100 protein-coding genes, 1 tRNA gene, 7 pseudogenes and 2 other annotated features (1 of these 110 cut by a window edge) are annotated in these 112,742 nt (G+C 64.7%); of the genes and pseudogenes, 53 read left to right on the top strand and 55 right to left on the bottom strand.

All coding sequences use genetic code 11. The features are described 5' to 3' along the window. Positions 1–480, bottom strand: the 5' portion of a protein-coding gene (locus DK389_RS22450; protein WP_109887403.1) for a sigma-70 family RNA polymerase sigma factor. Its footprint begins 90 nt before the window's first position; the window shows 480 of its 570 coding nt (coding positions 1–480); its start codon is at positions 478–480; its stop codon lies beyond the left edge, outside the window. Between the two features lie 403 nt (positions 481–883). Then, positions 884–1,429 (bottom strand): response regulator, encoded by a 546-nt coding sequence (locus tag DK389_RS22445; RefSeq protein ID WP_109892926.1) that lies wholly within the window; start codon positions 1,427–1,429, stop codon positions 884–886. A 671-nt stretch (positions 1,430–2,100) separates the two neighbouring features. On the opposite strand from DK389_RS22445, the gene DK389_RS22440 reads away from it, so the two are divergent. Then, the gene (locus tag DK389_RS22440) at positions 2,101–2,808 is read left to right on the top strand and encodes a Crp/Fnr family transcriptional regulator (RefSeq protein WP_236960264.1); all 708 of its coding nucleotides are present in this window, start codon (positions 2,101–2,103) and stop codon (positions 2,806–2,808) included. A 360-nt stretch (positions 2,809–3,168) separates the two neighbouring features. Here DK389_RS22440 and DK389_RS22435 read toward each other — a convergent pair whose 3' ends face one another. Then, positions 3,169–3,435 carry a DUF6894 family protein gene (locus DK389_RS22435; protein ID WP_109892922.1) on the bottom strand — a complete coding sequence of 89 codons (267 nt, stop codon included), beginning with the start codon at positions 3,433–3,435 and terminating at the stop codon, positions 3,169–3,171. Between the two features lie 163 nt (positions 3,436–3,598). Here DK389_RS22435 and DK389_RS22430 point away from each other — a divergent pair, with 163 nt between their 5' ends. Next, positions 3,599–4,165 carry a Ros/MucR family transcriptional regulator gene (locus DK389_RS22430; protein ID WP_109896734.1) on the top strand — a complete coding sequence of 189 codons (567 nt, stop codon included), beginning with the start codon at positions 3,599–3,601 and terminating at the stop codon, positions 4,163–4,165. Positions 4,166–4,959: 794 nt separating this feature from the next. On the opposite strand, the gene DK389_RS22425 is transcribed toward DK389_RS22430, so the two are convergent. The 3 genes from DK389_RS22425 to DK389_RS34480 all read right to left on the bottom strand — a co-directional run bounded on the left by DK389_RS22425 (position 4,960) and on the right by DK389_RS34480 (position 8,028). Then, a complete protein-coding gene (locus DK389_RS22425; RefSeq protein WP_109890411.1) occupies positions 4,960–6,279 on the bottom strand; it encodes an IS701 family transposase in 1,320 nt (439 codons plus the stop codon). 142 nt (positions 6,280–6,421) lie between these two features. Beyond that, complete coding sequence (locus tag DK389_RS22420) at positions 6,422–7,756, bottom strand: IS1182 family transposase (protein WP_109891835.1); 1,335 nt, start codon at positions 7,754–7,756, stop codon at positions 6,422–6,424. A 56-nt stretch (positions 7,757–7,812) separates the two neighbouring features. Beyond that, positions 7,813–8,028, bottom strand: coding sequence for a response regulator transcription factor (locus DK389_RS34480; protein ID WP_418292071.1), 216 nt, complete (start codon positions 8,026–8,028; stop codon positions 7,813–7,815). A 618-nt stretch (positions 8,029–8,646) separates the two neighbouring features. On the opposite strand from DK389_RS34480, the pseudogene DK389_RS22410 reads away from it, so the two are divergent. Next, a pseudogene (locus DK389_RS22410) lies at positions 8,647–8,817 on the top strand (Y-family DNA polymerase); the annotation flags it as partial. Between the two features lie 37 nt (positions 8,818–8,854). Here DK389_RS22410 and DK389_RS22405 read toward each other — a convergent pair. The 4 genes and pseudogenes from DK389_RS22405 to DK389_RS22395 form a co-directional block, all read right to left on the bottom strand. Further along, a pseudogene (locus tag DK389_RS22405) lies at positions 8,855–9,043 on the bottom strand (integrase core domain-containing protein); the annotation flags it as partial. Then, positions 8,998–9,165, bottom strand: coding sequence for a hypothetical protein (locus DK389_RS32735; protein ID WP_162560418.1), 168 nt, complete (start codon positions 9,163–9,165; stop codon positions 8,998–9,000). The gene DK389_RS32735 and the pseudogene DK389_RS22405, both read right to left, overlap by 46 nt. A 120-nt stretch (positions 9,166–9,285) precedes the next feature. Then, positions 9,286–10,065 (bottom strand): annotated as a pseudogene (locus DK389_RS22400) (sensor histidine kinase); the annotation flags it as partial. Between the two features lie 30 nt (positions 10,066–10,095). Next, positions 10,096–11,278: pseudogene (locus DK389_RS22395) on the bottom strand (IS3 family transposase). A 138-nt stretch (positions 11,279–11,416) separates the two neighbouring features. On the opposite strand from DK389_RS22395, the gene DK389_RS22390 reads away from it, so the two are divergent. Beyond that, positions 11,417–12,226: an IS5 family transposase gene (locus DK389_RS22390; RefSeq protein ID WP_109895009.1), complete on the top strand. Its 810-nt coding sequence runs from the start codon at positions 11,417–11,419 to the stop codon at positions 12,224–12,226. 37 nt (positions 12,227–12,263) lie between these two features. Here DK389_RS22390 and DK389_RS22385 read toward each other — a convergent pair. From DK389_RS22385 to DK389_RS22370, 4 genes and pseudogenes are all read right to left on the bottom strand, one after another. Beyond that, positions 12,264–12,598, bottom strand: a pseudogene (locus DK389_RS22385) (transposase); the annotation flags it as partial. Positions 12,599–12,673: 75 nt separating this feature from the next. Continuing rightward, positions 12,674–14,233, bottom strand: coding sequence for a recombinase family protein (locus tag DK389_RS22380; protein WP_109892916.1), 1,560 nt, complete (start codon positions 14,231–14,233; stop codon positions 12,674–12,676). Then, the gene (locus DK389_RS22375) at positions 14,233–14,769 is read right to left on the bottom strand and encodes a DUF2924 domain-containing protein (RefSeq protein WP_109892914.1); all 537 of its coding nucleotides are present in this window, start codon (positions 14,767–14,769) and stop codon (positions 14,233–14,235) included. Before DK389_RS22375 ends, DK389_RS22380 begins: the two co-directional genes overlap by 1 nt. 13 nt (positions 14,770–14,782) lie before the next feature. Beyond that, on the bottom strand, positions 14,783–15,328 hold the full coding sequence (locus DK389_RS22370; protein ID WP_109892912.1) for a DUF3489 domain-containing protein: 546 nt from the start codon (positions 15,326–15,328) through the stop codon (positions 14,783–14,785). A 913-nt stretch (positions 15,329–16,241) separates the two neighbouring features. Between DK389_RS22370 and DK389_RS22365 the strand changes: the two genes are divergently transcribed. Then, positions 16,242–17,720, top strand: coding sequence for a site-specific DNA-methyltransferase (locus tag DK389_RS22365; protein ID WP_236960260.1), 1,479 nt, complete (start codon positions 16,242–16,244; stop codon positions 17,718–17,720). A 22-nt stretch (positions 17,721–17,742) separates the two neighbouring features. Here DK389_RS22365 and DK389_RS22360 read toward each other — a convergent pair whose 3' ends face one another. Beyond that, positions 17,743–18,552: an IS5 family transposase gene (locus tag DK389_RS22360; protein WP_109895009.1), complete on the bottom strand. Its 810-nt coding sequence runs from the start codon at positions 18,550–18,552 to the stop codon at positions 17,743–17,745. 52 nt (positions 18,553–18,604) lie between these two features. Here DK389_RS22360 and DK389_RS32730 point away from each other — a divergent pair, with 52 nt between their 5' ends. Then, positions 18,605–19,168, top strand: a complete 564-nt coding sequence (locus DK389_RS32730; protein WP_162560782.1) for a DUF5681 domain-containing protein — start codon at positions 18,605–18,607, stop codon at positions 19,166–19,168. An 11-nt stretch (positions 19,169–19,179) separates the two neighbouring features. Then, complete coding sequence (gene terL / locus DK389_RS22350) at positions 19,180–20,649, top strand: phage terminase large subunit (protein WP_109892908.1); 1,470 nt, start codon at positions 19,180–19,182, stop codon at positions 20,647–20,649. A 358-nt stretch (positions 20,650–21,007) separates the two neighbouring features. Here terL and DK389_RS22345 read toward each other — a convergent pair. The 5 genes and pseudogenes from DK389_RS22345 to DK389_RS22325 form a co-directional block, all read right to left on the bottom strand. Next, a pseudogene (locus DK389_RS22345) lies at positions 21,008–22,911 on the bottom strand (ATP-binding protein). Next, positions 22,908–23,903: an ATP-binding protein gene (locus DK389_RS22340; protein WP_109892906.1), complete on the bottom strand. Its 996-nt coding sequence runs from the start codon at positions 23,901–23,903 to the stop codon at positions 22,908–22,910. The pseudogene DK389_RS22345 and the gene DK389_RS22340 overlap by 4 nt, the downstream one beginning before the upstream one ends. Before the next feature lie 2 nt (positions 23,904–23,905). Continuing rightward, positions 23,906–24,322, bottom strand: coding sequence for an anti-sigma regulatory factor (locus DK389_RS22335; protein ID WP_418291966.1), 417 nt, complete (start codon positions 24,320–24,322; stop codon positions 23,906–23,908). Next, positions 24,291–24,692: an STAS domain-containing protein gene (locus DK389_RS22330; RefSeq protein WP_109892904.1), complete on the bottom strand. Its 402-nt coding sequence runs from the start codon at positions 24,690–24,692 to the stop codon at positions 24,291–24,293. Before DK389_RS22330 ends, DK389_RS22335 begins: the two co-directional genes overlap by 32 nt. 4 nt (positions 24,693–24,696) lie before the next feature. Then, positions 24,697–25,569 (bottom strand): STAS domain-containing protein, encoded by an 873-nt coding sequence (locus DK389_RS22325; RefSeq protein WP_109892902.1) that lies wholly within the window; start codon positions 25,567–25,569, stop codon positions 24,697–24,699. Positions 25,570–25,855: 286 nt separating this feature from the next. Here DK389_RS22325 and DK389_RS22320 point away from each other — a divergent pair, with 286 nt between their 5' ends. Beyond that, on the top strand, positions 25,856–27,109 hold the full coding sequence (locus tag DK389_RS22320; protein WP_109892900.1) for an IS701 family transposase: 1,254 nt from the start codon (positions 25,856–25,858) through the stop codon (positions 27,107–27,109). 370 nt (positions 27,110–27,479) lie between these two features. Here the strand turns inward: DK389_RS22320 and DK389_RS22315 are convergent, their stop codons facing one another. After that, positions 27,480–27,890 carry a response regulator gene (locus DK389_RS22315; RefSeq protein WP_236960256.1) on the bottom strand — a complete coding sequence of 137 codons (411 nt, stop codon included), beginning with the start codon at positions 27,888–27,890 and terminating at the stop codon, positions 27,480–27,482. 163 nt (positions 27,891–28,053) lie between these two features. On the opposite strand from DK389_RS22315, the gene DK389_RS22310 reads away from it, so the two are divergent. The 11 genes and pseudogenes from DK389_RS22310 (at position 28,054) to DK389_RS22255 (ending at position 44,310) form a co-directional block, all read left to right on the top strand. Further along, on the top strand, positions 28,054–28,917 hold the full coding sequence (locus tag DK389_RS22310) for a transglutaminase family protein (protein ID WP_109892898.1): 864 nt from the start codon (positions 28,054–28,056) through the stop codon (positions 28,915–28,917). 511 nt (positions 28,918–29,428) lie between these two features. Further along, on the top strand, positions 29,429–29,704 hold the full coding sequence (locus DK389_RS22300) for a hypothetical protein (RefSeq protein ID WP_236960254.1): 276 nt from the start codon (positions 29,429–29,431) through the stop codon (positions 29,702–29,704). Between the two features lie 872 nt (positions 29,705–30,576). Continuing rightward, positions 30,577–32,862 carry an FdhF/YdeP family oxidoreductase gene (locus DK389_RS22295; RefSeq protein WP_236960252.1) on the top strand — a complete coding sequence of 762 codons (2,286 nt, stop codon included), beginning with the start codon at positions 30,577–30,579 and terminating at the stop codon, positions 32,860–32,862. A gap of 255 nt (positions 32,863–33,117) precedes the next feature. After that, positions 33,118–33,713: pseudogene (locus DK389_RS22290) on the top strand (IS5 family transposase); the annotation flags it as partial. A 50-nt stretch (positions 33,714–33,763) separates the two neighbouring features. Then, positions 33,764–34,992 (top strand): IS3 family transposase gene (locus DK389_RS22285; protein WP_109888298.1). Its coding sequence is split into 2 segments (ribosomal slippage): positions 33,764–34,052 and positions 34,052–34,992, totalling 1,230 coding nucleotides; the frame shifts between segments, so codons are not numbered across the junction. Continuing rightward, positions 34,045–34,161 (top strand) — a sequence feature (AL1L pseudoknot). It overlaps the preceding gene by 117 nt. A 575-nt stretch (positions 34,993–35,567) precedes the next feature. Next, a complete protein-coding gene (locus tag DK389_RS22280) occupies positions 35,568–36,890 on the top strand; it encodes a site-specific DNA-methyltransferase (RefSeq protein ID WP_335645492.1) in 1,323 nt (440 codons plus the stop codon). After that, positions 36,887–37,312: a DUF5681 domain-containing protein gene (locus DK389_RS22275; RefSeq protein ID WP_162560781.1), complete on the top strand. Its 426-nt coding sequence runs from the start codon at positions 36,887–36,889 to the stop codon at positions 37,310–37,312. The genes DK389_RS22280 and DK389_RS22275 overlap by 4 nt, the downstream gene beginning before the upstream one ends. A 267-nt stretch (positions 37,313–37,579) precedes the next feature. Then, complete coding sequence (locus DK389_RS22270; RefSeq protein ID WP_109892888.1) at positions 37,580–38,290, top strand: L,D-transpeptidase family protein; 711 nt, start codon at positions 37,580–37,582, stop codon at positions 38,288–38,290. A 434-nt stretch (positions 38,291–38,724) separates the two neighbouring features. Beyond that, positions 38,725–43,281: an ELWxxDGT repeat protein gene (locus tag DK389_RS22265; protein WP_109892886.1), complete on the top strand. Its 4,557-nt coding sequence runs from the start codon at positions 38,725–38,727 to the stop codon at positions 43,279–43,281. A gap of 73 nt (positions 43,282–43,354) precedes the next feature. Beyond that, entirely contained in the window at positions 43,355–43,591 is a 237-nt protein-coding gene (locus DK389_RS22260) for a hypothetical protein (protein ID WP_109892884.1), read from the top strand. After that, positions 43,561–44,310 carry an alpha/beta fold hydrolase gene (locus DK389_RS22255; protein WP_236960250.1) on the top strand — a complete coding sequence of 250 codons (750 nt, stop codon included), beginning with the start codon at positions 43,561–43,563 and terminating at the stop codon, positions 44,308–44,310. Before DK389_RS22260 ends, DK389_RS22255 begins: the two co-directional genes overlap by 31 nt. Here the strand turns inward: DK389_RS22255 and DK389_RS22250 are convergent. Beyond that, positions 44,307–45,658, bottom strand: a protein-coding gene (locus tag DK389_RS22250; protein WP_109889188.1) for an IS3 family transposase whose coding sequence is annotated in 2 segments (ribosomal slippage) — positions 44,307–45,320 and positions 45,323–45,658 — 1,350 coding nt in all. Because the reading frame shifts where the segments join, the coding sequence is not laid out codon by codon here. The two genes, DK389_RS22255 and DK389_RS22250, sit on opposite strands and share 4 nt — an antisense overlap. A 794-nt stretch (positions 45,659–46,452) precedes the next feature. Between DK389_RS22250 and DK389_RS22245 the strand changes: the two genes are divergently transcribed. From DK389_RS22245 to DK389_RS35325, 7 genes are all read left to right on the top strand, one after another. Next, positions 46,453–47,376 carry a hypothetical protein gene (locus tag DK389_RS22245; protein ID WP_109892882.1) on the top strand — a complete coding sequence of 308 codons (924 nt, stop codon included), beginning with the start codon at positions 46,453–46,455 and terminating at the stop codon, positions 47,374–47,376. 19 nt (positions 47,377–47,395) lie between these two features. Beyond that, positions 47,396–47,746, top strand: coding sequence for a copper homeostasis periplasmic binding protein CopC (copC, locus tag DK389_RS22240; RefSeq protein ID WP_236960249.1), 351 nt, complete (start codon positions 47,396–47,398; stop codon positions 47,744–47,746). 3 nt (positions 47,747–47,749) lie between these two features. Continuing rightward, entirely contained in the window at positions 47,750–48,604 is an 855-nt protein-coding gene (locus DK389_RS22235) for a CopD family protein (protein WP_109892878.1), read from the top strand. Between the two features lie 651 nt (positions 48,605–49,255). Next, complete coding sequence (locus tag DK389_RS32725; RefSeq protein ID WP_162560780.1) at positions 49,256–49,600, top strand: hypothetical protein; 345 nt, start codon at positions 49,256–49,258, stop codon at positions 49,598–49,600. 292 nt (positions 49,601–49,892) lie between these two features. Continuing rightward, positions 49,893–51,244, top strand: a protein-coding gene (locus DK389_RS22230) for an IS3 family transposase (RefSeq protein ID WP_109889188.1) whose coding sequence is annotated in 2 segments (ribosomal slippage) — positions 49,893–50,228 and positions 50,231–51,244 — 1,350 coding nt in all. Because the reading frame shifts where the segments join, the coding sequence is not laid out codon by codon here. A 33-nt stretch (positions 51,245–51,277) separates the two neighbouring features. Next, complete coding sequence (locus DK389_RS22225; RefSeq protein WP_472436462.1) at positions 51,278–51,949, top strand: cation efflux transmembrane domain-containing protein; 672 nt, start codon at positions 51,278–51,280, stop codon at positions 51,947–51,949. A gap of 157 nt (positions 51,950–52,106) precedes the next feature. After that, positions 52,107–52,922, top strand: a complete 816-nt coding sequence (locus DK389_RS35325) for a lytic transglycosylase domain-containing protein (RefSeq protein WP_109892876.1) — start codon at positions 52,107–52,109, stop codon at positions 52,920–52,922. A gap of 210 nt (positions 52,923–53,132) precedes the next feature. Here DK389_RS35325 and DK389_RS22215 read toward each other — a convergent pair whose 3' ends face one another. Beyond that, positions 53,133–53,306, bottom strand: a complete 174-nt coding sequence (locus DK389_RS22215) for a CsbD family protein (RefSeq protein ID WP_109892874.1) — start codon at positions 53,304–53,306, stop codon at positions 53,133–53,135. Positions 53,307–53,501: 195 nt separating this feature from the next. Between DK389_RS22215 and DK389_RS35020 the strand changes: the two genes are divergently transcribed. From DK389_RS35020 to DK389_RS22195, 4 genes are all read left to right on the top strand, one after another. After that, the gene (locus tag DK389_RS35020) at positions 53,502–53,624 is read left to right on the top strand and encodes a hypothetical protein (RefSeq protein WP_257791907.1); all 123 of its coding nucleotides are present in this window, start codon (positions 53,502–53,504) and stop codon (positions 53,622–53,624) included. Between the two features lie 199 nt (positions 53,625–53,823). After that, positions 53,824–54,471, top strand: coding sequence for a DedA family protein (locus tag DK389_RS22205; protein ID WP_109892870.1), 648 nt, complete (start codon positions 53,824–53,826; stop codon positions 54,469–54,471). A 109-nt stretch (positions 54,472–54,580) separates the two neighbouring features. Further along, on the top strand, positions 54,581–55,894 hold the full coding sequence (locus DK389_RS22200) for an NRAMP family divalent metal transporter (RefSeq protein ID WP_109892868.1): 1,314 nt from the start codon (positions 54,581–54,583) through the stop codon (positions 55,892–55,894). Positions 55,895–55,987: 93 nt separating this feature from the next. Next, positions 55,988–56,527 carry an inorganic diphosphatase gene (locus DK389_RS22195; protein ID WP_109892866.1) on the top strand — a complete coding sequence of 180 codons (540 nt, stop codon included), beginning with the start codon at positions 55,988–55,990 and terminating at the stop codon, positions 56,525–56,527. A 564-nt stretch (positions 56,528–57,091) separates the two neighbouring features. On the opposite strand, the gene DK389_RS32720 is transcribed toward DK389_RS22195, so the two are convergent. Together DK389_RS32720 and DK389_RS34470 are read right to left on the bottom strand one after the other, a co-directional pair. Continuing rightward, positions 57,092–57,337, bottom strand: coding sequence for a hypothetical protein (locus DK389_RS32720; protein WP_162560779.1), 246 nt, complete (start codon positions 57,335–57,337; stop codon positions 57,092–57,094). Between the two features lie 184 nt (positions 57,338–57,521). Continuing rightward, the gene (locus DK389_RS34470) at positions 57,522–58,352 is read right to left on the bottom strand and encodes a hypothetical protein (RefSeq protein ID WP_236960248.1); all 831 of its coding nucleotides are present in this window, start codon (positions 58,350–58,352) and stop codon (positions 57,522–57,524) included. 232 nt (positions 58,353–58,584) lie between these two features. Between DK389_RS34470 and DK389_RS22180 the strand changes: the two genes are divergently transcribed. Further along, complete coding sequence (locus DK389_RS22180) at positions 58,585–59,070, top strand: PRC-barrel domain-containing protein (RefSeq protein ID WP_109896726.1); 486 nt, start codon at positions 58,585–58,587, stop codon at positions 59,068–59,070. A 276-nt stretch (positions 59,071–59,346) separates the two neighbouring features. Then, positions 59,347–59,682, top strand: a complete 336-nt coding sequence (locus tag DK389_RS22175) for a hypothetical protein (protein WP_162560778.1) — start codon at positions 59,347–59,349, stop codon at positions 59,680–59,682. A gap of 284 nt (positions 59,683–59,966) precedes the next feature. Here the strand turns inward: DK389_RS22175 and DK389_RS22170 are convergent, their stop codons facing one another. Further along, positions 59,967–60,164 (bottom strand): hypothetical protein, encoded by a 198-nt coding sequence (locus DK389_RS22170; protein ID WP_162560777.1) that lies wholly within the window; start codon positions 60,162–60,164, stop codon positions 59,967–59,969. Positions 60,165–60,609: 445 nt separating this feature from the next. Between DK389_RS22170 and DK389_RS22165 the strand changes: the two genes are divergently transcribed. Further along, a complete protein-coding gene (locus DK389_RS22165) occupies positions 60,610–61,257 on the top strand; it encodes a LuxR C-terminal-related transcriptional regulator (protein WP_109892859.1) in 648 nt (215 codons plus the stop codon). Between the two features lie 104 nt (positions 61,258–61,361). On the opposite strand, the gene DK389_RS32715 is transcribed toward DK389_RS22165, so the two are convergent. Further along, positions 61,362–61,697 (bottom strand): Rap1a/Tai family immunity protein, encoded by a 336-nt coding sequence (locus tag DK389_RS32715; RefSeq protein ID WP_162560776.1) that lies wholly within the window; start codon positions 61,695–61,697, stop codon positions 61,362–61,364. A 221-nt stretch (positions 61,698–61,918) separates the two neighbouring features. Here DK389_RS32715 and DK389_RS22160 point away from each other — a divergent pair, with 221 nt between their 5' ends. Next, positions 61,919–62,524 (top strand): hypothetical protein, encoded by a 606-nt coding sequence (locus DK389_RS22160; RefSeq protein ID WP_162560775.1) that lies wholly within the window; start codon positions 61,919–61,921, stop codon positions 62,522–62,524. Here the strand turns inward: DK389_RS22160 and DK389_RS22155 are convergent. The 4 genes from DK389_RS22155 to DK389_RS22140 all read right to left on the bottom strand — a co-directional run bounded on the left by DK389_RS22155 (position 62,517) and on the right by DK389_RS22140 (position 73,330). Then, a protein-coding gene (locus tag DK389_RS22155) for an IS630 family transposase (protein ID WP_109887230.1) occupies positions 62,517–63,478 on the bottom strand; the annotation gives its coding sequence in 2 pieces (ribosomal slippage) (positions 62,517–63,130 and positions 63,130–63,478; 963 coding nt in all). The two genes, DK389_RS22160 and DK389_RS22155, sit on opposite strands and share 8 nt — an antisense overlap. A 327-nt stretch (positions 63,479–63,805) precedes the next feature. Further along, on the bottom strand, positions 63,806–64,069 hold the full coding sequence (locus DK389_RS22150) for a hypothetical protein (RefSeq protein ID WP_109892855.1): 264 nt from the start codon (positions 64,067–64,069) through the stop codon (positions 63,806–63,808). A 293-nt stretch (positions 64,070–64,362) separates the two neighbouring features. Next, positions 64,363–65,025 (bottom strand): response regulator transcription factor, encoded by a 663-nt coding sequence (locus tag DK389_RS22145; RefSeq protein ID WP_109892853.1) that lies wholly within the window; start codon positions 65,023–65,025, stop codon positions 64,363–64,365. A 241-nt stretch (positions 65,026–65,266) separates the two neighbouring features. Continuing rightward, positions 65,267–73,330 carry a peroxidase family protein gene (locus tag DK389_RS22140; RefSeq protein ID WP_109892851.1) on the bottom strand — a complete coding sequence of 2,688 codons (8,064 nt, stop codon included), beginning with the start codon at positions 73,328–73,330 and terminating at the stop codon, positions 65,267–65,269. Positions 73,331–74,087: 757 nt separating this feature from the next. On the opposite strand from DK389_RS22140, the gene DK389_RS32710 reads away from it, so the two are divergent. Both DK389_RS32710 and DK389_RS32705 read left to right on the top strand, forming a co-directional pair. Continuing rightward, on the top strand, positions 74,088–74,237 hold the full coding sequence (locus DK389_RS32710) for a hypothetical protein (protein WP_162560773.1): 150 nt from the start codon (positions 74,088–74,090) through the stop codon (positions 74,235–74,237). Further along, a complete protein-coding gene (locus DK389_RS32705; RefSeq protein ID WP_162560772.1) occupies positions 74,234–74,509 on the top strand; it encodes a hypothetical protein in 276 nt (91 codons plus the stop codon). The genes DK389_RS32710 and DK389_RS32705 overlap by 4 nt, the downstream gene beginning before the upstream one ends. 345 nt (positions 74,510–74,854) lie before the next feature. Here DK389_RS32705 and DK389_RS22130 read toward each other — a convergent pair whose 3' ends face one another. Then, complete coding sequence (locus DK389_RS22130; protein WP_109896724.1) at positions 74,855–76,063, bottom strand: IS256 family transposase; 1,209 nt, start codon at positions 76,061–76,063, stop codon at positions 74,855–74,857. A 474-nt stretch (positions 76,064–76,537) separates the two neighbouring features. On the opposite strand from DK389_RS22130, the gene DK389_RS22125 reads away from it, so the two are divergent. The 3 genes from DK389_RS22125 to DK389_RS22115 all read left to right on the top strand — a co-directional run bounded on the left by DK389_RS22125 (position 76,538) and on the right by DK389_RS22115 (position 80,015). Next, positions 76,538–76,780 (top strand): hypothetical protein, encoded by a 243-nt coding sequence (locus DK389_RS22125; RefSeq protein WP_109892847.1) that lies wholly within the window; start codon positions 76,538–76,540, stop codon positions 76,778–76,780. Positions 76,781–78,062: 1,282 nt separating this feature from the next. Further along, entirely contained in the window at positions 78,063–78,230 is a 168-nt protein-coding gene (locus DK389_RS33490; protein ID WP_194075099.1) for a hypothetical protein, read from the top strand. Between the two features lie 264 nt (positions 78,231–78,494). After that, positions 78,495–80,015, top strand: coding sequence for a DUF4214 domain-containing protein (locus tag DK389_RS22115; RefSeq protein ID WP_109892843.1), 1,521 nt, complete (start codon positions 78,495–78,497; stop codon positions 80,013–80,015). A gap of 302 nt (positions 80,016–80,317) precedes the next feature. Here the strand turns inward: DK389_RS22115 and DK389_RS22110 are convergent, their stop codons facing one another. Together DK389_RS22110 and DK389_RS22105 are read right to left on the bottom strand one after the other, a co-directional pair. Next, positions 80,318–80,500: a hypothetical protein gene (locus tag DK389_RS22110; protein ID WP_162560771.1), complete on the bottom strand. Its 183-nt coding sequence runs from the start codon at positions 80,498–80,500 to the stop codon at positions 80,318–80,320. Between the two features lie 664 nt (positions 80,501–81,164). Beyond that, a complete protein-coding gene (locus DK389_RS22105; RefSeq protein WP_109892839.1) occupies positions 81,165–81,584 on the bottom strand; it encodes a hypothetical protein in 420 nt (139 codons plus the stop codon). A gap of 224 nt (positions 81,585–81,808) precedes the next feature. Between DK389_RS22105 and DK389_RS22100 the strand changes: the two genes are divergently transcribed. Continuing rightward, positions 81,809–83,470, top strand: coding sequence for an IS1182 family transposase (locus DK389_RS22100; protein WP_109892837.1), 1,662 nt, complete (start codon positions 81,809–81,811; stop codon positions 83,468–83,470). A gap of 127 nt (positions 83,471–83,597) precedes the next feature. Here DK389_RS22100 and DK389_RS22095 read toward each other — a convergent pair whose 3' ends face one another. Then, entirely contained in the window at positions 83,598–84,143 is a 546-nt protein-coding gene (locus DK389_RS22095; RefSeq protein ID WP_109892835.1) for a YciE/YciF ferroxidase family protein, read from the bottom strand. Between the two features lie 302 nt (positions 84,144–84,445). Here DK389_RS22095 and DK389_RS22090 point away from each other — a divergent pair, with 302 nt between their 5' ends. Continuing rightward, positions 84,446–84,646 carry a MucR family transcriptional regulator gene (locus DK389_RS22090; protein ID WP_418291965.1) on the top strand — a complete coding sequence of 67 codons (201 nt, stop codon included), beginning with the start codon at positions 84,446–84,448 and terminating at the stop codon, positions 84,644–84,646. 648 nt (positions 84,647–85,294) lie between these two features. Here DK389_RS22090 and DK389_RS34465 read toward each other — a convergent pair. After that, positions 85,295–85,576 (bottom strand): response regulator transcription factor, encoded by a 282-nt coding sequence (locus tag DK389_RS34465; RefSeq protein ID WP_236961032.1) that lies wholly within the window; start codon positions 85,574–85,576, stop codon positions 85,295–85,297. Positions 85,577–86,725: 1,149 nt separating this feature from the next. Here DK389_RS34465 and DK389_RS22080 point away from each other — a divergent pair. Together DK389_RS22080 and DK389_RS22075 are read left to right on the top strand one after the other, a co-directional pair. Continuing rightward, on the top strand, positions 86,726–87,325 hold the full coding sequence (locus tag DK389_RS22080; protein ID WP_109892831.1) for a phasin family protein: 600 nt from the start codon (positions 86,726–86,728) through the stop codon (positions 87,323–87,325). Positions 87,326–87,450: 125 nt separating this feature from the next. Further along, positions 87,451–87,696: a hypothetical protein gene (locus DK389_RS22075; protein WP_109892829.1), complete on the top strand. Its 246-nt coding sequence runs from the start codon at positions 87,451–87,453 to the stop codon at positions 87,694–87,696. Between the two features lie 187 nt (positions 87,697–87,883). Here the strand turns inward: DK389_RS22075 and DK389_RS22070 are convergent. Further along, positions 87,884–89,112, bottom strand: a protein-coding gene (locus DK389_RS22070; protein ID WP_109888298.1) for an IS3 family transposase whose coding sequence is annotated in 2 segments (ribosomal slippage) — positions 87,884–88,824 and positions 88,824–89,112 — 1,230 coding nt in all. Because the reading frame shifts where the segments join, the coding sequence is not laid out codon by codon here. Next, positions 88,715–88,831: a sequence feature (AL1L pseudoknot), on the bottom strand. Its footprint overlaps the gene before it by 117 nt. Here DK389_RS22070 and DK389_RS22065 point away from each other — a divergent pair. Next, a complete protein-coding gene (locus DK389_RS22065; protein ID WP_418291964.1) occupies positions 89,094–90,059 on the top strand; it encodes an alpha/beta fold hydrolase in 966 nt (321 codons plus the stop codon). The two genes, DK389_RS22070 and DK389_RS22065, sit on opposite strands and share 19 nt — an antisense overlap. A 271-nt stretch (positions 90,060–90,330) precedes the next feature. Here the strand turns inward: DK389_RS22065 and DK389_RS22060 are convergent, their stop codons facing one another. Continuing rightward, on the bottom strand, positions 90,331–90,735 hold the full coding sequence (locus DK389_RS22060; protein ID WP_109892827.1) for a GFA family protein: 405 nt from the start codon (positions 90,733–90,735) through the stop codon (positions 90,331–90,333). A 312-nt stretch (positions 90,736–91,047) separates the two neighbouring features. On the opposite strand from DK389_RS22060, the gene DK389_RS22055 reads away from it, so the two are divergent. Then, entirely contained in the window at positions 91,048–91,257 is a 210-nt protein-coding gene (locus tag DK389_RS22055; RefSeq protein WP_109892825.1) for a hypothetical protein, read from the top strand. A 367-nt stretch (positions 91,258–91,624) separates the two neighbouring features. Further along, the gene (locus DK389_RS22050; protein ID WP_162560769.1) at positions 91,625–91,807 is read left to right on the top strand and encodes a hypothetical protein; all 183 of its coding nucleotides are present in this window, start codon (positions 91,625–91,627) and stop codon (positions 91,805–91,807) included. An 84-nt stretch (positions 91,808–91,891) separates the two neighbouring features. Here the strand turns inward: DK389_RS22050 and DK389_RS22045 are convergent, their stop codons facing one another. Beyond that, positions 91,892–92,593 carry a sigma-70 family RNA polymerase sigma factor gene (locus DK389_RS22045; RefSeq protein WP_109892821.1) on the bottom strand — a complete coding sequence of 234 codons (702 nt, stop codon included), beginning with the start codon at positions 92,591–92,593 and terminating at the stop codon, positions 91,892–91,894. Positions 92,594–92,748: 155 nt separating this feature from the next. Between DK389_RS22045 and DK389_RS22040 the strand changes: the two genes are divergently transcribed. The 3 genes from DK389_RS22040 (at position 92,749) to DK389_RS22030 (ending at position 94,181) form a co-directional block, all read left to right on the top strand. Beyond that, positions 92,749–92,997, top strand: a complete 249-nt coding sequence (locus DK389_RS22040) for a hypothetical protein (RefSeq protein WP_109892819.1) — start codon at positions 92,749–92,751, stop codon at positions 92,995–92,997. 190 nt (positions 92,998–93,187) lie between these two features. Next, positions 93,188–93,376 (top strand): hypothetical protein, encoded by a 189-nt coding sequence (locus DK389_RS22035; RefSeq protein WP_162560768.1) that lies wholly within the window; start codon positions 93,188–93,190, stop codon positions 93,374–93,376. Between the two features lie 181 nt (positions 93,377–93,557). Then, complete coding sequence (locus tag DK389_RS22030) at positions 93,558–94,181, top strand: recombinase family protein (RefSeq protein ID WP_109892815.1); 624 nt, start codon at positions 93,558–93,560, stop codon at positions 94,179–94,181. 37 nt (positions 94,182–94,218) lie between these two features. Here DK389_RS22030 and DK389_RS22025 read toward each other — a convergent pair whose 3' ends face one another. The 3 genes from DK389_RS22025 to DK389_RS22020 form a co-directional block, all read right to left on the bottom strand. Then, positions 94,219–94,407 carry a hypothetical protein gene (locus DK389_RS22025; RefSeq protein WP_109892813.1) on the bottom strand — a complete coding sequence of 63 codons (189 nt, stop codon included), beginning with the start codon at positions 94,405–94,407 and terminating at the stop codon, positions 94,219–94,221. Positions 94,408–95,693: 1,286 nt separating this feature from the next. Further along, positions 95,694–95,825, bottom strand: coding sequence for a hypothetical protein (locus tag DK389_RS35015; protein ID WP_257791906.1), 132 nt, complete (start codon positions 95,823–95,825; stop codon positions 95,694–95,696). Between the two features lie 229 nt (positions 95,826–96,054). Then, positions 96,055–96,735 (bottom strand): hypothetical protein, encoded by a 681-nt coding sequence (locus tag DK389_RS22020; RefSeq protein ID WP_109892811.1) that lies wholly within the window; start codon positions 96,733–96,735, stop codon positions 96,055–96,057. 564 nt (positions 96,736–97,299) lie between these two features. On the opposite strand from DK389_RS22020, the gene DK389_RS22010 reads away from it, so the two are divergent. Further along, on the top strand, positions 97,300–97,821 hold the full coding sequence (locus DK389_RS22010; RefSeq protein ID WP_194075251.1) for a DUF4142 domain-containing protein: 522 nt from the start codon (positions 97,300–97,302) through the stop codon (positions 97,819–97,821). Between the two features lie 107 nt (positions 97,822–97,928). On the opposite strand, the gene DK389_RS22005 is transcribed toward DK389_RS22010, so the two are convergent. Together DK389_RS22005 and DK389_RS22000 are read right to left on the bottom strand one after the other, a co-directional pair. Beyond that, positions 97,929–99,590: an IS1182 family transposase gene (locus DK389_RS22005; RefSeq protein WP_109892807.1), complete on the bottom strand. Its 1,662-nt coding sequence runs from the start codon at positions 99,588–99,590 to the stop codon at positions 97,929–97,931. Between the two features lie 1,311 nt (positions 99,591–100,901). Next, positions 100,902–102,206, bottom strand: coding sequence for an endo alpha-1,4 polygalactosaminidase (locus tag DK389_RS22000; RefSeq protein WP_109892805.1), 1,305 nt, complete (start codon positions 102,204–102,206; stop codon positions 100,902–100,904). Between the two features lie 877 nt (positions 102,207–103,083). Here DK389_RS22000 and DK389_RS21995 point away from each other — a divergent pair. After that, on the top strand, positions 103,084–103,245 hold the full coding sequence (locus DK389_RS21995) for a Flp family type IVb pilin (protein ID WP_109892803.1): 162 nt from the start codon (positions 103,084–103,086) through the stop codon (positions 103,243–103,245). A gap of 219 nt (positions 103,246–103,464) precedes the next feature. On the opposite strand, the gene DK389_RS21990 is transcribed toward DK389_RS21995, so the two are convergent. Then, complete coding sequence (locus DK389_RS21990) at positions 103,465–103,890, bottom strand: hypothetical protein (RefSeq protein WP_109892801.1); 426 nt, start codon at positions 103,888–103,890, stop codon at positions 103,465–103,467. Positions 103,891–104,389: 499 nt separating this feature from the next. On the opposite strand from DK389_RS21990, the gene DK389_RS21985 reads away from it, so the two are divergent. Then, on the top strand, positions 104,390–104,719 hold the full coding sequence (locus tag DK389_RS21985) for a hypothetical protein (RefSeq protein WP_109892799.1): 330 nt from the start codon (positions 104,390–104,392) through the stop codon (positions 104,717–104,719). Positions 104,720–104,796: 77 nt separating this feature from the next. On the opposite strand, the gene DK389_RS21980 is transcribed toward DK389_RS21985, so the two are convergent. Together DK389_RS21980 and DK389_RS21975 are read right to left on the bottom strand one after the other, a co-directional pair. Further along, positions 104,797–104,997 (bottom strand): hypothetical protein, encoded by a 201-nt coding sequence (locus DK389_RS21980; RefSeq protein ID WP_162560767.1) that lies wholly within the window; start codon positions 104,995–104,997, stop codon positions 104,797–104,799. Between the two features lie 12 nt (positions 104,998–105,009). Then, positions 105,010–105,243 (bottom strand): hypothetical protein, encoded by a 234-nt coding sequence (locus DK389_RS21975; RefSeq protein ID WP_109892795.1) that lies wholly within the window; start codon positions 105,241–105,243, stop codon positions 105,010–105,012. Positions 105,244–105,718: 475 nt separating this feature from the next. Between DK389_RS21975 and DK389_RS21970 the strand changes: the two genes are divergently transcribed. After that, positions 105,719–105,925, top strand: a complete 207-nt coding sequence (locus DK389_RS21970; protein ID WP_109892793.1) for a hypothetical protein — start codon at positions 105,719–105,721, stop codon at positions 105,923–105,925. 112 nt (positions 105,926–106,037) lie between these two features. Here the strand turns inward: DK389_RS21970 and DK389_RS21965 are convergent, their stop codons facing one another. The 8 genes from DK389_RS21965 to DK389_RS21930 all read right to left on the bottom strand — a co-directional run bounded on the left by DK389_RS21965 (position 106,038) and on the right by DK389_RS21930 (position 112,490). Then, complete coding sequence (locus tag DK389_RS21965; protein WP_109892791.1) at positions 106,038–106,535, bottom strand: YciE/YciF ferroxidase family protein; 498 nt, start codon at positions 106,533–106,535, stop codon at positions 106,038–106,040. A gap of 709 nt (positions 106,536–107,244) precedes the next feature. Next, positions 107,245–108,831, bottom strand: a complete 1,587-nt coding sequence (locus DK389_RS21960) for a recombinase family protein (RefSeq protein ID WP_109892789.1) — start codon at positions 108,829–108,831, stop codon at positions 107,245–107,247. After that, complete coding sequence (locus DK389_RS21955) at positions 108,831–109,361, bottom strand: DUF2924 domain-containing protein (RefSeq protein ID WP_109896720.1); 531 nt, start codon at positions 109,359–109,361, stop codon at positions 108,831–108,833. The genes DK389_RS21960 and DK389_RS21955 overlap by 1 nt, the downstream gene beginning before the upstream one ends. A gap of 19 nt (positions 109,362–109,380) precedes the next feature. Beyond that, the gene (locus tag DK389_RS21950) at positions 109,381–109,920 is read right to left on the bottom strand and encodes a DUF3489 domain-containing protein (RefSeq protein WP_109892787.1); all 540 of its coding nucleotides are present in this window, start codon (positions 109,918–109,920) and stop codon (positions 109,381–109,383) included. A gap of 413 nt (positions 109,921–110,333) precedes the next feature. Beyond that, positions 110,334–110,409 (bottom strand) — tRNA-Ile (locus tag DK389_RS21945). Positions 110,410–110,493: 84 nt separating this feature from the next. Then, positions 110,494–110,901, bottom strand: a complete 408-nt coding sequence (locus DK389_RS21940) for a hypothetical protein (protein WP_109892785.1) — start codon at positions 110,899–110,901, stop codon at positions 110,494–110,496. Positions 110,902–111,068: 167 nt separating this feature from the next. Continuing rightward, positions 111,069–111,728 carry a 3-oxoacid CoA-transferase subunit B gene (locus DK389_RS21935; protein ID WP_109892783.1) on the bottom strand — a complete coding sequence of 220 codons (660 nt, stop codon included), beginning with the start codon at positions 111,726–111,728 and terminating at the stop codon, positions 111,069–111,071. A gap of 24 nt (positions 111,729–111,752) precedes the next feature. Continuing rightward, the gene (locus DK389_RS21930) at positions 111,753–112,490 is read right to left on the bottom strand and encodes a CoA transferase subunit A (RefSeq protein WP_109892781.1); all 738 of its coding nucleotides are present in this window, start codon (positions 112,488–112,490) and stop codon (positions 111,753–111,755) included. Positions 112,491–112,742: the final 252 nt, after the last annotated feature.

Here is a 112,742-nt window from a genome sequence, read left to right as displayed (position 1 = left end):
ACCCGTGACCTGCGCGATCTCCTTGTAGGAGAGCTCCTCCAGTTCCTTGAGCACGAGGCACTCGCGCAGCTCCGGCGGCAGCGCAGCGAGGACCTTCGCTAGGCGCTCCGCGTCCTGCACGCTGGAGAGCGCGGCCTCTGGGCTCGCTCCCGGGTCGGGGATGCTCAGGACCACTTCGTCTGCACCGTCCCGCGTGTCCAAGTGCCGGAGCACCCGCTGACGGTCTGCGAGCGCTGAATGGGCAGTGTTGCGCACGATGCGCATGAGCCAAGCGCGCGCGTCGCCCCCGCGGAACGAAGCGAAGTAGGTCAGGCCTCGGACCACTGCGTCCTGCACAACATCGTCCGCCAGGTGCGTGTCGCGCACAATCCAACGCGCGAGGTTGTAGGCCGCGTCGAGATTGGGGAGCACGACCTGTTCGAAGCTCGCTCGGCTGTCCTCCGGGGACGCCGCAGACTCCGGAGGTCGACGCCATCTCACGCCTGCACCTCAGCCGAAAACCAGATGAAGCAAGCTGACGACACGCACAGCGAAACCTCCGACGCTCCGAGGTCGGTGTCTTCCTGAGTGCCTGAGCATACCGAGCGGAGCCGCCAAGCCAAGCACCTGGTTGAAGCCGCAGCAGAGCTGACAAGGCTCCTGTTGTCGTCTCTTGCCACATCTCGGCCCGTCTCTCTCGCCGGGCGCTCGGAACGGATCGTCAACCTGCGCGCTCGGGTCCACTTGAGGCAAAGACCAAGTGCGAGAAGCATTTATTCACGGCGTGCTTAGGGAGGCTCGACGCAGGGCGATCGCCTGAACCAAGCCCGCCTGCCAGAAGGCGCCAATGAAATGAGGCCAACTAATCGACGAGACACAGGACCGCGCGATGCCTTCTGGTATGTCATCTGACTGGTAGTTCCGGATGCCGAACGGCGTGATCGACCTCTTTGAGCACATCCAGCGCCAGCCAGGGCTTGGCCATGAAGACGCCCTCATCCGACAAGTCGTCGATCTGAGCGTCGGCATGACCTGAGGTTACAACGCGACGAATGTTCGGCCACAGGCCATTTACAGCCTTCGCGAGTTCGATGCCGTCCATCGATCCGGCTAGTTGCACGTCCGTGAAGAGCATCGCGATGTCCTCGGCGCGATCCTTGAGCAACTGAACGGCTGCCTCGCCGCTCTCGCATGTGACCACATCAAGAACCGTCTCCTCCAGGAGAGCCACGGCCAAGTTGCGAACCTCGGGATCGTCCTCGACGATCAAGACGAGCCTTGTGGGTTTGGGCACCTCCTGCTCTCGCAGAAGATGCACAAGCTCCTGCAGGCGCGACGGCAGGTCCCCGCCAGGAAGCTCGCATCTGTCAGCAAGGCCATGAGCGACGCCATGGGTAACGGCTGCGATGGGGCCGGCACGAGAGGGCAGCAGAGAGCTGGCGTGGCGCATTGAACCTCCGTCCCGGAGGTGAGAGCCCCTCACGCTCCGGCCTCGAGCTTAACCCATGTTGTGTTTGCTGTAGAAAATGGCGTGAAAGGAGAAGGGTTTCAGCTTGGCCTTAGCAAAATTTACCATCGGCGCCGTATTGCGAGCAAATCGGTTGCGCGGCATTTAAATCTTTGCGTGTGCGAATGTGCCGGATCTACCGAAATTCACCGAGTTGCATCTTGGGGCGGAAGCTAAAGCGATTGCCATAGCAGACACCGGTCACACCCAAGCCGATCCCATCGAGCAAGGCGCATGGGCTCGCGCTCATGCCGGCCGAAAACGCCTGTCCGTAGCCGCGGACAGTGAGGAGTGCGCGCCCTGAGCGGAGGGCTATGATGGCGCACCCCACGATAGAGCATCAGATCTGCCGCCGGCCGCCGGCTGAGCCATAGCGCCTTTGTTCAGCCCGCTCGGTTAGCCGCGGCGGGTTTTCTTCTGCACCCCACTCCCGAAATCGCGCCTGCCGAGTTCAGCGTCAGTACGCTGGCTCCAGGCTGGTCCCAAGCCGCGTTTGACATAGGTTAGCAAGTCGGCGGTTCGGCTCAGCGCGGGCCGGGGGCCACGAGAGCCATGTGCTTCCGCTTGCGAGAGGGGGGCGTGTCGTGACTCCTGGGCACAACGCGATCCTGCTGTTGCGCAGGCTCGAGAGCATCGCCAGCCTTGCGGATGAGGAGCGGCGCGCGCTCGAGAACCTCCCGATCTCCGCCAAGGTCATCCCGCCACATCAGGACATCGTTCGTGGCAAGGAGCGCACCTCCCACTGCTGCCTCGTGCTGGAGGGCTGGGCCTACCGCTACAAGATGCTCCATGAAGGCCGCCGCCAGATCCTGTCGCTGCACATCCCGGGCGACGCTCCGGATCTGCACAGCCTCTACCTGGACGAGATGGATCACGCCCTCGGCGCCCTCTCACGAGTGACGGTGGGCTTCATCCCGCATGAGGCAATCCACAACCTGATCCGACGTTTCCCGAACCTTGTTGCGGCTCTCTGGCGAGAAACGCTGATCGACGCAGCGATCTTCTGTGAGCGGATAACAAGCCTTGGGCAGCGCGACGCCAGCAAGCGGCTCGCTCACCTCTTCTGCGAGCTGTACCTGCGCCTTCGGGCCGTTGGGCTCGCTGATGGTCACTCCTACGCGCTTCCGGTCACGCAACTGGATCTGTCCGATGCCCTCGGTATGACGAATGTGCACGTGAACCGCGTGCTGCAAGAACTTCGCCGTCGCGAGTTGATCACGCTGCGCGGTGGCCGCCTGACGATCAACCATTGGCCTGAACTGGTGGAGGTGGCCGAGTTCGATGCTGGCTACCTTCATCTCAGACCTCGCGCTGATCTGTAGGCGCGTTCGTGCGCCTCGCACTTCACTTTTGCGAAGGCTGCTGGCGGCAAGGGACCAGAAGGTGCCCCGGTCGGCCTCGACACCCGACATGGCCCCGTCAGCCCCGGTTCACCCCCCCCAATCGACGCTGACGGGGCCAATCCCCAGACACGCTTCTCCGCCCCGCAGCTCCTGGCGCGCGGGGCTTTTTGCGTCTGGCGCTTGGCATGCCATCATACCAGCGAGAGCGCTCCCAAGGTCGCTTTCACCTGAGCCCGCCCGGCATCCTTACCCTCGCCGTGGCGGGCTCAGTCGTGCTTTGATCAGCCCATCTTATTCAGCTGAGCGGGATCCTCTTTCGCGAATTAAGCTTCGTATCGATCACCGGCGTGCAGCATCTCGCAGCGCTCGCAGGGCCTGCTCCACCGCCTCAGCGAACGGGACCTTCATCAAGCACCGTCCGGCAGCGTCCGTGATCTCGAACCAGCAGCGCTCCGGCAAAATCTTCCGAACGTCGGCCTCGCTCATGATCTCCATGATGCACTGGCAAATGGCGAGGTAAGCCGCTTCGAAACTGGGAAACTCCAGCCCCGTCCGATCGACCTCGATCCCAGCAGGCGTGTGCATATGGCCGAAGAAGCGTGGCATCGCAGCACTCTCCCTGTCCTCGCTCGGCGTTCCGGGATGACGAGGTAAACAACTTACTAGATCGTCATGCTTGTGGGAAAAGTCATTTTCTTCCTGAAGTTGCATTGCTTGGGCGAGCAGATTTTGCAGGTGTGTAACTTGCGCAATGAGCGAGGGTCTGTACATGGCCGACACCGAAGAGGCACCAAATAACAACCACATTGACCTTACCGTCGACGTCGTCTCCGCATACCTGTCGAACAACCATGTCGCTGCTTCGGATCTGGCCTCGCTGATCTCAAGCGTGCATGCCGCAGTGATCGGCTTGGGCCAAAGTGCGCCTGCGAGCGAGCCGGAGATCAAGCTGACACCGGCTCAGATCAGGAAATCGATCATGCCCGATGCGCTGATCAGCTTCATCGACGGCAAGCCCTATAAGACGCTTCGGCGTCATCTGACGACGCAGGGGCTTACCCCTGAGAGCTACCGGGAGAAGTGGGGCCTTCCGCGCGATTACCCCATGGTGTCGGCATCCTACTCAAAGCAGCGCTCCTCCCTCGCCAAAGCTCTCGGGCTCGGCCAGCAACGCAACAGAGCCGCGTCGAAGGCATCCGCCAGGGCTGAGAAGGTCAGTGTACCGGCTCCCGCTGTGGCGGCGCCGAAGAGCCGCGGCTCTCGGATGAAGGCGGCAGACGCGCCCGCAAAGCCACGGAACCGCCGCAAGGCTGCCGAGACAGCTCCGGGGGCGTAAGACGCGCGCCGGCGCAGGAGAAGTCTGCGCCTGCGTCCCCACACTTACAACGAGCGAGTGATGCGTTGGGAAGTTACGCCGGTCGACACGGGCCCTGATCCGCAGACCGGCGAGTTGGTCTACCTCGTCTCTGTGCACTCAGACCGATTCGCAGAATGGCTCTCGCTGACCGTCATGATTGAGGACGCGGGTGGAGACGCTGAGAACGAGGCGGCTGCGCTAGCCAGAGCAGCCAATTTCGCTCGGAAGTTCGCGGCTGAGACGAAACGCTCAGGGCGCCAAACGCGGCCGGTAACGTCATCCTAGTGCGCGGCACAGCCTATGCACCTCGTTCCAACGACTGGTAGCCCGCCCAGCGCCCTTTCGCCGTGGCGGGCTTTTCCTTTCCGTGCCCTCCGAGATCAGTCCGACGTCTGCCACCTGATCGCTCAACCCTCTGCGGCAGACTGCGTCGTCCGCGACCGGTGCGCATGCTGATGGAGTTGGATGGAAGGCCGCATCTCCATCCAGCACGGCCTTGCCGGCGCCCCTCAGGGATTCTCCGCTGGCAGGGCCATTTCGCCGGCAATCACATACTCAGGCCGGCCCCGCAGGCTCACGGCTCGCGGCACTCTTCGTGCAGTTGTCTCGCGCTGCCGCTGTCTCGCGCTGCCGCTTCGGCCTGCATAGCCGACTTGCCTCAGCACCTCGCCACCTAGTACTACTGTGTCACAAACGGAGAATAGCAGCAGGGACATCGCTGAAGCGATTGCAACAGGGCGCGCGTCAGTCCCAGGCGCAAGGTCGTAATGGAGTCAGGCACGTGACGCTCGGGCCGGATCGGGGGCGCCGCGGGGTCTGTAATCGGCGGGTAGGACAGGTGTTTGGAGCCTGACGAACTCGGATGCCGAGGGGGGAATCCGGCCCCGCTCAGAGACCAGAAACCCGTAAGCAGCGATGCACAAGCTGGCGTGATGATGGAAGCCGCGCCAGCCCCGGCCCTCGTAGTGACCCAATCCGATCTCCTGCTTCAGCTCTTGATAGTCCCGCTCAATGCGCCAGCGCAGTTTGGTCTGGCTGACGAGCTCGGTCAGGGGCGTCTCGGGTGGCAGGCTCGAGAGCCAGTACTTGGTGGGCGCGGCCTCGCCCTGCGGCCACTCGATCAGGACCCATTCCTCGGGACGGGGCTCGTGTCGCAGCTCATCGCGATGAGCCGGACGCACCCGCTCTGCCGCAAAGCGCGACACCAACAGCCCGTTCGTGCCGGCACGCCATGTGACACACTGCCAAGCTTCCTCTGGCAGAGACCGGGCCAGCTTCTCAGCCGAGAGCGGCTTGTGATCGGGGCTGCGCCGCACCCGGGTCGGCGGCCGGCCGCGCCCGCTCCAGGGTTTGGGTGGCAGCGGTGTCGTTCCGGGTGACCACAGGCTGGTCGAAGACTGAATGCCGAGACTGTAGGGCAAGCCCAACTCCGTCAGGGCCGTGCGGAAGGCTGTGTCGATCCCGTATCCGGCATCCGCCAGCACGAGACCGGGCGGCAGCTTGTCGGCGTGAGCGGCACGGATCTGATCCAGCGCGATCTGCGGCTTGGTCTGGAAGCGGATCGCCGCGGGCACGCCAGCCTTCCTGCGCCGCTCGGGATCCAGGGCCCAGGCTTCCGGCAGGTAGAGGCGATAGGCGACCGGCAGGCTGGCCTGGGCATTAGCCAGCGAGAGCGTCACGGCCACTTGGCAATTGTCCTGCTTGCCGACCTGTCCGCAATACTGCCGCCCCACCCCGACCGAGTGTCGGCCCTTCTTGGGGAAGCTCGTGTCATCGACGATCCAGGCTTGGATTGGGCCTTGGCTCTCGATCATCGGCAGAACAGCGGCACGGACCCGGGCCAGCAAAGCAGTGTCTGACCATTCGCCCTTGGCCACAAAGTGGTGCAGGGACTGATGGGTGGCCTGAACACGCGCTGGCGCGATCCGCGCTGCCATGGGCTCGATGCTCTTGCGCGCGCCCGGCAGGAGGAGACCGGTGCAGTAAGCCTTCAGCGGCGCCACCCGATCCGCATGGCCAAGGGCGTCCGAGAGCGTGTCGACATAGGCCGCAAAGCGCGGCGGGTCGGCCAGCGGGGTGTTCCAGGGATCCATGTCGCGCTCCCGCACGAGGTCGGATCACCACTCATACACCGCAATCTTGTGACACAGTAGTACTAGGAGCCCGTCCGAGTAACGGTGTTTGAGGCCTGGGTAGAGGGGGCGAGACCGGAGCCGATGAGGGCGGACAGCGGGCTCAACGGTCGGCCTGTGCCAGCTTCAGGAGGTTATGGGCCGTGCAGATCATCGCCCACTCGCCCCGGACCTGCTCAAGCCCTCTCATCAGGAACTGTCGGAAGCCTCGGGCCTGCTTGATCTGCCCGAACACCGGCTCGACGACCTGCTTCCTGAGGCGATAGCGACTGCGGCGGCCAGCCCGTTTTAGGCGGGCGGCCATCGCGCTCATCAACGGCATCTTGGTCAGCCTCCGGCGGCCGGCCGCATCCGCCTCGCCGTGTCGCGCCCGGCCCGGAGCGAGGTAGCCCGTAATGCCCCGCTCCCTGAGCGCGACGAGGTTCGCCTCGTTGGCAAACCCGGCATCGCCCGAGACCTCCCGCGGCTTGCGCCTGAGATGAGCGCGGACCCCGTCCACAAGCGGCACGAGGGCGCGGTAGTCGGCCGAGTTGGTCACGAGGCGGTGCGCGACGATCACCTGATGCGCGGCGTCGACCGCGATCTGACCGTTGTAGCCCTGCACGAAGCCGTCGCGCGTGGGCAGGATCCGGCTGTCCGGGTCGGTGAAGTTGCGCTGCGCCCGGTCGGGCGGACTGCCGTCGTCACCGCGCAGTGGCCGACCCTGCCAGCGCATGCCCGACGAGGCACCCGGCCCGTTCTCGTCCTCCGGATCGGGCGGATCTGCGGCCTCCGCTTCCAGCGCGGCCTTGGCGGCGCGGATTGCTTCCAGCCGTCGCTGCTTGTCGGCCATCCAGTCCGGCGTTTCGTCGCCCCGACGGCCGGCACCGTGAGCCTGATCCTCCGCCGCGTCAGCCTCGCGCGCTCGCTCCAGCCAAGCGTCCACCTCGGCCGCCAGGGCCGGCTCGGCCGTCTTCATCCGCCCGTAGCTCATCGCTTTGTGGCGCGAGGCGTTTGCCTTCAGCTTGGTGCCATCCACCGCCACGTGAGCGAACTCGACGAGACCGGCCGCCCGACACAGGCGCAGCACCTGCACGAACAGGTCCGACAGGGCCACGAGGTGGCGCTTGCGGAAGTCGGCGATGGTTCGGAAGTCGGGCCGGTTCAGGCCGGTCACCGCCATGACATCGACCCGCTCCTCGCAGGCGCGGGCGAGCTGGCGCGAGGAGTACAGGCCTCGGCTGTAGCCGTAGAGCAGGAGCGCCACCATCATGCCCGGATGGTAGGGCGGGTAGCCGCGCTCCTCGGTGTAGGTGTCGAGAATGGCCGAGAGGTCGAGCGCCTCTCGCACCGTGTCGCGCACGAAGTGCGCCCTGTGCCCGGGCGGCACGAACTCGTGCAGCGAGGGCGGCAGCAGCCAGCCCTGATCGACGTCCCAGGAGCGAAACACCTTGGCCATGAGCCAAGTGAATCATCCCGCGGCCTCGTCGTCGAGACGCTTACTCGGACGGGCTCCTAGGCGTGACGGACGCCGTTTTCCCGAGCCCAGATCGCCGCCTGGGTCCGATTCTGCGCACTAAGCTTACGAAGGATGTTCTTGACATGAATTTTTACTGTGGCTTCGGCCAGACAATGCTGGAGAGCTATTACTTTGTTTGAAACCCCTTCAGCCAAACACTTGAGAATTTTTAACTCGCTGGGAGATAGCGAGCGAGCTTTAGAAAGATCCAGCTCTGGATCCCACCCTTCACTCTTACTCTGCCCCCCGGGGTCTCGGCCGATATCGAATCATCGCGGCAAGTTCGCCGATCTAGCAAAAATTCCATTATCTTCGCTGAATGAACGCGCACGCCATCCATCACCAAGTCGAGCGCATTAATGAGCGTCTTTCCGTCGATCTCACAATCAAGAATGCCCGCTACGTCACGAATGGCACTTGGTTCCAAATATTTGACCGAATCGACATGGCACAGCAGAACAATTTTTACATTTGGACGGGATGATCTAACGCTCGTAATGAATGGTGACTTTCCAAGGTCGTCTGCGGTAGTTATGATCATTGATGCGTTATCTACGGTATCGCATTCCTGCGTCTTTCCAATTTCCATAACACTGAAGCGAGAGCCTGATAGATAAGACCGAATACCCTCACGGGTGAAGGAACTTGCGGCAACTACTACCGTTGGAACAATAGAATGCGACATTTTGACCCCCTCAAATGGAAAACTCTAATCCATTTGAGCAATAAGGTAGTTCAAGCTTTAATGGTTCCGACCGTACTTTTGTGGTCAAATACCTAACCGTGGTGTACTAGATCTAAGTACTAGATCTGAGGTCGCGTGCGGGTAAATGACGCGCACCATCGCCCTGCTCGACGGCAACAGCTTCTATCGCTCTTGCGAGCGGGTGTTCGACCCGAAGCTCGCCGGCGTGCCCGTCATCGTGCTCTCGAACAACGACGGCTGCGCCATCGCCCGCACCGCCGAGGCCAAAGCGCTCGGCATCCGCATGGGCGAGCCTGACCTGACCGGTATTTTGGACCGAGCCAGTTGCGAGGCTACTGCATGGTAGCGGCCATGGGTAGCCGGAAGGCCAGATCCAGGAAGCTGACGGGTGCGGGCGGCTGGTAGCCCAGTGACGAATGCGGCCGCACGCGATTGCAGGTGTTTTGCCAAAGCCCGATCACAGCCTGCGCTTCTTTCAGCGAGTAGAAGATCTCTTGGCGCAGGCACTCGTCGCGTAGCTCTGCTCGCAGATGCCCGCCTCTTTGCAGGCAATGGCGATGCTCTTGCCCTGGGCTGTCTGCACCTCGATCTGGCGCAGCGTCAGCACCACCTGCTCCGCGCTCGGCCTCTGTCCTCGCCGCATTTCCAGCTCCTCCGGTCCTGGCTGATCCTCGCAATCAGCCCGGTCCAAAGCCAGCCGGTCAGGTCAACGGCTTCTCAAAAGCGGGTATTTGCTGGCTGGGTGTTACCGAACCGGCAGAGGTTACCCTCTCGCAGCGCAAGCACTCGAAGCCGGCGCGTGAGTGGAGCGTTCTGGCAATGGGGCTTCTAACGTGAACACCACGCCGCGCGGGCGATACTCGATCTCGGCGGTGCCGCCCAGTTCCGACGCCAATGCACGCTCGATCATGCGGGTCCCGAACCCTGTCCGCGTCGGCGCGACCACGGGCGGGCCACCCAGCTCCTCCCAGCGCAGCCAAAGGTGAGGGGGCTGGGACCCATCGACGATGTCCCAGTTGAGAATCACCCGGCCCTTGTCGTTCGACAGCGCGCCGTACTTCACAGCGTTGGTCGCCAGCTCGTGCAGGGCCATCACGAACGCTAAGCTCAGGCGCGGCGTCAGCCAGACCTTGGGACCGCCAACCTTAAACCGACCGGCCGACCCGTTGCGAAATGCCTGCAAGCCTCCGTCGACGATCTCGGCCAGCGTCGCGCCCTCCCAGCTCGCGCGCGTCAGCACGTCGTGAGCGGCAGCGAGCGATTGCAGCCGGGCTTCCAGAGTCACACGAGCATCGTCTAGCGAGGCGGCGTTGCGCAGGGTCTGATAGGCGATCGACTGCATGGTCGCCATCGAGTTCTTGACCCGATGGTTTAGCTCGCCGGCCAACAGCGCCCGATGCTCATCGCTACGCTTGCGATCGGTGATGTCGATGGAGACCCCGGCCATGCTCAAGGGCTGGCCGTCAACGCCGTAGAAGGTCTGCCCGCGGATGTGCAGCCAGCGCACCTCACCGGCGGGGGTGCGGACACGGTACTCGATGTTGATCCTCCCCTGTTTCAGTGGACACGGAGGTTACGTTGCCCAGCGCTGCTCAGCTTGCTCAGGCGTATGGTAGCCGAGGGCGGAGTGGAGGCGCTGTCGGTTGTAGTAGCCCTCGATGTAGGCGAACAGGTCGCGACGTGCCTCGTCGCGGGTTGCCCATCGGCGCTGATGGACGAGTTCGACCTTGAGTGTGTGGAAGAAGCTTTCCATCGGGGCATTGTCGAAGCAGCATCCTGTCCGGCTCATCGAGGCGACCGCCCCTACGACGGCGAGTTGCTCGCCGTAAGCTGCCGCAGCGTATTGGCTCCCGCGATCCGAATGACAGATGAGCCCGGCAGCTGGCCGTTGCCGCTGGGTGGCCATCATCAACGCGGCCAGGGTCAACTCGATGCGCATGTGCTCGCGCATGGCCCATCCCACGAGCTTGCGGGTGGCCAGATCCAGCACGGCCGCGAGGTAGAGCCAGCCCTCGCCAGTCGCCAGGTAGGTGATGTCGGCTAGCCAGACGCGGTTGGGGCTGCCGCCACGAAGGTCTGCTGCAGGAGGTTGGGAGCGAGCGGCAGGGGATGATTGCTGTCGGTGGTGCACGGGCGATAGCGGCGGCCTGCCAGAGCCCGGATGCCGTGTCGGCGCATCAGCCGCTCGATGCGGCCTCGGCTGACGCCGCGTCCCTCCGCGCGCAGAGCGGCATGCATCCGCGGTGAGCCGTAGCGGCTCTTGTGCTGTTCCTGCAGGCGTCGCACGTCCGCCAGCAAGGTACGGTTCTCCTGGGCGCGGCGGCTCTCAGGCCGGGAGCGCCAGGCATAATACCCACTGGCCGAGACCCCGAGCACGCGGCACATGAGACGCACCGGCCAGATGCTTCCATGCTGCTCGATGAAGCGAAACGTCATTTCGGCACCTCCGCGAAGATGCCGATGGCTTTTTTTAGTATGTCGCGCTCCATGCGCGTGCGATCGAGTTCGCGCCGCAGGCGAGCGATCTCGGCGGCCTGATCGGCCGGTGAGGTCAGAGGCGAAGCCGCCACAGGCGTAGGCCCACTGCCGACCACACGTGGCGGGCTGTCCTGTAGGCTCGCGCGCCAGGCCCGCAGCATCGAGGGCTGGATGCCAAGCTCGGCTGCGATCTGCATCTGCGGCCGGCCGCTGCTCTCCAGAAGGGCCACGGCCTCACGCTTGAACTCAGGCGTGAACGTTCGTTTCGTTGTCCCCATCAGACACCTTCCAGCCCCCGTAGGAGCGTAGCAGAGGTGTCCACTCATTCAGAGCCTGTTTGAGCACCTCCGCCGGCCGTCCCCATCTGTCTCATGAGCCAACATGAATTCCGCCTGGCGGGGCGGAGTGGAGAGCAGATGTGGACGGACCGACATCGGACGCGTCATGAGTCGCGCCTGAAGGACATGGTGTTGCAGGCTGGCTTGGACGAGGTGGCCTGTTTTCTGAAACGAGCCGATCCGCCGGGCCGTCCAGAAGCGACAGCGGCGCGTCAAGTGCTGGCCGGGATCGCTTGGCACCTGCGGACGGGCGGAGGTTGGCGGGCATTGCCGGCCGGCTTTCCGCCCTGGCGCACGGTCTATGGCTGGTTCCGGCGCTGGATCGAGAAGGGCCTGTTCGAGAGCCTGATGCGGGCTCTGGCGCGCCGTCAGCGGCGGCGTTGCGGACGTCGGCCCGATCCACGGCTGGCGGTCATCGACACGCAAAGCGTCAAGTGCATCGGGGTCCGCGGGCCGCGCGGCTACGATGGTGCCAAGAAGCTGGTCGGGCGCAAACGCGTGGCTCTGGTGGATGCCCAAGGGCACGTCCTGGCGCTGGCTGTCGTGCCCGCCAACGTGCAGGATCGCGACACGCTGCCGGCGCTGGATGCGGGCAAGCAGACGTGGCCCAGCCTGCGTCTGGCTCTCCTCGACGGTGCCTTCACGGCCGAGCGCTGCCAAGAATGGTGCAACCTCCACGGCATGCGCCACCGCGTGGTCGAGAAGCAGCCGGACCAGAAGGGCTTCGTCGTGCTGGAGCGGCGCTGGGTCGTAGAGAGAACCTTCGGCTGGCTCAGCCACTGGGGTGGCCTGCTCCGTGAGCGCGCTGGTCGCCTCGACGTTGCAACGGGACGCCTCGCCTGCGTCGCCAGCCTCATGGCCGCCAACGCCCTCAACAATCCCGCCTGAAAACAAGACCTCAAACAGGCTCTCAGAGGAAGATCAAGGCCCGTCGCTCGCTGATGCCGTAGGCCACCTGAAGATGACCGGCGACCTCGCGGCGCACGACGGGCCTCACCACTTTCGCTTGAGCACGTCCTGCAGCATGGAGCGATCCAGGGTCAGGTCAGCGACCAGCCGCTTGAGCTTGCTGTTCTCATCCTCCAGCTGCTTCAGCCGTCGGATCTCCGGCACGCCCATGCCGACGAACTGCTTCTTCCAGCGGTAAAAGGTCGGCTCGGACACGCCCATCTTCCGGCAGATCTCGTCCACCGTCGCACCGTTCTCCGCCTGCCGCAGGGCAAAGGCGATCTGTTCGTTCGTGAAGCGTTTGCGAGGCATGGCATCCATCCTCCGTCAGGGTTCAGGATGCCCGAAAAACTCGCGCTCAGCGCGGACCAGTTTGGCGGGTCAGGGTCAGCTGCACTGCTGCCTCCAACTCAGGGGCGCGTTCGTCACCGCGGAGATCCCCTGCCCCTCTGGCAGCGTGCCTGCCACCGCTGCCCGAATCAGATCGGGAGCCAGAAACGCCAGGTTCAGCGTCATGCGAACGGAGCGCTCGCTGCAGCCCTCCTGCCGCGCAATCTCGGCCGTGTCCTGCACGCGGCCACACAGCAGGTCGTCCAGCCACAGGCGGGCCTTGGCAATACCCTCGACAAGCCGCGCCCGCGTCTCTGAGCGCATCACCGTCACAGCCTCACCGCTGCCGCCTATCGGGATCATCTCACGTCGGCAGCGGCTCGCCCTAGCAGACCATGGCACGATGAGGTCTTCGGGTGGTGGCTGATCTGGACTCATTGGCATACGCCGGAGGATCAGCCGGTTCGGATGCACCTCGACGCGGCTGACGCAGGTAGCCAAGCGCGCAGCATCGTAGGCTGCCGACTCACTACCCACCTCGCCTCCAGACAGCGCGCTCAGCACCGCCTGCTCGATCTCCGGCGCAGGCACCCGCGCAACAGAGCCGACCTCCTCACGCCGGTCCTCCTCCAGTGCACGCGAGACGTAGTAGCGGTAGCGCACCGCTCCCTTCCTCGCACTGCTCGGCGTCATCCGGTTGCCCCGGTCGTCGTAGAGCAAGCCCTTCAGCAGCGAGCCGGTGTTCGCCCGCCCTGCTCCAGCTGCCGGTCCCTTGGCCGAGAGCGCCGCCTGCACCGCCTCGAACAGCTCGCGCGGAACGATCGCCTCGTGCTCGCCCCGGTAGTGCTGACCCTTGTGCACCACCTCGCCGATATAGACGCGGTTGCGCAGCAGGTAGGCGAGCGGGCCCTTGCTGAAGGGGATGCCGCCGCGGTCCGTGCCGTCCCGCCGCACCGACGACTTCGTCAGCATACCGCGCTCGCGCAGGTCCGCTGCCAGTGCCGACAGGCAGCCGAGTTCGAGGTAGCGCGCGAAGATCCCCCTCACCTGCTCGGCCTCGGCTGGATCGATGACGAGTTTCTTGTCGCGCGCCGCGTAGCCGAGCGCCACAGGTCCGCCCATGCGCAGGCCTTTCCGCTTGGAGGCTGCGATCTTGTCGCGGATGCGCTCGGCCGTGACCTCCCGCTCGAATTGCGCGAACGACAACAGCACGTTGAGCGTCAGCCGGCCCATGCTGGTCGTGGTGTTGAAGGCCTGCGTCACCGAGACGAACGAGACGCCGTGCTGGTCGAACAGCTCGACGAGCTTGGCAAAGTCCGACAGCGCCCGGGTGAGCCGGTCGACCTTGTAGACCACGATCACGTCGATCCGGCCGGCCTGCACCTCGGCCAGCAGCCGCTGCAGGGCTGGCCGCTGCAAGCTGCCGCCGGAGTAGCCGCCGTCGTCGTAAGCCTCGGGCAGGAGCCGCCAGCCCTCGTGGGCCTGGCTCTTGATGTAGGCTTCGGCCGCCTCGCGCTGGTTGTCGAGCGAGTTGAACGCCTGCTCGAGCCCCTGCTCGGTGGACTTGCGGGTGTAGATCGCGCAGCGCAGGGGCTTGGGGGTGGGAAGACCCTTCATCACCGCCCTCCCCCGCCTCCCACGGCAGGCTTGTCGCGCAGGCCGAAGAAGCGGGGTCCGTTCCAGCGGGTGCCGGTGATCGCGCGGGCCACCTCGGACAGGCTGGTGTAGGTGCGGTCCTGCCAGGTGAAGCCATCGGCCAGCACCGTGACGGTGTGCATCTGACCGGCGTGCTCGCGCACCAGCAGCGTGCCGGGCCTGAGTCCTGGGCTGGGTGGGGGCGGGATGGGAGGCGCTGCCTTGGACCTTTTGCCTCTCGCCTCGGCAGCGCGTCGGCGCAGCCGCTCGCGGGCGAGGCGATCGAGCAGGAGGGCTGTGTCGCGATCGAGGTCGCCGAGAGCCTTGGCCTGCAGCCGGTAGGCGAGCAGCCGCAGCAGCAGGGCTCGCGAGAGTTGCGGCGGAGGTGCGCTGCGCAGGCGCTGCCGCCAGCGGCTGCGCAGACCAGCAAGATCGAGATCGGCGAGAGCGGTAATCTCCCGATCGAGATCTGCGCTTGCGTGCGGAAGGAGGCTGCCGGTAGCAGAAGAGGTGGGCATGGGCTCCTCCGGCTCAGGCAGAAATGGTGTCGGCTGCGGCGACAGATCCCATGCCCTCGGTGCTGATCCGGTAGGTGCTCTCGCCCTCTGCATCGAGGGTGCGCGTCAGACCGTAGCCGCGCTTGCGCAGGCCGGTGAGAGCGGCCCGTGTGGAATGGGGCAGCCATCCGGTGGCTCCGATCAGATCCTGCAGCGTGGCACCCTGTTCCCGCCGCAGCAGGCTCAACACGAGGGCTAGCTTGCTGCCGGACCGCGGCTCCGCGATGCGATCGGCGACTTGATCGTCGCTCTCCAGCGAAACTGCTGGTGTTGCAGCTTCGGAGCCGACCTCGGCCAGTCCTGCGGACGTGATCCGCAAGCCGACAGGGCCGTTGGCGAACTCTCCCCAGCTTGGCTGATCCGCTGTCACCTCCACCTGCGTGACGAGGTCAGCGCGAAGCAGCTTGGTGGCTAACGTTCTAGCTGCTCGGGTGCTGATTCCATCTGGGCAGGTGAGCAGCAGGTCCTGGCGTTGGGCCGCCGCGCGGAGAAGGCTGAGGTGTATCTCGCTGAGGGGCATAATTTGTCCTGCGGAGGTTTGAGCAGCTCGTGCTACCACCACCGCGACCCTGCGGACCGACGTGGGTCAGCAGGGGATCCGAGCGGCCTCCGTTGGCCTGCTCGGGACGGGAGCATGTCCGCTCCATTCGCAGCAGAAGTCCAGTCGCGAATGCGGGCTGTGGAGAACGAGCTGCTCCGCTTCAGCGCGGCGAACGGCGTCTCTGCGGGCCAGCGAACCGGTCTCCTGGCATGACGGTTCGGCAGATGCGGAAGCTGCTCAAAAAGCTTGCGAGAATAGGCCTGCTAAGCGGCACCAAAAGGCCCATGCGGAACGGCCGGAGAATGGGCGTCAGAATGCTGACATTCTGCTAAGAGCCTGAGATCCCGACTATCTCTGGTGTGCTCGGAAACGGCGCGGCTCGCGTGGAGTGCGTGGTGGTGCACGCAGTCATCTGCGAGCCGGTCTCTGCGGCGGCTTCCCTGTTCATGCGGAAAGAACAGGGAAAATTGCCCGGGAAAACAGACTGAGCGTGGCGTACCGCTGGTGATCCGCCCGGCGCAGCAGGCACTTGCAGGGCATTTCCCTGCTCACCGAAACAGGGAAACCGCGGCAGCAGAACAGCGATCGCAGTCGCGATTTTGTTCGCATTTTGTTCTTGACGGCCGAGCGGCCCAGCGGTACCGACCTTGGCAGGAGTCCGGCATTCCTCCACGGAGCAGGGGGAGCATGACACATACTCTGTGTCCGCACCGGCCTCTTAGTCAGCAGCACCAGCCCCTCAGCGGGTAAACTAAAGCAGGGCAGCAGACGACTTCATCCGGATTTCCGTTCAGGAGGCTGGAGGATGTCGATGCTCGCCTCGTGCCGCCCAGACGATCCTCTGACCTGCTGATCCGGAGATCCCTCGTCACCTCGCACGCGCTCTCTGCCCGTGCTCGCGACCGAGGGTCTCATGTCCAAGTCACCACGCACGCGGCTGCGCGCTACCGGCAGCTCCCCTCCCCCGCGCTCCAACACCTTCCTGCCGGATAGTGTCGAGCTTGTCTCGACAGCCGGGCTCAAGGCCTATGCGCGCGACCTCCGCCAGCACTCTGACAAGCAGGTGAACCAGATCGCCGTCAGCATCCGCGAGTTCGGCTTCCTGGTGCCCGTCGTTGTCTCGCCCGACTACACCATCGCGGCTGGCCATGGTCGCTGGCTGGCAGCCAAGCAACTCGGCCTGCCGCAGGTGCCTGTCATCCGGGCTGCCCACCTCTCGCCCGAACGCCTGCGCGCCTTCCGGCTGGCCGACAACCGCCTGGCCGAGAACGCGGACTGGAACAGAGAGGCGCTGGCGCTGGAGCTGTCCGAGCTCACCGGCCTCAACCTCGACTTCGAGCTGGAGCTGACGGGCTTCGAGGTTGCCGAGATCGACCTCATCATCGACGGCGAGGCGACTGTTGCCAAAGCCGATCCTGCCGACACCTGTCCGGCTCCGGCGGCAGGTGCTGCCGTCTCGCGAAGCGGTGATCTCTGGCAGCTCGGACCGCACCGCCTGCTCTGTGGATCGGCCCTCGAGGCGGGGAGCTACGCGGTCCTGCTCGCAGGCGAGCCGGTGCGCATGGTGTTCTCCGATCCGCCCTACAACGTGCCTGTCTCCGGCCATGTCTGCGGCTCGGGTCAGATCCAGCATCGCGAGTTCGCGATGGCGTCGGGCGAGATGAGCGAGGCGGAGTTCGTCGCCTTCCTGGCCCGAGCCATGGAGCTGCTGCGTGAGAGCCTGGTCGCTGGCGGTCTGATGTACCTCGCCATGGATCATCGGCACGTCTTCGAGCTGACCTCCGCCGCGCGCCGCGTGGATCTCGAGCAGCTCAACATCTGCGTGTGGAACAAGACCAACGGCGGCATGGGCTCGTTCTACCGCTCCAAGCACGAGCTGGTGTTTGTGCTCAAGAAGCCGGGCGGCGCGCACCTCAACACGATCGAGCTCGGCCGCCACGGCCGCTACCGCAGCAACGTCTGGGACTATGCCGGAGTGAACACCTTTGGCCGTCGCCGCCTGGAGGAGCTTGCCTCACACCCCACGGTGAAGCCCGTCGCCCTTGTGGTCGATGCCATCAAGGACTGCACGCGGCGCGGTGAGCGGGTGCTGGACGCGTTCTGCGGCTCAGGCACGACGCTGCTCGCGGCTGAGCGTGCAGGACGTGTCGGCTACGGCATCGAGTTGGACCCCGCCTACGTCGACGTGGCCGTGCGCCGCTGGCAGGCACTCACCGGCAGGGCTGCCGTGCACGATGGCACAGGCGTGACCTTCGACGAGCTCGCCCGGCAGCGTCGGAACGACGGGCCTTCGAGTGAGACCAACGACCGCGCCAGTGTGAGCGGTGCAGACGCACTCGGCAGCGAAGCTGGGGAGGCGGCTCATGTCTAAGAGCCTGTTTGAGGTCTTGTTTTCAGGCGGGATTGTTGAGGGCGTTGGCGGCCATGAGGCTGGCGACGCAGGCGAGGCGTCCCGTTGCAACGTCGAGGCGACCAGCGCGCTCACGGAGCAGGCCACCCCAGTGGCTGAGCCAGCCGAAGGTTCTCTCTACGACCCAGCGCCGCTCCAGCACGACGAAGCCCTTCTGGTCCGGCTGCTTCTCGACCACGCGGTGGCGCATGCCGTGGAGGTTGCACCATTCTTGGCAGCGCTCGGCCGTGAAGGCACCGTCGAGGAGAGCCAGACGCAGGCTGGGCCACGTCTGCTTGCCCGCATCCAGCGCCGGCAGCGTGTCGCGATCCTGCACGTTGGCGGGCACGACAGCCAGCGCCAGGACGTGCCCTTGGGCATCCACCAGAGCCACGCGTTTGCGCCCGACCAGCTTCTTGGCACCATCGTAGCCGCGCGGCCCGCGGACCCCGATGCACTTGACGCTTTGCGTGTCGATGACCGCCAGCCGTGGATCGGGCCGACGTCCGCAACGCCGCCGCTGACGGCGCGCCAGAGCCCGCATCAGGCTCTCGAACAGGCCCTTCTCGATCCAGCGCCGGAACCAGCCATAGACCGTGCGCCAGGGCGGAAAGCCGGCCGGCAATGCCCGCCAACCTCCGCCCGTCCGCAGGTGCCAAGCGATCCCGGCCAGCACTTGACGCGCCGCTGTCGCTTCTGGACGGCCCGGCGGATCGGCTCGTTTCAGAAAACAGGCCACCTCGTCCAAGCCAGCCTGCAACACCATGTCCTTCAGGCGCGACTCATGACGCGTCCGATGTCGGTCCGTCCACATCTGCTCTCCACTCCGCCCCGCCAGGCGGAATTCATGTTGGCTCATGAGACAGATGGGGACGGCCGGCGGAGGTGCTCAAACAGGCTCTAAGAAGCCGTCACGGCATCCAACTGCCGATCGCACACCAGAGTACGAGGTCGGCTACGGCCGCCCTCCCCTCGCGAGCCGTTTCAAGCCGGGTCAGTGCGGCAATCCCAAGGGCCGGCCGAAGAAGGTTCAAACACTCGCTGCCGCCACGGAGCGCGAACTCGGGCGCATCGTCGTCGTGCGCGAGGATGGGCGTGAGAAGCGGCTGACCAAGCGCGAGGTGATCGGCCGCCGCATCGTCAATGACGCCTGTCGCGGTGACCTGCGCGCCACGCGGCTTCTTCGTGATCTGACCGGCGTGTCCGGGCCAACCGGCATGGCGGTTCCTGCCGGGAGCAACACGATCGCGCCTGCCTCGCTGCCCGTCGATGCCACGGATCAAGCCATCATCGCAGAGTTCGCGGCGCTGATCCGCACAGGGGCCGCCTTGGCCACTTCGCAAGATGGGCCCGCGGCAGAGTTGCTTGGCTCTGATGCGCAGAGCCATGAGGACGCATTGGTCCGACCACCCTCCCCGACCAGCCACTGAGGAGCGGGGCCATGATCCAGGATGCTGCCCTGCGTGACGCCATCCTGCGTCAGCACCTGTACTTCTTCATCTGGAAGGCCTTCGCCGCGCTCCATCCGGGCCAGGATTTCACCCCGGCCTGGCACGTCCGCGCCATCGCCCATGCCCTCGAGCGTGTCGCCCGTGGCGAGTGCCAGCGACTGCTGATCACCGTGCCCCCTCGGCACCTGAAGTCGATCTGCACCGCGGTTGCCTTTCCCGCCTGGCTGCTCGGCCGCGATCCCGCGCTCAAGATCATGGTGGCGAGCTACGGGGGCGAGTTGGCCACCAAGCACGCCCGTGACTTCCGGGCGGTGCTGTCCGAGGACTGGTACAAGACCCTGTTCCCCAGCACGCGGCTGGCGGTGGGCGGCAATCGCGAGGACGAGCAACTGACCATAGCCCGGGGTGGCCGCAAGGCGATCTCGTTGGGCGGCGCGGCAACCGGCTTCGGCGCCGACCTGATCATCGTCGACGACTTGATGAAGGCGGCGGACGCGGGCTCAGCAACTGAGCGAGAGCGGGTAAAGGCCTACTACGAGCAGACGCTGCTCTCGCGCTTGAACGACAAGGGGGCAGGCAAGATCATCGCGATCCAGCAGCGGCTGCACGAGGATGATCTGGCGGGCTACCTGATCAACACGGGGCAGTTCGAGCACCTGAACCTGCCGGCGAAAGCGATGGCGGAGGAGGTCATCCCGATCGGCTTTGGTCAGGTTCATCGCCGTGCCAAGGACGAGGCGCTGTGCGAGGCACGCGAGCCGGTCCATGTACTCGACAAGCTTCGGCTCGAGATGGGCGCCTTCGCGTTCTCGGCTCAGTATCAGCAGGATCCGACCCCGCCGGGTGGCAACCGTCTGCGCTGGGAGTGGTTTGGCAGTTACGATGAGGTTCTGCCTCGGGAGGCGTACCAGTACGTCGTCCAGAGCTGGGACACGGCGCTGACGGCCGAGCCGACTAGCGACTTCTCTGCGGGGCTGACCTGGGGGTTTTGCAGAGGCAACTGGCATCTGCTCGATGTCGCGCGTGAGCGGCTGGACTTTCCTGACCTGAAGCATCGCGTGCGCGGGCTGGCCCACCGCTGGCGTGCTGATCTCGTGCTGATCGAGCACACGGGTTCAGGCATCTCGCTGCTTCAGCAGCTTCGCACAGAGGAGGCTGCCCCTTTATTCCGGGCCGGTGCAAAACCCCGTCAGGATAAGCAGACCCGCTTTGAGGGGCAGACTGCACGGTTGGAGACCGGCCGCTATTGGCTGCCGCAGCAGGCGCCGTGGCTTGAGGCGTTCCGACGTGAGCTGCTGGCCTTCCCGCACGGGCGCTACGACGATCAGGTCGACAGCTTGGTGCAGTTCCTGGAATGGTCGGGCTCGCCGCGTGGAACCGGGTTCGTCCAGCGCGATCCTGTGACGGGCCGGCGGCTAGCATGCGTGCGACCTGGGGGCTACGGCTTTGAGCGAGGGTAGCGTGGCGGTCGCGAGGTTCGTACGCCAACGGCCACTTCGACTCCGAGTGCGGCGAATTCGAAGGCTCGCAGGCTGTTGCTCAAGCCTGATCGTAGCGCTCGCAAGGGCGACTTATGAAGGAGCATTCAGACAGTTGTCGAGGCAGCCGAAGCTGACTCATTGCAGATAAGCAGACCTTCTCCTTTGCGCCCATTGCCGCCGTACAACCTTACTTCAGCGCATCTCGGAAGCAGACGCCTCTTCAGCCGTCGACGCGTCGCGGGTTCAGAGCCGCGTGAACGTACGCAATCTGGTCGAGACCATGAGTGGGAAGTTGGCAATGGCCGACTGCGAATAGCGCGTCACCAGTGAGTGAGCATCAGAGGTTGTGAGGCGAGGCGCCGATGATCCGACGCAAAACCCGGCCAACCTGCGCGGCCGAATAGGGCTTGTGGATTAACTCGAAGCCGTGGCTGTCCTCCTGGGCCAGGACATGGCTGTAGCCCGAGGCCAGGATCACCGGCAGGGTCGGAATGCGCATGCGCAACGCTCTGGCGAGCTCGATCCCGCCCATCCCTGGCATGACGACGTCGGAGAAGACGGCCTGAAAGCCTGCACCGTCCATCCCGAGACGCTCGAGCGCTTCTTCCGCGTTGACGACCCACTCGGGTGCGTATCCGAGATCCTCCAAGATCTGGGTGCAGAAGCCTCCGACCTCCAGGTTATCTTCCACGAGCAGGATGCGCTGACCGAGACCGACCGGCGACAGAGCGGCGTCGGGGTCGTAGACAGGGGCTTCGGCAGCCTCGGACGAGACTTCGGGCAGGTAGAGGGTGAAGACTGTCCCCTGGCCGCTCTCGCTTGTCACGTCCACGTCGCCGCCGGACTGCTTGGTAAACCCGAACACTTGGGAGAGCCCGAGACCCGTGCCGCGCCCGACGTCCTTGGTCGTGAAGAACGGTTCGAAGATGCGCCCGAGCACCTCCAGGGGGATGCCCGAGCCGGTGTCGGCGAGCGAGACCGCCACGAACGGCCCCCGCGAGCCGGCGTGCCCCGGATCATCGGCATGGCCTGCCCGGCCGCCACCCGCATCGTCAGCGTACCGCTACCGTCCATGGCGTCGCGGGCATTGACGGCGATGTTCACCAGGGCCGTCTCGAACTGGTTGAGGTCGGCGCGTACCAGGGCGGGTCTGTCCGACATCTCGACCCTGACTTGGATGCGCGCGCCTGTGATGGTGTCGAGCATCTCGGCCACGCCGCGCAGGCGTTCGCCGACCTCGAACACCTCGGGCTTCAGGGACTGGCGACGTGCGAAGGCCAGAAGTTGTCCGGTAAGCTTGGCGGCGCGGTCGACGGTGTCGGAGACGGCGTCCATGTAACGCTTGCGCCGGTCTTCTGGCAGATCCGGGCGACGGAGGAAGTCGACGGACGAGCGGATGATGGTCAGCAGGTTGTTGAAGTCGTGCGCGACGCCGCCGGTCAATTGCCCGACCGCTTCGAGCTTCTGGGATTGCCGCAGGTCCTGCTCCATCCGCTCGCGCTCGACCGCCTCGGCCAGGAGCCGAGCGTTTGCCTCAGCAAGCTCGGCAGTGCGGGCCGCCACTTGGCTTTCCAGGAGAACGCCCGCCTCGCGCAGGAGCACGGCTTGCGCCTCCAACTCGGCGTGGAGCGCGACCACGCCCCGGTTCGTCTCGGAGAGTTCCTGGTTCAGGCGCTGGGTTTCCTCCTCGCGCTCGGCCAGCGCGGCGAGGCTGCGCAGAAGCTCCCGGTTCTGCTCGCGCAAGGCGACCAGCGGTTCCTCAGTCCTGGCCCGGGCGACATCCTCGGCCAGGGTCGCGAGACTCGGTCCCGTGAAACGTCCGGTCCCGGATGGGAGCCGCTTCCCGAACGTCACGACAGTGCCGTTGCCGGCCACCGTGTCGACCTCGAAGCGGTCCATCAGCCGCCGTGAGCCGGTGATGCCGATGCCGAGGCCCGTCGTCGAGCGGAAGCGACCTTCAAGGATGGCGTCGAGTTCGGCGATGCCCGGTCCCTCGTCGCTCACCCTGATGACCAGGAACTGCTCGCCTCTGTCCCGATCGAGCTGATCAAGGCCGTACTCGATGCGACCGCCCCCGGCGTAGCCGTAGGCGTTGCGCGCAATCTCGGACACTGCCGTGGCGATGCGGGTCTGGTCCTGGATCTCGAAGCCCAGGCGCTCGGCCAGCCGGCGCACGCGCTGGCGCACCGTCGCGATGTCGTCCTCGTGCTGGATGGCACTGGTGAGGAGCGGCCACCTCATCGCGCGCCCTCCCGTACGACGAGCACGGTGGCATCGTCCCGGGCCCTGGCGAAGTCGCGATAGATCACCCCGGCCACGAGTGTCGGATGGGCGGCTGCGAGGCCGGGGTGGGCGTCCAGCGACCAAGCCGTGGCGATCCCGTCCGAGCACAGCACGAACAGGTCGTCCGGGCGCATAGGGTACTCGAACTCCTGGATGCGCCGAGCCGCGTGCCCCGCCGTCCCGGCGAGGCTGACCGTTCGCTTGGTCACAGTGCCGGAGACGACCGCACCCAGCACGTTGCCGATGCCCGCAAATGCGAGAGTGCCCCGGTTCCGCTCATACCGCGCGACGGAGATCGCACCTCCTCGCGTGTGCGACAGGCCTGCATGGATGGCGGACAGAATCGCGGCGGGCGGCTTGTCCTGGTGTCTCCGGAACAGCTTCAGCGCCTCCTCGGAAGCCTTGGCGGCCTCCGGCCCGTGGCCGAGGCCGTCCGACACCACGGCGGTCCAGCCGTCGGCGCGCTCACGCACGGCGTAGGCGTCGCCGTTGGCGGTCTCACCTTTCAGGGGGACCGCCACCGCCCCATAGCCCGGCACGGCGTCCGAAACGGTCTTCCTATCGATTGACAAGCGCGCCAACACTGCCGTGCCCAGCCCGGGGCGGGACACGATGTCGAAGACGTCGGAGATGCGGCGCACCGCGCCAAGGCCCTCGCCCGCGCTGCCGCCCGTGGAGTGTCCGTCCGTCAGGGCTAGGCCGAGATTTGAGAATCCTTCGCCCTTGTCGAGCACGAGGATCTCGACGCCCGAGCCTGTCCCGTCTTCGTAGGTGGCGACCAAGACCTCGCCCGGCACGCCGTACTTGACCACGTTGGTGGCGAGTTCGGTCACCACGAGCGCGATGCGGCCGGCCGCGGTCTCGTCGAAGCCGATGGACTGAGCGACGGCCACCGCTCGTCGTCGGGCCTCGGCCACCTGGCTCGCTTCCGTGACGGTGACCCGGTCCATGTTCATTTCCACCGGGCGATCATGACGCGCGTGCCGACGCCGGGCGTCGATTCGATATGAAACTCGTTCGAGAGGCGCTTGGCCCCGCCCAGGCCGAGGCCGAGGCCCTTGCCGGAGGTGTAGTGGTCAGTCATCGCCTGCTCGATATCGGCGATGCCGGGGCCCTGGTCCTCGAAGGTCAGGCGCAGGCCCTTGCGCGTCCCGGCCTGGACGCTCTCCGCACGGACCTCGCCGCCCCCGCCGTAATCGAGGGTGTTGCGCGCGAGCTCGCTCGCGGCGGTGACGATCTTCGTCTGATCGACTAGCCCGAGGCCGATGTCGATGGCGAGCGCACGCACGCGCTGCCTCACGCGGACGACGTCGTCACCGGACCGGACGGAGATGGTCTCAGTCTTTGAGACCGTCACGGTCGCTCCCATACCCAGCGCCGTCCCCGGCCAAGCCCGCCTTCAGCAAGGCCATGCCGCGCTCGACGTTGAGGGCCGTCCTGATGCCGGTGAGCTCCAAGCCGAGCTCGACCAACGTGATGGCGACCGCCGGCCGCATGCCGGCCAGGACCGTTTCCGCGTCGAGGACGCGCGAAACGGCCGCGATGCTCACCAACATGCGCCCGATGAAGGAATCGACGATTTCCAGCGCCGAGATCTCGATGAGCACGCCGCGCGCGCCGGTGCGCGCGATCATCGCCGTCAGGTCCTCCTCCAGGGCCAGCGCGAGGCGGTCGTGCATGTCGACCTGGATGGTGACGATCAGCGTGCCGCCGAGCTTGAGGATCGGGATGCGGTCCATGGCCTCAGCGGCGCTCCTCAGCCGCCTGCTGGCGCACAACCTTGCGGCCGGTTCGCCTGAGGGCAAGCGCGAAGGCGTCGGCCAGCGTCGCCTTCGAGATGACGTTCAACTCGACGCCGAGATGGACCATGGTCTGCGCGATCTGCGGCCGGATGCCGGAGACGATGCAGTCGGCGCCCATCAGGCGGGCGGCCGCCACGGTCTTGAGCAGGTGCTGCGCCACCAGGGTGTCGACGGTCGGTACGCCGGTGATGTCGATGATGGCGATCTCGGCCTCTTCGTCGACGATGGCCTGCAGCAGGTTCTCCATCACGACGCCGGTGCGGGCACTGTCGAGGGTGCCGATGAGCGGCAGCGCCAGGATGCCGTCCCATAGTCGAACCACCGGCGTGGAGAGTTCGGCGATCTCCTGCCCCTGGCGCCCGATGACCTCCTCGCGGCTGGCCAGGAACACCTCCATCGTGAGCAGTCCGAGCCTGTCGAGCACCTTCCCCGCCGCCCATACGCCTGCGGCCAGGGCCGACGCGTCTGCGGCCGAATTGCGCCGTAGCGCCTCGAAAATCGGCTCTTTGAGCGAGAAGACAAAGTTGGCGGTGTCGGTCGGCGTGAACCCCTGGATCGCCCGCGAGCGCGAGATATCGGCGAGGTTCTCGCGCAGCGGGGTATAGCTTTCCGCGTCCGCGTCGACCCCATCGGACGAAAGTCCGTCCCGAAGCTGGCCGAACACGGCCTTGGCCTGGGTCTGGAGCTCGGCCTCCCGGATCCGACCGCTCTGCAGGGAGGTCCCTTCGCGGAGAGATATGTACCAGGCTTCGAGGATGGCGGCCTCGTCTTCCGTGAGCGTCCTTTTCAGGACCTCGGCGCCGTCCATTCGCATCAGGTTTTTCCCATCGTTATGATGCAGTCTCTATCCCGATACTGAGCCTCTCGATAGGCGGCACCGCTACAAAGGAGCTGACCGCGGCAAATTATTTGCCGCCTTCGGCTCTAACTCTTGTCTCGTTAATTTCGGCAACAGGGATCGCTGCATTGCCGCCGCGGACTCCTCACGCTCCCTGGGCGCGGGCCCCAGACCAAGATAACTTATACAAAGGTGAGGCCTGACTAGCATTACAGTTGCAGGGTGAGGCTCCTATCTGAGTGGTTTCGGATGGGAGAGCGCGATGTCCTCAACCTCGCTCGAATCCACGCTGGAGCTCTGGTCGACGACACTGCGGCAGGCCAAGCAGCGCATCCGCCCGCTGTTTGCCGCCCCGAGCGTCGCCGCCTCCGCCAACGCCTTCCTGGAGGGCTTGCTTGGGGGTGAGCGGCGCAAGACCGGCTGGATGCGGGCTGAAGCTGCTGGTGATCCAGGCCCCTGGCGCCAGCAGGCTGTCCTCGGTCGCACGCACTGGGACGCGGAGGCGCTGCGGGACGTGGTGCGTGACTACGTCCTCGAGACGCTCGGCTCACCTGACGCGGTGGTGGTGATCGACGAGACCGGCTTCTTGAAGCAGGGCAGAGCCTCGTGCGGTGTGGGCCGGCAGTACACAGGCTCAGCTGGCAAGATCACCAACTGCCAGATCGGGGTGTTTGCCGCCTACGTCTCGGATCAGGGCCACGCCTTCATCGATCGTCAGCTGTACCTGCCCAAAGCCTGGGCCGGAGACCCGGCTCGAAGGCGGACGGCGCATGTGCCGGAGGCCATCACCTTTGCCACCAAGCCGCAGCTGGCGCTGGCCATGATCGAGCGGGCGATAAAGGCAGAGGTGCCGTTTGCGTGGGTTGCGGCTGACAGCATCTACGGGGTTGGCGAGATCGAGCTGGCGCTGCGCCGTGCGTACAAGGGCTACGTGCTCGGTGTCACGGGTCAGCATCGGTTCTGGTCCTGGGACCAAAACCTCGACGTTGCGGGCACCGCCGAGGAGATCGCCAAGGATCTCTCCGAGACAGACTGGATCCGGCTCTCGGCCGGATCTGGCACGAAGGGACCGCGCCTGTTCGACTGGGCCTACCTGCCGCTGGCCACGCTGCCGGCGGATGCGCTCGACGCCGCTCTTGATCAGAGCGTGTGGACGCGCGGCCTGCTCGTGCGGCGCAGCCTGTCGGACGGGAGCTTCTCCTACTTCACCACTTGGTGCCCGGCCGGCACGCCGGTGCAGACGCTGGTGGCCGTGGAGGGGCGACGCTGGGCCATCGAGGACGCGTTCGAGACCGCCAAGACGGAGCTCGGGCTGGCCCACAACGAGAGCCGTTCGTGGCACGGCTGGCACCGGCACGTCAGCTTGGTGATGCTGGCTTTTGCGATGTTGGCGCGGGTGCGCCGGTTGGCCAACGGAACGCCCCCAAAAACGCCGCTCATCGCCAAGCTCGCCGGTGCCGTGGTCCATTCAGGAGATCCGGCGCGTGGCGATGCGGCTGGCGCAGCGGCGCATTGAGCCCGCGCTCGTGCTCGCTTGGTCAGCCTGGCGGCGCGCCCACCAAGCTGCCGCCCGACAGGCGCACCTCAGAACGAAACTGCAACTGTAATGCTAGTTATCGAAGTTTTTCTCAAAGCGGCGGCAGCGGCGGCGACAGGACAGCGCCAGCATATGAGAAGGCGGCTTCCTGGATCGACAGGGACTATCCAAGTCGACGCGGTTGCTTGTGGAGCAGCGCCTCTGCTTTCCCGTCCGACCTGCTCCGGAACGGACCAGCGGCTGACAGCCAACTTCAGGCGATCAGATAACCCGCGGGCGGGCGTCTCCAAGAACTGCTTCCGGTCGCAAAAGACTCTCGCATCAGGTACGAAACGCCAGGTTCGAAAGACTACGTTCTTAACCGTTTCGGGTGCCTCTCGTCCGGCAGTGTTTTGCGGACATGATGCCGGACGATCTCGGCGCTGAACGGTTTGCCGATGAACGTCGCGCCCTCCGGCAGGTCGCCGGGCTCAGGGGCGGCCCGGCCCGAGGCGACCACGACCGCGATGTGTGGCCAGCGCTCGCTTGTCTGCCTTGCCAAGTCGAAGCCGTCAGCGCTCCCCGGCATGTGCACGTCAGTGAAGAGCAGTTGAACCGCGTTGTGATGCTGATCCAATATTCGCAGAGCCTGAACGACGTTAATCGCCTCCAGCACCTGGAACCCTGCATCCTCAAGGATACTGGTCGCCTCCATCAGGATCAGGGCGTCGTCGTCGACGACGAGGGCGTGGGGCGCATCGCCCTTGGAATCATGGGTCACACAGCTAAAGCCCGCTCGGGAGCGGAAGGTTGCCTCCCGATGGAACCGTGATCTGGGCAGATCGTCCGATTTTCAGGCCCAGTACGTGGCCGGATCCATGCTAGGCTGCCTCGGGACAGCCTGCGTGCCCTGCACAGCCGGACCGGACCGAAGGGACAGATCTTTGGTCGACCTGCGTATCCGCCACCAGACGACGTACCGCTATCGCCAGCCCGTCAATCTCGGACCGCACCGGCTGGTGATGCGGCCGCGGGAGAGCCGCGACCTGCGCCTGCTGTCGAATACCGTTACTCTGTCGCCTGACGCCACCGTCACCTGGGCCTACGACGTTGCCGGCAACGCCGTGGCGACGGCCACGTTCGGGGTCTCGACCGATCGCCTCGTCGTGGAGAGCGTATCTCGGGTCGAACTCTCGGCCGAGGCTTTTCCCGTCTTCGCCATCGCCGCCGGCGCCATCGCGTTCCCGTTCCAGTACACCGATGACGAGTGGACGGACCTCGGCGCCCTGACGATCCCGCAATATCCGGAGGGGGAGCCGAGCCTGCGGGCCTGGGCGCAGGGGTTCGTGGCGTCCTGCCCAACCGACACCCTGTCGCTCCTCAAGGATCTGAACGCCGGGGCCGGTGGCACCATCGCCTACCAAGGTCGGGAAGACGAGGGCACGCAGTCGCCGAGCGAGACCCTGTCCCTAGGGATGGGGTCGTGCCGGGACCTGGCGACGCTCTTCGTCGAGGCGGTGCGCAGCCTCGGCTTCGGAGCCCGGGTCGTGTCCGGCTACCTCCACGACCCGTCGCGAACGCTGCTCGGCTCCGCCGATGCGGGAGCCACGCATGCCTGGGCGGAGACCTTCCTGCCGGGTGCCGGGTGGATCACCTTCGATCCGACGAACCGCAGCGTCGGCGGCGCGAACCTGATACCGGTCGCGGTCGCACGCGACATCCGACAGGCCATGCCGCTGGTCGGAAGCTTCACCGGGCCGGCGGACGCCTTTCTGGACATGTCCGTGGAGATCAGCGTCGGCGGGTAGGCTTGATGCAGCCAGAATCCGTCGCCTCAGGCAGCGGTCCGGCTGAGCCGGGTCTGGCATGGGGATCGACGTCACAACGCTCCGGCGATCCAGAGGCCGGCACGCCGGACGTGGCGGCCATGCGTACGGGAGACGGATCACCGACTACGAAGTCTACTTGCGCAACAGCGATGGGTTTCGCCGTATCCCACATGCTGACACAGGTATCCGGCCGGAGCCGCGGTGGGCCATTGAGGACTGCTATATTCTCAGCCGCATAAGCTGACTGCGGTCTGCCTTGAACGGAGTTCGCCTGCCCGGCGCAAACTGGGCACGTCGCCGAACCGCTTGGCCGAAACGTGGGATGTCGGGCCAGCTGTATCGCCTACAGGCTTTGCCCGCTTACCGGGTGGAACATGCTCTGCTCGGCTGAGCGCACACGCCGGAAAATTGTGAAGGAAGCGACTCGCCACCCTGAACAATGGTCAAGGTTGGAGCGTTGTCTTAGTGGGCCTATCCTGAGGTCTCAGCCATGCTCCGCCTTGTTCTGCTTCTCGCGCTCCTTGCCATGCCGGGAGCGGTCGCTGCACGTCCTGCTCAGGCTCCGAAGGTGGCTACAGCGGTCACCGCTGCCGCGCCGGCACCTGTCTGTGAGCGCGTGCGGAAGAAGTCCTTCCAGCAAGCAGAGGGTTGGTCTGTGAAGACAGTCTCGCTCGCCTGCAAGATGGTCACAGCTGTGGTCAGCCGGCCAGGCGGCAAAAGCTTCACGAGCCTGCGCGAAAAGGCCAGCCGCAAAGCCAAGCAGTGAGTCTCTACTTGAGGCGTTCGCCCAGGCCGTAACGAACGTCCGCTTCCGCGTTTCAGAAGCGAAAAGAGGACAGGCAGCTTGCGGCGGATTGTGTTGAAAAACTCCGTTTGCCCCTCTTTCGAGGACATCAACCTACAACACCTGGGGTCGTATCGGGCGACAAATACTAGCTATAGAGGACTTCGACCGCGCCGCGGAGTTTTTCAACACAATCGGCCAAAGTCAGCCGTTCGGCATTACGCCCATCTCGGTCATCCAGCCGATTCGACGGGCAACTCCGAAGCGGACCTCGCAGACGCCCAGGTTCCAGGTATGGGTCACGCCAACCTCGGAGGTCCGCAAGAAGCGATCTCCAATCCCGCTGACGATCAAGGCCAAAGATGCGATGCCATAGCGCCACAGGGTCGGACCTATCGGAATTGGTCCTTGTTGACGTTGCAGGGTCTGCAGAAACGGACGGGAGGTACTCAGTGTCACAAGAGCCTCCCGGCCAGGGCGCCCCTCACGGTAAGGGCGGCCACTCGGCTGCACATGTCCTCGCCACGAACATTAGTTGGATGCTCGTCGCGTCCGCCGGATTGCTCGTTTGGAACGGCGCCAACGCACCGCAGAGTTATGCGGATCAGAGGCAAGCGGCCTTACGCAAGGAAATCACTGGCTTGAGGAACGGCGTATTAAGCGTGCCGGCATCCTCGTACGCCGCCAGCGTCCCGACCAGCAATTCGGCTCCTCCACAACCGGCCGTGCGCAGCATCAATCTTTGAGACACGGGGAGCCGCGAGGCGAGCCATCGCGGCTGCCCTCCCTTTGCGCCTGAAGCCCTGACGCGGCCTCGCTCTCGGCTCGGACACTAAACTTGAATGGAGGATGGCATGGCCGATCCCGTTACGATCAAGCCCTACAACGGCCCCGCTGGTGGCTGGGGGTCGGCCAAATCCCTGGCTGAGATCCTGCTGCGTGAGCAGGTTCCCCTCAGCGGCGGGACGCTGCTGATGCATCAAAACAAGCCGGATGGCTTCATGTGCGTGAGCTGCGCTTGGGCCAAGCCCCACAAGCCTTCCGTGTTCGAGTATTGCGAGAACGGCGCCAAGGCCACGGCTTGGGAGGTCACTCGTCGACGCATCACCGCCGACTTCTTTGCAAAGCATACCGTCACCGAGCTGGAGCGCTGGCGTGACTACGACCTGGAAGAGCTCGGCCGCTTGACGGAGCCGATGCGCTGGGACGCCGCGACCGACAAATATGCTCCCGTTTCCTGGGACGAGGCCTTCCAAGAGATTGGAGCCGAGTTGAAGGCGCTCGAACCGAAGTCCACGGTGTTCTACGCCTCTGGACGCGCCTCGCTCGAAGCCTCCTACATGTACGGGCTGCTGGCACGCCTCTACGGCAACAACAACCTGCCCGACAGTTCCAACATGTGCCATGAATCGACCTCGGTGGCGCTGCCCGAGAGCATTGGCTCACCGGTCGGTACCGTTCTGCTCGAGGATTTCGAGCACACCGACTGCATCCTCTTCTTCGGTCAAAACCCAGGCTCGAATGCGCCACGGATGCTGCACCCGCTTCAGGAAGCGAGTAAGCGGGGCGTGCCGATCATAACCTTCAATCCGCTGAGGGAACGCGGCCTCGAACGCTTCACAAATCCGCAATCACCGGTTGAGATGCTGACGCGCTCCGAGACGCGGATCTCGTCGCAGTATCTTCAGGTCAAGGCAGGTGGTGACCTCGCAGCGATCTACGGGCTCTGCAAGGCCTTGATCGAGGCTGACGATACGGCGCACGCGCATGGCACCCCGCGCTTGATCGACACCGCCTTCATTGCCGAGCACGCCCATGGCTTCGAGGCCTTTGTGGCTTCGGTCCGCAGCAAAACCTGGGAGGAAATCGAGCGGCATTCCGGCCTCCTTCGCGCAGACTTGGAGCAGGCCGCCCGCACCTACGCTCGGGCCAAGGCGGCAATGGGCATCTATGGCATGGGCCTGACTCAACATCGCAAAGGTGTTGAGACTGTGCAGATGCTCGTCAACCTGCTGCTCCTGCGCGGCAACATCGGACGTCCCGGCGCCGGGATCTGCCCCGTGCGGGGCCATTCCAACGTCCAAGGCCAGCGTACCGTCGGCATCACCGAGAAGCCTGAGCTGGTGCCGAGCGGTAAACTCAAGGCTCTTTATGGGTTTGAGCCACCGCAGGAGACGGGCCTGAACACGGTCGAGGCCTGTGAAGGCATCCTGGATGGTTCGGTTCGCGCCTTCGTGGCGCTCGGCGGCAACTTCATCCGTGCCGTGCCTGAGACTGGGCTGTTGGAGGCAGCGTGGCGCAAGCTGCGCCTGACCGTGCAGATCTCGACGAAGCTCAACCGCAATCACCTCATCCACGGCCAGATCGCCTACATCCTGCCCTGCCTCGGCCGGATTGAGATCGATACGCAGATGGGCGGGCGGCAAGCGGTGGCAATGGAGGACTCGACCGCCTGCATCCATGGCTCCAAAGGCTACGCCGAGCCCGCGAGCCCGCACCTTCTCTCCGAGCCCAGGATCGTAGCAGGCATCGCCCAGGCGACTCTTGCACCCAACCCGCACATCAACTGGGATCGCTGGGGCCGCGACTACGCGACCGTTCGTGACGCCATCGAGGCGACCTATCCAAGTGAGTTCAAGGACTTCAACGCCCGGCTTTGGAAGCCGGGCGGCTTTCGGCGCCCGATCCCAGCCGCTCAGTGCGACTGGAAGACCGAGACCGGCAAGGCGAACTTCATCACGCCGGGTGGCATGTCGGCCGATCCCGACACCGAGCAGGCTGATCCCGACGTGCTACGGCTGATCACCATGCGTTCGAACGATCAGTTCAACACCACGATCTACGGCTATGACGATCGCTTCCGGGGTGTGAAGGGTACCCGCATGGTGCTCTTCATGAACAAAGCCGACGTTGCTCGCCTCGGCCTTCGCGATGCGCAGACCGTCAACTTAGTTGGTGCTGCAAGCGACGGTGTGAAGCGCCGCGTCGATGGCTTCCGGGTACTCGCCTACGACATCCCTGCCGGTTGCGTCGGCGGCTACTATCCGGAATGCAACCCGCTAATCCCACTCTGGCATCATGCGGGGCGCAGCAAGGTACCGGCAGCGAAGTCAGTTCCGGTTCGCATTCAGAAGCCATGACGTGATTGGCTTGATCTCGGCCGTTCCACGTCAACTATGCGGACGGTAGAGAGGCATTCGTTCCTGCCGTTCAGACGACTCAGACTGCTTATCCGAAGCGGTCACTGCAACACCGAGCAGGCGACGGGCTGAGGTAGCTAGTAGGTGGCTCGGGCAACATGGCAGCTCCGGCATTGTGCAATGCGTTTACGGCCTGTGATCGCTTGAACTGTCTGATGCGGTGAGCGTTTCGCCTCTCCTGAGCGAGGAGGAGCGATGCTGTCGGACGCACAATGGGCCGAGTTGGAGCCGCTGGTGGAAGCCTGCCGACCGAAGGGCAAGACGCCGCCTCAGGATCTGCGCCGCACCGTCTCGGCCATCCTCTGGCGCCATCAGAACGGAGCCAAGTGGCGCGCCGTGCCAGCTGAACTCGGACCCTGGTGGCGTGCCGCCCAGGTCTTCATCCGGTGGGCGCGTGCCGGTGTGTGGGAGCGGCTCCTCAGCCTCGTCCAAGAGCGCGGGGTGCAGCTCGGCATGGTGTTCCTCGACGGCACCAGCGTGCGCGCTCACCAGAAGGCGGCGGGGGCTGCGCGAAGGGGGGATCTCAAGCTGAGCGAGACCATCGTGAGGCGCTTGGCCGCTCTCGTGGCGGCTATGGCACCAAGGCTTGCGTGATCGCTGACGGCGCTGGTCGCGCCATCGCGTTCCGGATCGCGCCTGGGCAAGCACATGAACTGCCTCAGGCCATCCCGCTGCTCGAGCAGCTGCCGGGCGTGCCCAAGTGGGTGGTGGGCGACCGCGGCTACACCAGCCATCGCTTCCGCGCGCACATCTGGGGCATGGGCGCCCGGCCTGCGATCCCGCCGCAGCGGTGAACCGCTCCGGGATTTTCGGAGGCTCCAACTCTTGAGAGACTGGAGCCATGACGAAGCATACTCCACCCTTCTCCCCTGAGGTTCGCGAGCGGGCAGTCCGGCTGGTTCGGGAGCATGAGAGCGAGCACGGTTCACAGTGGGCGGCGATCCAATCGATCGCGGCCAAGATCGGCTGCTCGGGTGAGACGCTGCGGAACTGGGTCAGACAGGCCGAACGCGACGGCGGCGTACGAGCCGGGCCGACCACGGACGAGCGCGAGAGGATCAAGGCGCTGGAGCAGGAGAACCGCGAGCTTCGGCAAGCCAACGAGATCCTGAGGAAGGCGTCGGCGTATTTTGCTCAGGCGGAGCTCGACCGCCGGTCCCGGTCATGATCGCCTTCATCGACGATCATCGCGCCACCTACGGGGTCGAGCCGATCTGCAGGGTTCTGCCGATCGCCCCGTCGACGTACCACGCTCATGCCGCGCGGCGGGCCGATCGCGGCAGACTGCCGGCTCGAGCCAAGCGGGATGCCGTGCTCATGGCCGAGATCCGGCGCGTTCACGCGGCGAACTTCGGCGTCTACGGCGTGCGCAAGGTGTGGCGGCAACTCGCCCGCGAGGGGATCGCGGTGGCGCGCTGCACGGTGGCGCGGCTGATGCGGGCGATAGGACTGCAGGGCGTCGTCCGCGGACGCAGAGTTCGCACGACCATTCCCGATCCGGCTGCCTTCTGCCCGCTCGACCGGGTCAACAGACAGTTCAAGGCCGAATGCCCGAACAGGCTGTGGGTAGCGGATTTCACCTACATCGCCACCTGGGGCGGCTTCGTCTATGCGGCTTTCGTGATCGACGTCTTCGCCCGCCGGATCGTGGGCTGGCGTGTGTCGCGCTCAGCCCGGGCAGACTTCGTGCTCGATGCCCTGGAGCAGGCCCTTCATCAACGTCGGCCCTTCGCCAGCAGCGGGCTCGTCTGTCACTCAGATCGCGGATCGCAGTATGTGAGCATCCGCTACACCGAGCGCCTGGCCGAGGCCGGCATCGAACCGTCTGTCGGCAGTGTTGGCGATAGCTACGATAACGCCCTCGCTGAGACGGTGATCGGCCTGTTCAAGGCCGAAGTGATCCATCGGCGTGGGCCGTGGCGATCCTTCGAGGCGGTCGAGTACGCCACGCTCGAGTGGGTCGATTGGTTCAATCACCGTCGGCTGCTTGAACCGATCGGCAACGTGCCTCCCGCCGAGGCGGAAGCGCGCTACTATGCAGAGGTCGAGGTTCAAGCCTTGGCCGCCTGATCCAAACCAAACAGCCTCCGGGAAACCCGGTGCGGTTCACCCTGCGGAAGCGTGGCTTGATCTGACCTGGGAGCGCCTCGGCTCGGTGGAAGACGTTCGCCCGCGTCATGCAAAGGGCATCTCCTACCGCGACGTTCGGTTGAAGGCAGAGGACGTTCGCGCGCTCTGGCCCGCAATGAAGCCCGGCACCGCTAAAGCCAAGGCAACCGCTGCCGCGGAGAAGGACTGCCGCCGAGAGCTCACGAAGCTGATGCGTGCCGCACCCGATGGGCCGACGTCGAAGGCGGCTCTTCGGGATCGATTCCCTCAGGTGTCCAACCGCGGCTTCGAGCGCGCTTACCGAAGCGCGGCTCAGGAGGCGCAGGCGCCACGATGGCAGGCGCCCGGACGGCGCGCGCGTAAATCACCGCAGGATTAATCGCAGCGCCAAGTTAATCGCGTCGCCTATTTCGGGTGGAAGGCCTCGGGCACTCTTGCTGCGCGTCTGGAGTGGCCCTGCGCCAGGGCAAGCCCCTTGCGCGCTGTCAAACCCGAGGAAAGTCATGACACCGCGACCCGACTCGCTACTCGAGCGAGTGGAATCACGCTCGCCCTCAGCACTGCGCGCCAACCCGCGCAATGCGCGCACCCACTCCAAGCACCAGATCCGGCAGATCGCCGACAGCATCGAGGCGTTCGGCTTCCTCAACCCCGTACTGGTGGACGAGGCCGGCATGGTGTTGGCCGGTCACGGCCGCCTGGCTGCCGCCAAGCTCCTCAAGCTGACCGGCGTCCCAACCCTCCTCGCCAGTGGATTGAGCGAGGCCCAGAAGCGCGCCTATGTCCTGGCCGACAACAAGCTGGCCGAGAAGGCCGGCTGGGACCGCGCGCTGCTTGCCATCGAACTGGGCGAACTCGCCGAGCTCCTGCCGCCGCTCAACTGGGACCTGACACTGACCGGCTTCGAGACCGGTGAGATCGACCTCATCCTCGCTGACCACGAGGAGGAGGAGCCCGCCCCTGAAGACGCCATGCCCGAGGTGACCGGGCCGGCGGTGACGCGGCGAGGCGACCTCTGGTGCCTGGGCGCGCACCGCCTCCTGTGCGGTGATGCGCGCGCAGCCGACGATCTCGACCGCCTCATGGCCGGGGTGCAGGCCGACATGGTCTTCACCGATCCGCCCTACAACGTGCCCATCGCCGGACACGTGCAGGGCCGCGGGCGCGTGCAGCACCGGGAGTTCGCCTTCGCCTCGGGCGAGATGAGCGAGGAGGCGTTCAGCCGCTTTCTCCACGACAGCCTCGGCAACGCCGTGCGGGTCTCGCGTGCCGGCGCCGTGCACGACGTCTGCATGGACTGGCGCCATGTCGCGGCCCTCATCCGCGTGGGTGAAGAGCTCTACGGCGCCCTGCTGAACCTCTGCGCCTGGGCCAAGACGAATGCCGGCCAGGGCTCATTCTATCGCTCGCAGCACGAGCTCGTGGCGGTGTTCCGAGTGGGCGATGAGGCGCATCAGAACAACGTTCAGCTCGGCCGCTTCGGGCGCAACCGCAGCAACGTCTGGAGCTATCCTGGCAGCAGCGGGTTTGGCGGTGAGGCTGACCGGGCCGACCACCCGACGCCGAAGCCGGTGGCCCTGGTGGCGGACGCGATCCGCGACTGCACCGGTCGGGGTGCGCGCGTGCTTGATCCGTTTCTCGGATCCGGCACGACGCTGCTGGCCGCTGAGAAGGTGGGCCGCTGCGGCTACGGCCTGGAGTACGAGCCGGCCTATGTGGATGTGGCGATCCGGCGCTGGCAGACCTTCACGGGCCGGGATGCGGTGCTGGAAGCGGATGGCCGGACCTATGCTGAGGTCGGGGCAGAGCGGAATGAGGCTGAGCTAGATCTGCGTAGCCGCGCAGGAGACCGGTCATGAGCCGATCCCGGCGCCCAGGCCCAAGCGAGAGCTCTGACTACACGGTGGGCTTTGGACGGCCGCCGCAAGGCTCGCGTTTCAAGCCAGGTCAGAGCGGCAATCCGCGCGGCCGGCCGAAGGCGCAGAAGAGCACGGCGCAAATGCTGTCGGAAGCGCTGTTCATGCCTGTGGCGGTGACGGAGAACGGCCAGCGCCGCCGCATGCCGGCACAGGCGCTGTTGTTTCGGACTCTGATGCGGGATGCGCTCCGCGGAGACCGGCACGCCATCCGCTCACTGTTGACGCTGATGAAGGCCTTTCCGGAGACGGGCCCTGAGCTGAAGATTACGGAGGAGGATCATGGTGCGCGCGTGCGGGAGATGCTCGACCGCATGGCGCAGAACATGGCGATCGAGCAGGGCAGCTCCGAGCCGTTGCCCTGACGACTGGCTCGCCTCTCATCTGGGACTGTCGGAAAATTATCAAGATGCCGCCAATATCGTGATTTACATGTCTCGGCCGGAGGCAGCTCGAACAGGCCTGTGGAATCGCGGGGAGATTGCGAGCTTCGGCGCGCGGCAAGCGCCACACCGCGACAAACGGGCTTGCCAGTCGATCCAGGGGCCGGCAATCTCAGCTTAGCAGTACGCTGACGGGTGTATGCCGGAGCGCTTTCTCGTCTGGCCGCAGGACGCGGGAAATCTGGAATCATGATCAGGGACGATAGAAATGCCGATTTCGGCGAGGTTGACGAAATTGCCTCGCTCGGACGTCGGGCGGGGTTACTCAACCGCCGGTCATTTCTGGCGGGTTCGGCCGCTGGTTTCGGCGCGCTAGGGTTAGCCGGTTGCGGCACGTCCGACGGCGTGATCCTGGCCGAGGCGGCCAAGGTCTACGGGCCGATGCCGAACGAGAAATTCCCGATCCCGGCGGTCGATATCAGCAAGGTCGATCCGAAATATTATCGCCGGACAGTTCGCTACGAGTCCAAAGAAGCGCCCGGCACGATCATCGTCGATCCCGGGAAATTCTATGTCTACCGCATCGAGGGCGACGGGTCCGCCACCCGTTACGGCGCCAATGTCGGCCGCGATGGGTTTTTGTGGAGCGGCGACGCTTACGTGGGTCGCAAGTCCGAATGGGCGACTTGGACACCGCCGAAGGAGATGATCCGGCGCCAGCCCGAGGCCGCCAAATACGCCCGCGGTATGCCGGGCGGCCTCGACAACCCGCTCGGCGCCCGCACCCTCCACCTCTACCGGAACGGCGCCTACACGCTCTACACGATTTACGCCAGCAGCGAGCCCGAATCGATCGGCACGGGCATCACAAGTGGCTGCGTCGGCCTGCTCAGCCAGGACATGATCCACCTCTACGCACGGACGCCGGTCAAGACGAAGGTGGTCGTCCTGCCGGCGTAGGTAAAAGTCTCAACCTTGCTTCAGACGCCACTCGGTTCAGGCAAGCTCGCAACCTGTAGAGGTGCTTTCAGCACCCGCCATAACCAAATCCCGGGACCAAACATCTAGGACCTGGCCGCCAGCCGCGTGCCGAGCGAGACGGACTGGTCCGGCCCGACGAACACCGAGTGCCGGGAGCTCTGGCGGCGGATCATGGAACTCCTGCAGCGCCCGGCTCAGGGCTGAGCCGGCGCCGCGCCGAAGCGGGTTCTCCGGCGGATCGGACGAAGGTCTGAGCGGAGCCCGCCGAAGGGTCGGTGAAGCGTCGGGCCTTCGCCCGTTCCGCGCCCCCGCGAGTCCTGCGAGCCTGTCGGTCGGCGAGCCGGCACGGGTCGCGGCCGCGCTACCGCGGTCGGGGCCCGACCGTCCGGACGAGCCGACCGGTCCGGGACGCCATGGCTGCGCAGCTCTTCGCCTTCCTCGCCAACGATCCGCTCAGCGGCCAGGAATTGTGGGTCACGGACGGCACGGCTGCCGGCACGCGCCTCCTCAAGGATATCGCGGCCGGACCCGACAGTTCGGGCATCCGCAACCTCACGCCGCTCGGCGACGGCCGGGTGCTGTTCTCGGCCGACGACCTCGCGAGCGGGCGCGAGATTTGGGTCAGTGACGGCACGGCGGCGGGCACGCGGCTCCTCAAGGACATCGCGGCCGGCGCCGCCGACGCGAACCCCTACGCCCTCACGCCGCTCGGCGGCGGCCTCGCGCTCTTCGGGGCGGATGACGGCCTGCACGGCCAGGAAGTCTGGGTGACCGACGGCACGGCGGCCGGCACGCGCCTGCTCACTGACATCGTGGCGGGCCTCGGGGACGCGAGCCCGTTCGGCCTGACGGCGCTCGGCGACGGTCGCGCGCTGTTTGCCGCCTCGGACGGTCAAGGCGGCTTCGGCCTCTGGGCGACGGACGGCACGGCGGCCGGCACCGGCCTGCTCCAGGGCTTCGAGGCCGCCTCGCTGACGCAGCGGCCGCGGAACTTCACGGTGCTGAGCAACGGCCGCGTCGTGTTCACCGCCGGCGACGCGGATCACGGCCAGGAGGTCTGGGTCAGCGACGGCACGGCGGCCGGCACGGGGCTCCTCAAGGACATCTACGCGGGCCCCGACAATGCCAATCCGCAGGCCTTCCTCGCGATGGCCGGCGGCCGCGCCCTGTTCACGGCCGGAGACGCGGACCACGGGCCGGAGCTCTGGGTGACCGACGGCACCCCGGCGGGCACCGTCCTCCTCAAGGACATCGCGCCCGGCGGCAGCGGGTCCTACCCGCAGGGGTTCACGACCCTCGCCGATGGCCGCGTCCTGTTCACGGCGGCCGACGCCTCCGGCTACGAACTCTGGATCACGGACGGCACGGAGGCCGGCACGGTCCTGGTGAAGGACATCCGGCCGGGTGCGGGCAGCGCCTTCCCGCAGGGGTTCACGCCGCTCGCGGACGGCCGCGCCCTCTTCACGGCCTTCGATGGGACCACCGGCTACGAGCTCTGGGTCACCGACGGGACGCGGACCGGCACGAGCCTCCTCAAGGACATCAATGCCGGGCCGGGCTCGTCGAATCCCCAGGATCTGATCCGCCTGGGCGACGGGCGGGTCCTGTTCACCGCCGCCGACGCGGCGAGCGGACAGGAATTGTGGGTCACGGACGGGACTGCGGCCGGAACGAACCTCGTCAAGGACGTATACGCGGGCGCAACCGGCTCCAGCCCGGCGAATTTGACCCCGTTCGGGGACGGCCGGGTCCTGTTCTCCGCGACTGACGCGATCCACGGCGAGGAACTCTGGATCACGGACGGATCGCCGGCCGGCACGGGCCTCCTGCGGGACCTGAACGCGGTGACGGCCGGCGCCGCGCCCGGGGGCTTCACGCCGCTCGCGGACGGCCGGGTCCTGTTCACCGCGACGGACCCCGTGAGCGGTGAGGAGCTCTGGGTCACGGACGGCAGCGCGGCCGGCACGCTGCTCCTGAAGGACATCGCCGCGGGAACCGCCGCCTCCGACCCGGCGGTCGCCGGGCGGCTCAGCGACGGCCGCCTGCTCGTCCTCGCGACGGACGCGGCGCACGGCCGGGAACTCTGGGTCACGAACGGGACGTCGGCGGGGACCCAGCTCCTGAAGGACATCGCCGCGGGGGCCGACAGCGCGAACCCGCACGGCTTCACCGCCCTCGGCGACGGGCGGCTGCTCTTCACCGCGACCGATGCCAGCGGCGAGGAATTGTGGGTGACGGACGGGACGGCCGCCGGGACCCGCCTCCTCAAGGACATCTTCGCAGGCGCGACCGGCTCGGGCATCCAGAACCTCACGCCGCTCGGCGACGGGCGGATCCTGTTCACGGCGGCCGACGCCACGAACGGCCACGAGGTCTGGATCAGCGACGGCACGGCGGCCGGAACGGCGCTCCTGTCGGACATCAATCCGGGCCCGGACAGTTCCGGCGCCGAGGACTTCGCGCGGCTCGCCCCAGGCCGGGTGCTCTTCGCGGCGACCGACGCCACGAACGGGACCGAGCTCTGGGTCACGGACGGTACCGGCGCCGGGACCCGCCTCGTCGCCGACATCGCCCCGGGCTCCGACGCCGCCGGCCCCAACGGTTCGCGGCCGACGAACCTGACGCCGCTCGGCGACGGCCGCGCCGTGTTCCAGGCGAATGACGGGGCGAGCGGAACGGAGCTGTGGGTGAGCGACGGGACGCTTCCCGGCACGAAGCTCCTGCGGGACATCAACCTCGGCGCGGGCTCGTCGAACCCGACGAACTTCACGCCCCTCGGCCACGGCCGGCTCCTGTTCACGGCCCGCGACGGCGCGGGCGCCTACGGGCTGTGGGTCACCGACGGGAACGCCCCCGGCACGCAGCTGCTGGCGACCCTCAACGACGGCTCCGTCGCCCTTCAGCCGATCACCGCGACGGCGCTGGCGCCGGGCCGGGTGCTGTTCACGGCGAACGACGCCGCCCACGGACAGGAACTCTGGATCACCGACGGGACGGCGGGCGGGACCGGCCTCCTGAAGGACATCGGTCCCGGCGCGACGAGTTCCTACCCGCAGGGCTTCAGGGCGCTCGGCGGCGGCCGCGTGCTCTTCTCCGCGAGCGACGGGGCCACCGGCTCCGAGCTTTGGGTGACGGACGGGACGGCCGCCGGGACCGTCCTCCTTAAGGACATCAACGCGGGCGCGGGCAGCGCCTACCCGCAGGGATTCACCGCCTTGGGGGACGGGCGTGTGGTGTTCTCGGCGGTCGACGGGGCGACCGGCTCCGAACTCTGGATCAGCGACGGGACGGCGGCCGGCACGCGGCTTCTCAAGGACATCAACACGGCGAGCCTCGGCTCGAACCCGACCGATTTCGTGCCGATCGGCCGCCCGAACCAGCCGGGCCTCCTCGCGCTGGCGGGCCCGGGCGCGGCCGAGGGTCAGGCGGTCGCCGCCACGGTCACGGACGGCGACGGCGTGCCGGCGGGCGGCGTGACCTACACGTTCCGGCTCGACGGGACCGTGCTCGCCACCAACACGACGGGGCTGTTCACGCTGGATTTCTCGAGCGGCGGGAAGAGCTTGACGGTCGAGGCCGCCTACACCGACGGGGCCGGCCACGCCGAGGCCCTTGCGGCCGCGGGCGGCAGCGTCCGGGACGTCGACCAGGCGGGCGTGCTCACCCTGTCGGGTCTCGTCGGCGGCAACACCGTCGAGGGGCAAGCCGTCGTGGCGGCCCTGTCCGATCCGGACGGGGTGGCGGCCGCGACCTACACGTTCCGGGCGGGCGGGGTCGTGCTCCAGCAGGGCGGATCGGGGAGCTACGTGCCGGGCCACGACCTCGTAGGGCAGGCGATCTCGGTCGAGGCGAGCTACGCGGACGGGCAGGGCCATGCCGCCACGCTCGGCCAGAATGCGGGGCCGGTGCGCGACGCCTCCGGCCCGGTCCTGGCGATCACCGGGGTCAGCGGCGCGCCGAACGTGGTCGATCATGTTCTCACCGGAACGATCACCAAACCCGACATCGGCGCGTTGATCTCGATCATGGACGGGACGACCCTGATGGGGACGGTGGCGAGCGACGCGACCGGGCATTTCGCGCTGCCGTTCCACGCGGGCCAGGGCACGACGCGGCACGCCTACGCCTTCACCGCCCACGCCACCGACGCGGCCGGCAATCCCGGCAGCAGCGACGGTTTCGCCTTCAACCTCGACCTGACGCCGAACGGGCCGCTCTTCGGCATGGTGAGCCACACGGCCGCGACCGCGGGCGGGCAGGTCTACGCGCTCTACTCGGGCCTGCTCGGCCGCGCCCCGGACCCGCTCGGCCTTGAATTCTGGGCCGACACGTTCGAGCACGGCGCCTCGGTGCGCGATCTCGGCGAGCAGCTCCTGTCCTCGCCCGAGGGCCAGGGCCGCGCCGGGGCCCTGGGCAACGCCGATTTCGTGAACCAGCTCTATGAGGCGACGCTCGGGCGCGGCGCCGACGGCCCCGGCCTCGGCTACTGGACGGGGCAGCTCGACCACGGGGTGCAGCGCATCGACGTCGCGCTCGGCTTCGTCTTCTCCGACGAGCATGTCGGCAGCCTGCACGGCGTGTTCGATGCCGGGCTATTCGTGCCCGACAAGCAGGCGGCGGACGTGGCCCGGCTCTACTACACGATGCTCGCGCGCGCGCCCGACGCCGGCGGCCTCACCTTCTGGACGGGCCAGCTCGACCACGGCGGCTCCCTCGTGAGCCTGGCGAAGGGCTTCCTGGCCTCGGCCGAGAACGTCGCCAAGTACGGGGCGATGTCGAGCGCCGACTACGTCGACGCCCTCTACCTGAACGCCTTCGGGCGGCACGCGGAGGCCGGCGGGCAGGCCTTCTGGGCGGCGCGGCTCGACGCGGGCACCTCGCGGGCGGACCTCGCGGTGCAGCTCACCGACAGCGCGGAGGCGATGAGCGTCCATCTCGGGGTGATCGAGCAGGGCTGGCACCTCGTCTGAGGGGTAGCCCCCGCGGCCGGCCGTGTCCGCGCGTTGTCCGGGCGAAGCCGCCGTCCCGCTGAGGAGCCCTCCGATGCACGCGACCGAGCCTCAGCCTGTCCCACCGCCCGTGTCCGAGGCCGGGTTCGACGGCGGGGCGGGGGCGCATCCGGAGGAGATGCGGGCGAGCCTCGACCTCGCGATCGGCCGATTCGTCAGGCTCCGGGCCACTGCGCGGGCGACGCCGGCCGGCCTCCTCGCCACCGCCATCCTCGCGGCGGCGACCCTCGGCCCCCTCCTGTGGTTCGCCCGCTCCCGGCGCCGCTGCTGATCCTGCCGCCGTGGATCAACAAGTACTACATCCTCGATATGCGGCCGAAGAACAGCATGATCCGCTACCTGGTCGAGCAAGGCTTCACGGTCTTCGTGGTCTCCTGGAAAAACCCTGACGCGTCGATGGATGCCATCGGCATCGAGGACTACATCGACCTCGGGCCGCTTGAAGCCAGCGATGTGGCCCGTGAGATCACCGGCAGCCCGAGCGTCAACGTCATGGGCTACTGCATCGGTGGCGTTCTCCTGACGCTGACCCTGGCTGTCCTTGCGGCCAAAGGAGACAAGCGCTTCAACGCGGCAAGCTTCATGGTCTCGCCGCAGGACTTCTCGCGGATCGGCGATACGGCTGTGTTCATGGGCGAGCCGACGCTCGATCTCGTCGAGCAGCAGATGATGGAGCGGGGCTATCTCGATAGCCGCGAGATGAGCAACATGTTCAGCCTGCTGCGGTCAAATGACCTGATCTGGGCGAACGTCGTCAACAACTACCCGCTTGGCAACAAGCCGCCCGCCTTCGATCTTCTATACTGGAACAGCGACGGAACGCGCATGACCCGGGCCGCGCACAGCTGGTACCTGCGCAACACCTACGTCGAGAACAACCTGATCAAACCCGGCAAGATCCGGCTGAAGGGTTGTCCGTCGTCAGATGATTTGAGACGATCTGGGACGCTCAGGAACGGAGGCTCTGGTCCACCTGGGTTGAGAGGTTAGGCAGCCCGCGCGTGGTGGCGCAAGCGGCGGTCGATGAGGGTCTGACGCTTGATCTGCGCCCGCTCGCGCAGGATGCCCTCGCCGCGGCCGAGATAGACGTCAGCGGGGGTGAGATTGCCCAGGCTCTCGTGAGCTCGGACGTGGTTGTAGTGCTCCACGAAGGCGGCAACCCGGGCCTCCAACTCGCCCGGCAGGTAGGCGTGTTCGAGCAGGATGCGGTTCTTGAGCGTCTGGTGCCAGCGCTCGATCTTGCCCTGCGTCTGGGGATGGCGCGGCGCACCGCGGATGTGGGTCATGCCTCGGCTGCCGAGCCATGTCGCCAAGTCACCCGCGACGTAGCTCGATCCGTTGTCGGTCAGCAGCCGCGGGCGATGCGCCACCGGCACCTGATCGAGCCCGGCCGCGGTCAGCGCCAGATCGAGCGTGGCGGTGACGTCGCTGGCCTGCATCGTGGCGCAGAGCTTCCAGGCCACGATGAAGCGCGAGAAGTCGTCCAGCACCGTCGACAGGTAGTACCAGCCCCAGCCGACAACCTTCAGGTAGGTGAAGTCGGTCTGCCAGAGCTGGTTGGGCGCCGTGGTCTTGTCGCGGAACGCGTCGGCGGCCTTGACGACGATGTAAGCGGGGCTGGTGATCAGGTCCTGGGCCTTGAGCAGGCGGTAGACGCTGGCTTCCGAGACGAAGTAGCGCCGCTCGTCGGTGAAGCGCACCGCCAGTTCGCGTGGGCTGAGTTCCGGCTCCTCCAGCGCGAGGGCGACGATCTGCTCGCGGATCTCTGTCGGTAGACGGTTCCAGACCCGGCTGGGCCGGGATGGTCGGTCAGCCAATGCCTCGGGACCGCCTCTCAGGTAGGCGTCGTACCAGCGGTAGAACGTCGATCGGGTGATGCCGAGCTTCTCCAGGGTGCGGCGCACCGGCAGGTGGGATTGCTCAACCAGCCGGATGATCTCCAGCTTCTCAGGGGCTGGGTACCTCATGCCTCGTCGTCCCCAGCCCCGCTCATGCTTTTTTTGAGCAGGCGGTTCTCCAGGAGGAGATCGGCCACAACCTCCTTCAGCGCGCCCGCCTCGCGGCGCAGCTCCTTGACTTCGTCTGCTGTCGCCGCCCGCGCCGTGTCGCCCGCCAGCCGCTTCTTACCGGCTTCCAGGAACTCCTTGGACCAGCCGTAGTACATCGAGCTGGCGATGCCCTCGCGCCGACACAGCTCGGCGATACTGTCCTCGCCGCGCAGGCCCTCCAGCACGATGCGGATCTTCTCCTCGGCCGAGAACTGCCGGCGGGTGGCCCGGCGGATGTCTTTGATCACCGCGTCTGCCGGCTTGCGTGCCAGTCCGGATGTCTGCTTCATCGTCGTGCCTCAGGACTACGATGAACCAGCCATCCTCCGTTCGTGAAGGGCCTCGATGTGTCTCAGGAGCGCTGACGGCGGACAATCTGTAGGGTACCGCGGAGGCCGTGCGGCGCTGAGTGTGAAGGGATGGCGTCGGCGGGCATTGGGCTGCGAGGTACCCATCTGGGCTCAGAGCAGGCCAGCGATACCGATAGGCGGGCCACGAGAGAAGCGAGTGGGACTGATCGGAGGATCGGACGGTCAGAGAGAAGACGGAGCCTCAATTGTTGCGGCTGAGGCACGTCTTAACCCTCCCACAGTGTGTTACCGTTGAACGTGTTGTGCGGCCTTGCCCTGTGGCTCAGCTTGATCGCATGGAAAGAGGCCCGCCCCGAAAAAACACTACAGGGACAACTGTCGCTTTCGTCCTGGTACATGTGCTTATGGTACAGGCCGTTCTCGCGTTTGGCGCAGCCGCCCAGCGTGCCGTCGCTGTTTCCGCATCGGTGAACGGGAGCATCATCTGCTCTGCGCATGTCGAAGGCGCATCCGTCCGACCCGATCAGCGCGCCCACTCAGAGCATAACGATGTCTGCTGTATCGCGCATTGCGGGGTCGCCCAGGCTGTAGCCCTATCAACCTCTGCCGAGGTCAGGGGCCTTCGCTACGCAGAGGCGCCCAGCCTTATCAGGGCTCCCCCTGGCGTAGCTGTTCTTCCGCGAACCATCTTGCCGCCTGCCGGATCGCGCGCACCGCCGTCCTTCAGTTGATCGCGCGTACTGTGTCTTCAGTCGACAGTCAAGGCCAACTTCATGAACGCCGCTATAGCCGCTGGTCTCCTGCTGCTCACCAGCACGTTGCCTGCGCTCGCACACGGCATCGTCGGCAACCGCTTCTTCCCCGCCACTCTTGGAGTCGATGATCCCTTCGTCGCCGACGAACTCTCCCTGCCCACCTTCGTCATCTTCAAGAACGGCGACAACGCCCGCGAGGTCGATCTCTCGTTCGAGTACTCGAAGCGCTTCACCGAGCACTTGGGCGTCTCGTTCGGCGAGACGTGGACGCACCTGCGTCCCGGCGGCAGCGGCTGGCAGAACCTTGAGACCACCTTCAAGTATCAGGCGATCACCGATCCTGAGCACGAGTTCATTCTCTCGGCAGGCTTGAGCGTCGAATGGGGCAGAACCGGTGCCACTCGCATTGGGGCCGAGCGCTTCAACGTGTTCACGCCTACGATATGGTTCGGCAAAGGCTTGGGCGATCTGCCGGACACACTCTCCTGGATCCGGCCCTTCGCTATCACGGGACAGGTCGGCTACGCCATCCCTGGTTCAGGCCGCACCGTGACACTCACCGGCATCGATCAGGATAGCGGACTGCCCAGCTTCGACATCGAGCACAATCCGCGCAACATCGTCTGGGGAGGCACGCTCCAGTACAGCCTGCCCTATCTCAAGGCCAACGTCGTGGATCTCGGCCTGCCCGACTTTGTGAACCACCTGATCCCGCTGGTGGAGGCCACCTTCGTGAGCCCTGCGAGCAACAACTTCGCCCGCCTGCCGACCACCGGCACGATCAACCCTGGTGTGATCTGGGTCGGGCAGAAGGTGCAGTTCGGGCTTGAGGCGCTGATCCCAGTGAACCGGCAGAGCGGGCGGCACGTTGGCGTGCTCGGACAAGTGCACTTCTATCTCGATGACATCTTCCCGACCACGATTGGGCGGCCGATCTTCTGAGGGCGCTCAGATGCGCACAATGCTCCTCACCATCCTCGTGGCATTCGGCCTGAGCGCGTCAGCCTTCTCGGCGTGGGCTCACGCCGAGTTGGTCACCGCAACCCCGCGCGTCGGCAGCACTATTCCGGTGCCGCCGAGCGAGGTGCGTCTCAGCTTCAGCGAGGGTGTCGAGCCGCACTTTTCCGGGGTTGCCGTCACCTCGGCCGATGGCCGCTCGGTGGCCGCTGGTCGTGTACAGGCACAAGGCTCAGAGATGCGGGTCGCGCTCGTGCGAGGTCTTCCTGCGGGCACTTACCGCGTGACATGGCATGCGGTGTCGGTGGACAGCCACCGAACGCAGGGCAGCTTTACTTTCGAGGTCAGGCCCTGAACCGTGGAAGCGGCTCAGGTCACGATCATCCTGGCGCGGGCGGTCTACTACGTGAGCATCGTCCTGCTGTTTGGCGCAGCGGTATTCCCGCTCTACGCGGGCCGGAGCACCTGGGCGGCCCTACCACGCTGGCTGACCGCAGCACTGGCTGTTGCCACCGTTCTGGCGCTGCTCACTTGGCTCTTCGCTCTGGCGGCGACGCTGGACGACACGGGTGAGGTGCTGCCCACCGTCAAGGTCATCCTGACCGAAAGCAGCTTCAGAATGGTCTGGCTGGTGCGGCTTGGAGCGGCGCTTCTCCTGCTGCTGATAGCCCTTGCTCTCCGGCCGAGCCCTGTAATCGCGACACCATCGGCAGTGCTGCTGATCGGCGAGGGGTGGGGCGGACACGCCGTCGCCTGGGGTACGCTCGGCTCAGTGAACCTCGCGGTGCATACCCTCTGTGCTGCGCTCTGGCTCGGTGGTCTGGTGCCGCTCGGACTGGTCGTGTTCTCGGCTCACCGAGGAAGTGCTGATTTACCGACCGCCGAGACGGCGCTGCGCCGTTTTTCATCAACGGCGGTCATGGCGGTTGCTGGCGTTGTCGCAACGGGGGCCGTCAACACGTGGCATATGCTCGGCGCAGGGCCGAACTTCACGGACGCCTACGTGCGCGTCCTTGCACTCAAGATCACGCTCGTCATGCTCATGATCGGGTTGGCAGCGCTCAACCGCTACCGCTTTCTGCCACAACTACGAACCGCCGGCCGAGCAGCAACCATGCGCTCCCTCGTTGGCAGCATAACGTTGGAGCAACTTGTGGGCCTTCTAGTGCTGCTTGATGTGAGCGTCCTCGGAACGATGAACCCACACGCCTGAGGGCCAAGGGAGCGTTCGTCGCCTATTTCTGCTACGTCCTCCTGAACGCCCCGAGACGGTCCGCCCGCAAATCTCCTCCACGATTGGGGTAGACCGTCAGGCCGCAGCGGTCGGCACCGCGATCCCCGTGAGGATGAAGACGGTGCTGCGGAGCCATTTTGGCGCTGGTGGTGGAGAAGGGCGTCGGCAAGCGTCGGACTACGAGGTGCCCCCAAGGGCTCAGAGCAGGCGAGCGAAGTCGACCGGCAGACCGCGAGAGAAGCGAGTGGAACGGCTTTCGCGAGGCGCGCCTGGGCAACGTGGTTTTCGCAAGCCCGTCAGTCCGTCAGGACCGCGACCAGGGAGAATGTGCCAGCGATAGCAACGTTGCTGGCAAGCAGGATCGTGAGAAGGGTCATGGGCCTGAAACTCCGTACTGTCGAGGTTCAACGCCAATGGTTACGTTTCGGTGCCATCCCGAGTGCTTCTCACCTGCCTTCCACAAGCTCCGGCCGCAGGTAGGCGATCAGTGGTCCGCATCCGAGGGATGAGCTTGCGTCCGTCGAACGGCGGCTCGACCCAGGCAGCATCGGCGCGCCGAATTGAAAAATCCGGGAAACAGCCGAGCGCTATACCTCTGCGTCTTGATGAACCCAGGAGGATTTGTCTCTCATGAAGCGCCTGATCGCCGCCGGCCTTGGGGCCGTACTCGCCAGCACCGTCTGCTGGGCTCAAACGGCACCCGGAGGCTCCTCAAACCCACCGCCGGCAGGTGGCTTCGCACAGGATGGTGGCGGTCGTCCCGAAGGACAACGGCGAGGGCCGCCAGACGCTGACGGGGAGCGCGAAGGCAGTTGGCATCATCGCCGTCCTTTTATGATGGGTAAGAAGGGCGGCCATCTGCGCTTCCGTCGCGGCGAGACCGAGATCAACTTCAAGTGCGCCGCGGACGACAGCACCAAGGCATGCGTGGATGCTCTGATGCCCCTCGTCGATAAGCTGCTCCAGGTCCGCTGAGAGCGGCGGACGGCAGACTGCGTGCCGCCTCAGTTTCGCCCAGCCTTCTCCGCCAAATGCTCAAGCCAGCACCACAGAACCAGTCTGCGGCCTCGGCATAAGGACGACGCGCTTCAGCCGAGTGGCGGCCGGAGCGCGCAGTCTCTGCCGCCCGGCAGGATCGAGGTCTCACGATGCCGTTGCACCTTGATGAACAGAGGCCAAGGACTGTCCGCCGTCAGCGCTCCTGAGACACATCGAGGCCCTTCACGAACGGAGGATGGCTGGTTCATCGTAGTCCTGAGGCACGACGATGAAGCAGACATCCGGACTGGCACGCAAGCCGGCAGACGCGGTGATCAAAGACATCCGCCGGGCCACCCGCCGGCAGTTCTCGGCCGAGGAGAAGATCCGCATCGTGCTGGAGGGCCTGCGCGGCGAGGACAGTATCGCCGAGCTGTGTCGGCGCGAGGGCATCGCCAGCTCGATGTACTACGGCTGGTCCAAGGAGTTCCTGGAAGCCGGTAAGAAGCGGCTGGCGGGCGACACGGCGCGGGCGGCGACAGCAGACGAAGTCAAGGAGCTGCGCCGCGAGGCGGGCGCGCTGAAGGAGGTTGTGGCCGATCTCCTCCTGGAGAACCGCCTGCTCAAAAAAAGCATGAGCGGGGCTGGGGACGACGAGGCATGAGGTACCCAGCCCCTGAGAAGCTGGAGATCATCCGGCTGGTTGAGCAATCCCACCTGCCGGTGCGCCGCACCCTGGAGAAGCTCGGCATCACCCGATCGACGTTCTACCGCTGGTACGACGCCTACCTGAGAGGCGGTCCCGAGGCATTGGCTGACCGACCATCCCGGCCCAGCCGGGTCTGGAACCGTCTACCGACAGAGATCCGCGAGCAGATCGTCGCCCTCGCGCTGGAGGAGCCGGAACTCAGCCCACGCGAACTGGCGGTGCGCTTCACCGACGAGCGGCGCTACTTCGTCTCGGAAGCCAGCGTCTACCGCCTGCTCAAGGCCCAGGACCTGATCACCAGCCCCGCTTACATCGTCGTCAAGGCCGCCGACGCGTTCCGCGACAAGACCACGGCGCCCAACCAGCTCTGGCAGACCGACTTCACCTACCTGAAGGTTGTCGGCTGGGGCTGGTACTACCTGTCGACGGTGCTGGACGACTTCTCGCGCTTCATCGTGGCCTGGAAGCTCTGCGCCACGATGCAGGCCAGCGACGTCACCGCCACGCTCGATCTGGCGCTGACCGCGGCCGGGCTCGATCAGGTGCCGGTGGCGCATCGCCCGCGGCTGCTGACCGACAACGGATCGAGCTACGTCGCGGGTGACTTGGCGACATGGCTTGGCAGCCGAGGCATGACCCACATCCGCGGTGCGCCGCGCCATCCCCAGACGCAGGGCAAGATCGAGCGCTGGCACCAGACGCTCAAGAACCGCATCCTGCTCGAACACGCCTACCTGCCGGGCGAGTTGGAGGCCCGGGTTGCCGCCTTCGTGGAGCACTACAACCACGTCCGAGCTCACGAGAGCCTGGGCAATCTCACCCCCGCTGACGTCTATCTCGGCCGCGGCGAGGGCATCCTGCGCGAGCGGGCGCAGATCAAGCGTCAGACCCTCATCGACCGCCGCTTGCGCCACCACGCGCGGGCTGCCTAACCTCTCAACCCAGGTGGACCAGAGCCTCCGTTCCTGAGCGTCCCAGATCGTCTCAAATCATCTGACGACGGACAGCCAAGGACGACCTCTGGCTTCGGCTACAAGCAGACCGTCTGGGTCATCGCGGCTGGCATCCTGCTGCTGGCCCTTGTCGAAGCGGCGTGGGCACATGCCATTGGCTCGAAGGATCTGCTGAAGGACGCTTCCGGCTTCGGCTACGACATCGCTCTCAATGCTGTGGCCGCCTTTGTGTTTGGCCGAGGTGCGCGAACAGAGCGCCTGTCTGCTATTGTCATCGGCTTGATCCTGGCGGCGACCGGCATCGACGGCCTGTGCGACCTGTGGTCGGATCTCCAGAGCCCCGACACCAGCGGCTTGGGGGAGATCGTCGCCTCCAATCTCGTTGCAGTTGCGGCCGCTTCGTTGGCTGCCGCCGCTCTGGCTCGCTTCCGCAACGACGCGAATCCACTGATCCAGGCAACATGGCTGAATGCGCGCAATGACGCGGCTGCTGCTGTGCTGACGGCCATTTTGAGCATTCTCGCCCACTTCGCCCCGGTGCGCTGGCCGGAGTACGTGCTCGATCTGATCTTCGTGATCTTCTCGTTTCAAGCCGCCGTGACGGTACTGCGGATGGCATGGCGCGACCTCAAAGCATCGCCGAGTTCTGAAGGCTTGGCCGCCATCGCTCGTTCTACTCGGTAGTCGCGAGCAGCCTGTGCAGAACGGATGAGGCTATGCGGAGTCTGAACTCTGGCCCAACTTCCGTCATGGCAGTGTTGTTTAGGATGCCGCGCGATCAAGCTTGAGGGGGCGTCCTGGTCATGCAAGCGTGGCCATACGTGTCGTGTTCGGACCCAGAATGGAACTCCTTCGGCAGACGAGTGTGAGCGTGTACCGGGCCAGGGTGGCTCGAAGCGCGCTCAAGATCGCCGTCTACCGGCTCGCCGCGAACCGGAAGGTCGGTACGCTCGCCGCAGCCGCCGCGTTGCTTCTCTCCACTCCTGACGCTCCACTGCGGGATGAGGCACTGAGCCGTCCAGCCGTAGCCACCGAAGCCCCTCCTGCGACCGAAGCGGGGGTGGCCGTGCCGAGCATCGTTGCGACAACTGCTCCGGGAGGCGCTGCCTACGCCTATGTGCAGCAGGCGCTCACAGCGGGCAGTGCCATTCACTTCGAGCGGTCCGCGTTCCAGACGATCGAGGAGGCTTGGTCGGCTGCCTTCTTCGGTGACAAGCAGCGCATGAGCGAGTTCATCGAGCACGCAGCGGTCATCAATGGCCTGCCGATCGAGTTCCTGATGCGCCTGCTGCGGCAGGAGAGCGGCTTGAACCATCGTGCCGTCAGCCGAGCAGGTGCGCAGGGCGTCGCTCAGTTCATGCCAGGAACTGCGAGCGAACGCGGGCTGGTCGATCCGTTCAACCCCTTCGAAGCCATTCCGAAATCCGCAGAACTGTTGAAGGAGTACCGGACCCGTTTCGGAAATCTCGGCTTCGCTGCCGCAGCCTACAACGCCGGCCCGCAGCGGGTCAGGGATTGGCTCGCCGGTCGTTCGCTGCTGCCGAAGGAGACGCGGGACTACGTGGCAAAGATCACCGGCAGGACGACCGACGATTGGCGGCAGAGTGGTGACCTTTACGCCACGGCGGAGCCGTGGCTCAGGCCCTTGCGGAATTAGGGAACCGAACGGTGAACTGGTGAGATCGCTGCTGAGTTAGAGCCGTTCCAGCCCCGACGCTCAGTGAAACACGCCAAATAGCCAGAGCAGCAGGATGATCGGCAGCGGAATGCCGAGCAACCACAGAAGACCACCTTTCAGCATCGTACTTCTCCTTACTGAGGTAGCCCTCACCAGCCCGGTCACGGGTCCGTGAGGGCCAATCGGCTGCTACTTGCCTTTGAGCGTGTCCTTGATGCCGCCCACGACGTTCTGGATCTTGCCTTTAACCTGATCTGCAATGCCTTCCTGGCGCATCTTCTCGTCGCCGGTCAGTTTGCCAGCGCCTTCCTTGATCTTGCCGCCCATGTTGGTGGCCGCGCCTTCGACTCGATCCTTGTCCATCGCTTCCTCCAAGTGGATCAGAAACCCTGACTTCAGAGCCGCCCAAACGAGCAGCAGAGAAAGACCGTTCCGAGCTGTCGGAAAAGGAACGGAGTAGGTGGGGCTGCGGTTCTTCGAGATCAGAAACACGGAGACGCACGATGAGGCGGATAGCTTTTCTGCTTGCGGCTGCCACACTGGTGAGTGCCCCAGCCTTTGCTGCCGAAGAAGGTGCAGCAGCCGGGGCGGCTGCCGGTGGTGCAGTTGGTGGGCCGGTCGGTGCTGCTGTGGGTGCTGGCGTCGGGCATGCTGCCACTGGACCCGATCGGGGCACGGTAATAGAGCGGCGCGGCGGCTGCTCGCACACGACCGTGCGTAAGGAGAACGAGGTCGGCGACTCGAAGACTGTGCACCGGGAAGACTGCGACTGAACCGGGCTGCTGCGTCTCTCACCAACCGCCTAGCCGTGTGTCTGCGGCTGGTGGGGATGTTCCCTTAGCCTCACCTGCAAGCTGTAGATCTGGGCATCCGTACGGGCATGCTGGAGTTCATCCTCGGTGACCTGTCCCACCTGATCGCCACACACGGGCTCTGGATCGTGGCGCTGGTGATTGGCCTGGAGAGCATGGGCCTGCCGCTGCCGGGTGAGACCTGCCTCGTGACCGCTGCGATCTATGCAGGCGCGACCGGCAATCTGCACCTTGCAAGCGTCATCGCCGCAGCGATGGCCGGGGCCGTGATCGGCGACAGCGTCGGATTCTGGATCGGCCGCAGCGTGGGGCAGCGAACGCTGATCCGGCACGGGCCGCGCGTCGGCATCACGCCGGAGAAGATCAAGCTCGGGCGCTATCTGTTCCTGCGCCACGGCGGCAAGGTTGTGTTCCTCGGCCGCTTCGTGGCCGTGCTGCGCGTACTGGCGGCGCTGTTGGCGGGCGCGAACCGGATGACGTGGCCGCGCTTCTTTCTGTTCAATGCCACGGGCGGCTTCGTTTGGGCGACGGTGTTTGCCTGCGGGGCCTATTTCTTCGGCTCGCGCATCGAGACGGTGACCGGTCCCGTGGGCATCGTCCTGATGGTGTTGGCTGCCGCTGGTTTGGTCTGGCTCACCGTCCTGCTGCGCGGGCCCGAGGCGCGACTGCTGGAGGAGGCTGAGCGAGCACTGCCTGGCCCGGTGTCTCCGACCTGAGACCGCCTGAACAGGCAGCCCGCAGCTACGACCTTTCGCTCTGACTGCCGAGGCAACGGTTTTGCACGCGTGCCCGTTCTAAGCGACGGCAGCGAGTGAGTGCGTCGCAGTGGCGTCCAGCGAGCAGGTCAGCGTAACAGAGCAGGCCCGCAGCCCGGCAGTCGGGCCAACCAAGCCGCGCCTGCTCAAGGTGCTGGGCCCCGGTCTCATCACCGGAGCGTCGGATGACGATCCGAGCGGCATCGCCACCTACAGCCAAGCCGGCGCGCAGTTTGGCTTCTCGATCCTCTGGACCCTGCTGTTCACCTACCCGCTGATGTGCGCCGTGCAGGAGATCAGCGCCCGGATCGGCCGGACCACAGGTCGGGGCATCGCCGGAAACCTGCGCAAGCACTACCCGCCCGCCCTCGCGTTCACCATCCTGCCGCTGCTGTTCTTCGCCAACGTCGTGAACCTCGGGGCTGATCTCGGCGCCATGGCGGACGCGCTGAGCCTGCTCAGCGGTGGACATCGGCTGCTATTCGTCGTCCTGCTCGGCGGCCTGTGCGTCGCCATGCAGATGGCGCTGAAGTACACCCGTTACGTCTCGATGCTGAAGTGGCTGACGCTCTCGCTGTTGGCCTACTTCGGTACGGCGCTGCTCGTGCATGTGCCCTGGGGCGAGGCGTTGCGAGGCCTGCTGGTGCCCACCCTTCAGACCGACAAGACATTCTGGCTCACGGTCGTGGCGGTGCTCGGCACCACGATCAGCCCGTACCTGTTCTTCTGGCAGGCGGCTCAGGAGGTCGAGGACACCAAGATCAAACCGACCCGTGATCCGCTGAGGCATGCCCCGGGCCAGGCATCCAAGGCGCTCGCGCGCATCCGCCTCGACACCGTGATCGGGATGGGCTTCTCCAATCTGGTGGCGCTGGCCATCATGGTGACGACAGCCGCCACGCTGCACGCGCAAGGGATCACCGACATCCAGACCTCAACTGACGCGGCCAAGGCGCTGGAGCCGGTGGTGGGGCGCTTTGCCTTCGTGGTGTTCACCCTTGGCATCGTCGGCACGGGCTTCCTAGCGCTTCCGGTGTTGGGCGGCTCAGCAGCCTACGCGCTCGGCGAGTTCCGGCGCTGGCCGGTCGGCCTGGAGCGCGCGCCGGTCGAGGCGAAGGCGTTCTACGCGACCATAACGGTGGCCACGCTGCTCGGAGCCGCGCTGGCCCTGTCACCGATTAGCCCCATCGACGCATTGTTCTGGAGCGCGGTGGTGAACGGGGTGCTCGCCGCGCCCGTCATGACGCTGCTGATGCTGATGGCGGCGAACCCAAAGATCATGGGCGCGTTCGTGATCACCGGGCCGCTGCGGATTATCGGCTGGACAGCGACCGGTGCGATGCTGCTGGCCGCCCTGACACTGGGGGTTATGTCGTTGGCGTGAAAGAGCGCGCCGCAGGTGCTGAGAGCGACCGAGTTGACCCCCGCCCGCCCTCGCGGGTGCCTACACCCGCCACGCTTAGAAGGGCAGGCCATCATGTCGAAGAATCGCCCATCCCTGGAGCGGATCAGCACCTATGACGAGGAAACTGGCGATCTCGTTGTGATCATCGAGACACCGAAGGGCAGCCGCAGCAAGTACGCTTACGATCCTGAGATCGGAACATTCGAACTCAAGTTCGTACTGCCGGAGGGAATGAGCTTCCCGGTCGATTTCGGCTTTGTCCCTTCAACGCTCGCCGAGGATGGTGATCCGCTCGACGCAATCATTCTGCTCGATGAAACTCTGTCGGTCGGAACCAAGGTCACGGCCCGGTTGCTCGGCGTGATTGAGGCCGAGGAGCGGGAAAAGGATGGGAAGTGGGAGCGCAACGATCGGCTGGTCGCGGTTGCGACCCATGCTCATGACCATGCGCAAGCGAGGGAGATCTCTGACCTGCCCTCGGAGATGCTGACCCGCATCGAGGGCTTCTTCAAGCGCTACAACAAGCTGCACGAAAAGGAGTTTCGGGTTCTCTCGCGCGGTGACGCCAAAGTAGCAGGCAAGCTCGTGAAGAAGGGCGTGAAGGCTTATTAGGACGGCTGAGGAATATACAGGCACTCTGGAAAAGACCGTAGCACCTCAGAACATGAAGCCAATAGCTGCGATCTCAGCAGCTTGGCCGGCCCTTGTCTTGTCAGTTTTCGCTTAACGCGAATTGGCCTCCGCCGCAGTTGAAGTATTGGCCGCAGATCCTCGGTCGCCACTACGGCGAGGCACGCGTGTCCAAGCTTGACCCGATATGGGCGTGCTCCTTTTTCTCGTTGGAAGCCCGTGCGACTTCAGTCACCCGCGCTCATCACTCCCCGGAAGTCGAAGCTCAGTCGAAAGCGGATGTGAGCGATAGCACTCTGGCAGCAAGGGACTGCTGCGATACATCATCTCCACGGCGTGCCAGTACGCAGGCTCATCGCCACCGTGCCGACCAAGCCGGTGCTCAATCTCCCGATGCGCGATCCGAGCAAGCGTCTCGGTGTGGGCTGGTAGTACCTCAAGCTGAGCCATTGGCTCCTCATCTGCGCGAGGACGGGTGAGACCAACTGGCCATACAGCCAGCCGATCCAGCGGCGCGACGACAAGGCTTGACTCTGTACGGCGCGGTCAGGCTGCCGAGACAGCAGACACTCGCGGCTCGGCATGCCTTTGTTCGGACGTTGAAGCGCTGCCAGCAAAACGCGCCTGAAGACCCGTGCAGGTGTCGATGCTGACGAGCACCACATCACCCGGCTGATAATACTTGCGGAGGTACGGCATTCGGCCATGTGCGATGACCCGGCCGTCACGTCTCAGGCCGAAGAAGCCGTTCCGGATGAAGGGACTGACTTCAAGGTTGATGCTGGTGGTCAACGCAGCCTCCGCATGCCGTGGGAGGCATTGATGGTAAACGGTCAAGCTAGAGCCTTGTTCCCTACATCTTTGTCGGACGAGTGCTGCCGGAGATGGGCCTGCGACGCATCCGTCCGACCTTCGTCGCTGTGAGAGAAGGGCGGTGGCTGCCACCGCCCTTCTCAAACTTGAGATCTAGCGGCACTCACTCGAAGCGGAGCCCGGCGCGACCTGAGGTGCGGCTGCCCGCTGAGGCGCGACCGATCTCCGAGCCACGGCCCATCGTCTCGCCTCTGCGCGCTGAGACGTTGCGGAAGCCCTCACGGCCACCGCGTAACTCGCGATGGCTGCTGCTCACGCCGACTTCACGATGGGCTCGGAAGCCACGTGAGCCCTCGATGCTCCGGACGCTGCCTTCGCTGCGCACTGAGGCGTTGCGGAAGCCGCTGCGGTCTCGGTAGCCGTTCTCGTAGCCATAGCGCGCAGAGACGGTGCGGCTGCCGTAGCTGTGCCGATGACCAGTCTCGTAGCCACGGTGGGCAACGCTGCGGTAGCCGTAGTCACGCTCGTAGCGCGTCCCATAGGCGCGCGTGGCGACCGGGCGCTCGTAGCCGCGCCGCACGGTGCGCGACTCGTAGGCGTACGTAGAGCGGTAGGCGGGCGCGTAGTCTTCATTGACCACAGTCCGGCTGACGGTGCGGGGCCGCGTCACGATGGTGGTGTCCACTTCCTCTGTGGCCGGATAGGCATAGCCCGCAGGCGCCCACGCATAACCTGCGAAGCTGGGACCGCCCCAACTGTAGCCGCCGTAGGCGGGGCCATAGGCGACATCGTAGCTGTAACCGCCATAGGCCGGATAGCCGTAACCACCGTAGTAGCCGTCACTGGCTGCCGCCCCGATCAACGATCCGACAGCAAGGCCAGCGACGCCCGCGCCGACCGCAGCCCCGACACTCAGCGGTCGAGCTTGGGCATTCGGTGCTGCCAGAACGAGGGCGGAGAAAGCAGTGGCGGAAACAAGAGCGATCTTGCGCATGAATACTCCGATCATCTGAAGGGAAGATGGCTCACGAACGAGGATGCATGTCGTACAGTTCCGCACCTTAGCCGCAGTCAATACTGCCACGCTTTCCGCTAATGCACGGCAAGAACATAGCCGTTGCGTACCTTCTTTTTCAGGAACGCTGTCCTCAAGCGCGGCGTTTCTGCGCCAGCCTTGACCCGCTCATCGTCGAGCCGAGGTCAGCGGATGATTGGAGGAGTTCGTCATGTTGAAGCACTTCGCCCTTGCTGTCATTGGCTCGGCCGTGCTGGCGGGGCCGGTCCTGGCCGAGACAGCGCCCGCCCCGAACGGCGGGCAGTTCGTCACCCAGGAGAAGGCCGGGCAGTGGCGCGCGTCCAAGCTCAAGGGCCTCAACGTCTACAACAACAACAACGAGAAGATCGGTGACATCAACGAGCTTCTGGTGGACAGCACCGGCAAGATCGAGGCCGTCGTAATTGGGGTGGGCGGCTTCCTTGGTCTGGGCGAGCACGACGTGGCGGTGCCGTTCGGCCAGATCAAGTTCACGAACGAGTCGCGGCGCGAGGCCAAGAAGGATGACGCGCAGAAGAAGCCGGCCGACACGACCGCTTCCACAAACACCAGCAGCACGGTTGGCGCGGACGCGAACCGTGCGGCTCCGGATCACGCGGTGCTGAACGCGACAAAGGATCAGCTCAAGGCTGCACCGCAGTTCAAGTACGCTCGCTGAGACACCGCAGGCTGGGACGGGCCGGGCACACCGCTCGGCTTGTCTTAGCCGCGGCCTTCAGGCGCCTGTCGGCGGAGTGGTGCACGCCTTAAAGGCAACTCGTTCATGAGCTGGCGGTTAGAGGAAGCCGTTAAGCCGGATCAAGGAAGCGCAAGTGGCGTGGCGAATGTAGCTCGCCTGTGAGGCGGTCCGCGGTATGCACCCGCTCACCAGCCAGCGTTCAACAGGCGCTGGGGCTGCATTGTTGCGTTGAAACCGCTACTTCGAGTGCAGAGCGTGTTCGAACAGCTTCGCCAGCGGATCCGCAAGCATGAATGGCGTCTCGGCGTCGCCGCTCTCGTGCTGGCGACCGGGACGACACTTGTCGCAATCGGCTACTGGTACTTCGCCTCACCAACTGCGTTCACGGTCGCGGTCGGCCCGACGGGCAGCACCGAGATGCGCCTCATCCAAGCCTTCGCTGATGCTCCTGCGGAGCAGAGAAAGGATGTTCGCCTCCGCATCGTCCCGTTCAGCGACGTGCGGCAGAGTGCCGAGGCGCTTCATCAGAAGAAGGTCGATCTGGCGATCGAGGGCGACTTGGACTCGCAGATCAGGGCGCGACCTGCTTAGTCAATCAGATTGCTCCGCCGACGCTTCCCCCTCCCCGCCCGATTCATCGGTCCCGGCGGTGAACCATTGAGGCTCTCGTCTGAGCCGTTAAGAATGTCCGGTTCTGCTGGTCTGTCGCCGGAAGCGGACAGGCAGCTTCCGGCCACCTTCGGCCGGCCGCTTCGTGCCCGTCCGCGTCGTTGAAGCCATCTTCGTCGATCCCCGGAAACGGACATTGGCCGGCAAGTGACCTAAAGCACCTGCGACAGGTCACCCAACAGCACGAAACCGAGAGCCGACGGAGTTCATGACCTCTTCTCCGGCCGTTCCATGCCGAGCATGTAAGCCACCGCCAGGATGTTAAATCTGTCAGTCTCCCGGCCTTCAAACCAGAACCAGGTCTTGTGGCCGTCCTCGACCACCTCAATGAGAAAGCCGCGCGCCGCCAGGAAGCGCAACGCGTCGCTCAAGTGGCGGTCACCCTCAAACGGATCGGTTCTCATCAAGCGAGCAGCCTTGATCTTAACGGCTGAGGCGCACCTCGATCAGATATAGGAGAACGCTGGCCTCGTCAGTCTGCTGCGCGCTCACCTGATCCCATCTGCAAGGACAGAAGCAGATGGCGAGCGGCTACCCGCACACCTTCTCGCTAACGGATGAGTACGCTACTGCACCGGATGCGCCCGATTTTGGGTGCGCTGTACTAGTCCGTATCTAGCGCCTCAAAATTATTGCAAAGCATGCCGGATTATTTCATTCATTTGGGCGTGGCAAGAAAACATTCACCATCGGCAGGTCTCGAAGAAGCTGCGCGGTTCGCATCAGGCGACTACTTACGTAGCCTGATCGTGATAAGTGCCAGCTTTTGCTTGTGGTGATGCTCGATGGGCTGCGGATAGGCGCCGCTTTCTTTGCAGAGATAAGGTTAATCATCCGAGGGGCCCCAAGGTGAACGAGATCCGTGCCGTCGTCATCGATAGCGATCCGCTGTTCCGCACCGGCGTCGCCTACACCCTGAACGGCGAGGCCGACATCGCGGTCGTCGGAGAGGGCGCGTCGGCGTCCGACGCGTTCCGCCTCGCGGCCGACCTGAAGCCGAGCGTCATCGTCCTCGACATCGGGATACTCGGCGGCGGCGCGGAGGCGGTCGAGACCCTCGTCGCCCATTGCGCCGACGTGAAGATCCTGATGCTGACGAGCATCGTGGACGACCAGCAGGTCTGCGCCGCGATGCAGGGCGGCGCCTGGGGCTACGTGCTCAAGGGCGTCAGCGGCCCGGAGCTGGTGCAATCCGTGCGGGTGATTCACCGTGGCGAGCGCTACGTCACGCCGGCGCTGGCCGCCCGCCTCTTCGCCAAGCCGCGGAACCCGGCCCCGAGGCCCGAGCAGACCCTGTTCTCGAGCCTGACCGGCCGCGAGGAGCAGATCCTGACGCTGCTGGCGGAGGGGCTGAGCAACAAGGAGATCGGCGGGCGCCTCGAGATCAGCGAGAAGACGGTCAAGCATTACCTGACCATCATCCTCGACAAGCTCAACGTGCGAAATCGCGTGCAGGCGGCGCTCCTCGCGGCCAGCCACCTGGGTTTAAGTTTTTGATCCCGCAGTGTGGTGGGGCGGTCGACCATCGGGCTGCGAGGAAGGCGCCAAGGTCAGATTCGTCACGGGAGCGCCGCCACGGAGGCAAGTTTAAGTGAAGATGATCAGCGACAGGGCCAAGTCTGAAGTAGTGCGGTAGCTGCAAGGCTGCCTGCTCGATGGCTCCGGCCCTCCGGATGATCGGTGAGGTGCTTGCAGACAGCTTCCGTCACTTTTTTGGCCGAAGTCCCTTCGGGAATGCAGAAGGGCCGCATGGCCTCAACAATTGGTGCCGTCGAATCAACGATGCCCATCATGTAGACATTGAGCATGCTGTCTAATTCTAGCGACATGTTTTTCTGAGAGCAGAGTTCCTGCAGCCGGATTCCGGTCAGATAAAAGGCGAAGCTTTGGTTGGGCGCCGAGACGAGCAACAGGGCCAACGCGAGTCGTGTCATCATGCCACCCACTCTCCTGACGGGCGCTCTCTACGACAGCAACATCACACCACCCTGCGGGTTAACGCTTGCCAAACCGCCGTCCGAGATCGTGGCTGAGTTTTGGTTTGAGGCAACGCTCCATAGCTCCATGAGTTTGAAAGCAGTCAATCTGACCGAGATCGGTAAAGATTCCTTAATTACATGGATATCGACTGCCACAAATGGGTGGTGCAGGGCGTCTCATGACAGCGCTGTCCTGGCCTGAACGGATCAAGGCGCTGCCAGTCGACACCCGTGGCTTTCCTGTTCCCTGGTTTGCTGCCTGGGCTGACGGGAAGCCGGACTTCCGCTGCGTCGCGGCTGGTAAGCTGGAACAGGCAGTACGCCGCTCCCTCTGCTGGGTGTGCGGACAGCCGCTCGGGCGCTTCAAGACCTTCGTCACCGGACCGCTCTGCGCGATCAACGGTGTCTCGGCCGAGCCGCCCTCGCACAAGGAGTGCGGCGAGTTCTCGGCCAAAGCCTGCCCCTTCCTCTCGAAGCCGCGCATGCGCCGCAACGAGAAGGACCTGCTGGACAGCAGCCCTCATCCGGCCGGTCAGATGATCGACCGCAACCCTGGCGTCGCGCTGCTGTGGACCACGCTTGCCTACCAGGCCGTGCCGGTCGCAGACGGCCTTCTCTTCCGGGTAGGCAAGCCTCAGACGCTGCAGTGGTTTGCCGAGGGGCGCCAGGCGCAACGAGCTGAAGTGCTCAGTTCGCTGGAGGGCGGCCTTTCCTTGCTGCGAGCTGAAGCAGAGCAGGAGGGCCCTCCTGCTCTGAAGGAGCTAGAGCTGTTCCCGGTCAGGTAGCGACGGCCAAGTCGTCTTCGTAGCCGGCTGCGGCGAGGTAGTTGCGGCACTCCTGCGGGGTGAAGCACGAGAGGGCCTGCCGGATCGCTGCCCAGAGATCCGGGATGGTGCGGGCTGCTGCGCTGCGCAACAGGGCCTTGAGCTTGGCGAAGGCCTGCTCGATCGGGTTGAGATCGGGGCTGTAGGACGGCAGGTACATGAGCCTGGCCCCTGTGGCCTCGATCGCGGCCTGCACGCCGGCGACCTTGTGGGCTGGCAGGTTGTCCATGACGACGATGTCGCCCGGCTGCAGCACCGGGATTAGGGTCTCGGTGACGTAGCTGCGAAAGCGCCTGCCGTTGGTGGGACCGTCAAGAAGCGCGGTGGCGCACAGCCCACTCGTGCGCAGGGCGGCGGTGATGGTGGTGGTTTTGTAATGCCCCCACGGCGCTGCGAGCCGGCAGCGCTCGCCGCGCGGGGCCCAACCGTAGCGTCGCGCCATGTTGGTGGCAGCCGCGGTCTCGTCCAAGAACACCAGCCGGTCCGGGTCGAGCTCGGGCTGGGCCTCGAACCACGCCTCGCGGGCCGCTCTTACGTCCGCGCGCTCCTGCTCAGCTGCGTGCGTCGCCCCTTTTTCCAGCTGATCCCGTGCCGCTGGAAGAAGCGTGACAACCCGCTCGTGCTGGTCTGCACGCCCTGCTCGGCCAGTCGGTCGCGCAGCTCACGCAGGAAGAGGCGCGGCTCCTGCTTCGAGGTCGCCAGGATGAGCGCGGCATGCGCCTCAATCCGCTTCGAGGTGTGATCGCCGCCCATCGGCTTGGAGGCGAGTTGGCCCTCATTGCGGAAGCGCTCCGACCAGCGGCTGGCGCTCGACACGCTGACCCCGAAGCGAGCGGCGACGCGACGGCAGGAGGCACCCGCCGCCACGGCAGCCACGACACGCTCGCGCAGGTCCACAGACAACGGTGAAGGCATGGGCAAGCTCCTTCACCCGTCAACGTGCCAGCCGCCAACCCGTCTCAAGCGGCGCGGGATCTGCTCTAGATCGGCTCTTCCAGCAGGCGCTAAGGTTCGTGCCTTAATGACTCGTCGATTTGACTTGCAGCTGCAATCGACGTCCGCATTTGTGGCATTGTTTCAAAAAAAGCGGACGGGCTGCTTTCGGCCAAACTCGGCCGGCAGCGGTACGGTCATAATCGCTATTCAACCGGCCCAGGCACCATCGCGAAAGCGGCTATTCACCGCCTTAGCACCACACTGACCGACATACGCAGGTATGACGCAGATTGAGAGCTGCTGTGCTTATGAACTCCAGTCGGTCTTCAAAGCCAGAAGGCAACCTTCACCCGCGTTCTCAAAGCGCTCCATGAGCTGGTGCGCCGTCTGGGCCAACATCCGCTCCGCAGCTTCGAGGCTCGCGCAGGCGTTCGCCTCAATCGCTTCGTTGTCTGGCCCGAGACAGACCACAAGCCAGGGCAGCCCTGTCGCAGGCGGCCCGTAAACCACCAGCCGGAGCTCGGTGTCGAAGCCGGAAGAGACCTCACCAAGACCACTTTCAGGCAACATTCCGCCTCCCCAGGTCGCATCTTCTAAGATGCAAGCTAAGCCATAAATGGGCCGCTTAGAAACAGCCTTCGCTGGGTTCAGACTCCTTCCCCTGCGACAGTGGTTTACGATTATGCATCTGCTTACGGAGGCCAAATTCATGCTTTGTGTTCAAACGGAGCGATGCAGCCAAGAGGCGGCCCCGAGCACGCTCGCGCTGATCCGCAACGGGCGTTTCGGACAGGCGTCTGCCGGCCAGCTATGGCTCGGGAGATTCGTCTGGCAGTTTCAGCATCGGCGCTCCAGCCAACTCCTCAGATTTGTGAGGCTTCCATCTTCTGGCTTCCCGCGTAAAGAAGCGCCGCATGCAGTCGGTCCCGGGCGTTAAGTTTTTTGAGCATTTTGCTGACGCTGGACGAGACTGAGGCTACGCTGGCACCAATATTTGCAGATATCTCTTTGTTTGTTAAACCATCTGCAATCAGTTTAAGGAGGGCCTCTTCGTCCGGATTCAGACCAGGAAATCCGGATTTAATATTGCCGACACTTTGCGTCGTAGTATTGCGATCCCAATGCGGCACCTTCAGCTCAGGCGTAACATACTCTATACCGGAGCTGACGATTCTGACAATTTCCGGGATTTGACGATGGTCTATGTTTTTGAGAACATATGCCCTGGCGCCGAGCTGCATCGTTCGCACCACAACATTTTGCTGCTCGATGTTGGTCAGAACCAATACAAAGGCCTTTGGACAAGCGCTGGCTACCATTTCTAATGCCGTGTCCCCTGCCTTGATTCCAAATATGTCAATAATGATCACATCTGGGCGAGCGATAGTCAGCAGATTTATTGCATCTTTTGGGCAGTCTTCTTCAAATACAACCTCGATATCTGTCTCGGACTGCAGCGAGGCGCACAAGTTGCGCCTATAAAGAACATGAGGATCGATTAGTCCAACCCGCAACTTCTCCTTCATGTCCCATCCCCGTCGTCGGCTGGCCGCGCATCTGCTTTCTGTCCCCGATAGATACTCCGGGACGGACGGCGGCGTAGAGGTTCCTGCTCAAATCTCGATAATCTCAACTCTATGCCTGCCTTGCTAACAAATCATGAGCTTGCTGTTTAGCATGGCAGGTTGAAGAGGCGGCAGCTTGCCCTGGTTACTGCTAATGGGCGGCCGAAGCGCGCTTCGACCGCCCTCATGGGATGCTCCGTACTCAGACCAAGTGCCAGCCCTGCTCGATGTGGTAGGCAAGATGCTCATGGGCCTCTTGGCTATGCACGATCGCAGTGGCTATCTCCTCCCGCGATACGCCGTGCTGGATGGCGTCAGCCCAATACTGCAGTCCGCCGGCTTCTGCGTGACGTCCGAGGGCGTTCTCGTAGAGCATATCCACATATTCGGCGTTGTTCAGGCCGCCGTGCTTGCTCTGGTATTCGCCCGAGCCGAGGAAGGCCTGCGCCATGCCCGTCTCGGCCAGGCCGCCCTTGAGGGCCTGCGTCCAGTTCTGGAGCCCGGCCGCGTCGGGTGCCCGGTCGAGGAGGGCGTAGTAGAGCCGGGCCGCGTCCGTCGCCGCGTGATCGTCGACGTAGATGCCCGCCGCGAGAGCCCCCTGCATCCCCGCTACGTTCTCGCCGGAGAGGGCGAAGGCGACGGCGATGTCGGCCCGGCTGGCGCCGTGGGCGATTGCGCCGGTCCAGCTATCGAGGCCGGCCGTCTCCCCGGAACGGTGTAGGGCGGTCTCGTAGAGGTGCCCGACGAAGCCGCGGTCGTCGAGGGCGCCGAATTTCGCCTGCGCCTCCGCCGAGTGGAGAAAGCTGTCGGCGATGTCCCGGAGCGATGCGCCGCCGCGCAGCGCGCCGACCCAGCCCTCCAGCCCGGCGGCGTCCGGCGCCCGGTCGAGGATGGCGTCGTAGAGGGCGTAGACCTGTCCCTCGTAGCTGCGCATGTCGTGGCCGACTGTGCAGAACAGGTCGCGATTGGCGGCGAAGTCGAGGTCGAACGCGAAGCTCTCGCTGTATCCGATGTTCCCTGCCGCGTCCGTGGCAGTGGCGGTGAGGGCGTAGTGGTGGCCCGCTCCGCCGCCCGTCATCGCGAAGGGCAGGCTCCAGTTGCCGGCCGCATCCGCCGTGACCGTCCCCAGAACGGTGCTCCCGTCCCGGATCGTGATGGCGGCGCCGGCGTCGGCCAGACCGATCGTTCCGGTGACCGTGTGGCCCACGACGTTGCCGGAGCCCGAAACCGCCGTCACGGCGAGGGACGGGCCGGCGGTGTCGAGGGTGAACGAGACCGGGGCCGACGTCGCGGAATTGCCTGCGGCGTCGGTGTGGCGTAGCGCGACGCTATGCTGGCCGTCGGCGAGCGTGGCGGGGTTGTAGATCGCGGAGACCTTGCCGTCGACGACGTAGGAGAGACTGCCTCCGTCCTCGGCGGGCGTCGCCGAGAGGTGGCCGTCCCGGGTGACGCCGTCGCCGGCAAGGCCCGTGTCGTCGGCGAGGGTGACGGCGGGGGCCTGCGGGGCGCCTCGGTCGAGCGTGAAGGTGATGTAGGCCGCAGCGGAGGCGTTGCCGGCGCTGTCGGTCTGGCGCACCGCCAGGGTGTGGCTGCCGTCCGCGAGCGAGACCGGATCGTAGCTGCTCCCGAAGGCGCCGCCGTCGAGGCTGTAGCTCGCGGTGGCGCCGGCCTGGGTCACCGCCGTGACGCGGGCATCACTCGTGACGCGGTCGCTCTGCGAGAGACCCGTGTCATTCGTCAGAGACAAGGTCGGCGAGCCGGGGGGCGCCGTGTCGAGGGTGAAGGTGAGGCTGCCGGCGAGTGAAGTGTTACCCGCAGCATCCGTGTGTTTCACCTTCAAAGTGTGCTGACCATCGGCAAGCCCGGTCGGATCGTAGCTCGCGACGTAAGCCGCGCCATCAATGCTATAGCTCAGGCTCCCACCATCCTCGGCCTGAGTGACGACGACATGGGGATCGCCGGTGATGCCGTCGCTTGGCGATGAACCAGAGTCGATTTTCAGAGCGAGGCTGGGGGCAACAGGTGCCTGAGTATCGAGTGTGAAGGTCAGACCACCGGCAAGCGATATGTTGCCCGCAGCATCCGTGTGCAGAACGCTAACGGTGTGCTGACCGTCAGCCAACTTGGTCGTGTCGTACTTCGACTGATACTCACCGTTATCGATGCGGTAGGCAAGAGTGCCTCCACTCTCTCCAGCCGTCACCAAGATGCTTGGATCGCTCGTGATCCTGTCGTTGGACGATGAACCCGTGTCGTGGTCTAGGGTCACAGTGGGGGCGGGGGGGGCTTGGCTATCGAGTGTGACGGTGATCGCGTTGCTCTGCCCGAGATTGCCCGCCGCATCCCGTCCGACGGCGGTCAGATTGTGAGGCCGGTCGCCCGCCAGGGTCACGTCGGCGTGCCAGTTACCACTGGCGTCCGATACTGCCGAACCGATCTCTGTGCCACCATCCATGATGTGCACTGTCATGCCAGCATCAATGATCCCAACTTTGCCAGCGATCGTTTGACTGGCCGTCTTTGTGAGACCAGGCGGGGAGGTGATTGACAGGTCCGGCGGTGTCATGTCGCCGTCACCCTCCGCGGTGCCGTCGCCATTGACGTCGCCGACATGGTGCTTGGCATAGCCGACGTGCTCGGCCAGACCGTCGCCGGTGTAGTTGAGCTTGAGCGCCGTCATCTCCTCAGGCGTGTAGGCGGTGGCAAGTGCCTGTGCGGCCTCGCCCTGCGCGACGCGGCTCACCGCTGAGGCGCCAACCAAGAAATCGACACCGTCAAGGGTCGCAGCCTGGGACGCAATCAGGGCATTATGGTCGATGATGAGGCTCGCGACATCGGTGGCGAACTCCCCGAAGAGATTGGCGGAGCTGACGAGGCTCTGCACAGTTTCAGGAGTGCTCAGATCAAACGGCTGACCGGTCGAAATGAGGGCAACGATGTCCTGCATCGGATTCGCAAAGAACACTGCGCCCTGCAGAAGTGCTACGGTGTTGAGGATCTGAGAGGCCGTGACGAACAGGTGTTCAGCCAAAGCTTTCGTCGTTGGATCGCTCGACTGAGCGCCGACGATCGGGTCGAACTTCGTGACGTCAACGCTGCTGTCGAGGCTGAGCGCAGACCGAAGCCGGACCTGTGCTGTCTCAAGTGACATGCCGGAGTCAACCAGCTCGGCGAGTACCGTGGTCAGCGGCGACAGGACCGTCGAGCCAGCCGGCGCCTTGAAGGTACCGTTGAAGGCGAGGCTGGTGGCGGTGTCGATAGCGCCGGCTCCACCCGAGGCGATGATCTGACCTGGCTTGCCCACCAGAGTGAAATGGCCATGCGCGTCAGTCGTGGTCTGAGCCTCGAAGCTCTGCCGAACTCCATCACCGTTCGAGTCCATGAACACCGTTGCGCCAGCGATGTAGCCATCCTGCAGTGAGCCATGGATGACGGCTTGGGCGCCTGGCGAGGGATGAACCACGTTGACCGTGAACGTGTCCGTCACGGTCAATGGGGCGCCGGGGCCACCATCAGTGGCGCTGACTTTGATGTTGAGCGGGCCGGTGACCCCCGCCTTCAGAGTTCCGGTGATCTGCAGGGCGCCGTTCGTAGCCACCGTGTCGACTACGGTGAGACCGGTTGCTGCGAACAGATCCGAGCCATCCGCAAGAGTGACCTTGTAAATAAGCGCGTTCGCTGCCGTCTGCGCGTCATTGAAAACTGTGGTCACCGGCAAGAACAGGCTCACGGGAGCGCTATCGAGAATGTTGGTGTCGGGCAGGCCGACCTGACCCTGCTGCGGAACGATGAACGGTGCCGTGTTAACACCAGGCGCAGTGGCTACAACGGCGGTTTGGGCCGAGGTCACATGTTCCTTGAACCCCAGGGCATCCACGAAGGAGGCCACTACCCGGATGGGCTGCCCGACGACAAACGGCGTTACGGTGTAGGTCGCACCGGTTGCTCCGGTGATCGGTACCCATTCACCGCGCGCTGGATCCAGATACTGCCACTGGAAGGTTTCATTGGTGACCAGCGTTGGGCTATTTGGATTTGGATCTAGGTCGAGCAACTGGGCGTCGGCGGTCAGTACCTGACCGATAACGGGGGTGCCCGAAATCGTGACCGACCCAACCGGGAGCTGATTCTTGACCTTGAGGCCGGGTCCAAACACAAGGTCGGCGAGGTTCACCGTCGTGTCCTGAAACTCTAGGCGCTCAATGTTGCGGATCTTGTCGACGCCGTCGTTGACCACCTTAGTGAGGGCGCCGGCCACACCAGGGCCTACCGTGACGTGCACCACGGAGTAGAAACCCTCCGAATCGGCACCGTTCCATCCACGACCATCGGCGGTCTGCACACCGATCGCATAATTCGCGGCGATGTCGGAGTAGACGGCAGTGTCCACGTCACCCTTGCGGCCACCGTCAAGGATCTCACGAACGATTTGGCCGTTCTGCAACTCGACATGAAGGTAGGCGTCGCCATCGATAATATCGTCACCGCCTCCGCCCTGAATGCGGTCGCTTCCCCCGCCTCCCAGGATGATGTTGCCGGAGTTGAAGTGGACTGGCACGTTCGGTGCGAAAAATGTCTCCAGACCTGAGATGAGATTGATATTCGTGAGCTCGTTAGTCGTATCTGCTTTTGCGTCATTCGACCCCATCAGGTGGTCATCATAGGACGAGCCGCTCAGGCCCTCCGTCTCGATAAAGATATCGCGGATCGCGTCCGGCGAGAGCGGAGGAGAATCGAGGATGAAGTCCCTCCGGTTCATGTCGACTTCGACACCCTGGGTATCGGCTTCGAAAGAGGCCCAGTCATAGCCCTTGTGGCCCCGGAAGGTGTTGAAGCCACCGCCGCCGACCATGATGTCGTCGCCGCTGAAGCCCAACATCTTGTCGCCGCCGTTGTTGTTCTGCAGGTTGGCTGCGTCGGGGACAGGATGTCCGTCGGCTCCGATCGCGACCCAGCTGCCGCCGATGATGACATCATCACCGCCGTAGAGCGGCAACTGTCCCGTTGGCGCGCCCACGTCCCCCGTTAGAACGTCGCCGCCCTGACCGCCTTCGATCCAGTCATTCCCTTCGTTGCCTAGGACTTCGTCGTCGCCCTCGCCAGCGCGGATGATGTCGTTACCAAGCCCCCCCTGGATATCGTCGATGCCCTTGCCGCCATCAATGATGTCATCTCCATCATTTCCGAAGACGATATCGTCGCCGATACCCGCAGAAATGATATCGTTGCCATCATCGCCGTGGATCGTGTCGTCGCCCCCCGTATCCGTAATGACGTCGTTACCGGCACCGCCGTACAGGAAGTCATTGCCGTTGCCGCCATCGATATGGTCGTCACCACCATCGCCGTAGACGGTGTCATCGTCAGCGTTGCCAGCCTGCAGCCACTCCGCCTTGTCGGTACCCCCAAGCACCATCGTGTTGCCGAGGAAGTTTTCGTCACCAAGGAAGTGGATGTGCTTCTGTGCTGCCAGGTCGGCGGCAGTAGTCGGTGTCCCGTCCGCCTTAACCCAGGACGCTTCGAGCAAGAACTTGCCGGTATCCGGATTTCTTGTCCACGTTGACGAATCGTCCGGATTGATATTGCTCGCCTCCACCGTGTACTCGGGCGTTAAGAAGACACTAGCAGACACGTGCTTTATGCCCGTGTTGTGCATGATCATCTCAGCAAACGAATTTGCCTCGATCTCGGTCCCGAAATGCGTGCCCTCGAGGCGGGGCAGGTAGTAGAGCCGGTCGCCGTCCTGCAGGTTCTCCAGCTGGATGCGGAAGATGTAGTCGAAGGTCGAGCCGAGCAGCCCGCCGAACAGGTTCTGCTTCTCTGCGAGGCCGCCGATCCAGAGATCGACTTGGTCGAGGCCGGTGATGCTGCCCGTGCTCCAGAACGGGATCGCGCCGCTGGCGTCGTGGAGCGCGTTCGGGTCGAGCTTGAGCGCCGCCGGGTCGGTGATGTTCGCGTAGGCGCCCGTGCTGTGCAGGAAATCATGGGCGTCCTTGATGTCGGCCGCCGAGACGCCGCTGCCCGAATAGCCGTCCTGGCCGTGTTCCACGAGGAGGAGCGCGGCCGCGCGCTTGCCCTCGAGCGTCGTCGCCTCGAGGATGGTGTGGTGCGTGCCGTAGGCGGCCACGAAGTTGATCAGCGACGCCTCGTGCTTGAGGTAGCTGCCGAACTCGCTCCAATTCGCGTAGGGCTTCACCGAGCTGTCGTGCGTCTGGGCGTAGATCTGGTTGCGCACGAGGTTGAGCGGCGCCACGCCGGTCTCGCGGCCGCGGGCGATGTTGAGGGCGGCGAGGTCGAGGGGCAGGCCGAGCAGGTTGTTGCGCAGCGCGCCGGTGACGAACTCGTCGATCTCGTTGCCGACCTGATTCGCAGCGCCGGCGATGAGCTCGCCCGCCGCGTCCGCTCCGTGCTTCGCGTACTCGAGAGGATTGGTGAAGGCCTGGATCAGCCCAATCTGGGTCATGATCGGGTGACCGTTGGCATCCAACTTCGTGGAGCCATCCGGATTCAGCTCGTAACGGTTGAGGTTCTCGTCGAGCATCGAGTGCCCGAACCGGTAGACCGCGTTCGCGAACTCGGAGGTGATGGCCGGGTCGAGATGGACGTTGGTGTTGCCGAACAGGTGGATGGCCGGCGAGACCTTGCGGGCGAATTCCTCGAAGACGAGGTGCTGGTACTGCGTCTCGGTGCCGAACTTCGCCGCCTGGAACAGGCGCTCGCCGTTCCACTCGTTGTCCTGGATGCCGTCCGAGAGGTTGGCGCCGTCGAGCACCCAATTGCTGGCGAAGGCGGTGTCACCATTGGCAAGCTCGGCGCGAATGAGATCCTTCGTCTGCTCGATCAGGCGGTTGTGCTCGTCATGGAAAATTTCATGGATGGATGTGAGGCCAATGTTTTCGTTGGCGCGCCCATCGCCCGCGATGAAGTGCGCGTTCAGCAGGTCAACGTCGAAGGAGCCCGCCGCCAGAGGATGTTCGGCATCGTTGATCAGGCCGTCGCTGTCTGGCGTGAGGAAGAGGCCGGTCTGAGGATCGACCGGATTGGCCGATGCTGCCACGTCGTTGATGAAGGCGTGACCGATGCGCAGCGCGCCGTCCGTAGTAATGGGATGAATCGTGCCATTCGCGTCTCGCGTGCCGTGGACGACAACGTCGTCATCGGTCCCATATTTTCCGTCCGGGCCGAGACCTGTGACGAGCTGGGCGAGACCGGTGGCCGGATCCGGGATGAAGTTGCCGTAGGCGTCAACTTTGACGAGCGGGATGTTCACCACGTCAATTGTGTCGTTCAAGACGATACCGAGCTTAAGCGCGTTCGCCTTGATATCCGCCCAGGTCGGCTCTCCGCCGATCGTGCCGTCGGAGCGGTGGTGCTCAAGCAACCGCCCAGTCGAGTGTATTTTGCCGTCTGAGCCGATGATGTACTCGCGCAGGAAGACTTGGTGCGAGGGGTGCGACGTGTAGGTCTGGTTCTGGTCGACGAAGGGCGTGACCAGGTTAGTATTGCTGTGGACGTCGTCGGTGGTACCTAGAACACCATCGGCTCCAGGCTGGTTTGTCGCTCGGGTTAACACCATGAAGTTCGTGTGGCCGCCCGGCACGTAAAGCGGATCGTCGGGCTGCAGCGGTATCATCACGGTCCCACTGCCGCCCTTGGCGATGAGATCGAGACCGTGGTCGAAGAACTGCCCGAACAGCGTGAACAGGCTATTGAATGGCGCTGAGAGGCCATTGTCTGGCGTCACGTTGTTGATGAATAAGCTTCCGTTCTCCGTGGCAGCCGGCGTCGCTGCATTGCTTACGACATCGTCAGCGGTACCGACGATGCCATCCGCACCGGGAAGTGAATGCTGATAGCCGGTCCCAAGGGAGCCTGCCGCCTTCTCTGCGGCGGCTACAGCGGCTGGGTTGTTGGCGCTCTGGTCGGCAATCAGGTTGCTGATCGTGCGCGGATCTGCGTCGAACACGAATCCGTTGGTGCTTGCGTAGGATGAGCCGGGAATTGCGGGGCTTCCAGGCCCAAAAAATCCCGCCGGCGCGCCGTCAGCAGCCTGGAAGACTGGGTTCGTTAGCTTGGGAAACGCCTGATCCGCCGCTCCGTAGAGAGGCTGACCATCGACCACGCTGTTGTTCTCGCCATCAACCTGTCGCAGGCCGAACGAGAGGTGAGGATTCAGAGGATCCTGTCCAGCCTCGGCCATTTGGATCTGGGTCAGGATGAAGTCCAGATCGCTGCGATTGAACTTAACGCCCATTTTGACCCCCATCACCTTCCGAACTCGGGATATGCTTGTTCGAGGCCAAGCATTTCCATGAGTCTTCGGCTCATCCCAGGGACCAAGGGCGGCTGATTTTCGGATCGTAGGTCCGATCTAGTCTCAGACCTTGGTCGGAAGGCGGCTGTTATTAAAGACTTAGTCTAGCACTAGATAGCTAATAACATCTCCAATTATCTTTGCGGCAGTCTGCGCCCTGCCTGGTCTGCGAAACGCAACCTTTCGAAGAAATCGTGGACTAACCCTCAGCGTTGTCTTTACTTAATCGCTTACGCCACGGCGAATGTCCGCTTCTGCGGTTTGAATGCAGAAAGCAGGCCGACAGCTTTCAGCCATTGTCAGCCATTCGTAATGGGGTTGCGGGCCCGGAAGCAGATGGCCTGGATGGCTCCCGCTCCCGGCGCTGCGGCGCCAGAAAGGTGCTGTCATGCAGCAGGAGCTCGGAGCCACTACGATGGAGATCGCATGGTGGTCAACAGTACCACCACACCGCGGGATCAAACAGTTAGCCATCGATCGAGAGAAGAGATCTTCGACGGCCGGCGGCACGGTCGACGGTTTTGGTTAGGGGTTCGTTACCGACGGCTGCGGCTGCGGCATTGCCCCGAAGTCGGTAGGAATGCGGGGGTTACACAAAGGCGTTTCTGGGGATGGGCAACTTTCCCTTTAACCCAGCGCAATGAGCGCGGCTCCGTTTCAGCTAGAGCAGAACTCACCTCAAGTGGATCGGCTGGTGGCGAGTGGCTGGGTGTCGAACGATCACGACGAAGCGGGTATGTGGTTCTTGAAGGTCAGCTTCGACTACGTGCGCGCCGCCGAGCCGCTCACGCTGATTGATCTCGACGAGGCGCGAGCCCGGATCGAGCAGCAGTTAGCTTTTGCGTCGAGACGAACATGACCGAGAAGGCCGAGGAACATGTTCTAAATCAACTTGCTTCAGCGATCGGGGTAGATCCACATATATTCAAGAAAATTGTTGTGCAAGAAATCTGTAATTATGATGTCAGTAAATTCAATTCAGGATCTGAGATTGCAAAAAGGTCACTAGATACTCTCCGCATCTTGAACACATTCACCCTTATTTCTGACGAGGCTGCACGCATGGAGGCGCTACAAGCAGTCGAGAGGATCAGCCACCGGAGCGAAGGCAAACACCACCCAGATCCATAATCGCCCTTACGCGAGGCGGCTGGCTCCATAACGCCCAACCTCCGAAGCCCTCGCGGATTTGGGCGTTATGGAGCCATCTGGTTCGCGTCAGCGCGTTTATGGATCGGCGCTAGGGGGCCGGACAGGAGCCAGCCGAATTCCTCGCCCAAGGCTGCCAATCTGCCCCGATGTTCGAGTGCCTTGATCCGGTGGTAGCGAGCGATGGCTCGTATCGCGTGGACGCTGGTTGCCGATCTGTGCGCCTCGATGTCCGCAGCCGCGTGGGCAAACTCGCGGACCAGCACCTCCTCAGGTTACGTCCGTCAATGAGGTGGACTTTCGGGGTGGAATTGGAGCCGCCATCGGTCAGGCAGCCTGTGGTGGAAGTGTCGTGACGCTCTCCTCGATCAACGCCGGAGCAAACCCGGCCATGCCCTCGATCTGCATATAGCGGTGCTGAAGCTGCCACTCGTCGTTGGCCTCCAGAAGCACCGCACCGATCAGGCGTTGGATCGAGTCCGTGTTGGGGAAGATGCCGACCACATCGGCGCGCCGCTTGATCTCCTTGTTGAGGCGTTCCAGCGGGTTCGTGCTGTGAAGCTTGGCCCGATGCTGGAGCGGGAAAGTCAGGTAGGCCAGCACGTCCTCGCACGTGGCCTCGATGAAGACCTTCAGCTTCGGCCAGCGGTTGTGCAGTTGCTCGCCCAGGTGCTGAAGGGCGGCCCGGGCGGCGTCCTGATCGGGCTGCTGGAAGGCGTGGCGCAGGCCGGCAGCCACCATGGTCTGCTGGGTCCGCGGCACGTAAGCCAGCGCGTTCCGGGTCCAATGAACGCGGCAGCGTTGCCAGGTCGCCTTCAGCATCCGGCGGATGGCCGCCTTGAGCCCCTCGTGGGCATCCGAGATGACGAGCTGCACGCCCGAGAGCCCGCGCTTGACCAAGCTCCGCAGAAAGTCTGTCCAGAACACCTCGGCCTCGGAGGGACCGATGTGCAGGCCGACGATCTCGCGCCGGCCTTCGGTGTCCACCGCGACGGCGACTATGGCAGCGACAGAGACGATGCGACCGCCCTCGCGCACCTTCAGGTAGGTGGCATCGAGCCAGAGATAGGGCCACGCACCCGAGAGCGGACGCGTCAGGAAGGCTCCGACGCGCTCGTCGATCTCCTTGCACAGCTTCGACACCGAGGACTTGGAGATGCCCGACAGGCCCATGGCCTGCACCAAGTCGTCCACGCGCCGGGTCGAGACGCCGGCGATCCACGCCTCCTGGATCACGGCGACCAGCGCCTTCTCGACCGTGCGGCGCGGCTCCAGGAAGCCGGGGAAGTAGCTGCCGGTCCGCAGCTTGGGGATCTTCAGGTTGAGTGAGCCGAGCCGTGTGTCGAGGCTGCGCTCGCGATAGCCGTTGCGGTAGGTGCTGCGTTCGCCTGTGCGCTCGTAGCGGCCCGCGCCGATCAGGCCCTCCACGTCGGCCTCCATCAGGATCTGCAGGACCGTCTCGGCCAACGAGCGCAGGAAGTTGCCGTCGTCAGCCTTCTGCAGCGCCTCGATCAGTGCCACTCTGTCGTCGGTCATCGGGTGCTCCCGGCTCAGGTTGAAGTCCGCAAACTCCACCTTAGCCGCCGGCCCCGATGGCCACCCCAATCCCCACCGAAACGGTCCCGGAAATTACACCTCGTCCGTGGACGCTACCACCTCCTCAAGTGCGATGGTCTCGATGAAGGTTATCGCGAGTTGCTCGACCTGCGCACGCACGGTCTGCCTCCCTCCCGAGCCCACCTCTAGGTACATCCTGTACCCGGCCCGCATCGCGAGGCACCCTCATCTTCTGCTCGGTTTGACAGTCCTGCGTTCCGACCGGAGAGGCCGATGCGAGGAGGATACCGGCAAGGATCTGGGATGCGCGGCACATGCCTGCTGTTCTCACACGTATTCACTCTCTGCTTCTAGTCTGAAGTGTGTCTCCATCCGCACCAACGGCGATGAATACGGAGAGATTTCAGCGAGCCGGTTGTTGTAAGCCCCAGTGTCACTCCCGGGAAGCATTCGATGGCCGGCAAGGACCATGGGCTGAGCCATACCTTTATCATCTACGATCCGCCGGCGCCTGGAATGCCGTGGATCTCGATCTGCGTCGGCCCAAATCGGAAGATCTCCTTGTCTGAGACCTTCGGCACACTGGCTGCTGCGCAGGCGCGCATGGCCGAATGCGTTGATGTTTTTGTTGAGGGTGCCCGCAACGGGCATGGCTTCCGGCTCTGGAAGGTGCGGCCGACGTATCCGTCCGTCTGAAGGTGGGTTGACGACCGTTAGGTCCGCTGGGGATCAGCTGTCGAAGCGGATCAGCCTCGGCGGTCCTCAGCTGCGAGCATAAGAGATGTCGACGAAGCTGACCCTTGCCCAGATGCAGGCCCGGCGGCTCGACCCTGCTGTACGCGAGCTGCAGCTAGGCCAAGTCCGATCGAGATGACACCGTGCTCGGAGCGAGCCTGACGCTTGCGCACCGGTTCGCCCGCTGTTCGGCCCTGCATCTAGGCTGAAGCGGCCTTAGCGGCTGCCGGACCCGCTGCCCTTCGCTCCGGGCGATGAGCCTGAGCCCGCGTCATTCGCGCCCGTGCTGTTCGAGGTTCCCGAGCGGCTCATCCCAGGCGAGCCGGCGGTGCCTGTCGAACCGGTCGCATCGTCGCGCTTAAAGCCTGCCGCGTTGGGTGAGCCTTGCATCTTGCCTGTCCGACCGGGAGCGTTGCCCGATGCCCCTGGGCTGCTGTTGTCGGCTGCCCAGACGGTCGTACCCAGTACGAGCAGGCCAGCGGCAATCGTGAGAGTGGACGTTCTCATAGGAATTCGCCTTTGCGTCTCCTCAAGCCGCCTCATTAGGGTGGCCCTCAGCTAACGCAGGCAGAGCGCCCGCTGTTCGATCCTGTGGGAGATGAAGGCTCAGCGAGCCCTACCAGCCGTGCCACTGCTCGCGCTCGTGCCGCCGCTATGGCCGCCGCTGGGGTGCACCACGCGACTGCGACGGGGCGATCTGTGATGGCTTTCGTGCATCGTCGAGCGCCTGCGGTGGCGCATTCCGAACCGGCGCCACCATGGAGCCGAACAATGGGGGGCAGCATCAACTTCTGACCTTCTTGGCGAGCCCTGATGCGAGGGCATGGCCGGAAATGCGCGGGCAACGCTTTGGCCGCAATGCAGCCGCGGTCCGGGACGACTGTTACCTCGGCCGCGGCGATCAACCCCCCGCTTGCGGCCGGCTTAGCGACTCCTGCACTGGCGAGACGGCGGCCCCTACATCCGTCGTCTCGCCTTTCCTTGCTGATCCGCTCGCGCAGCGCCGTACAAGCAGGCGGAGAATGTGCAGCGCGAACATGTGAGACCCAGTCTCTTGCATGGCTGCAGAATAACGCGAGCGGGCCTGCTTGGAGCAGGCATCATCCTGCATAAACGCCGACCCTCGGGCCGCTTTCCGGCTGAGGCATGTCATAAATGCATGACTGGCCGGTGGAATGTGGTGTGCCAGAAAGCCGCGTGCAGTGCGATATATTTTGCAACGCAAACGCATGAGGCGCCGCCGATGATCAACCTGCTGCTCTACTACGCCTTCTTCGCCGCCCTCGCCGTGAATGTCTCGCTGGTGTTCTATGTGGCTGATTTCCTGAACCCCAAGGCCGATGCCGCTCCCGCTCGCCCTCTTGTGGTCAGCAACGAGAACGCGCCGGCTTCTGTGAAGCTCGCCGCCTGAGCAGCAAGCCTGCAGCTCCCGTACTGGAAGATGATCAGCCCCGCCTGGCTCTGGCGGGGCTTTTTCACATCCGAGCCATGCCCTCGCTGACCTGAAAGCGGATCCTGATCCCCGAGCGGCTTGGGCGTTATAGAGCGTCCGCTCGATCCCTGCTCCGAGTTGGCCCGCAGGCTGATCCAAGCGTGATCGCGGTCACAGTCCGCCCAGCACGCTCTTGCCACAACCCCTCATCGCTCGGTGTCCCATCACCCTGAGGAGGCGTTCATGGCCCTGACAACTGCGCAGGTTTCCATGGCCTTCGAGAACGTCCTGCAGCGCGCGCCAGGCGACGCCGACGTGAATGCCTTCGTCTCGGCCTCGCAATCCGGATTCTTCACCGACGCGCAGATCTACGACTCGATCGTGCATTCGCCGGAGGCCAACGGAAACGTCGACCCGATCATCCGCCTCTACCAGGGCGCGTTCGGCCGCGTGCCGGACAAGGACGGCCTGCACTTCAACGTCAACGCCTTCGAGGCGTCCGGCCAGAACCTCAAAGCGATCGTCGAGATCTTTTCTCACTCCGCGGAATTCACGGCGCTCTACGGCAGCGGCGAGACCGTCACCGAGAGCTACCTCCAGTCGCTCTACGCGAACGTGCTCGGCCGGAGCGCCTCGGCCGTAGAACTGCATTCCTGGCTGGAGGCGGTCAATACGCCGGGCTCCGGCGTCGCGTCGCGCGCCGACGTGCTCAACGGCTTCGCGCAGTCGGCCGAGTTCATCGCCCGCTCGGACGCCGCAGTAAACGACTTCCTGTTCAAGGCGGCGCAGGGTCAGGACGTGTATGGGGCTCATCCGCTCCTGAGCGGCTCCGAGCACTTCTTCACGCTCACGGGCGGAACGGACACGCTGTCCGGCACCGCCGGCAACGACACCTACAACGCCGTCGTCGGTGCCGGCTTCGACGCGACCCTGACCTCGGGCGACGCGATCCAGGATCAGGGCGGCTCCGACACGCTGAACCTGATCGTCCATGGCAGCAACGACGGGGCGCCGGTGAAGGTCGCGGGCGTGGAGACGATCAACCTCGACACCGCGGTCAGCTCCGGAGGCACCACCCTGGTCGTGAACCTGAATGCTGCGGCCGCCACGACGGTCACGGTCACGGGCAGCCACGGTGTGATCTTCGACGAAAGCGCACTGCCGAATGTGACAAAGTTCGACGCGTCTGGCGTCACCGGAACGGGGGCGGCCGGCGCCGTCTTCTTCGACGGGTCGTCGCATCACGATGCGGCGCAAGGTCTGACGATGAAAGGTGGAGCGGGCAGCGACGTGTTCGCCGGCGGCTACGGAACCGACACGCTCACCAGAGGCGCCGGCAACGACGTGTTCGTGTTCGGCGACGCCAACCAGTCGACGGCAGCGCACATGGACACGATCACCGACTTCCATCCGAACACGATCGGCACGCCGGGGGCGCCGGCCAACCAGGGCGCCGGCCAGCTCACGGCCGTCTACAATGGCGACGTGCTCGACTTCACGCCGCTATTCGCCGGCAAGATGAGCGCAATTCAGCTCCGTTCCGTCCCGAATGAACATGCCGCTCTGGGGGTGATTGGACAAGATGTCGAGTTGGTAGGACGGGACGTAGCCTTCGCTGTATTCGACACGTCGAAGAGTAATCTCTACGTGGATGCCAATCACAACGGCGAGGCCGATGCGGTTATCCATCTGGAGGGCGTCACCAACCTCACCGAGGCTGCCTTCCGCTTTCACGGCGGCGACTACGGCGGGATCGTGCTGTGATGTCCAAGCAGTCTGGGCCGCATCTCGGAGACCTCAATCTCGCGGTAGAGGCCGTCTGAAGGCCGCCGAACCCATAGCGGCACGCGCAGCATCAAGCTCGTGTCGAAGCTGAGAACCGGCACTGCCGCCCGCGGATCTGAAGCGGCACAAGGCCATTGCCGACATGCTTCACCGCGGCATGTCCTGGCAGGCGGTGATGGATGCTGCCGGCTGCAGCCGGACGATGGTCGCTGCCGTCTCTAAGACGCTGAGCCCGGTCGACTGAGCAGCGGGACAGGAGCAGGTCCGTCGCGCTGCTGCCTTCAAGCCTTCTTGGCTGCCTGGGTCTGCAGGTTCGTCACCTGGAAGAGCGGGCCGCCCATCTGAGCGTGCGCCTCATCCATGATGACGGTCCCGCTCTGAGCGAGCGCGAGTTCAGCACGAACCAAACCGCCGGTACCAGCCAGAACCGCGACGGCAACGAGAGCAGCTTTGAAGTGGCGCATGTTCATCTCCCCTGTGGGTGAGATGAGGATCGACCACGCCCATGAAGGATCGGACGCGAATTTGTGTCAAATTGTACGGGTTCCCGCTGGACGAGCTGGTATGCGCATCGACGGTTAAGCACAGGTAGCGATGTGCGGGTTGCGGGTCGCCTGCGTGCAGGCCTCAAGGATTAAGACGGGCTCGGCAAACGTCGCCGATTGCATGTAGATCTCAGTTGTGCGAAATCGATGCTGCGGTGCGGTGGAACATTCCGTCGTGTTCGCAGCGGGCCGGACGGCAGTTGAGGGGGCGATCGTCTGGCCCGTTCGCGATTTAACTTGCATTAGTCCGCGCGGTGTATTTCATACCAGCGCCCCGGCACATGCTGGTGTGCGATCGCCGGCGGGTAATGGCTTCCCCCTCACCCGATTGCCCGCCGGCGATCAAAGCGCCGAACTGAAGATGCCGGTCGCGCCCCGGAAAAGGGGTAAGAGGGCCGCCGGCTCTCGGTGTTTTGCGCCACCCCCGAGTGGGCGGGCCTGTCGGGGCCCTCCTCAGGCGGACGATGATGGTAACTCGGCCGCACCAGCGCGCTAGCTTCGCAACAGCCCCTCGCCGATTGAGCGTTATGGAGCCGTCAGACACGCCACCGACCATTGGAAGAGGCTGCTCACGAACGCCGAATTAGGCGTACGGGCCGCTGAACAGGTCGCCTAGGGCTTTGCGCCGAAACAGGGTGAGCCATCGTCGCCGCTGATGCTCAGGCCGGTCTTGCAGCAGGTGGCACCGCTGACAGAAGGCAGCGAGGTTCGAGGCCGCGTTGTTGCCTGTGTCGCGGTGGGCGGTCGCAAGCACGACCTTCGTCATTCGGACAGCAGCGATTTGCTCGGCGGTTGGCAGGCTGCGCAGAAGCTTGGCTCGCCCGTCCCGCCACACGCCGTTCGCGGCGTCCCACCAGCGGCCATCTCCCAGGTGAATGACACGATGCCCGTGTGGCCGACCGCAACCTTCGCAGCGCCCACCGGCCCTGCGGGAGCGGATCAAGGCTGAGAGCTGCGGCCAATCGATTGGGTAGAAGAAGTGGTGCTCGCGCCGGATGGACATCGTGGTTCTCGGCGCTGACGAGCCAATGAAGCCTGACCGTACCGACCAGCTCGCCGGACGCCTAGATCTCTCCTGTCACAGCATAGCCTGCGCCGCCGACAGACCGAGTCTAGGGAGCGACTCCCACCCTCGCAGCCCTGTCTCAAAAACCGTCGGACACTGTTGGCGAATTCCGGAAGGTAGGGTGCTGGGCGTAGGCTGAGCGTCCCGCTCGGAGGTCGCCCATGTCGCTCCGGTTGCAATCACCGCTCCCACCTGTGCCTGAAGATACCGCTCGCGTCGCCCAGATCGCGTTCCGACGCGGCAATCCCTATCTGCTCCTGCGCACCCGCCTCGGCACCATCTTCGCCGACACTGAGTTCGCCGACCTCTATCCCGCGCGCGGCCAGCCCGCCTACGCACCCTGGTGTCTGGCCCTCGTCACGCTCCTGCAGTTCCGGGAAGGACTGAGCGACCGCCAGGCCGCCGAGGCAGTCCGTGCTCGCATCGACTGGAAGTACCTGCTCGCCCTCGACCTCACCGATCCCGGCTTCGACTACAGTGTCTTGTGCGAGTTCCGCGGCCGGCTGCTGCAGCACGAGGCCACCGGACGGCTGCTGGCCCGCATCCTCGACGCCGCACGCGACCAGGGCGTGCTCAAGGGGCACGGGCGCCAACGCACCGACAGCACCCACGTGCTCGCCGCGGTGCGCGACCTCAACCGGATCGAACTGCTGGCCGAGACGCTGCGCGCGGCTCTCAACGCGGTCGCAGCCCTTGTCCCCGACTGGCTGCGCCGGGTCGTCCCATCCGACTGGCACGAGCGCTACGATCGCCGGATCGAGGATGCGCGCCTGCCCACGACCGGCCTCAAACGCGAGGTTTACGTGCTCCAGGTCGGGGCCGACGGCTGCCGCCTGCTCGACGCGCTGGATGGCGCGGACGCCCCGCCACTCGCTGTCGCCTTGCCATCCGTCGCCGTGCTGCGCCGGGTGTGGGCGCGGCACTTCGCGCGCGCAGGTGACGGCAGCCCACTTGCTGGGGCCGGCATCCGATTGCGCCCGGTGCAGGGGCGTGGACCCGGTGACCGGATCGAGTCGCCCTACGACGTCGATGCTCGGTTCCGGGCCAAGTCCGGAACCGACTGGACCGGCTACATGGTCCACCTGACTGAGACCTGCGACCCCGACCTGCCTCGGCTGGTCGTTCACACCGACACGACGCCAGCCAACGTGCACGAGGCGATGCGCACCGCCGCGATCCATGCCGCCCTGGCCAGCTCGGGACTGCTCCCTTGCGAGCACCTGGTCGACGCTGCCTACGTGAGCGCCGAGCATCTGGTCACGGCCCGCGAGCGGCATGGCATCGCCCTGATCGGCCCGACGCGGCCGAACCAGAGTTGGCAGATGCGTGAGGAGGATGCGTTCCAAGTCACCGACTTCGCGGTCGACTGGGAGCGCCACCGCGTGCGCTGCCCCGAGGGGCACGAGAGCACGAGTTGGGGCGCCTACCGGGACAAGGCGAGCGGACGCCCATTCATCCGCGCGGGCTTCAAGCCCGCCGTCTGCCGCCTATGCCCTGCCAAGCCGCGTTGTACCCGGGCGGCGAGCCGCCGCCTCAGCCTGCATCCGCGCGCCGAGCACGAGGCGTTGGCGGCTGCGCGGCAGCGGCAGGAGAGCGAGGAAGGCCGGCGGCTCTACGGGCAGAGGAAAGGCATCGAGGCGACGATCGCGCAAGGCGTACGCAGCTTCGGCCTGCGCCGGGCACGCTACCGCGGGCTGGCGAAGACGACCTTGCAGAGCGTGGCGACGGCGGCCGCTCTCAACGTCGATCGCCTCGCTGCCTGGCTCTCGCTGCGTCCGCTGGCACCCACGCGCACCTCACGCTTCAAGGCCCTCACGGCATAGCTGTCGAATTCGCCAACAGTGTCCCGTCGTTTTCTAGACATCGCAAAGAACGAGGGCTGCCGTTCGGCAGCCCTCCTCTCGACGCACGTGATCGATGGCACCTACTCGGCCGTCGCCCATTCGCCTCTCATGCCGTCTTGCCCTTGCTCGCCGACTTGGGGGCTGCAGCCACAGCCTCAGTCTCTGCGCCCTCGACGTTGATGCGCTCGGCGATCTGCGAGAGCAGCTGGTCGGTCTTCTTCTCTTCCTGCAGCGTCTCATCCAGGAGCTTGGCGGCGTCATCGTAGCCGAGCTGGCCCGCCCAGGTCTTCAAGGTGCCGTAGCGGGCGATCTCGTAATGCTCGACCGCTTGAGCACAGGCCGCCAGCACCGCATCTGCCGCCGGGCTGTCCCCGAAATCCTCCAGGTCTTCGTCCATCTCGGAGGTGAGGCCCTGCATCGCCTCGCAGGTCTTGGCGCGAGACGGCTTGCCGATGATCTCGAACACCTGCTGCAGGCGCTCAACCTGGTTGGCGCTCTCCTCAGCGTGCGTCTCGAACGCCTGGCGCAACTCCTCGTGCTCGGCAGCCTTGGCCGACTTCTTCAGGGCGCGCACGGACTGCTTCTCAGCGTAGTACACGTCCTTCAGCGTCTCGTAGAAGGCGTCGTGCAAGGTCTTCTGCTTGGTAGCCATGTAATTCTATCTCCCACACACCGTTCAGTCCTGTCGCCAGCAGCTTGGCAGCGGCAGGCGTTGTCGTCAGAACGTGCGAGAAGGGGCAGAGGTCCCTGCGGGGAGCTGCTTTAGTCGTTTGTGAATGTCGGGGAAACGAGGCCGACGAAGGGAACCCTTTTGGTGTTGTGCTACCAGCTGATCCTACTAAGCCCAGCTCGATCTAAAATGGAGTGGGCTGACTGCGGCGTCTACGCATTGACTTGTACGCTGACCCATTCCACTGAGGTGCTCGCAGTCTTGGAAGTTATGGGAAGCATACCGTGGAAGAGAACACCTCAGCGTCGGTCGCGAACTACATCGGCTTGGCGACCGACATCGTGTCAGCGTACGTCTCCAACAACTCCGTCCGGACAGCCGACCTGCCGGACCTGATCACCTCCGTGCACGCAGCACTCGCTGGATTGAGCACACCCGCCGATCCAGCCACGGAGCAAGTCGGAAGCGGGACCGACCGCACCTGAGAAGGCAAAGGGTGGCGGCCGCTCGCGCAAGCCTGCCGTGGCTGAGGCGGCCGAGTAGGCCTCTGCTGCCGGGCTGCGCGACGGCCTATGGGCCGTCGCCGCCTTGCCCATCCATGCCGATGCCGCCGGAAGGATGGAGCCCCACGACGTTCGACAGCCAATCTACCTTGAACCACTCCACTCAGCCCTGAGACATACGCTGACAGCACGTTCCAAAATCCCGAAGCTACTCCCTTGGAACTGCTTTGGAACGTTCCATTAGGGCAAGCCCTATTGGAACGACGCTCTGCTGGGCGTCGTCTCGTTGGTTCCGTCCCGCCCTGATGGATTGCGTGATCTCCTCGACGAAGATGCGCGTCTTCGTCGGAACGAGGCGGCCGGGCAGCAGGATTGCATAGACGCTGCCCTGCTCCTTCCCGCCTCAGCCCGGCAGGACCTCAACGAGCTTGCTTGCACGGGTCGCACCATGCGCCCAAGACGGTGCTTGAGGTGGCCGAGAGCGAGGTTCGACAGACGCTCATCAATCTCGGCGCGGAGACCACCTGTGCAGTTTGTGCCGAACAACTGACTGCCTGCCCTGATGAACCTGGCGCGACTGAGCTATGATCGAAGAGAGAAGCGAGTCGTCCGTTGGTATCTACTCTGAAGCTACGAAAAATGGACGCCATTCTCGCGCGCCCAAATTGCTGCTTGAGTTCGGTTCCCCGCATTAACCTTTCGAAGAATGTTCTTGACGTGTATCTTAACAGTGGCCTCCGATAAGCAATAACGAATAGCAATGACCTTATTGGATGATCCTTCGGCAAGACATTTGAGAACTCTAATCTCAGCAGGCGACAGGGGTCGAGCTTCTGATTGGGGTTGCGCTGAAAAACCTGAGCTTACGCCTTCTCCGACGGCCTCATGCTTAACATAAATTGGCCCATCCATGTGATAACATTGGCCTATTAGAAGCTCCATTATTTTCGATGAATGAACAGAAATACCGTTCATGAGCAGATCCAGAGCAAGTATCAGTGTTTTCCCGTCGATTTCGCTATCGAGGATGCCATTTGCGGAGCGAACTATATCTTTGGGGAGAAATTTAACCAACTCGTCGTTACAGAGCAGAACCAACTTTGTCTCATTATTCGAGAAACTTTTTATCGAAAAGTTTTTAATATGCAATAGATCGGTTGCAACTAGAATGATGAGCGAAGGTTCATTTGCAGTCTCTTCAGTTTGTTCCGATCTTGGAACAACGACCTGGAACCGAGATGCTGAAAGATAGGATTTAAGGCCCTCGTGGACGAGTGAATTTGCTGTCACTACTACTGTCGGCACAATGGTATTTAGCACTTGGGAGCCCCTTAAAAATGAAAAAGTATTACTCATTTTAGCTTTAAATGGCCGCAAGACTCTTATGGTTCCAAAATTATTATGTGGCAAATTACCCAACCCGGACGATCTAGTACGTAGTACTAGACACAGGCTAAGGTCTGATACTGGTAGAGATCGCGGCGTAGATGGCGACCCGCTTTTCCGAATAGCGGTTGCCGAAGAGCTCGTCCTCAGCCAGTGCGCCTCAACCTCTACAGGTCAGTTGGTACATCGCGCTAGCGATCACTGATCCCTTGATCAACCGCACGTTTCCATAAACGTACTTCTGCGGACCGAGCGGCTCCATAACGCTCAACCTGCGGGCGCTACTGCGACCGTGCCATCACCCATGCATCCGCCCAATCCTTCTCGGCGCCTGCTGGAACAAAGCTGCGCTCATCCGATGACGAGTTCCTGCCCATCGCTGCAGACGGCGAGGATCGTTGTTACGGTATCGCTGACGCCCTGGAGCCATCAGCACCCTTCCTCGACGTTGTGCAGCGCATTCAGAGGCTTACGTCCCGAACCTGACGGTTGACGAAAATCTTCATAAAATAAATCTTGCCTAAATTCGTCTGCAGACTTGAAAGTAAATCATTAGAAAACCACTTAAGTGCAGTGCGATAAACGAAATAACTTCTTTCGCCATCTAAGATGATGAGCGAATTTATATTAGGCATAATCGTCTCGAATTCATAATCTATAGGGAAGAAAGCCACCATGGCCTTCAATCAGAATTCCAACCAGAATAAGCAGTCCGAGCAGAGCGACAAGGCCGCCGACACGGCCAAGGCGACCCTCGACAGGACCGCCGAGCAGGGCAAGCAGTTCGCTGACGCCACGCGCGACGGTGTGAACAAGATGGTCGATCTCAGCGAGCGGGCCAGCGAGAACACCAAGCAGATCGTGCAGCGGAGCGTCGAGACGGCCTCGCAGCAGGCGCGTGAGGCCGGTGCACGTTTCACCAAGACGCTGGGCTTCACCGGTGAGGACAGCGAGCGCCTCGCCCGCCAGTCCAAGCAGAACATAGAAGCGGTCGCACGCTGCGGCACGGTCCTGACCCAAGCCTTCCAGGATGCCTCGCGCAGCTGGTTCGGTCTGGCTCAGAGCCAGGTGCAACGTAACCTCGACGGCCTGAACAAGCTGACCCGGGCCAAATCGGTCCAGGAGTTTGCCGCGATCCAGAGCGAGTTGGCGCGCGAGAGCCTGCAGCACATCGTGCAGGACAGCCGGGCGATCACCGAGACCTCGACCCGCGCTGTCGAGGAGGCTAGCAAGGCTTTCGCCAGCGTCGCGCAGACGCCCACGATCGTCCGCTGAGGCGCACAGCACCTGAACCCGAGCCACGATCTCGGGTTCACCACAAGCCAGAAGGGCGGTCGCTTCGGCCGCCCTTTTCTTTTTCGGTCGCACGGGCTCCGGCGCCTCGCGGCGCGGAGCATGCCATGTACAACCCCTTTGCCGTCGCCCTGCTTGTCCTGGAGGCTCAGAAGGTCGTTGAGCTTCGGCTCATGAAGCTCGCCTGGGGTGGCTCTGAGGGCTGCGCCGAGGCCCAGCAGATGGTGAGCGAGAAGGTCAGCGCCTTCATCGAGGCGTCCGGCACGCTGATGACGGGCGGCTCCTGCGAGACAGTGGTCGCTCGCTACCGCGAGCATGTCGCAGCCAACGCCAAGCGTCTGTCTGCCGCCTAGAGCGGAATGCTCCCACCTTGGCCGCCTTTCCGGCCGAGGCCGTCCCCACGACACAAGGCTCACGTCATGACACAGCGTTCCAAGTCACGTCGCTGGCTGGTGCCAGCCCTGCTCGGGTCCGCAGCAGCCCTCGGCGCATCTGCGCTCTTGAACCGCACCGGGTTTCCCGGAGGCTGTTTGGTTTGGATCAGGCGGCCAAGGCTTGAACCTCGACCTCTGCATAGTAGCGCGCTTCCGCCTCGGCGGGAGGCACGTTGCCGATCGGTTCAAGCAGCCGACGGTGATTGAACCAATCGACCCACTCGAGCGTGGCGTACTCGACCGCCTCGAAGGATCGCCACGGCCCACGCCGATGGATCACTTCGGCCTTGAACAGGCCGATCACCGTCTCAGCGAGGGCGTTATCGTAGCTATCGCCAACACTGCCGACAGACGGTTCGATGCCGGCCTCGGCCAGGCGCTCGGTGTAGCGGATGCTCACATACTGCGATCCGCGATCTGAGTGACAGACGAGCCCGCTGCTGGCGAAGGGCCGACGTTGATGAAGGGCCTGCTCCAGGGCATCGAGCACGAAGTCTGCCCGGGCTGAGCGCGACACACGCCAGCCCACGATCCGGCGGGCGAAGACGTCGATCACGAAAGCCGCATAGACGAAGCCGCCCCAGGTGGCGATGTAGGTGAAATCCGCTACCCACAGCCTGTTCGGGCATTCGGCCTTGAACTGTCTGTTGACCCGGTCGAGCGGGCAGAAGGCAGCCGGATCGGGAATGGTCGTGCGAACTCTGCGTCCGCGGACGACGCCCTGCAGTCCTATCGCCCGCATCAGCCGCGCCACCGTGCAGCGCGCCACCGCGATCCCCTCGCGGGCGAGTTGCCGCCACACCTTGCGCACGCCGTAGACGCCGAAGTTCGCCGCGTGAACGCGCCGGATCTCGGCCATGAGCACGGCATCCCGCTTGGCTCGAGCCGGCAGTCTGCCGCGATCGGCCCGCCGCGCGGCATGAGCGTGGTACGTCGACGGGGCGATCGGCAGAACCCTGCAGATCGGCTCGACCCCGTAGGTGGCGCGATGATCGTCGATGAAGGCGATCATGACCGGGACCGGCGGTCGAGCTCCGCCTGAGCAAAATACGCCGACGCCTTCCTCAGGATCTCGTTGGCTTGCCGAAGCTCGCGGTTCTCCTGCTCCAGCGCCTTGATCCTCTCGCGCTCGTCCGTGGTCGGCCCGGCTCGTACGCCGCCGTCGCGTTCGGCCTGTCTGACCCAGTTCCGCAGCGTCTCACCCGAGCAGCCGATCTTGGCCGCGATCGATTGGATCGCCGCCCACTGTGAACCGTGCTCGCTCTCATGCTCCCGAACCAGCCGGACTGCCCGCTCGCGAACCTCAGGGGAGAAGGGTGGAGTATGCTTCGTCATGGCTCCAGTCTCTCAAGAGTTGGAGCCTCCGAAAATCCCGGAGCGGTTCACTCTACGCTGTTGCCAAGGCTCGTGAGGCGGAGCAGCGCCATCCCCCCATCGGCAGCTTCCTCACGGTCGATGGCGTGCGCCTGCATTACGTCGAGCGCGGGCAAGGCGAGCCCCTGGTGCTCATTCACGGCAACGGAACAATGATCCAGGACTTCCTGGTCAGCGGCATCGTCGATGAACTCGCCAAGCGCTACCGTATCATCATCATCGATCGTCCCGGCTACGGCTACAGTGAGCGACCGCGGGCGCTATGGACACCGCGAGCGCATGCGACCCTGTTCCAGAAGGCGCTGCAGCAGCTCGGTGTCTCGCAAGCCGTGGTGCTTGGGCATTCGTGGGGCACCCTGGTCGCGGTCGCCCTCGCGCTGCAGGCCCCTCAGCTCGTGCGCGGTCTCGTCTTAGCCTCGGGCTACTACTTTCCAACTCTGCGCGCCGACGTGATCCTGTTCTCGCCACCTGCCATCCCGGTAGTGGGTGATGCGATGCGCTACACGATCTCACCCGTGATCTCCCGGCTTCTTCTGCCGGGCCTGATCAAGGCCATGTTCGCGCCGGCCTCAGTGCCGGACCGCTTCGACCGAGAGTTCCCGAAGGAGCTGATGTTGCGGCCCCCGCAGCTGCGAGCCTCCGCTGAGGACGCTGCGCTGATGACGCCCGTCACGGTTGAGCTTCAGGAGCACTATCGCGAGTTGAAGCTACCCGTCGTGATCGTCGCGGGTGCGGACGATCAGATCGCAGATGTCGGCCGCCAGTCAGAGCGGCTGCACGGCGAAATCGCCTACAGCGAGCTCATCGTCGTACCAGGCATGGGGCACATGATCCATCACCTCGCGCCCGGCCAGGTCGTCGGAGCCGTAGATCGCGCCATCGGCAAGGTGGGCGCGAGAGCAGCTTAATGTCGCGCGGGAGGAGATCCCAGAGGACGGAGGTCAGCGCGCGATTATGGTGCTGGTGACTGATGAGGACGGCCGCGCGGTCTGCTCGGCTTCCCCCACTTTCGTAGGGCTCTGGCTGGTTCGGTAAGCATCTGAGGGAGGTGCCACAAACACGCTTCTGCGAACCGAGCGGCTCCATAACACCCACCCTGCGAACGGCTGCTGCGAGCGCCGCCGCGGCGGCATGCTCCATCAGGCCGGACACCTCGTCGGCTGAAGGGATCCATGAACGTTAGTGCTCCCGCTCCCAGCCCGCATAGCGGGGCACGTCGGCCTCGTCGGTCAGCCACGGCGCGGCGTGCGAAATCCAGATGTGTCGCGTTGGCCGCTGACCAGGATCGTCATCGAGGGTCGATACCCGTACGAGAACATGCGGCTGCGCCGGACGCTCGGCCATAAGGTGGGTGCCGCATTCGGAGCAGAAGTGGCGCAGCTTGTCCGGCGAGGAGGGGTAGGTCCGAAATAGGCTCTCACCTGCTGTCCAGCGGAAATGCTCGCGCAGGACGCCTGCGGATGTGGCGAAGGCGCTCGCATGGGCCTTGCGGCAGGTCACGCAGTGACAATGCACGATTGGCATGTCGAGTTGATCGACTTCGTAGCGGACGGCTCCGCACAAGCAGCTTCCCCTCAGCGCCATCGGCCATTCCTCACTGCCGTACGGCGCTTGAGCGCACACGGCTTTCTTGTCCTATGAAAAACCATACTGGGATTCTCGGCTGGTGAGAGGAAACTCACCCTGCCCGGCGGGACAGGGCGCCTCCGGGGTGGAAGGATACATCCCACAAGCTGATCGGCGCGGCGCCATAATGCAAAAATGTTGGGTCTCGGCCAGAAAGTGCCCACACCTATGCGTTAAATGCAGAACTGGCATCTGGCATCTGGTATGCCAGCGTGGGGCGTTTGGTGGCATAAGCGCCCCAACGCAAACAACCGCACGGGGACGCCCACCATGATCGCTCTGTTCCTCACCGCCGCCGTCGCTGCCGGTGCCGCCAACGCCGCGCTGGTCGCCTTCGCGGCTGACCGTCTGAACCCGAAGGCTGCCGCTGCCGGCGAGTTCGTCGCCGTCACCGAGACCGCCTCTGCTGCCGGCAAGGTCAGCCGCGTCAAGGCCGGCAACGAGAACGTTCCGGCCATGGCTGCCAAGCGCGCCGCCTGAGTGAGCCCGCACGCGGCACTGACGCCGCAAGTTGATGAGCCCTGCCAGACCCTGGCGGGGCTCTTTCGCGTCCGCGGAATGCCGTGGAGCTGCGAGGAACGGGTGATCTGCGGAGCCGTTGATCTAATGCACGGTCCGCTTCCATCCCCCGCGGCCGTGCTTTCGATCCCCAGAGATGACCTTCAGCCCCGGCCCCGCCGGGGTTTTTCTTTGCGCGCTTATGTCCAAGGGCGCAGGCTGATCGCCGATTGGACATTATGGAGCCTTTCCTATGGTCCCGCTAGCGCTGCGTACCTTTTCGGGGTCAGTATGTGCCGGGATCTGGGCGAGCCGGATGATGACAACCTGGGATGCGACACGCCAAGAGATGAGCCACCTCATTGCAGAGCTGGAACTGCTTACGACAGTGCAGGCGAGTACGGTGTTGGCTCTGGTGCGGATCGGCAGCGACGCCGCCGCGGCCCGGCAATGCCTCTACGAGCAGATGGGTCAGCTGAACGCTCTGCGCCGAGAGTGGACCGTGCTTGAGCAGATAGAAACGCAACTGTAGCGAGGAAGCTACCGATGAGCAGGTTCCGGCTGCACCGCGGTTGGCGCGAAGCGGACGGCCTCGTCACCGATCACGTCTCAGCGCCTAGGCGGACACCCGTGTTGAGGGCATCGCGAGCAAGCTCGTTAAAAGCGAACGCGCCCGGCTGACACGGCTCTTCACCGTTCCTGTCTGACAGCCGATCACCTCGGCGGCAGCTTCGTAGGTCAGGCCCTGCGCGCCCACGAGCAACAAGGCCTCGCGCTGGACCGCTGGCAGCTTGGCGATGTGCGTCCAGATGGTGCGCAGATCCGTGCCATGTTCCTGAGCGGCGGGTGCGGTCAGGGTGCCGGCCATAACGCCATCCGCGTCCTCGACCTCGCGCTTGGTCTTGCGGCACTCGCTGTAGAACTGGTTGCGCAGGATCGTGAAAGCCCACGCCTTCAGGTTCGAGCCCGGCAGGAAGCGATCCTGAGCTGCCCACGCTCTAACCAGCGTCTCCTGCACGAGGTCGTCGGCGCGTGCCGCGTCCGGGACGAGCGACATCGCGAACGCTCGCAGGTCAGGAAGCATCGCGATCAGGCCGTCGCGGAAGGCTTCTGCGTTCCCACCCTGCACGGCGAGCGCGCTGTCGAGCTGCGCGATCAGGTCGAGCAACCGCTGCGGCGGTTGAGCCTGCATCAGCGCGCCGTAGGCCGCCTGCAGCTCGAAGCCGAGGTGATCGAGGACGGCTACAGACAGGGGAGCCGAAGCTGTTGCGTCCCGCACATCTGGCTGATGCGCACCGAGCCCGCTTGGTATCAGCATGTCCTTCAACCTGCTGTTTTTTCTCAGAGTCATGCGCGGAGGCGTACGCTGAGCACTCTGACTGTACAGTGAACACCTAACTAGGCCGTTGGAGGATCGTTCCGCGTGGCGCTCGCGTTCCTGCCGTCCTCTGCAAGCCAGTGCGATTGGGGTTAATGGCGCGCTCAGTGACCTACAGCATCGTCGACCATCCAGACGGGCGGTTCGCGGTCGTGGCTGCTTCTGCGGCCGGTTCGGTGCACTGGCGCTGCGGGTTCCTGACGCTTGCCGAGGCCGAGCAGTGTGTTGAGGACCTGCGCGCCATGATGGCGGCCTGTGGCGCCGTGCTGGTGCGCTGGGAAGGGGAGCGGCCGGATACGGACCTACGGGCAATGCTCAGAGCACTCGGACCACCGTTCCAATAGGGCTTGGCCTAGTGGGAGGACCGCGAAACGATCACTCGCCCCTCACAAGGCCCAGCTTCGGCGTTTTGATAGGCCCGACCCGGCGATGTCATAGACCCTCGTGACAGCGGGACCTCAGGGCTGTGCCGGCGCGCACTCGCACCAATTGCTGCACCGCGATATCTTCAGTGCAATGCAGCAGGAGGGTGAGATGACCTACCGCAGCGTGTTGAAAGAGGTGGATGGCAAACCGGCTGTCTTTATCGGCTCACGGACCGGGCGTGACGATGCCGAGAAGGTGCTCCTTCGGGTCGGAGACACGGAGAAGACGATAAGCGGACAGCAATGGGCCGCGGCCCCGTTTTGGGCGGGTAAGCGGCCCGTATGGGCAGGGAAATAGGCCCTAAGCCGCTATGGGGGCGCAGCTTGCGTCTCCTTACAGATCCCGGTCATGGAACTCTGTCGGTCCGGTTTGGGCATGCCCTTTCCAGACCGGCTGAAATCCGGTCCGAAAAATGCCGATTGACAATTCAAAACGGACCAATAGCATACGGACGATCCAAAACGGACCGGAATCCGCCATGTCGTTCGTCCGTGCCTATCTCCGCGCCTCTACCGGCGAACAGGACGCTAGCCGAGCCCGCGCGCAGCTCGAAGCCTTTGCGGTCGAGCGGGGGCTCAGGATCGCGAGCTGGTACGTGGAGAACGAGTCCGGCTCGAAGCTCACCCGCCCCGAGCTGTTCCGGCTCCTGCGCGATGCCCAGGCCGGCGACATCCTGCTCGTGGAGCAGGTGGACCGCCTCTCGCGCCTGACCTCTGCCGACTGGGAGAAGCTGAAGGCCGAGATTGCCGCCCGCCACATCCGCGTGGTGGCGCTCGATCTGCCGACCTCCTGGATGATGGCGACCCAAAGCGCCGACGAGTTCACCGGCCGCATGTTCGAAGCCATCAACGCGATGCTCCTCGACATGCTCGCGGCTGTGGCGCGCAAGGACTACGACGACCGGCGCCGCCGGCAGGCACAAGGGCAAGCGCGCGCCAAGGTGGAGGGCAAGTACCGGGGCCGTCCCGCGGATCTGAAGCGGCACAAGGCCATTGCCGACATGCTTCACCGCGGCATGTCCTGGCAGGCGGTGATGGATGCGGCTGGGTGCTCCCGCACGATGGTCGCTGCCGTCTCTAAGACGCTGAGCCCGATCGACTGAACAGCGAGACAGGAGCAGGTCCATCGCGCTGCTGCCTTCAAGCCTTCTTGGCTGCCTGGGTCTGCAGGTTCGTCACCTGGAAGAGCGGGCCGCCCATCTGAGCGTGCGCCTCATCCATGATGACGGTCCCGCTCTGAGCGAGCGCGAGTTCAGCACGAACCAAACCGCCGGTACCAGCCAGAACCGCGACGGCAACGAAAGCAGCTTTGAAGTGGCGTATGTTCATCTCCCCTGTGGGTGAGATGAGGATCGACCACGCCCATGAAGGATCGGACGCGAATTTGCGTCAAATTGTACGGGTTCCCTCTGGACGAGCTGGTATGCGCATCGACGGTTAAGCACAGGTAGCGATGTGCGGGTTGCGGGTCGCCTGCGTGCAGGCTTCAAGGATTAAGCCGGGCTCGGCAAACGTCACTGATTGCATGTAGATCTCAGTTGTGCGAAATCGATGCTGCGGTGCGGTGGAACATTCCGCCGTGTTCGCAGCGGGCCGGACGGTAGTTGAGGGGGCGATCGTCTGGCTCGTTCGCGATTTAACTTGCATTAGTCCGCGCGGTGTATTTCATACCAGCGCCCCGGCACATGCTGGTGTGCGGTCGCCGGCGGGTAATGGCTTCCCCCTCACCCGATTGCCCGCCGGCGATCAAAGCGCCGAACTGACGATGACGGCCGCGCCCCGCGTGACCTACCCATGGGCAGCCTTGACCGTTGTATGTAGGCGAGGCCGAGCACGCGGCCCTAGGATGTGTACAGAACTCCGTAGGCGACCGAGAGCGTTGGGCCGCCAAACAGGCGCGGAAGTGTGGCGGTGGATCTGTATGAGCTTCCCGAACGATCCTGTGGCCCTCGCAGTTGAAATGAGGGACTGCTTACGCATGGGCGGCCCGCGCCCACTCGGCGGGTGGCGCAAAACGGCCGAGAGCCGGCGGCTCGGTTCGCACCCGAGCGCGGCCGGCGCTGTTGTTACCGCTTTGGCAAAAAACAAATCGAAGAAAGGCGGGGCGGCGACCGAAGTCGAGTGCTCCGAGCTTGAGTTGCCTCGAAAGCGCGTCAGACTAGCCAGCGGGCGAACAAGATTGAGAACAATCGAGGCGCACAGGCAACCCGCCGTCAGTCAGTTGGAGCTGGCCCGAGTCCCGTCCTTTAGGGTGCGATCAGGCTTGGCGCCCGCACGCTCCTCGCCAAGTCCAGTCGAGGCGGTATAGAGGGAGGGTGGGCCCGAGGAGAATGCCAGCTGACACGGCTGAGCGAGATCTGGAGGGCGGTTAGTGGCGCTGCTCCCCGGGCAGCACCGGAATGCCTCATCGGGCTGCCGGCATCCGTGACCGCGATCACGTTGGCCCAAACCAAATCGATGATCGAGGAGAGCATGCCCCTGCCGGCCGTCGCAGAAGTGGCCGGCAGGGGCTGTCGCCGATGAGGGGAAGGACAGCGGCGAGCACAGTCAGGCTCGGCCCGATCGGTGAATGAAGAGTTATCTCCCGGGCGACGTCCGGATGCTCCTGCTCATCGTCACTGCAAGCTGGCAGTCACCGCGGCATAGATCGCGATGACAACCACGCCATAGGCGAGGGCCTCAGCCACCAAGACGATGACCCACGCGGACAGAGGGATCTTGGCGTGCCATTCAAGGAAGTGCCTCATGCGGGCCTCCCTCTGTGCTGCATCAACGCGCACTGGGACCCGCTGTGTCCTACTTCCCGCGAATTTGGCAGTCGCTGAGTGGAACGAGGTCTGATCCGCGCCTGAGGACCAACCGTGCGGCGACGGCCGCCACGGACCCAGAAATCGGATGCCAGCGGCATGCCGGATGCAGGCCGACGCCAAGTGCCCCTCAGATACGCTCCGAGGGGCACGTTAGGTCGGCACCGTTTTAGCGCCGGCTGTAGTCCTGCATGCCTCTGATCTCCTTCCGCCGCTCCTCGTAGGAGCTCATGATGGTGCCGCTGGCCTTCTTCATTCCATGCTGCCGGTAGTCTTTGGCGGCCTCGCGGCCTTTCAGGTACACCTGCTTCCCGTAATAGGCAGTCATCGCACCCGCTCCCGCGGCCGTGCCGCCGCTACGTAGCAATGCAGCTGTTCCGCCACCGCCGGTGAGCAGGCCCACGCCGACTGCTGCGCCGATCTTGGCTTCCTTCGTACGCGCTGCCTTGGCGACATCATCGGCCAGCGGCTTGAAGACCTTCAAAGGCGTGTTCTCGATGGCCTTGCCGGCGTGGTGATAATACGTTGAGATCGCCCCGCCGACGGGCTTGGCGACCTTCATATAGGCCTTCGGTGCAGCCTTCACTGTCTTGACGGCATCTTGGCCAACGCTTTCGGCGGCGTGACCAACGCTCTTCGCGCCCTTCTCGACCGTCTTACCGACGGCCTTTGCACTCTTCTCAACCGTCCTGCTGACGGTCTTGGTTGCCTTCTTCGCTACCTTCACCGCGCCCTTTGCAATCTTGACAGGGTTTAGGTCGCTGAATCCGAAAGCGGACGCCGGAGCGACCACAGTGAGCGCCAGAGGGACGGCGAGGCCCAAGGCGAGGAGGGGACGGTGCAGTGTCATGGGGGCTCTCCGCAGTAGCAGCCCTGATTGGCTGCCCGCGAACGAAACCCCCTTTACTCGTGAACTTCTGTGACCTCGTTCACATTTATGACTGCAAGTAATGGACGCAATCTGAGTTTGAAGTCGAACAAGAAACAATCAATACTTGCGGAGCTAAATGGGTGCGTGCTGCGCCCACGATGGCGAAGCCGGCCGCTCGAAAGCGGCACCGATCATCTCCGCATTACAGCACCGGGCAAGCCAAGCCGGTAGAGTGAATACGCGACTTTCCTTGGATATACTAAATTGTAGGAAGCCCTGTTCAATCTTGAGCCGTTTAAGGACGCGGGCGTTCTGCCCCTCCTGGGTGGGAGCTGCGATGCTGACGGACGCGGACTGGATGAGCCTGGAGCCGCTGATTGAGGCGTGCCGCCCGAAGGGCAAGACACCGCCTCAGGATTTGCGCCGCACGATCTCTGCCATCCTGTGCCTGTAGGCAGGCGTTGCGATCTGCATTCCTCAGCCCTGCGGAACTAGAAAAATCCGAGCTTGGTTTCTCGGCCTCAAGGAGAAACTGTCATGAAGATGCATGCCCTCATTGTCGCTGGCCTGCTTGCCGCGACGCCCGTCCTCGCACAGTCGGTGGGTGAGAAAACCGGCGTGAACTCACTCGTGGGCGCGAGCCCGTCCACCGCAGATTTCGTGACGCAAGCTGCGATCAGCGACATGTTCGAGATCCAGTCGAGCCAGCTCGCGGCGGAGCGGGGCGACGAGGCAACAAAGAAGTTTGCCCAGCAGATGATCGCCGACCACCAGAAGACATCGAGCGAGATGAAGGCGATGGTTCAGGGTGGCAAGGTGCAGGCCACCATTCCGGCTGCGCTCGACAGCACGCATCAGAGCAAACTCGACAAGCTGAAGGGCTTGAAGGGCAACGACTTCAACAAGCAGTACCACAGCGATCAGGTCACGGCGCACAAGAACGCGGTGGACCTGTTCCAGCGCTACGCCAAGGGCGGTGATAATGCGGACTTGAAGGCTTGGGCCGGCAAGACCCAGCCTGCCCTGGAGCAGCATCTCCAGATGGCGCAGAAGCTCGACAAGTAGGCTCACAAAAAGGGATTGGGCGGGCAGGAAAACGTTGAACCCGCCCGATCCTTGATGCTCGTTCTGCGGTCTAGAAAACGACGGGACACTGTTGGCGAATTCGACAGCTATGCCGTGAGGGCCTTGAAGCGTGAGGTGCGCGTGGGTGCCAGCGGACGCAGCGAGAGCCAGGCAGCGAGGCGATCGACGTTGAGAGCGGCCGCCGTCGCCACGCTCTGCAAGGTCGTCTTCGCCAGCCCGCGGTAGCGTGCCCGGCGCAGGCCGAAGCTGCGTACGCCTTGCGCGATCGTCGCCTCGATGCCTTTCCTCTGCCCGTAGAGCCGCCGGCCTTCCTCGCTCTCCTGCCGCTGCCGCGCAGCCGCCAACGCCTCGTGCTCGGCGCGCGGATGCAGGCTGAGGCGGCGGCTCGCCGCCCGGGTACAACGCGGCTTGGCAGGGCATAGGCGGCAGACGGCGGGCTTGAAGCCCGCGCGGATGAATGGGCGTCCGCTCGCCTTGTCCCGGTAGGCGCCCCAACTCGTGCTCTCGTGCCCCTCGGGGCAGCGCACGCGGTGGCGCTCCCAGTCGACCGCGAAGTCGGTGACTTGGAACGCATCCTCCTCACGCATCTGCCAACTCTGGTTCGGCCGCGTCGGGCCGATCAGGGCGATGCCATGCCGCTCGCGGGCCGTGACCAGATGCTCGGCGCTCACGTAGGCAGCGTCGACCAGGTGCTCGCAAGGGAGCAGTCCCGAGCTGGCCAGGGCGGCATGGATCGCGGCGGTGCGCATCGCCTCGTGCACGTTGGCTGGCGTCGTGTCGGTGTGAACGACCAGCCGAGGCAGGTCGGGGTCGCAGGTCTCAGTCAGGTGGACCATGTAGCCGGTCCAGTCGGTTCCGGACTTGGCCCGGAACCGAGCATCGACGTCGTAGGGCGACTCGATCCGGTCACCGGGTCCACGCCCCTGCACCGGGCGCAATCGGATGCCGGCCCCAGCAAGTGGGCTGCCGTCACCTGCGCGCGCGAAGTGCCGCGCCCACACCCGGCGCAGCACGGCGACGGATGGCAAGGCGACAGCGAGTGGCGGGGCGTCCGCGCCATCCAGCGCGTCGAGCAGGCGGCAGCCGTCGGCCCCGACCTGGAGCACGTAAACCTCGCGTTTGAGGCCGGTCGTGGGCAGGCGCGCATCCTCGATCCGGCGATCGTAGCGCTCGTGCCAGTCGGATGGGACGACCCGGCGCAGCCAGTCGGGGACAAGGGCTGCGACCGCGTTGAGAGCCGCGCGCAGCGTCTCGGCCAGCAGTTCGATCCGGTTGAGGTCGCGCACCGCGGCGAGCACGTGGGTGCTGTCGGTGCGTTGGCGCCCGCGCCCCTTGAGCACGCCCTGGTCGCGTGCGGCGTCGAGGATGCGGGCCAGCAGCCGTCCGGTGGCATCGTGCTGCAGCAGCCGGCCGCGGAACTCGCACAAGACACTGTAGTCGAAGCCTGGATCGGTGAGGTCGAGGGCGAGCAGGTACTTCCAGTCGATGCGAGCACGGACTGCCTCGGCGGCCTGGCGGTCGCTCAGTCCTTCCCGGAACTGCAGGAGCGTGACGAGGGCCAGACGCCAGGGTGCGTAGGCGGGCTGGCCGCGCGCGGGATAGAGGTCGGCGAACTCAGTGTCGGCGAAGATGGTGCCGAGGCGGGTGCGCAGGAGCAGATAGGGATTGCCGCGTCGGAACGCGATCTGGGCGACGCGAGCGGTATCTTCAGGCACAGGTGGGAGCGGTGATTGCAACCGGAGCGACATGGGCGACCTCCGATCCAGCCATTCTGCAGGACCTGCACGGCCAGCATTGCACCGATCGCGTAGAGCATGAGGCCGGCTAGGAACTGATAGCGCAGTGGCCACTGCTCCAAGCCAACCGCATCGATGCACGAGAGGACGAACAGACCGGCCGCACAGACGACAGATCCAGCGAGAAGCGCGGCCAACCCGCCTGCAGCCTTCAGCAGCCCGCGTCTGCTCACTTGAACGCCCACACCGGCACGCCTTCGCCGCAGCCGGGCACGTGCCGCCGGTACGTGGTCTGCGTGTGCTGGATCTGGTCTGCAGTGACACTCTGACAAGTCACTGCTGCCCTTTGATGGCGCCATTCCCCGGGCTATCAGGCATGTTCGCAGTCTGGCCCAATAAAATCAATGACTTAGTAGGCCATAGGTTCATAGCAGCCTCTAGAACTTCTCCTGGTGCGGAGGGGAAGCGGCGAGGTTCGGTCGTCGCCTGAGTGAAGGGGAGGCACACATGGCCGATCGCGAACGTGCCTGTGGGGCAGGTCTCCTCAGAACGCCGCGATGCCGCAGGCTGAGCCTTGGGGAGGGGATAACAAAAGCTGCCACTGGTGGTGTAGCCGCTAGGGCAGGGCTGAGTATTAACCCGGGGGATGGGGACCGCCTCAGCGAAGGCGGGGCCGGGCAGGAGGAGAACGGCGAAAGTGGCGAGGCAGCGCATCCCTTGAACATGAAGCGCCCGGCGGGAGGTTTCAGGGGCGCTCCCCTGATGCGCCAAGGATTACTCCCAAGTTGGGAAGCCTCGCCGTCCTTCCGCTACCAGCGCCGCCGGGGCTCCGGTGCTGTGTACGGAGCTGCCGGCTCACCACCTGCTGTGTCAGCCTTCGACTTGCTCAGTGCCCTTCAGCCTGATTGCTTTCGCAGTTCGCACGATGTGTGAGGTAGACGGTGACTGCGAGGGCGCACAGGCAGCCGCCGAACGGCAACGCGGTGGCCGGCGGCAGGAAGCCGCTCTGGCATAAGAGCGTCAGAGCGGCTGTGCCAGCAGCTACGCTGTCCGCTAGAAGAAGCACCATCGCTGCTCGGCTCCACATGAGATCTCGCGGGCTGCTCCCGCGGGAAGCAAGTGCGCCTGATGTCCGGTTAAGAAGCTCTTAACACCCTATGCGCCGCCGGCTTCCTGGGGCGGGAACTATCAACCCTTGGCGCACGCGCAGTGAGCCTGCTGCCCTGCCTCGCTGACCTCACCCGCCATTCCGCTAAGCGGCATGACCTTACGACACAGCTTTCCTCGCCCCTCCCCAAAGAAGAGGAGCTGAGGCTCCTCTCATTAGATCGACAGTATGTCGTGATAATCAATTTTCATGTTGGCCCCGAGGTTGGCGATGACTTGCGGCGCTGCACTTCCGCTCCCATCGGGATCGTAGAGCAGATCGCCGCTCGTCTTGTTGTAGATGACGCGGTCGTTGGCATCGTGTGCCTTGCTGCCGATCCAGAATGCGTCAGGCGATAGCTCCCCTTGGGCTAATTTGAAGACAGCGTGGTCGAGCCCGATGTGGTCGGTCCCGTGCTTGAAATCGGTGATCGTGTCGCTGTTCTTCCTCCCGTACTCCTGGAAGACGAACGTGTCCGCTCCACCGAGGCCCGTGAGCTTATCGTGGCCACCGAGGCCCTTGATGATATCGTCGCCGGCAGTGCCCTTGAGGCGATTGTCGCTGGCATCGCCGGAGACCATTTTCTGCGCCGGCAGCGGGTCAGGCTGTACCGGTGGCGTCGTGAGCGGCGGGGCTGGCACTGGCGGCTGGACCGCGCCGAGGGCGTCGTCGTGCATCACCTGTCCCGGGCGGACACCCTCCGTATCGACGCCATTCAGGTCGAGATGGGCGACGTAGCTGCTGATGCCGTACTTGTCGTCCAAGGCGTGCACATCGGCGACCTTCTGCGCGCCGGTGACGTACTCGATGCTGATGACGTCCTTGCCGGCGTCGATTGCCTTCTGCAGGAGGCCCATGCTGTAGCTGGTCTCGGCTGCAGGCTGCTTCTGGCCGCCGTCGGTGTAGAACAGGTTCTCCTTGAACATGCCGTCGATCGTGCCGAGGTATCCGGAATGGGTCAGAAGCTCCTCAGCATTGTTGACCCACACCTTGAAGCCGGGGTGCTTCGCCTCAGCATAGTCACCTAGATACTTGATAAGATCGACCATCGCCTGCTCGGCGCCGGCCGCTCCGCCCGGCGCGTGGCTCTTGGCCCAAGCTGTCTGGTACTCATCGACGACGTCGAAGTAGACGCCGTCGTAGCCGGCAGCCAGCATCCGGTCGATGTAGGCCGTGGCGACCGCCTTCCACTCGGGCGTCCAGAAGGCGACCTCGTAGTTGCCCTTCCACTGCGGATTCTCAGGCCCCAAGGCCGCGGCCGGAATGGTCTTGAAGTAATCCCGGTAGGTCTCGGCCTCGCCGATGCTGAAATAGCCGAGGAGCAGCGCGCTGCCCGGCCCGCCGCCCATCTGCTTGACCTCCGCGGGTGTGAACGTCTGGCCGGCGTCGTTGTAGATGTCGATGACCTTCACGTCGAACGGCGCCGCCGCGATCTGCGAAGGTGTGACACCCTGCAGGACGTACATTCCTGTCTTCGGCATGGCTCATCCTTGTAGGAAGGGACTCGCGTGAGGGCGAGGCGAAGCTAAAAGTCTGCACTCTCAGGAGTGAGAACTTCCTATCTTTGGTGCGCTCTTAGTGTATTGGCCGTATAGGCTCATACTATGCTCTGAAATCACGCATGAAATCTTCACTGCATAGTGATTTTCTACGTGCCTTACATAAGTTAAATCGGCCGAAAACGTGGCACGGAGAAAAAGGGCGGCGCTCCGTACGATTACGTACAATTGCGGATGCGTGGCTGGGAGATGTTCCCGTGTGTCTCAGAGGTAGATGTCTTGAGCAGATCTGTTCGAGGATAAGAGTTATGAAGCGCCACTAATCTGTGTAAGCTGCTTTGCGGAACATGCTGTCATGTATTGGAGATGACGGTAGATGGGACGCCAGCGCTGATTGGCGCGGGCTTCTACCTGGATCGACGCAAGGTCTCATCCGCCCCCGTTGAGGTGGTGCGGCCTTTGGTATGGCTTTTCAGCCTTCGCACTCAGGCCCTTCTGGAACGGTCATGCGTCTCCCGCATGCTCAAGCCTGTCCGTTGAGGTATACCCCAACGGATAGGACAGGAGTCCGGCACGCAAAGAAAACCCGCCGCGGAAGGGGGGACCGGGCGGGCTGAGGCTCATGGAGTTAAGAAGCCCGGCTGGCTGTGGAACCGACCGAACGCCCTCTTGCTAGCACGGCCAGGTCCGACGCCGCCATTATTCTTTTGTGGAGTGCGGATTAAACACCGCCGCTGTTCGTGGATGCGAGGCTGACATCGGGCGTGGCTGGCGCAATCCGTAAAGTTTTCGGAGCGTGATGGCGCGGATCTTAAATGGGCTTGGCCTATCAGGCTCGCTCCTTCCAAGGAGGTGTGGGATGAAGTCGGTTCAGCGGTTCATCAAGGACGAGAGCGGCGCCACGGCCATTGAGTACGGCATGATTGCCGCCCTCATCGCGGTGGTCATTATCGGCGCGCTGAAGACGATCGGCAGCAAGCTCAACACCGCCTTCACGGGCATCTCGGATCAGCTGAACTGATCGAGCGGCCGGCGCCGATTTCGTGCGCTCGCGACCGTGGACAGGCTCGGCTCGCAGGCGCACGCTAGCGGCATACACGCGGCCGTCCCCCTTCAATGCCCGCGAGTATAGAACCGTCCGCGCGCGCCCCGTGCGGGCGGTTTCTTCTATGCCTCGACTGGCGCGGTCTGCACGGCGCGGATCTGAGCTGTGAACCTGATGAGCTTCGTTGGTCCGGGCTCACGCATGGGCGCGAACCTTCTCGAACCGGGGTGCAAGCACTTGCTCGATCGGCAGACCCTTGCGGAGCCGATGGGCGATGGTGTTCTCAGCGATGCCGAGGCGTTCGGCCCACTGCGCGACCGTCAGGGACTTGCCGTTTGCATCGGTGATCAGCCGTCCGACGCGACCACGAAGATGCCCACGGTTCTCGCCCTTGGTGTCGGCATCAGCCTCGGCAATGTGCTTGATCGCGAGGGTGCGCACCTGTGACGGTTCGAGGTCGGCGAAGGCGCACACCTCATGGAAATCTTGGCTTGGGGTGGTGAGCCAATGCCGCGCGTCGCTACGCTCAAGCACGGTCTCGCGGCGCATGCCGGTGGTAGCGGCGTCGGCAAAGGCCTGGGAGATTACGGCACGCCAGAGGGACAGGTCGTCGTTAGACATTGTTCTCTTGGGCCTGCTTCGCCGGTTGTGGAAGGGATTGGCGCACAGTGACGGCCGGTTCTTGCGGCCCCAGAAACGCTTGAGGGCCGCGCGGCGCTCATCCTCAGTGCGGGCCTGCGCGGGGCGATGTGGACCACGACGTTCGGGGGTGCGCCGCAGCGGACGCGCGCGAGACTGGAGTAAGCCGTGGCAACACCGATTGCACTGCCACATGTCACGGCGCCAGCTTCATCATCGACGCATGTGGGGGAACTAAGCGAGGGCTGGGGCAGCTTCGGCTGCCCTTAGCCGCCTCTGGCTCATCGCCGGTCTTTGACAGCGATCGCCCTCCTCTTGGAGGCACGGTTCCGTAAAGCGACCCTTACGCGAAGGGGCGCGAGCGCATCATGCGAATTCCGCGACCTCGTGTGGGGAGCCGCCAACCGTACTTTTTGAAGCCGGCCGGGAATAATCGGGACGTGAGGGCGGTCTGGATCGCGAGTAGGATGCCGGCAGCAGGGTGTTGGCAGTCCTGGAGCATCGCGGAGCCTGCCGATGTCCACGCGCCGAGATCGACGCCTACCTCATCGAAGGTGCCGACCTGCTCCGCCGGGCAGAGGAATGCACGAGCCGCCTCCACAAGGCCGGCGCCTGCGAGGGGCACCGGCTGATGGCGGCAACGACCCTGATGGCGATGGAGCGCCTCCAATTTCGGATGACGGTCTACCGTGACAGCTTAGCGGCTGAGACGGCGCTTCCGCCCGCGACCGCCCCCGCTCCTGTTCCAGATAAGCGGCGCTGGTGGCCCATCCTGACCCGTAGGCGTGGCCACAGGCCCGCCTATCCCTAAGCGGCAGCAAGGCCCAGCATCATCCGCATGCCCGCTAGGCGCGGATCGCGCTTGGGCATGCCGACTGTCTCCATGGCTCAGTGGCTGTCGCGCCAGATGGCAGCCGCGTCCTGGAACGCGGCCCATCCTTGGGTGAGCGCCTCCTGCTCGCTTGCCAGCGAGTAGCAGGATTGCCGCACGACGTGGTCGCGATCCCAGATGATCCAGCGGTAGCGGCTGGGGTCCTTCGTGCAGGGCTCCACCTGCAGGCTGAGGGGAGCCGACCGTTCGGCCGTCATCATCATCCTCTCCTACTTGGCTGCTTCCTTGTCGTCGGCGCAGGGCAGGTCAGGAAATGGCATCCAGTCGGTGAAGGCGTCGGTGGGGTAGCTGTGCCGGCAGGAGGCGACGTGCCAAGGGCGGGCGTCGCCGAAGCGCTCTGGGTCCCAGCGGATCACGGCACGCGTGTCTGGCTCGTGCCGGTTGATGGCGATGATCCACCGGCCGTCCTGCGGGGCCCGATCCATGGACCGCCAGTTGTCCATGACACGCTCCTGCCCTGGCGTGCTCGACCATCAGGAACGCTCAAAGGCCTGAAACGTTTCGGCTTTCCTCAGGCGCATCGCTGCTGATGAGTCTCGTGCGGGGCGCCGACGAGGGTTGCTGTCCCATGGCCCGCGTCGCCAAACTCATCGTCACGCCGAAGGGGCTTTGTCGCGTGTCGCTCGCGACCTCGAGGCCGCCTCGATCAACCCAGATCCCGTGCCGGCATGAGCCGCAGCTTCATGCCCTCGCCCGGCTCATCGAGAGCACTTGCCCTCCGCCGTCTGGCCGGGGCATGCCGGGCGAGCTCCGCACCGCTATGAAGCGTCTGCGCGCGCACCACGTGGGTCAGGAGTAGGTCATCACAGCGCCAATTGGATATTACGGAGTTCCATCGATGCCTCATGTCGGATCGAAGAACCGCTGCACGGGTTGATGTGACGTCGATTAACATTATCGACGTAAGGGACAGTTGCGATGTCGACGGCATTCGGGATTGCAGCCGGAGAGGCTGAGAGCTTCGCGCACGCTGCCCGAGCCGCGATCGACGCACGTCTCAGCCTTTTGCCGGACGATGAACTGAGGGACTACTGGACGATCGTCGCGAAGCTGTGTGCGCGCGGTGTCGAGCAAACCGCGACAACACTCATCGATGCCGTCGTCGGGCCTGAACCGGACGCGTGATCTCAGCGTGACAGTGTGGAGAGGCCGAGATGTCACCCGGCCCATCCACCCTCACCGTCGCAACTAGATGCGGCCAGCCGCCTGTGTGCGGCAGCGCCCGTGAGGGCTGATCCTACTTGGACGCGACCTGCTGCAGGTTCTCGGCCAGCTTGCTGGCGAACTCGTCGCCCTTGTAGATCTCCGAGACCGCCTGCTTCAGCTTCTGCTCGTCCTCAGGCTTGCCAAGCGCCTTTGCGTAAGCGGCCGCCGTGCCGAAGCCGGCCAAGCCGTAGTGCGACATGCGCTGGTACTGCGCGATGATCTCCACATCCCGCAGCTTGGGATCCTGCGCAGCCTCTTGGATGGCGTGCTTTCTCGCTTCGGTGACCAGCCCCTCCATGCCCTTGCAGTACTCCGGCTGGGTCTGACCACCGCACTGCTGGATCAACTCCTTGAGGATGCCGGTGTGCTTCTCGATGCCGCCGATCGAGTGCTCCAGCATCTGCTTCAGCTTCGGGTCGCTGGCGTGGCCGCTTAACTCCTTCACGGCCTTGGTCATCTGATCGTTGGCTGACCAGAGGTCCTTCATTTCATCGAGGTACACGTCCTTGAGGCTGCTCGGTGCGGGCATGCGGTTCCTCCATCTTTATGCCTGATCAACCGCAGCAGGATCGGAAGGTTCTGGCTGGCGGCGCTCTCCTCGGCGAAGCGCCCTACGCTTGTAAGAGCCTCTGCCGCACCAATGCGTCTTGCGCATGCCCCAGCTTGTCCGCTGGGGCATACCGCAGCGGACAGCGAGACGACGGCCGGAAAGCGTGTCCGTTAGGGCCGCTTCAAGTCTTCAGCGAAGCGCGCCTTCGGACAACACCTCTGCGGACGAGCGTCGGCCCGGTGTGGAGTGGTCCCTCGCCCACGTCTTGATCGCGGAGCAGAGCTTGGCTGGCAGCGAACTTCCGCCTCCCGAATCCGGGCAACCCTTCGGCCGTAGGATCCCGAGTGGGTGTTCAGCGAAGAAGCAGGTGCCGCAATGCGCTGCGAGCTCGGTGGCTGGCGTGGGCAGCGCCAAGCCTACCACCAAGACTCGGCATTCCGCCTTTCCGATGTCGGTGATCGACCAAGCCGTCTTCAACGTGCACAGCCGAAGCGGGAGCGCGGCGGGTTGAGCGGTCAGCGGCACCTCACGGCACCGCGTGCTATTCTGTGAGCCGCTTCGTGCGAGGAGGCAGCGAGACCGAGCGCGCGGGCAGATCCCCCTCTAAGCCTTTGAGGTGACTGGTGGGCGCACTAGGGTTCGAACGTGAGACCCACTGAGGAAGCCTCGGCCGCTCTGAGCCGGTCGCTCACATCGGTGTGGCGTGGGCAATCTCGCCGCTGCACTGCTGCCTCCAACTTAGGGGCGCGTTCGTCACCGTGGAGATCCCCTGCCCCTCTGGCAGCGTACCTGCCACCGCTGCCCGAATCAGATCGGGAGCCAGAAACGCCAGGTTCAGCGTCATGCGAACGGAGCGCTCGCTGCAGCCCTCCTGCCGCGCAATCTCGGCCGTGTCCTGCACGCGGCCACACAGCAGGTCGTCCAGCCACAGGCGGGCCTTGGCAATACCCTCGACAAGCCGCGCCCGCGTCTCCGAACGCATCACCGTCACAGCCTCACCGCTGCTGCCTATCGGGATCACCTCACGTCGGCAGCGGCTCACCCTAGCAGACCATGGCACGATGAGGTCTTCGGGTGGTGGCTGATCTGGGGCGTCGGGCACACGCTGGAGGATCAGCCGATCTGGATGCACCTCGACGCGGCCGACACAGGCAGCTAAGCGCGCAGCATCGGAGGCTGCCGGCTCGCTGCCCTCCCCGGCCCCACGGATTGCGCTCAGCACTGCCTGCTCGAGTTCAGGCGCAGGCACCCGCGCGACCGTGCCGGCCTCCTCACGCCGGCCCTCCTCCAGCGCCCGCGAGACGTAGTAGCGATAGCGCACCGCGCCCTTCCTCGCACTGCTCGGTGTCATCCGGTTGCCCCGGTCATCGTAAAGCAAGCCCTTCAGCAGCGAGCCGGTGTTCGCCCGCCCTGCCCCAGCTGCCGGTGCCTTCGCCCAGAGCGCCGCCTGCACCGCCTCAAACAGCTCGCGCGGAACGATCGCCTCGTGCTCGCCCCGGTAGTGCTGACCCTTGTGCACCACCTCGCCGATATAGACGCGGTTGCGCAGCAGGTAGGCGAGCGGGCCCTTGCTGAAGGGGATGCCGCCGCGGTTCGTGCCGTCCCGGCGCCGCGACACCTTCGTCAGCACGCCGCGCTCGCGCAGGTCCGCTGCCAGTGCCGACAGGCAGCCGAACTCGAGATAGCCTGCGAAGATCCCCCTCACCTGCTCGGCCTCAGTTGGATCGATGACGAGTTTCTTGTCGCGCGCCGCGTAGCCGAGCGGCACGGGTCCGCCCATGCGCAGGCCCTTCCGCTTGGAGGCCGCGATCTTGTCGCGGATGCGCTCGGCCGTGACCTCCCGCTCGAACTGGGCAAACGACAACAGCACGTTGAGGGTCAGCCGGCCCATGCTGGTCGTGGTGTTGAAGGCCTGCGTCACCGAGACGAACGAGACGCCGTGCTGGTCGAACAGCTCGACGAGCTTGGCAAAGTCCGACAGCGCCCGGGTGAGCCGGTCGACCTTGTAGACCACGATCACGTCGATCCGGCCGGCCTGCACCTCGGCCAGCAGCCGCTGCAGGGCCGGCCGCTGCAAGCTGCCGCCGGAGTAGCCGCCGTCGTCGTAAGCCTCGGGCAGGAGCCGCCAGCCCTCGTGCGCCTGGCTCTTGATGTAGGCTTCGGCCGCCTCGCGCTGGTTGTCGAGCGAGTTGAACGCCTGCTCGAGCCCCTGCTCGGTGGACTTACGGGTGTAGATCGCGCAGCGCAGGAGCTTGGGAGTAGGTGCGCTCTTCATCACCGCCCTCCCCCACTGCTCATGGCAGGCTTGTCGCGCAGGCCGAAGAAGCGGGGTCCGTTCCAGCGGGTGCCGGTGATCGCGCGGGCCACCTCGGATAGGCTGGTGTAGGTGCGGTCCTGCCAGGCGAAGCCATCGGCGAGCACCGTGACGGTGTGCATCTGACCGGCGTGCTCGCGCGCCAGCAGCGTGCCGGGCTTGAGTCCTGGGCTGGGCGCAGGCGGGATGGGAGGCGCTGCCTTGGACCTTTTGCCTCTCGCCTCGGCAGCGCGTCGGCGCAGCCGCTCGCGGGCGAGGCGATCGAGCAGGCGGGCTGTGTCGCGATCGAGGTCGCCGAGAGCCTTGGCCTGCAGCCGGTAGGCGAGCAGCCGCAGCAGCAGGGCACGGGAGAGTTGCGGCGGAGGCGCGCTGCGCAGCCCCTGCCGCCAACGGCTGCGCAAGGCAGCGAGGTCGAGAGCGCCGAGGGTGGCGATCTCTCGGTCGAGATCTGATTCGGCGTGCGCAAGAGCGCTGCCGGCTGCAGAGGACATCGGCATGTGCACCTTCGGCTCAGGCCGCTGTGTTGTCAGCTGCGGCGGCAGCCGCGGGCTGGCTGCCCACCCGGTAGGTGCTCTGGCCCACGGCGGTGGTGCGCGTCAGGCCGTAGCCGCGCTTGCGCAAGCCGGTGAGAGCGGCCCGTGTGGAGTGCGGCAGCCATCCGGTGGCGACGATCAGATCCTCCAGCGTGGCGCCCTGGTCCCTCCGCAGCAGGCTCAGCACCTGGGCCAGCTTGCTGCCTGACCGCGGCTCCGCGATGTGATCGGCTGCTTGATCGCCGCTCTCCAGCGAATCAGCTGGCGCTGCAGCTTCGGTGCCGAGCTCGGCCAACCCGGCTGAGGTGATTCGCAAGCCGGCCGGGCCGCTCGCGATCGCTCCCCAGCTTGGCTGATCCGCTGTCACCTCCACCTGCGTGACGAGGTCAGCGCGAATCAGCTTGGCGACGAGCGCTCTAGCTGCTCGATTGCTGATCCCATCCGGGCAGGTCAGCAGCAGGTCCTCGCGTTCGGCTGCGGCACGGAGGAGGCTGAGGTGTGTCTCGCTGAGGGGCATGGTTCGTCCTGCGGTGATTCGGGCAGCTTGTGCTGCCACCACCGCAACCCTGCGGACCGGCGCAGGTCAGCAGGGGATCCGAGCGGCCTCCGGAGGCCTGCTCGGGACGAGAGCATGTCCGCTCCGTTCGCAGTAGAAGTCCAGTCGCGAATGCGGGCTGTGTAGAACGAGCTGATTCACCTCAGCGCGGCGAACGGCGTCTCTGCGGGCCAGCGAACCGGTCTCCTGGCAGCGCGGTGCGGCGATGCGGAAGCTGCTTCGAGAGCTCGCGAGAAAGGGCCTGCCAAGCGGCACCGGAAGGCCTATGCAGAGCGGCGGGAGAGTGGGCGCCAAAACAACCGAATTCCGCTAAGCGCCTGAGATCTCGATGATCTCTGGTGTGCTCGGAAACGGCGCGGTTCGCGTGGAGTGCGTGGTGGGCCCGGCAGGACTTGAACCTGCAACCAGACCGTTATGAGCGGCCGGCTCTAACCATTGAGCTACGGGCCCTGGCGAGAGGGCGCCCCGGGGTGCCCGGCGCGCCGGCCTCTGTAGCCGGAAGCGCGCGTCGCGTCATCTCCCCTGGGCGCCGGTTCAGGCCGGCTGCAGGGCCGTCTCGAACAGGAAGCCGTCCACGGCCGGGATCGTAACCGAGAGGCTCGACCCGTAGGCGGCCTTGCTCAGGCGCCAGGGGCGCTCGGGCCGGGCGCGTATCGCCTCGGAGGGGCGCAGGCGCCGGGCGATGCCGTCCTCATCCACCTCCTCGATCGTCAGGAAGCCGTAGACCTGCAGACGCGAGGCGGTGAGCTTGGTCTCGCGGTCGCCCGCCGCCACCGCGAGGCTGCTCGTGGCGTAGACCGCGTCCATCAGGGCGCGCTGGTCGCTGCGGCGCTTGGCTTGGCCCTCGCGCTGCAGGCCCGACGCGTGGGCCCCCGCCGCGCCGGCCGGCAGGCTGCGCCGGAAGGGCACGACATTGTCCATCGCCGTCGATACGCGACCCATACGCACTCACCCTCGTGCCTGACTGCAACAGGGCCGGGCGGTGGCACGCGTCGCTTCGCTGTCCCGGCGGTCGGGAGCATTCGACGAATCGGCTTAATCTTCGCTTAGCCCTGTCGGGGGCTGCTCCGGCGGAAACGTCCCGAAACGGGCCGCCCGCCGGGCGCGCGTCAGGCGAGCGCGACCGTGTAGGCGGCCTCGGTCCTGGCGCGGATCTCGTCCTCGGTGACGCCGTCCGCGAGCTCGATGAGCGTCATGCCGCCCTCGCCCTTCTTGTCGATCGTGAACACGCCGAGATCGGTGATCACGAGGTCGACGACGTGCGTGCCGGTGAGCGGCAGGTCGCAGGCCTTGAGGAGCTTCGCGCTCTCAGAGCCGTCCTTGTTCTTGGCAACGTGCTCCATCACCACGACGACGCGTTTGACGCCCGCCACGAGGTCCATGGCGCCGCCCATCCCCTTCACCATCTTGCCGGGGATCATCCAGTTGGCGAGATCCCCGTTCTCGGCCACCTGCATGGCGCCGAGGATCGACAGGTCGATGTGGCCGCCGCGGATCATCCCGAAGGAATCGGCCGAGGTGAAGTAGCTCGTCGTCGGCAGGGCCGTGATCGTCTGCTTGCCGGCGTTGATCAGGTCCGGGTCCTCCTCGCCCTCGTAGGGGAAGGGGCCCATGCCGAGCATGCCGTTCTCCGATTGCAGCTGCACCGACATGCCCTCGGGGATGAAGTTCGACACGAGCGTCGGGATGCCGATGCCGAGATTCACGTAGAAGCCGTCCTCAAGCTCGCGCGCGGCGCGCGCCGCCATCTGGTCGCGGGTCCAGGCCATGATGCGTCTCTCCTCCTAGAAGCGTCAGACCGCGCCGCCGCCGGCCGCAGCCTCGGCGGCGTCCGGGCGCTTGCGCGTGGTGCGCTGCTCGATGCGCTTCTCGCGGATCGGCACGTGGATGATGCGACCGACATAGATGCCGGGCGTGTGGATGTGGTCGGGGTCGATCGCGCCCGGCTCGACGAGGTGCTCGACCTGCGCCACCGTCACCGTGGCGGCGGTCGCCATCATCGGGTTGAAGTTGCGCGCCGTCATCCGGTAGGCGAGGTTCCCCTCGGTGTCGCCCCGGTGGGCGTGGACGAGGGCGAGGTCGGCGACGAGGCCGCGCTCCATCACGTAGTGCTCGCCGTCGAACTCGCGGACCTCCTTGCCCTCGGCGACCTTGGTGCCCACGCCGGTCTTCGTGAAGAAGGCCGGGATGCCGGCGCCCCCGGCGCGGATGCGCTCGGCGAGCGTGCCCTGCGGGTTGAACTCGATCTCGAGTTCGCCCGCCAGGAATTGCCGGGCGAATTCCTTGTTCTCACCGACGTAGGACGAGATCATCTTGGCGACCTGCCGGGTCTCCAGGAGCTTGCCGAGGCCGACGCCGTCGATGCCGGCATTGTTCGAGATCACGGTCAGACCCTTGACCCCGGAGGCGCGCACCGCGTCGATGAGCTCGTCGGGAATCCCGCAGAGGCCGAAGCCGCCGCACATCAGCGTCATCCCGTCGCGCAGGAGGTCGGCCAGCGCGGCCGTGGCGTCCGAATAGACCTTCTTCATCAAACCCGTCCTTCCCAGGCGTCGCCCCCGTCGCGGCGGCGAGCGCACGGCGCCGCATTCCGGTGCGGAGAGCGGCGAGTCACAGCTTTGCGCTAGCAGGAAGCGCGCCGTGGAGACAAACCCTGCCGAAGCGTTTAAGGAAATCTCCCGAGCGGACCGAATGGTTACGGCTGGGGGCGGCCTGAAACATCCGGGTTCGACGCCGGACCGTCGCGCCAGCGCGTCGCGGCCCGCCCGCAACGGCCCATCCGC

Source organism: Methylobacterium durans, from assembly GCF_003173715.1.
Classification (GTDB): domain Bacteria; phylum Pseudomonadota; class Alphaproteobacteria; order Rhizobiales; family Beijerinckiaceae; genus Methylobacterium; species Methylobacterium durans.
This window is presented reverse-complemented; position numbering and strand designations above follow the sequence as displayed.

Excerpts from the sequence above, each read along its gene's own strand:
- DK389_RS21975 (WP_109892795.1), bottom strand. The coding sequence starts at position 105,243 with ATGGACAACTGGCGGTCCATGGATCGGGCCCCGCAGGACGGCCGGTGG.
- DK389_RS22055 (WP_109892825.1), top strand. The coding sequence starts at position 91,048 with ATGATCGCTCTGTTCCTCACCGCCGCCGTCGCTGCCGGTGCCGCCAAC.
- DK389_RS22050 (WP_162560769.1), top strand. The coding sequence starts at position 91,625 with ATGAGCCACCTCATTGCAGAGCTGGAACTGCTTACGACAGTGCAGGCG.
- DK389_RS22170 (WP_162560777.1), bottom strand. The coding sequence starts at position 60,164 with ATGAGAACCGATCCGTTTGAGGGTGACCGCCACTTGAGCGACGCGTTG.
- DK389_RS22205 (WP_109892870.1), top strand. The coding sequence starts at position 53,824 with ATGCTGGAGTTCATCCTCGGTGACCTGTCCCACCTGATCGCCACACAC.
- DK389_RS22370 (WP_109892912.1), bottom strand. The coding sequence starts at position 15,328 with ATGCCCCTCAGCGAGATACACCTCAGCCTTCTCCGCGCGGCGGCCCAA.
- DK389_RS22000 (WP_109892805.1), bottom strand. The coding sequence starts at position 102,206 with ATGCCGAAGACAGGAATGTACGTCCTGCAGGGTGTCACACCTTCGCAG.
- DK389_RS22145 (WP_109892853.1), bottom strand. The coding sequence starts at position 65,025 with ATGAAGGAGAAGTTGCGGGTTGGACTAATCGATCCTCATGTTCTTTAT.
- DK389_RS22030 (WP_109892815.1), top strand. The coding sequence starts at position 93,558 with ATGTCGTTCGTCCGTGCCTATCTCCGCGCCTCTACCGGCGAACAGGAC.
- DK389_RS22100 (WP_109892837.1), top strand. The coding sequence starts at position 81,809 with ATGTCGCTCCGGTTGCAATCACCGCTCCCACCTGTGCCTGAAGATACC.
- DK389_RS22425 (WP_109890411.1), bottom strand. The coding sequence starts at position 6,279 with ATGGATCCCTGGAACACCCCGCTGGCCGACCCGCCGCGCTTTGCGGCC.
- DK389_RS22105 (WP_109892839.1), bottom strand. The coding sequence starts at position 81,584 with ATGTCCATCCGGCGCGAGCACCACTTCTTCTACCCAATCGATTGGCCG.
- DK389_RS22215 (WP_109892874.1), bottom strand. The coding sequence starts at position 53,306 with ATGGACAAGGATCGAGTCGAAGGCGCGGCCACCAACATGGGCGGCAAG.
- DK389_RS32730 (WP_162560782.1), top strand. The coding sequence starts at position 18,605 with ATGGGGACGGCCGGCGGAGGTGCTCAAACAGGCTCTAAGAAGCCGTCA.
- DK389_RS22380 (WP_109892916.1), bottom strand. The coding sequence starts at position 14,233 with ATGAAGGGTCTTCCCACCCCCAAGCCCCTGCGCTGCGCGATCTACACC.
- DK389_RS22195 (WP_109892866.1), top strand. The coding sequence starts at position 55,988 with ATGTCGAAGAATCGCCCATCCCTGGAGCGGATCAGCACCTATGACGAG.
- DK389_RS22140 (WP_109892851.1), bottom strand. The coding sequence starts at position 73,330 with ATGGGGGTCAAAATGGGCGTTAAGTTCAATCGCAGCGATCTGGACTTC.
- DK389_RS21930 (WP_109892781.1), bottom strand. The coding sequence starts at position 112,490 with ATGAAGAAGGTCTATTCGGACGCCACGGCCGCGCTGGCCGACCTCCTG.
- DK389_RS21940 (WP_109892785.1), bottom strand. The coding sequence starts at position 110,901 with ATGGGTCGCGTATCGACGGCGATGGACAATGTCGTGCCCTTCCGGCGC.
- DK389_RS32735 (WP_162560418.1), bottom strand. The coding sequence starts at position 9,165 with ATGCGGCGAGGACAGAGGCCGAGCGCGGAGCAGGTGGTGCTGACGCTG.
- DK389_RS22180 (WP_109896726.1), top strand. The coding sequence starts at position 58,585 with ATGTTGAAGCACTTCGCCCTTGCTGTCATTGGCTCGGCCGTGCTGGCG.
- DK389_RS34465 (WP_236961032.1), bottom strand. The coding sequence starts at position 85,576 with ATGGATGGGCCAATTTATGTTAAGCATGAGGCCGTCGGAGAAGGCGTA.
- DK389_RS22445 (WP_109892926.1), bottom strand. The coding sequence starts at position 1,429 with ATGCGCCACGCCAGCTCTCTGCTGCCCTCTCGTGCCGGCCCCATCGCA.
- copC (WP_236960249.1), top strand. The coding sequence starts at position 47,396 with ATGCTCCTCACCATCCTCGTGGCATTCGGCCTGAGCGCGTCAGCCTTC.
- DK389_RS22080 (WP_109892831.1), top strand. The coding sequence starts at position 86,726 with ATGGCCTTCAATCAGAATTCCAACCAGAATAAGCAGTCCGAGCAGAGC.
- DK389_RS22160 (WP_162560775.1), top strand. The coding sequence starts at position 61,919 with ATGACAGCGCTGTCCTGGCCTGAACGGATCAAGGCGCTGCCAGTCGAC.
- DK389_RS22340 (WP_109892906.1), bottom strand. The coding sequence starts at position 23,903 with ATGGACCGGGTCACCGTCACGGAAGCGAGCCAGGTGGCCGAGGCCCGA.
- DK389_RS22040 (WP_109892819.1), top strand. The coding sequence starts at position 92,749 with ATGGCGCGCTCAGTGACCTACAGCATCGTCGACCATCCAGACGGGCGG.
- DK389_RS33490 (WP_194075099.1), top strand. The coding sequence starts at position 78,063 with ATGATCAACCTGCTGCTCTACTACGCCTTCTTCGCCGCCCTCGCCGTG.
- DK389_RS22270 (WP_109892888.1), top strand. The coding sequence starts at position 37,580 with ATGATCAGGGACGATAGAAATGCCGATTTCGGCGAGGTTGACGAAATT.
- DK389_RS22430 (WP_109896734.1), top strand. The coding sequence starts at position 3,599 with ATGGCCGACACCGAAGAGGCACCAAATAACAACCACATTGACCTTACC.
- DK389_RS21970 (WP_109892793.1), top strand. The coding sequence starts at position 105,719 with ATGTCGACGGCATTCGGGATTGCAGCCGGAGAGGCTGAGAGCTTCGCG.
- DK389_RS22025 (WP_109892813.1), bottom strand. The coding sequence starts at position 94,407 with ATGAACATACGCCACTTCAAAGCTGCTTTCGTTGCCGTCGCGGTTCTG.
- DK389_RS22150 (WP_109892855.1), bottom strand. The coding sequence starts at position 64,069 with ATGTTGCCTGAAAGTGGTCTTGGTGAGGTCTCTTCCGGCTTCGACACC.
- DK389_RS21960 (WP_109892789.1), bottom strand. The coding sequence starts at position 108,831 with ATGAAGAGCGCACCTACTCCCAAGCTCCTGCGCTGCGCGATCTACACC.
- DK389_RS22125 (WP_109892847.1), top strand. The coding sequence starts at position 76,538 with ATGGCCGGCAAGGACCATGGGCTGAGCCATACCTTTATCATCTACGAT.
- terL (WP_109892908.1), top strand. The coding sequence starts at position 19,180 with ATGATCCAGGATGCTGCCCTGCGTGACGCCATCCTGCGTCAGCACCTG.
- DK389_RS22020 (WP_109892811.1), bottom strand. The coding sequence starts at position 96,735 with ATGACACTGCACCGTCCCCTCCTCGCCTTGGGCCTCGCCGTCCCTCTG.
- DK389_RS22390 (WP_109895009.1), top strand. The coding sequence starts at position 11,417 with ATGTGGACGGACCGACATCGGACGCGTCATGAGTCGCGCCTGAAGGAC.
- DK389_RS35325 (WP_109892876.1), top strand. The coding sequence starts at position 52,107 with ATGGAACTCCTTCGGCAGACGAGTGTGAGCGTGTACCGGGCCAGGGTG.
- DK389_RS22095 (WP_109892835.1), bottom strand. The coding sequence starts at position 84,143 with ATGGCTACCAAGCAGAAGACCTTGCACGACGCCTTCTACGAGACGCTG.
- DK389_RS32715 (WP_162560776.1), bottom strand. The coding sequence starts at position 61,697 with ATGATGACACGACTCGCGTTGGCCCTGTTGCTCGTCTCGGCGCCCAAC.
- DK389_RS22110 (WP_162560771.1), bottom strand. The coding sequence starts at position 80,500 with ATGCGCCACTTCAAAGCTGCTCTCGTTGCCGTCGCGGTTCTGGCTGGT.
- DK389_RS21990 (WP_109892801.1), bottom strand. The coding sequence starts at position 103,890 with ATGTCTAACGACGACCTGTCCCTCTGGCGTGCCGTAATCTCCCAGGCC.
- DK389_RS21950 (WP_109892787.1), bottom strand. The coding sequence starts at position 109,920 with ATGCCCCTCAGCGAGACACACCTCAGCCTCCTCCGTGCCGCAGCCGAA.
- DK389_RS22300 (WP_236960254.1), top strand. The coding sequence starts at position 29,429 with ATGCTCCGCCTTGTTCTGCTTCTCGCGCTCCTTGCCATGCCGGGAGCG.
- DK389_RS22295 (WP_236960252.1), top strand. The coding sequence starts at position 30,577 with ATGGCCGATCCCGTTACGATCAAGCCCTACAACGGCCCCGCTGGTGGC.
- DK389_RS21965 (WP_109892791.1), bottom strand. The coding sequence starts at position 106,535 with ATGCCCGCACCGAGCAGCCTCAAGGACGTGTACCTCGATGAAATGAAG.
- DK389_RS22060 (WP_109892827.1), bottom strand. The coding sequence starts at position 90,735 with ATGGCGCTGAGGGGAAGCTGCTTGTGCGGAGCCGTCCGCTACGAAGTC.
- DK389_RS22320 (WP_109892900.1), top strand. The coding sequence starts at position 25,856 with ATGTCCTCAACCTCGCTCGAATCCACGCTGGAGCTCTGGTCGACGACA.
- DK389_RS22035 (WP_162560768.1), top strand. The coding sequence starts at position 93,188 with ATGACCTACCGCAGCGTGTTGAAAGAGGTGGATGGCAAACCGGCTGTC.
- DK389_RS22245 (WP_109892882.1), top strand. The coding sequence starts at position 46,453 with ATGAACGCCGCTATAGCCGCTGGTCTCCTGCTGCTCACCAGCACGTTG.
- DK389_RS22335 (WP_418291966.1), bottom strand. The coding sequence starts at position 24,322 with ATGGGAGCGACCGTGACGGTCTCAAAGACTGAGACCATCTCCGTCCGG.
- DK389_RS22265 (WP_109892886.1), top strand. The coding sequence starts at position 38,725 with ATGGCTGCGCAGCTCTTCGCCTTCCTCGCCAACGATCCGCTCAGCGGC.
- DK389_RS22260 (WP_109892884.1), top strand. The coding sequence starts at position 43,355 with ATGCACGCGACCGAGCCTCAGCCTGTCCCACCGCCCGTGTCCGAGGCC.
- DK389_RS22075 (WP_109892829.1), top strand. The coding sequence starts at position 87,451 with ATGTACAACCCCTTTGCCGTCGCCCTGCTTGTCCTGGAGGCTCAGAAG.
- DK389_RS21955 (WP_109896720.1), bottom strand. The coding sequence starts at position 109,361 with ATGTCCTCTGCAGCCGGCAGCGCTCTTGCGCACGCCGAATCAGATCTC.
- DK389_RS22115 (WP_109892843.1), top strand. The coding sequence starts at position 78,495 with ATGGCCCTGACAACTGCGCAGGTTTCCATGGCCTTCGAGAACGTCCTG.
- DK389_RS22435 (WP_109892922.1), bottom strand. The coding sequence starts at position 3,435 with ATGCCACGCTTCTTCGGCCATATGCACACGCCTGCTGGGATCGAGGTC.
- DK389_RS35015 (WP_257791906.1), bottom strand. The coding sequence starts at position 95,825 with ATGAGGCACTTCCTTGAATGGCACGCCAAGATCCCTCTGTCCGCGTGG.
- DK389_RS22045 (WP_109892821.1), bottom strand. The coding sequence starts at position 92,593 with ATGCTGATACCAAGCGGGCTCGGTGCGCATCAGCCAGATGTGCGGGAC.
- DK389_RS22330 (WP_109892904.1), bottom strand. The coding sequence starts at position 24,692 with ATGGACCGCATCCCGATCCTCAAGCTCGGCGGCACGCTGATCGTCACC.
- DK389_RS22005 (WP_109892807.1), bottom strand. The coding sequence starts at position 99,590 with ATGTCGCTCCGGTTGCAATCACCGCTCCCACCTGTGCCTGAAGATACC.
- DK389_RS21995 (WP_109892803.1), top strand. The coding sequence starts at position 103,084 with ATGAAGTCGGTTCAGCGGTTCATCAAGGACGAGAGCGGCGCCACGGCC.
- DK389_RS32725 (WP_162560780.1), top strand. The coding sequence starts at position 49,256 with ATGAAGCGCCTGATCGCCGCCGGCCTTGGGGCCGTACTCGCCAGCACC.
- DK389_RS22420 (WP_109891835.1), bottom strand. The coding sequence starts at position 7,756 with ATGGCCAAGGTGTTTCGCTCCTGGGACGTCGATCAGGGCTGGCTGCTG.
- DK389_RS22325 (WP_109892902.1), bottom strand. The coding sequence starts at position 25,569 with ATGCGAATGGACGGCGCCGAGGTCCTGAAAAGGACGCTCACGGAAGAC.
- DK389_RS22275 (WP_162560781.1), top strand. The coding sequence starts at position 36,887 with ATGAGCCGATCCCGGCGCCCAGGCCCAAGCGAGAGCTCTGACTACACG.
- DK389_RS22360 (WP_109895009.1), bottom strand. The coding sequence starts at position 18,552 with ATGTGGACGGACCGACATCGGACGCGTCATGAGTCGCGCCTGAAGGAC.
- DK389_RS21980 (WP_162560767.1), bottom strand. The coding sequence starts at position 104,997 with ATGACGGCCGAACGGTCGGCTCCCCTCAGCCTGCAGGTGGAGCCCTGC.
- DK389_RS34470 (WP_236960248.1), bottom strand. The coding sequence starts at position 58,352 with ATGCGCAAGATCGCTCTTGTTTCCGCCACTGCTTTCTCCGCCCTCGTT.
- DK389_RS22375 (WP_109892914.1), bottom strand. The coding sequence starts at position 14,769 with ATGCCCACCTCTTCTGCTACCGGCAGCCTCCTTCCGCACGCAAGCGCA.
- DK389_RS32705 (WP_162560772.1), top strand. The coding sequence starts at position 74,234 with ATGACCGAGAAGGCCGAGGAACATGTTCTAAATCAACTTGCTTCAGCG.
- DK389_RS21935 (WP_109892783.1), bottom strand. The coding sequence starts at position 111,728 with ATGGCCTGGACCCGCGACCAGATGGCGGCGCGCGCCGCGCGCGAGCTT.
- DK389_RS22130 (WP_109896724.1), bottom strand. The coding sequence starts at position 76,063 with ATGACCGACGACAGAGTGGCACTGATCGAGGCGCTGCAGAAGGCTGAC.
- DK389_RS22010 (WP_194075251.1), top strand. The coding sequence starts at position 97,300 with ATGCATGCCCTCATTGTCGCTGGCCTGCTTGCCGCGACGCCCGTCCTC.